Below are 97,251 nucleotides of genomic sequence, written 5' to 3' on the forward strand. Positions count from 1 at the left end.
GAATTCTTCTGGGTAGGGTTGCTTGCTCTGCATGGCACCTCCGATTGGGCCTCAGTTTGAGGCTCGAAGATGTCTACTGAACCCGGGTCGATTCAAGGCGCCTGACTACATCCTCCAAAGACACCTTCGTGAGGAGATCTCCAATGTCGTACCGATCCACAGTTCCTCCCATGGCTTTGCTTATGGGAGGAAGGGTATCAGGCGCGTAACAAGGTGCAACTCGTCAACGCGCCCGACGGAGATCCACGGACCGAAGGTGTACCTCGAGGGCTGCGCGCCAAGCGTTCAACATGAACATCACCCCTCCCGGGGCTGTTGAACTTAAGACTTGCACCAGCGAAATGAACTTAAGACTTGCACTTGGTGCAAGTCAATGCTTCAAGTCGCATGCTGGCCGCAGCGGATGCCTGAGCTGGCGGAAGCGGTGAGATTCGAACTCACGGAAGGCTCACACCTTCGGCGGTTTTCAAGACCGCTGGATTAAACCACTCTCCCACGCTTCCGGAAGGGAGGCGCATTCTAAGGGGCAGGCTCAGCCGCCCGGCCGTTGTGCCTGTTCGCAGTCGATCTGGATGATCTCCAGCGCCTCGCCGTCGGCCACGCGGGCGGCGGTCAACTGGCCGCCCCAGACGCAGCCGGTGTCCAGCGCCAGCAGGCCCGGCCGGGTCACGAGGCCCAGCGTGGACCAGTGGCCAAAGGCGACGGGCGTGCCTTCGGTGTGCCGGCCGGGCACGTCGAACCAGGGCATGAAGCCCGCGGGCGCGGCGCCGGCGCCGTCCTTGGTCTTGAAGTCCATCTCGCCGTCGGCCGTGCAAAAGCGCAGCCGGGTGAGCGCGTTGACGGTGAAGCGCAGTCGCTCGATGCCGCGTAGCGTCGGGCACCAACGCGCGGGCTCGTTGCCGTACATGGCCTGCAGGAAATCGGGCAGATCGGGGCCGCGCAGCACGGTTTCGATCTCGCCGGCCAGCGCCAGCACGTCGTCGCGACTCCACTGCGGCACCACGCCGGCATGCACCATCAGCCAGCCGGCTTCGAAGACGGCCATGCGCTGGTGGCGCAGCCAGTCCATCAGCGCGCTGCGGTCCGGTGCGGCGAGTATGTCGTCCAGCGTGTCGCCGCCGTGCGGCCGGCGCACGCCGTGGTGTGCCGCCAGCAGGTGCAGGTCGTGGTTGCCCAGCAGGCAGGTCGCGGCGTCGCCCAGGTCAATCAAGGTCCTGAGTGTTGCGAGCGAGGCCGGGCCGCGGTTGATCAGGTCGCCCAGCAGCCACAGGCGGTCGCGGGACGGGGAGAAGTCCAGACGCAGCAGCAGCCGCTGCAAGGCGTCGCAGCAGCCCTGCACATCACCGATCAGGTAGTTCATGCCGCCATTGTCCCGGCGCCCGAGCAAGGGATGGCACCGTGGGCCGCGTCACGGGCTTCTGCTAGTCTCCCGGGCTTCGTTTTTGCCCCCGCGTCTCACGGGTTTTCCCGTAAAGGCGCCTTCGATGGATACCGCTCTCGTTCTCTTCCTGATTGTTCTCAACGGCCTTTTCGCGATGTCGGAGATGGCCCTGACCGCGAGCCGCAAGGCCCGGCTGCAGGTGATGGTGGAGAGCGGCGAGGGCGGGGCGCAGGCCGCGATGGACCTGCACGAGAACCCGACCAAGTTCCTGTCGACGGTGCAGATCGGCATCACCGGCATCGGCGTGCTGAACGGCATCGTGGGCGATGCGGCGTTCTCCGGGCCACTGTCGCTGTGGCTCACCGAGACCTTCCACCTGAACCCGGAAGCGACGCAGATCGCCGCGACCGCGCTGGTGGTGGTCATCATCACGCTGCTGACCATCGTGTTCGGTGAGCTGGTGCCCAAGCGCATCGGCCAGATCTACCCCGAGACGGTGGCCCGCCTGGTGGCGCCGCCGATGAACATGATCTCCACGGCCACGCGCCCATTGGTGAAGCTGCTGAGCTTCACCACCGAAGCGACGCTGGGCCTGCTGGGGCTGCGCAACAAGGGTTCGCGCGGCGTGACGGAAGAAGAGATCGCCGCCAGCCTGGAGGAAGGCCTGGATGCCGGCGTCATCGAGGAGCACGAGCACCAGATGGTGCGCAATGTGTTCCGGCTGGATGAGCGTCAGATCGGCTCGATGATGATTCCGCGCGCCGAGATCGCCTGGTTGGACGCAGAGGCCACGCCGGCCGAGGTGCTGGCGGTGCTGCGCGAGCATGGATTCAGCCGCTACCCGGTGTGTCGTGGTGGCCTGAGCGAGGTGCTGGGCGTGGCCAACGCGCCGGCGCTGCTGGCCGGCATGCTGGAAGGCCAGCCGCTGGACCTGACGGCGGGTCTGGAGGCGCCGCTGTTCGTGCCCGAGACGCTGTCGGGCATGGAGCTGCTGGAGCATTTCCGCGTGTCGGACGCGCCGCTGGTCTTCGTCGTCGATGAGTACGGCGAGGTGCAGGGCGTCATTGCCGTGCGCGATGTGTTGGAAGCCATCGCCGGGGAATTCAACGCCCCCAGCGACGGCGATGCCTGGGCGATCCAACGGGAAGACGGGAGCTGGCTGATCGACGGCCTGATCCCGGTGCCCGAGCTGAAGGATCGCCTGGAGCTGAAGGAACTGCCTGAAGAGGACCGTGGCCGCTACAACACCCTGGCCGGCATGATCATGCTGCTGCTGGGGCGCTTGCCGCGCACGACCGATGTGGTGGAGTGGGACGCGTGGAGATTCGAGGTCGTGGACCTCGACGGCAAACGTGTGGACAAAGTGCTGGTCAGTCGTCTGACCGAACCTGGAGAGAGAGAAACATGAGCAACCCCCCGATGTACGGCGAACTGCTGCCGCTGGACCGCGAAGTCCACAAGAACCTGAAGCTGGACACCAACCAGACCGTCGTCAGCCAGGTAGCCGACCAGAACTCCGTGTTCCTGGCCGCCGTCGAGTTTGGCGATGCGTGCAAGGAGTACCCCATCGTCTTCGTGCGCGCCGGCGCGCCTGATGCACAGGGCAAGCAGGCCGTGGCGCCGCTGGCCGTGCTGGGCCTGAAGCCCGGCTCCAACCTGTTCGTCGATGCCGAGAAGTGGACCGGCAACTACGTGCCGGCCTATGTGCGCCGCTACCCGTTCGCGATGGCCCGCGTGGATGACACGGGCAACAGCCTGGCCGTCTGCTACGACCACAAGTGGGCCGGTTTCAACGAAACCACCGGAGAAGCGCTGTTCAAGGACGGTCAGCCCACCGAATTCCTGCAGAACGCCAAGGCTTTCCTGGAGAACTTCGAGCAGGAGACCGAGCGCACGCGCCTGATCTGCAACCTGCTGGTCGAACTGGACCTGCTGCAGGACATGCGCTTCGAAGCCGGCCTGCCCAATGGCGAGAAGCTGGACGTCGAAGGCTTCCTGGCGCTGGACGAAAAGAAGTACAGCGAACTGGCTGACGACAAGGTGCTGCAGCTGCACCGCAACGGCCTCATCGCGCTGCTGGAAATGCACCGCCTGTCGCTGTCCAACATGAACCGTCTGGCCGCCCGTTACGGCGTCTGATGACGGCGCGCGGTCGGCGCTGCCGCCGTCCGCGCACCACCCATTTGGGTGCCCTGTCGCCCGTCCGGGCGACGGAGAACCCCGGGAAACACACGATCTGGCAAGGTATCGGTGTGTATGCGACCCGCAAGATTCACTATTAAGTGCCTAGACTTCGCCCCTCTGGTGCACTACGCGCCCCAAGGATGCAGTCAATGATCCCCAGCTTCAAAGAGAGCCAACGCGGGCAGCTCAATCCCTTCGGCGGGCCTCCGCTCGAGCTGAACAGCGACTTCGGGTCACTTGAAGGCGATGCGCTGGGCTTGGTCGAGCGGCGCTACCAGGATCGTGGCCTGTCCGTGAAGCGCGACTTCAGCAGCCGCAACGAGGCCGGCGACGTGGTCTGTACCGCGCGCGATGGCGACAAGATCGTCGGCACGCTGTCCGTGCGCTTCGACGGCGTGGGCGGCCTGAAGGCCGACCTGCTGTTCCAGGAAGAGCTGGCCGAATGGCGCGCCGCCGGCGTGAAGCTCTGCGAGTTCGGCAGCCTGGCCGTCGACAAGCATTCCTACGACCCCAAGCGCGTGCTGGCGCAGGTCTTCCACCTGGGCTATCTGCATGCCCACCGCCGCGCGCGTTGCCAGCGGCTGGTCATTGAGGTCAATCCGCGCCATGTGGCGTTCTACCGGCGCTACCTGGGCCTGCTGCCGCACACGACCGCGCGCCACAACCCGCGCGTGGATGCGCCAGCCGTGCTGATGAGCGTCGATTTCTCCACCGTGCGCGAGCAGATCGCGCTGTGGGGCGGCCGGCCCGAACTGCTGGGCAGCGCGCGCTGCCTGTATCCGCTGGCCTGGGACGAGGCCACCGAGGCCGCCATGCTGGCCAGCTTGGGCTGACCCAGGGGTCATCTCAGCCCGCGGGCCGATAGCCCAGCCGCCGGGACAGCGCGGCCGCGGCGTGGCGCAACGTCAGCGGCAGCGCGCTCTCGGCTGAGGTGTCGAATCCCGTGCTGGGGCCGATGGCCGTCAGCGCGAGCACCAGGCGGCCTTCTGCATCGAAAACCGGCGCCGCCGCCGCGCTGACGCCCGCCACCACGCCATCGCGCGACGTCGCGAGGCCCTCTTCACGCACGGCTGCGATCGTCACCGCATCTGGCAGAGACTCGCCCAGTGCCGCAGCCTCATCGGCGCGCCATGTGGCAAACAGCCGCCCGGACGCCGTACCCGCCAGGCTCATCACCGTGCCATGGCGCATGCTGATGTGCACCGGCGTAGGCCCCTCTGCCACGCGCACGATGGTGGGCCCGTGGGTGCCCCACACTGCGATGGCCACCGTATGGCCCAGCTGCTGCGCCAGCTCCTCGACGACCGGCGTGGCCAGCCGCACCGGGTCGTACTGCTGCAGGCTGATCAGGCCCAGTTGCATGGCCAGGGGGCCCAGGCCGTAGGGGCCGCTGCCGCCGTCCTGTTCCACCAGGCCCAGCTTGATGAAGCTCACCAGGTAGGGATGGGCCTTCGCGGGCGACATGCCGGCCTCCCGCGCAAGATCCTTCAACGCCATCGGCCGGCCGTGATGGGCCAGTGCCAGCAGCAGCTGGCCGCCCACTTCGATGCTCTGGATGCCGCGCGGTTCTTTCATGCTAAAAATTCTATATTGGTGAATTCATTTGGAATAGGATAAATTTCGGGCTCGCCAGCTGGAGATGCCATGAGCGCCACCACCAAAGCCTTTGCCTCGCAGGCGGACCTGGAAGAAAAGCAGGTCACCTTCGAGCGCCTGTCCGAACACGCCTGGGCGTACACCGCCGAGGGCGACCCCAACACCGGCATCGTCATCGGCCGCGACGCGGCCATGGTCATCGACACCCAGGCCACGCCGGTCATGGCGGCTGATGTGATCCGCCGCATCCGCGAGGTGTCGGCGGTGCCCATCAAGTACGTGCTGCTGAGCCACTACCACGCGGTGCGCGTGCTGGGCGCGTCGGCGTTCAAGGCGGAGGGGTTGGAGCAGGTCATCGCCAGCGAGGGCACGCTCGCATTGATCAAGGAGCGCGGCGAGCAGGACAAGGCCAGCGAGATCGGCCGCTTCCCGCGGCTGTTCCGCAATGTCGAGTCGGTGCCGGCAGGGCTGACCTGGCCCACGTTGACCTTCTCGGGCCGGCTGACGCTGGACCTGGGTGGCGTGAAGGTCGAGATGTTCTCTCCCGGCCGCGGTCACACGGCGGGCGACACGGTGGCCTGGCTGCCGGACGAGCGCGTGCTGTTCAGCGGTGACCTGGTGGAGTTCGACGCCACGCCCTACTGCGGCGACGCGCATTTCCAGGACTGGCCGAAGACGCTGGATGCCGTTGCTGCGCTGAATGCGAACGCCCTCGTGCCGGGTCGCGGCCCCGCGCTGAAGGGCGCCGAGCAGGTTGCAGCGGGCCTGGACGGCACGCGGGCCTTCGTCAGCGAGCTGTACGCGGCGGTGCAAGCCGGCGTGAAAGCCAACGAGGAGCTGAAGGCCGTCTACCAGCGAACTATGGCTGCGCTGCGGCCCAAGTACGGCCACTGGGTCATCTTCGACCACTGCATGCCCTTCGACGTGACCCGTGCCTACGACGAAGCGGGCGGCACGGCGCATCCGCGCATCTGGACCGCCGAGCGCGACGTGGAGATGTGGAAGGCCCTGGAGGGAGTCTGAGCGTGGACCTGCCGCGCTACCCCTATCACCAGAGCCTGGAGCAGCGCTCCGGCCAGCCGCAGCGCCGGCCCGTGGTCATCGTCGGCGCCGGCCCGGTGGGGCTGACGCTGGCGCTGGACCTCGCGAAACGCGACGTGCCCGTCGTGGTCATCGACGACAGCGACCGCATCGGCGAGGGCTCGCGCGCGGTCTGCTGGGCCAAGCGGACGCTGGAGGTGTTCGACCACCTGGGCGTGGGCGAGGCCGTTGCACGCGAAGGCGTGCGCTGGCAGCGCGGCCGCGTGTTCCATGGCGAGCGCGAGGCCTATGCCTTCGATCTGCTGCCCGAAGCGCATCACAAGATGCCCGCGATGGTGAACCTGCAGCAGGATCAGGTCGAGGCGCGACTGGTGCGCGCGGTGCAGTTGGAGCCGCGCATCGAACTGCGCGGCCGGCACGAGCTGATCGGGCTGGAACAGGATGCGGATGGCGTGACGCTGAACGTGCGCACGCCCGACGGCCTGTTCGACATGCGCGCTGACTGGGTGGTGGGCTGCGATGGCGCGCGCAGCCCCACGCGCACGCTGCTGGGCTTGGGCTTTGCGGGCCAGGTGTTCGAGGACCGCTTTCTCATCGCCGATGTGCGCCTCGCGCCCGGCGTGCGGCCGCGCGGGCTGGACCCCGCGACCCCTGAGCGCTGGTTCTGGTTCGATCCGCCCTTCCACCGTGGCCAGTCCGTGCTGCTGCATGCGCAGGCCGACGGCCTGTGGCGCATCGACTTCCAGCTAGGGCGTGATGCGAATGTGGACGCCGAGCGCGACCCCGAGCGCATCCGCGCCCGCGTGGCGGCCATGCTGGGCAGCGACGGCTTCGAGCTGGTGTGGTCGTCCATCTACCAGTTCTGCTGCCGCCGCGCGGAGCGCCTGCGCGTGGGCAGCGTGCTGTTGGCGGGCGATGCGGCTCACCAGGTCTCGCCCTTCGGCGCGCGCGGCGCGAACAGCGGCGTGCAGGACGCCGACAACCTGGGCTGGAAGCTGGCCGCGGTCGTCAAGGGCGAGGGCGACGATGTGCTGCTGGACAGCTACGAGTTCGAACGCATCGAAGCGGCCGACGACAACATCGGCCATTCCACGCGTGCCACCGACTTCATCAGCCCTAAGAGCGCGCTGAGCCTGCGGCTGCGCAAGGCCGCGCTGGACCTGGCCGCGCATACCGACTTCGCCAAGCCGCTGGTCAACAGCGGGCGGCTGTCGCTGCCGACCGCGCATGTCGACTCGCCGCTGAGCACGGCGGACGCCGAAGTCTGGACCAGCGGCCCGGGGCCGGGCTGCCCGGCACCCGACGCGCCGCTGGACGAGGGCGGCTGGCTCAGCGAGCAGTTCGGTCGGGGCTTTGTGCTGCTGGCCTTTGGCTGGCCGGTGCAGGCGCCTGGCCTACGCGTCATCACGCTGCCGGCCGAAGGCGTGGCCGCCACGCGCTACGGCGCCCGCCCTGGCAGCGTTCATCTGATCCGCCCCGACGCCGTCGTCGCCGCACGCTGGCATCGCTTCGACGCAGCGGACGTCGCCGCGGCACTGGCCCGCGCCCACGGGAGACCGCAATGAGCGAACTGAAGCTGACCTCGAACTTCGGCCCAAATCTTCGCGATGAGGCCGATGCTTTCTACGCTGAGCTGATTGCCGCCCAGGCAAGCTTGAACGACGAGCAGGCCGTCGACTGGCTGGCGCGGCTGACGCTCATCCTTTGCAACCACATCGGCGATCGCGACGTGCTCCGGCACGCGTTCGCATTGGCCCATCAAGCACGCCATGACTGAACTGACCTACCTCACGGGCTTTGGCAACCAGCACAGCAGCGAAGCCGTTGCCGGCGCGCTGCCCATAGGCCGCAACAGCCCGCAGAAGGCGCCCAACGGCCTGTATGCCGAGCTGCTGTCCGGCAGTGCCTTCACCGCGCCGCGCGCCGACAACCAACGCACGTGGATGTACCGCCGCCGGCCGTCGGTCGTCGTCGGCGGCTACGAGCCGCTGGCGCACGCGCTGTGGAAGAGTGGTGCCGCGGAAGGCGAGCGCGCGCCGCCCGATCCGCTGCGCTGGGGCCCGACGCCGCTGGCCACCGAGGGCGACTTCGTCGATGGCCTGCGCAGCTATGCGGTCAATGGCGAGGTGGGCATCACCGGCATGGGCGCGCTGGCCTATGTGGCTACGCGTGCCATGGGCCGCCGCGCACTGGTGAATGCCGACGCCGAGATGCTGCTGGTGCCGCAGCAGGGCCGCCTGCTCGTGACGACCGAGCTGGGGCGGCTGGAGGTCGCACCCGGCTCCATCGCACTGCTGCCGCGCGGCATGGCGTTCAAGGTCGATCCGCTGGATGTGCCGGCGCGCGGCTATGTCTGCGAGAACTTCGGCGCCGCGATGCGCCTGCCGGAGCTGGGCCCTATCGGCAGTAACGGCTTAGCCAACCCGCGGGACTTCGAAGCGCCGACTGCCTGGCATGAAGCGGAAGACGTCGACTATGAAATCGTCAAACGCTACGGCGGCCAGCTGTGGCGCGCGACGCAGGCACACAGCCCGTTCAATGTCGTCGCATGGCACGGCAACCTCGTGCCCTATCGGTGGGACACGGCGCGCTTCATGACGATCAACACCGTCAGCTTCGACCACCCCGACCCCAGCATCTTCACGGTGCTGACCAGCCCCAGCGACACGCCCGGCTGGGCCAATGTCGACTTCGTCATCTTCCCGCCGCGCTGGATGGTGGCCGAGGACACCTTTCGCCCGCCCTGGTATCACCGCAACGTGATGAGCGAGTTCATGGGCCTGGTGCTGGGCCAATACGACGCCAAGCCCGAGGGCTTCAAGCCCGGCGGCGCCAGCCTGCACAACAGCTATGTGCCGCACGGGCCCGACGCCGAGGCCTTCGACAAGGCCAGCGGCGCCGACCTCAGGCCGCACAAGCTGGACAACACGCTGGCCTTCATGTTCGAGACGCGTTGGCCGTTGAAGCCCACGAGCTGGGCGCTGAACGACGCGCCGCTTGAAAAGACCTACGCCGACTGCTGGCGTGACCTGAAAGATGACTTCCATGCTTGACCACACGCACGACGCCGGCACCCTGTCCTGGGTGGCCTCGGCCAATGACCCCAGCACCGACTTCCCGCTGCAGAACCTGCCGTTCTGCTCCTTCCGCCGTGCCGGCTCGCTGGAGCCCTTCCGTGTCGGCGTGGGCATCGGTGACCAGATCCTGGACCTGACCGGCTGGGGCATCGCCGACCTCAATGCGCTGATGGCGCGGCCGAGCAGCGAGCGCCGCGCGCTGCGGCACCGTTTGTTCGACACGCTGAAGGTCGGTGCGCCCGAGGTCGAACTGCTGCCACAGGTGCAGGTCGAGTACACGCTGCCCTGCCGCATCGGCGACTACACGGACTTCTACACCGGCATCCACCACGCACGCGCGGTGGGCAAGCTGTTCCGCCCCGACAACCCGCTGCTGCCCAACTACCAGTGGGTGCCCATCGGCTATCACGGCCGCAGCAGTTCCATCGTCGTCAGCGGCACACCGCTGCGCCGCCCCAAGGGCCAGGTCAAGCCGCCGGACGCCGAGGCGCCAGTCTTCAAGGCCAGCGCCCGCGTGGACTGCGAGCTGGAGCTGGGCCTGTTTGTCGGGCCGGGCAATGCGCTGGGTGAACCCTTCGGCATCGACGAGGCCGACGAGCACGCCTTTGGCCTGACGCTGCTGAACGACTGGTCGGCGCGCGACATCCAGCCCTGGGAGTACCAGCCGCTGGGGCCTTTCCTGGCGAAGAACTTCGGCACGACCATCTCGCCGTGGATCGTCACGATGGAGGCGCTGGCGCCGTTCCGCATCCCGTTCACGCGGCCCGAGGGCGACCCGCAGCCGCTGCCCTACCTGGACTCGCCCGCGCACCGCGCCAACGCCAGTTTCGACATCGAGCTGGAGGTCTGGTTCAAGACGCCGGCCATGATCGAGCCGACGCGGTTGTCGCGCTCCAACCTGCGCCACGCGTACTGGTCGCTGGCGCAGATGCTGACCCACCACGCCAGCAATGGCTGCAACCTGCAGCCCGGCGACCTGCTGGGCACCGGCACCATCAGCGGCCCCGAGCAGGCCGAAGCCGGCTCGCTGCTGGAGCTGACGCTGGGCGGCAAGCAGCCCATCACGTTGCCCAATGGCGAGCAGCGCACGTTCGTGCTGGACGGCGATCAGCTGGGCTTGCGCGCCTTTGCGGAGAAACCCGGGTTCCGACGCATCGGTTTTGGCGCCTGCGACGGCGTCATCACGCCAGCAAGCTGACCCTGTCTTGCGCAAACGTAACGTCGGCGCAATGAAGTCCAACAAAGCGCAACGGGATGCGCCGCGCGGGAGCGCCGCCACTAGATTGCCGCCACTGGCCCGGGACTGACGACAAGAGACAACGCAGCCCGGCCTGTCTGAGACGAGCCCAGCCCGCAGCCCTGATGGCCGCGGGTCAGGCCCCTTGTTGTCCAACAGAACTCGTTGCCCAGGAGCACCTACGTGGCCAAGCCTCATTTCAAGCAGAACCTCTTGCCCCGACTCATCGCGCTGACGCTGGGAGGCGCTGCCTTCGGCGCCGTGGCGCAGGACGCCAACCAGCAGCTTGAGACCGTCGAGATCCGCGGCGTGCGGGCGACGCTGAAGAAGAATCTGTCCGAGAAGCGTGAGTCGCAGAACATCGTCGATAGCATCAGCGCCGAGGACGTGGGCAAGTTCCCCGACAAGAACGTGGCCGACTCGCTGCAGCGCGTGCCCGGCATCTCGGTGGACCGCATCTGGGGCGAGGGCAAGGCCATCTTCGTGCGCGGCACGGACAAGAACCTCAACATGACGCAGCTCAACGGCCAGGCCGTCGCGTCGTCGGAGTGGTGGCTGAACGAGCCGCAGACGCGCAGCTTCAACTACGACGTGCTGCCGTCCGAGATCGTCGGCAGCCTGGATGTCTACAAGAGCCCGTCGGCCGACCTGGACGAAGGCTCCATCGGTGGCCTTGTCATCGTGAAGACGCGCAAGCCGCTGGCCTTCAAGGACCAGCTCACGCTGCAGGCGTCGGCCGAGGCGATGTACAGCAAGCTGCCCGGCAAGACCGACCCGCAGCTGTCGGGCCTGCTGAACTGGAAGAGCGACGACAAGACCTTCGGCGTGCTGCTGGCCATCAGCAGCCAGAAGCGCAACATGCGCCGCGACGGCCTGGAGCAGTTCTCCGACGGCAAGTACAACGTGCGTGACCAGAACGGCGTCGTCACCAATGCCTACGCGTCCTGGGGCGGTGGTTCGGCCATCTTCCGCCAGGAGCGCGAGCGCACCACGACGAACCTGGCGCTGCAGTTCCAGCCCAACCCGGCCACCGATCTCGTGCTGAATCTGATGGATTCGGACATGAAGATGAACAACAACAACCAGAACTACCTGTGGCAGGCGGGTGGGCTGGCGGTGGGCGGTGTCATCAGCGTGCGCGACCCCAAGTTCATCACCGTCAGCGACGGCAGCAAGGCGCTGGTGGGCGGCACGGTCGGCCCGACCACTGGCGTGTCCTTCGAGCCCATCTACCGCGAGAGCTACATCAAGAGCCGCGTGGCGGACCTGGACGGCAGCTACGAGGGTGGCAACTGGCGCCTGCATGGCCAGGTCGGCACGACCAACAGCCAGGGCGGCAGCGCGCACGACCGCCACTTCTGGATGGAAGGCGACACGCGCACGACGATCTCGCTGGGCCCGGACCAGTACGGCGTGAAGTACCTCGACATCAGCCCGCTGGATCCCAAGGCGCTGACGCTGAAGGCCGGCGACGACCGCATCCGCCGCATGGAAGCCAAGGAGAATTACGCGCAGGCCGACCTGACCTGGGACTTCGACAACAGCCCCATCACCGCCGTGAAGCTGGGCGTGAAGCTGCGCGACAACACGCTGCAGAATTTCCGCGTCCAGGGCACGGCCGGCCCGGGCTCCAACGGCTGGCAGTCGTTCAGCCTGGCCGACCTGTCCACCGGCCCGTCCCCGCTGCTGAGTCAGCAGGCCGCCACGCCGGGCGCGCTGACGCAGTACGCATGGTTCGACGACGGGTTGGTCGCCTCCAAGGCCATCCCGATGTTCGATAAGGCCATGGTCTACAAGGACGTGCTGAACGAGAACTACAAGATCCACGAGCGCATCACGGCCCTGTATGCCAAGGCGGATTTCTCGGTCGCCAAGTTCCGCGGTGACTTCGGCCTGCGTTTCGTGCGCACGCAGCAGACCTCGGACGGCTACCTTGGCAACGCGACCGGCGGCTTCTCGCCGACCAGCGTCGGCAACAACTACACCAACGCGCTGCCCAGCCTGAATGTCGTCTACGACCTCAGCAAGCAGGTCGTGCTGCGCGGTTCGGTGTCGCGCGCCATGGCCCGCCAGACCTTCGACCTGCTCAGCCCCGGCATGCGCCGCGACGGCACCGTGCTGTCCAAAGGCTACGCCGGCAACCCGTTGTTGAAGCCGGTGCACGCCAACCAGGCAGAGGTCGGCGCCGAGTGGTACTACGCCGATGCGGCGCTGATCTCCGGTACCTTCTTCATCAAGAAGCTGGACACTTTCACCTACAAGGCCTCCAAGTCCGAGCAGGTGGGCAACGAGACGCTGACCATCGAGCGCCCCTACAACGCCGACAACGGCGCCGACATCAAGGGCTTCGAGCTGCAGTGGCAGCAGCCCTTCGGCAACACCGGCTTCGGCACCGTCGTGAACTACACCTTCACCGACGCCAAGGCCGGCGCGGTGTCCGGCCAACCGCGCCTGAAGGTGCTGGGCAACTCGCGCGACCAGTTCAACTTCAGCGGCTACTACGAGCAGGGCCCCATCAGCCTGCGCGTCTCGTACAACTACCGCTCCAAGAGCTATGGCAATGTGGAGATGGGCGGGCAGGTGGTGAACGCCGCCTACGGCCAGTGGGATGCCTCGGCGAGCTGGGACCTGACCAAGCAGGTCACGCTGTATGCCAGCGCGGTGAACATCAACAACGAAGTCATCAAGTCCAACACGGTGGATGGCATTCCCATCGGTGTCTACGAGAACGGGTCGCGCTACAGCGTGGGTGCTCGGGTGAAGTTCTGACAGGCGGTGCCTGCTTGATGTGAACCCTGGCAGCGATGCGATCCATCGCTGCCAGCCCTTGCCTTGCTGCTGCTTCCATGAACACCAAAACCCTCACTCCCACCGCGAACCAGGGCGTGCTGCTGCCCATGCTGTTCATCGGGCTGATGTTCTTCATCCTCGGCTTCGCGACGTGGCTGAACGGCTCGCTGATTCCGTTCCTGAAGCTCGTCTGCGAGCTGAACAACTTCCAGGCGCTGTGGGTCGCGTTCGCGTTCTACATCGCCTACACGGTGATGGCGCTGCCGTCGGCGGCCATCCTCGCGCGCATAGGCTACAAGAACGGCATGACCGTGGGCCTGGGCGTCATGGCGCTGGGCGCGCTGTGCTTCATCCCCGCGGCGAAGTCGGGCCTGTACCCAGTCTTCCTGCTCGCGCTGTTCACGCTGGCCAGCGGCATGACGCTGATGCAGACCGCCATCAACCCCTACATCGTCTGCATCGGCCCGCGCGAGAGCGCGGCCATGCGCATCTCCATCATGGGGCTGTTCAACAAGGGGGCCGGCATCGTCGTGCCGCTGGTGTTCACGGCGCTGATCCTGTCGGGCATGGAGCGCTTCTCCGAGCCAGCCATGGCCGCGCTGGACCCGGCCGCGCGCGAGGCGCTGCGCAGCGAGTTGTCGCAGCGGCTGGTGTTCCCCTATGCGGTGATGGCCGCTGGCTTGCTGGCCTTCATGGCGCTGATCCATTTCTCTTCGCTACGCGAGCCTGAGCTGGAAGCGGCCGATGCATCGGCATCGTCCTCAGGTGACGTGACGCGCTGGGGCGTGTTCCGTCACCCGCAGGTGGTGCTGGGCGCGCTGGCATTGTTCGGCTACGTGGGCGTGGAGGTCATCGCCGGCGACACCATCGCGCTGTACGGCCAGCAGTTGGGCGTCGCGCACTACGGCGTGCTGACCTCGTACACGATGGGCTTCATGGTGCTGGGCTACCTGCTGGGCGTCGCGCTGATCCCGCGCCGGCTGTCCCAGCGCACGGCACTGGTGCTGTCCGGCGCCAGCGGCCTGCTGTTCGCGGTGGGCGTGGCGCTTGCATCGCCAACAAGCACCGCTTGGTCGCAAGCCTTGTTCGGCTGGGCCGGTGTGCCGGTGGTGCCAGACACCGTGCTTTGCCTTGCGTTGCTGGGCTTGTCCAACGCGCTGGTGTGGCCAGCCATCTGGCCGCTGGCGCTGGAGGGCCTGGGCAAGTACACGGCTGCCGGCTCGGCGCTGCTCATCATGGGCATTGCGGGCGGCGCGCTGATTCCGATGCTGTACGGCCACTTCGCCGACGCGTGGACGCCGCAGCGCGGCTACTGGGTCATGCTGCCCTGGTATGGGCTGATCCTGTTCTACGCCTTGTTCGGCAGTCGGCTCAGGAAGTGGTGAGGCCGCTGTCGGAGTTCCCTTTGTGGCCGTCATTGGGCTGCTTTGCGGCGCTGGCCGTCGTTGAGCGAGCCTGATCTCTGCAGGGTTCAGCCGCTCACACCTTGGTGAGGAAGGTCGCCGCGTCACCCGCTTCACACTTCCAGTCTGCGAAGACTCCGACCAGATTGCATTCCACGCAGCGGCAAGCGATGTAGTACCAGCGCACGTCATGTGTGCCCTCGTACACGGAGACTCCGGACATCAGCTCGAACACCTCGTTCTCGCACACGCACTCGTGCGTCTCAGGCGCGGCTTCTTCAACGTAGTCCGCGCTGTCGCCCATCAGGTGTTCCCGTCCGCAGTCGGTGCAGGTGCGGATCGCAACGCCGGCTTCTTCATCGGTCTGCAGCGCGAAGGTTCGGCACCCGCAATCGCATTTGGACGCGGCAAACCGGACGGCCTCATGGCGATTCGCAACGCTGTAGCTGCGCAGCTCGGCCTGGGTGTCGCCGGACGTCGTCCCGTACCAAAACTCGCCCTTCTTCGTCAGTGCCATTGATGCTGCTCCATTCTTCAAGGTGGGCTTGGCGGCGGGCCCGACGCCAAGCTCGCACGACCCTCTGGATTTTGCCCCGAGGCCCTGCGCGTCGTCGCCAAGGGCCCAGGTTGGGGTGATCGCCGGCAAGAGCTGGATGCTGATTCTTGGAGACTGCGGTCATGCGGCTGACTCTCCGACGGGAACGGGTCGTATCAGGTTGAAGGCGACACCGGCTTTACGGCGAGAGCGCGCGTAACAGTCCGACCAGCACGCCTCGAATACGATGGACCGCTCCTTCATCGGCAAAGGCCCAGCCCATGCGATGCCTCGGCATCACGACCATGCCCGCCCTTGCGGCCCTTACTAACGCGTACGCCCACGCGAACACGTCGCCCGTCATCTTGCCCGCCCAGGACGGCAAGCCATGACCCCCATTCAGCAATGGCATGCCACTCGCAGCCTGCGCCTGCTGTGGCAGACGCTGCGCGACATGATGGTCTCGATGGGACCCCTGCTGCTGCTCGGCGGAGGCTTGCTGGTGGCGGCCTACTGGTGGCTGGATCCGCAGCCGCCACGCCAGGTGAAGCTGGCCACCGGCCCGGCCGGTAGCGCCTACGCGGCTTTCGGCGAGGGCTATGCGAAGGCGCTGGCGCGCGAGCGCATCCAGGTGCAGCTGATTGCCAGCGAAGGCGCACAGGACGATCTGGCGCATCTGCGCGCGGGCACGGCCGACGTGGGTTTCGTGCGCGGTGGCATGGCCGATCCAGCGGCCGATACTGAGGCTGGCATCGTCTCACTGGGCAGCCTGTTCTACGAGCCGATCTGGATCTTCTATCGCCGCGATCTCGGCATCGCGCGCCGCCAGCCCGGCGGCGAACTGCAGCGCTTGACCCAGCTGCGTGGCCTGCGGGTCAATGTGGATCAGGACGGCAGCGGCGTGCCGCAGATCGTCGAGAGGCTGCTGGCGCTGAACCAGCTGAAACCTACCGATCTTCAGCTGTTCAATCTGGCGCCCGACGCTGCCGGTGCGGCCCTGCGCGAAGGCAGGCTGGACGCCGCGGTGCTGATCTCGGCGCCGCAGGCCGGCCTGATACGCGCGCTACTGCGCGACCCGGCCATCGCGCTGATGGCCTTCGAGCAGGACGAGGCCTATTCGCGCCACCTGCCGTTCCTGTCCACCGTGAGGCTGCCGCGCGGAGTGGTGGATCTGGCGGCCGATCTGCCGCCGCATGATGTGCCGCTGCTGGCCACCACCACCGCACTGCTGGCGCGCGAGCAGACTCACCCCGCGCTGCGCCAGCTGTTCGCGCAGGCCGCCCTGGGCTTGCACAGCGGGGCTGGCTGGTTCAATGGCGCGCGCGACTTTCCCAACACCCGCACCAGCGAGCTGCCGGTCAGCGCCGAGGGCGACCGTGCGATCAACGGCACGCCGCCGGCCTGGGCGCGCTATCTGCCTTTCTGGGCCGGCAATCTGCTGGAACGCATGTGGCTGGTGGTCGGCGGCCTGCTGGTGCTGATGCTGCCGCTGTCGCGCATCGTGCCGCCGCTCTACACCTTCCGCGTGCGCTCACGCGTGTTCCGCTGGTATGCGCGGCTGCGCGAGGTGGAAGCCAAGCTGGAAACCGGCACGGGCGAGCGCGACGCATTGCTCGACGAACTGGACGAGCTGGACCGTGTCACGCACCGCATTGCGGTGCCGCTGTCCTATGCCGAAGAGCTTTACGCGCTGCGCAACAACATCCATGCGGTGCGCAAGCGTCTGTTGGCGCAGCGGTCCCGGGCCACAGCCGGACCGGCCGATTGATTGGCGAGCGGGGAGGCGGGCGCCTTCGACCGCTGATGCCCTGAACTCCCAACAGCTTGTAAATTCGCAGGCATCTCCCGACCCAGCCCCAGAAATCCAATGACCAAGAACAACAGCAAACCCTTCGTGATCGGCGTGGCAGGAGGCAGCGGCAGCGGCAAGTCGACAGTGACCCGCCAGGTGCTGGCCTCCATCGGGCCGGACAGGGTGGCGGTGGTCATGATGGATGACTACTACCTGGACCAGTCGCACATGTCGCCCGAGGAGCGGCGCAAGCAGAACTACGACCACCCCGATGCCTTTGATTGGCCGCTGATGGCGCGGCATGTCGCCTCGCTGCGCAAGGGGGAGGCGATCGAGATGCCGGTGTACGACTTCGCGGCCGACAACCGCTCCCAGCAGACCATCACGGTGAAGCCCGCGCCGGTGGTCGTCGTGGAGGGCTTGTACGCGTTGTACGACCCCAAGCTGCGCAACCTGATGTCGCTGAAGATCTATGTGGACACGGCCTCGGACGTGCGCTTCATCCGCCGCCTGCAGCGCGACATCCTGGAGCGCGGGCGCAGCACCGAAAGCGTGGTGAACCAGTACCTGGAAACCGTGCGCCCCATGCACAAGCAGTTCATCGAGCCGACCAAGCGCAATGCCGACGTGATCCTGCCGCACGGCGCCAATGGCCCGGCGGTGGACATCATCACGACCAAGGTGATGAGCCTGATGCGCGACATCGAACCGCGCTGATCGGGCGCAAGAGGTAGTGCTACGCGGTGCTCGCCGCCAGCCGGCCTCCGGTCGGCGTTGCATCGGCATCCGCTTCCACGCGAGCGGCCACGGCCAGCGCCGACAGCACCGCGCTTTCCAGCAGCGGCACGCCGGCTTCGGCGTAGGAGCCGCACCACCACACGCGGCGTCCGGGTTGCGCGTGCAGCGCCCGTAGCGACGCGAGCGCAGCCGCACTGCCGGCACCGACCAGCGGCCGCTCGAAGCGGGCGTGGCCAAGGAGGCTGTCTTCGCGAGGCGAGCGCTGCGGCATCACGGTCTGGAACAGCGGCGCGGCGTGGCGCAGCCCGGGCTGCACGCGGTTGATCCAGATGGTGCTTTCGGGCTGCTCATGCTCGGCGCAGACGCGTGCGTTCACGGGCGACCAGTCGGCGCGACGCTCGGGCATCAGCGCGGGGTCGCTGTGCATCAGCACCTCCAGCGCCCGATAGCGGAAGGCGGCCAGCGCGGCGGCCTCGTCCGGTGCGGCGTCGGCCAGCAGGGTCTGGGCCTGGTTGGCTTGAGTCGCGAAGACGACATGGTCGAAGGCCTCGTCGCCGGCAGCATGGTGCACCAGCACCTGCCCGGCATCCATCACGCGCCGCACCGCCGCGACGCCGGCCTGGCATTGCACGCGCGTGATGCCGGCCAGCAGCTTGGCGGCCACGGCGTCGGCGCCGTCGCGCGCACGGCGAACGCTCTGTCGCGCCACGCCGGCGTTGGCGTAGCCCAGCACCACGGCCGCGGGATAGGCGCGCGCATCTGCCGTGCTGCAGGTGGCGATGGTGGCAATGGCCGGCAGCAGCAGGCCTTCAACAAACTCGGGTGCGATGCGCTCGGCGGCGACGAACTCTCCGATGCTGGCGCCTCCCAGATCGCCGGCCGCCTGTGCCGCGCGCGCCCGGGCACGGAAGTGCAATGCGCCCTGCGCGACGCGCCAGCCGCGCACGCTGGCCACGTCCTGAGGCAGCACATAGGGCATCGACCAGCCGCCCAGGCGCGCGTTGCGCCAACGGAAGTAGACGCGGCCGTCGCCGCCGCTGAAGGTGGTGGCGTAGTCGACAGGCTCCGTGGCCACACCCAACTCTGCATAGAGACGGGTCAGCGTCGGGTAGTAGCCGGGGTAGAACACACGCAGCGGCACATCGACGCGCAGGCCAGAGGCGATGCCGTCCAGCGTCACCGAACTGGCAACGAGGCCGGGCGCCGCGTGGCGTTCGAACAGCGTCACCGCATGGCGCTGTGACAACTTCCACGCGGCCACCAGGCCGGCGATGCCGCCGCCAATCACGGCGATCCTCATGCCCACAGCCTAGGGTTCCGAGGAACCCTTGCTCAGGTCCTTGACCATCACCGGACGGGTGGGCGAGGCGCTGGCGGTGATCTGGGCCTTGCCTTCCTTCAACGCCACGCTGTCGGACACGATGCTGACGGCCTCGTTAAGGATGGCGTCGTTGACGGCTTCCCTGGCCTTCTTCGCGGCGAGATCCTTGGCGAGCTTGCGTTCGTTGAACTGCAGGCCGTCGTCGACCAATGCGCTTTCCGCGCCCGGCGCCGCGCCTGTTTCGACGCCGCCGAGCAAGGCCACCAGGCGTTTCTCCGACGCGGCGCGCTCCTTGCGCCGCACCGCTTCGTTGAGGGAAATGACATTGTTCTTGCGCTGGTCCTGGGCCTTGGCAATGTCCTCCAGCAGCCCCTGGTAGTCGGGGGTGCGCTGGACGCGGCTCTCGTGCCATGCGAGCAGGCGCGGCAGCTGTGCCGTGATGTCGCCCACCGCCGCGTAGTCGACCGCCTTGATGCGGGTCCATGGCAGGGCATTGCCGAAGCTGGACTCGCCGAACGGCGTGTCGTCGCCGGTTGCGGGGGTGCGGATGTCCGGCGTCACGCCGCGCAGCTGCGTCGTCGCGCCGTTCACGCGGAAGAACTGCGCGATGGTCACCTTCAGGTCGCCAAACACCGGCGTGGGGTTCTTGGCGATCCTGTCGAGGCTGGCGACGGTCTGGACCGTGCCCTTGCCGAAGCTGGGCTCGCCGATGACCAGGCCGCGGCCGTAGTCCTGAATCGCCGCGGCGAAGATCTCCGATGCCGAAGCCGACCCCTTGTTGATCAGCACGCCCAGTGGCCCGTTCCAGGCCACGCCGGTGTCGGTGTTGGTCGACACGCTGATGTCGCCCTTGGCATTGCGTGTCTGCACCACCGGCACCTTGCCGACGAACAGGCCCGTCAGTGCCACGGCCTCGCGCAGCGAGCCTCCGCCGTTGTTGCGCAGGTCGATCAGCACGCCTTCCACCTTCTGGGTCTTCAACTCCTGCAGCAACTGGGCCACGTCTCGCGCCGCGCTGCGGTAGTCCTTGTCGCCCTTTTGCAAGGCGGCGATGTCCTCGTAGAACGACGGCAGGGTGATGACGGCGACCGCGCGTTTGCCTTCGCCCGTCGTCACCGAATAGACCTTGGCCTTGGCCGCGCTGTCCTGCATCTTGATGGCGTTGCGGACCAGCGTCACGGGCTTGATCGAGGCGTCGGGCCCGCTGTCGGCCGGCAGGATGTCCAGCCGCACCGTCGAGGCCACCGCGCCGCGGATCAAGGCCACGGTGTCGTCCAGGCGCCAGCCGACGACGTCCTCCATCGGGCCCGCCGCGCCTTGCCCGACGGCCACGATGCGGTCGCCCACCTTGAGCTGCCCCGACACCATCGCGGGCCCGCCCGCCACCAGCTCGCGGATGGTGGCGTAGCCGTCGATTTCCATCAGAACCGCGCCTATGCCCACCAGCGACAAGCGCATCGCGATGTCGAAGTTCTCCGCGGCGCGCGGCCCCAGGTAGTTGGTGTGGGGCTCGATCGCCGTCGTGTAGGCGTTCATGAATGCCTGGAAGGCGTCGGCGCTGGAGATCTTGGCCAGGCGCTTGATGTTGCTGTCGTAGCGCTTGTCGAGCACCTTCCTGATGGCCGCGTCGTCCTGGCCCGCAAGCCTGAGCCGCAACCAGTCGTTCTTGACGCGCTTGCGCCAGAGATCCTGCGACTCCGCCTCGGTCGCCGGCCAGGGCTGGTCCTTGCGGTCGATCATCAGCGTCTCGTCGCGCTCGAAGTCCAAGCCTTTGGACAGCAGGCTGCGGGCAAACGCCATGCGCTCGGCGGCCCGGCGCTCGTACAGGTTGAAGATAGCGAACGGCGCGCTCAAGTCCTCGGTCAGGATCGCATCGTCCAGCCGGGTGCGGTCGGCAGCCATGCGGTCGACGTCGGACTGCAGGAAGTACAGCTTCTCCGGGTCCAGCGACTTCAGGTACTGGTCGAACACCTGGCCCGACAAGGCGTCGTCGAGCGGGATGGCCTTGTAGTGGTAGCGGGACAGCAGGTCCGCAGCCAGACGGGCCGCCTTGGCATCCTGCGCTGCCGGCTTCAGCGGCGGTGGGTAGGCCAGCGCCGCGTCTGCCTTGGCAACCTGCAGTGCGGCCGCCATGGCCAACACGAACCCGATCAGCTTCTGTCCCAATCTCACTCCACCACGGTTGAACGGCCCAAGGGCATGGGCAGGCGTGGATGGTGCCATGCCGCGGGCCCAGGCCGGTGCCTGGCTATGAAACAACCGTCAGATAGCTGCGGTGAGCGCGGAATGCCCGTGCCATCTCGTGCAGGCGGCGCCTCGCCTGAGCCGCCGTGATGGCGTGAGGCGCCGCGCGCAGCTCGGCCGGGAAGCGGCCCATGCCGGCGAACAGGCAGTACCAGGACGGGCGCAGATACATCAGCCCCGCGCCATGGCGCTCCAGTTCGGCCTCGAAGTCGCCGCCGCGGTCCCAGACGTCCAGCAGGCTGGCGAGCCGATCCGAGATGTTTCGATTCGCACGGTTCGCGCGCCAGTAGTCGGTGTCGCGACGCGTGTTGAGCTGGTAGTGCGCGACGACGTAGTCGCGCACGCCCTCGAACATCGCGTTGACGCGCTCGTTGTAGGCCGCCTGCCGGGCACGGCCGAAGTGGTCGCCCTCCAGATCGGCGATGAACTGCTCCACGCTGAGCTGGATCAGCATCAGCGCCGTGGCCTCCAGCGGTTCGATGAAGCCCTGCGAGAGGCCGATGGCCACGCAGTTCTGCCGCCAGTGCTGCTTCACGCGGCCCACGCGCATGCGCAGCCGACGCGCCTCCACGCCGCCCGCCGCCGCGCCGAGATGCTCGCGCAGTTCGCGCTCGGCCTCGTCGTCGCTGACGAAGTCGGAGCTGTAGACATAGCCGTTGCCGTAGCGGCTGGTCAGCGGGATGCGCCAGGCCCAGCCGTGGCGCAGTGCGGTGGACACGGTCTCCGACGGGATGTCGTCGGCCGTGGCCAGCGGCGTGGGCATTGCGAGCGCTCGGTCGTTGAACAGGTTGTCGCGGTAGGGGTGGAAGGGCTCGCCCAGCGTCTCGGTGATGAACAGGCCCTTGAAGCCACTGCAGTCCACGAACAGGTCGGCCGCGATGCGGGCGCCGCTCTTCGGGTGCACGGCGGCGAGGTCGCCGTTCTCCAACTGCTCCACGCGCGCGACCGTGTCAACGATGTGGCGCACGCCCAGACCCACCGCATGCGTGCGCAGGAAGGCGCCCAGCTTGCCGGCGTCGAAGTGATACGCGTAGTCCATGCCCGGGCTATCGACCTGGTTCACGGGCGCCCGGCACTGCCGCGCCAGCTCGGCGGCGAGGAAGAAGTCCTGCGGGTTCGCGTCCGCCGCCTGGCCGCGGCGGCGCAGGCAGGCGTTGGTGAAGAACTGGTTGCCCAGCTCGCGGTCGGCCTCGTTGAAGAAGGGGTGGACGTAGCTCTCGTAGCCCGGCACCGAACTCCAGCCCGGGAAACGGATGCCGCACTTGAACGTCGCATCGCAGGCCGGCATCCAGTCGCTCTCGGCGATGTCCAGCGTGCGGAAGAAATGGCGCAGAAAGGGCGTCGAGCCCTCGCCGACGCCGATGGTGGCGATGTCGGCCGACTCGATCAGCGTGACCTCGACGCCGAGGCGGGCCCAGCGGTGCCGCAGCAGATTGGCCGTCATCCAGCCAGCGGTGCCGCCGCCGACGATGACGACGTGTTTGGGAGGGTTCATGCCGCAGGCAAGGTGAGGCTGACTTCGAATCCGCCTTCGGGGTGATTGCGAAAGCGCACCGTGCCGCCGTGGTCGGCGACGATCTCGCGCACGATGGACAGGCCCAGGCCCAGCCCTTCCTTGCGCATCGCGGCGCCGTGGTCCAGCCGCGTGTAGGGCTGACCCAGCTTGGCCAGCGCGCTGTCGGGCACGCCGGGGCCGTGGTCGCGCACGGTCACGAGCACCCCGCCGGTGTCGTCGCGGCCCATGCTGACCTCCACCGGCTGTTCGCCGTCTCCGTAGAAGGTCGCGTTGTCCAAAAGGTTGCCGATGGCGCGCTTCAGGGCCAGGGGCTTTCCGAACACGGTCAGCGCCTCGCTGTGCAGCGCCACCTTGTGCCCGCCCATGCTGGCGTCGCGCACCATCTTCTGCAGCACCAGGTCCAGGCGCAGCGGCGCGCGGTTCTCGTGGATGTCGGTGTCCTTCACGATCTGCAGCGCGGTCTTCACCATCATGTCCAGCTCGTCCAGGTCCTCGTGGAACTCGTCCTGCACGGCGGTGTCGTCCAGCAGCTCGCTGCGCAGCCGCAGCCGCGTGATGGGCGTGCGCAGGTCGTGCGAGATGGACGCGAACAGTCGCTCGCGGTCGCCGATGTAGCGGCGGATGCGCTCCTGCATGTCGTTGAAGGCCTCGATGGCCTGGCGTACCTCCTGCGTGCCGGACACGCGCAGCGGCTTGGGCGCCACGCGCCGGCCCACGCGCGCCGCCGCCTGGCTCAGGCCCGCCAGCGGCCGCGTGATGGCGCGCACGGCGATCAGCGTCAGCAGCACGGCCAGGCCCAGCGCCAGCAGTTGCGGCGTCAGGCGCTGCCAGGTGAAGAACTCCAGCTGCTCGAGGAAATAGGGATCGGGCAGCGTGCTGCTGAGATACAGCCACTGGCCCGGCTCGGTCTCGGCCTGGATGACCAGAAAGGGCGCCGGCCGCTCGGCGGCGATCAGCGACGGCTCCACCCAGCTCTCCGGCAGGTCGCTCAGCAGCGCGCCCGAGGGCGACACCGCCAGCCCCAGCGGCGAGGCCAGCGCGACGCGCAACGGCGTGCCCTTGGGCAGCAGGCCGCTGAGCTCCTGCGTGACCTGCTGCTCCAGCTGGCGCGCCATGGTCTGGCCGGGCAGCGGAGCGACGCTGACCTCGGCGTTGTTGAAGAACACCAGGAAGCGCGTGCCGCCCATGGTGCGCAGCTGCTCGATGAGCAGCGGCCGGTAGGCGGCCGGCAGCTCGCGCAGCGCACGCACGGCGCCCATCGCGCCGCTGGCCACATGGTGGGCGGCCAGCTCGGTCTGGCGCCGCACGCGCTGCTCGATCTGGCTGTACCAGACCAGGTTGACCGCCAGCTGCACCAGCGCCAGGCCACCCAGCATGGCCAGCACGAAGCGGCCCTGCAGGCTGTCGAACAGGAAGCTGCCGGCGCGTTGCCGCCAGCTGCGGGCGGGCAGGGCGGCCTCAGCCTCAGAGTGCATTGCGCGCGGTCACCGTTGTCGAGAACACGTAGCCCGAGCCGCGCACGGTCTTGATCAGCGCCGGCTGCTTGCCGTCGTCGCGCAGCCGCTGGCGCAGGCGGCTGACCTGCACGTCCAGCGAGCGGTCCAGCGGCCCCAGGTCGCGCCCGCGCGTGACCTCGGCCAGGCGGCTGCGGTCCAGCACCTCGCCGGGGTGCTCCACCAGCAGCTTCAGCAGCTGGAAGTCCATGCCCGACAGCGCCGTGGCCGCGCCGTCGGGGTCGATGAGGCTGCGCTCCAGCAGGTCCAGCGTGAAGCCGTTGAAGTCGTAGTAGCGCGGCTCCCTGGGCTTGTCCTGCCCGGCGCGGCGCGTGATGGCCTTGATGCGCGCCAGCAGCTCGCGCGGGTTGAAGGGCTTGCCCAGGTAGTCGTCGGCGCCCAGCTCCAGGCCGACGATGCGGTCGGTCTCGTCGGCGCTGGCGGTCAGCATGATGACGGGCACCTCGGAGCGGCGGCGCACCGACTGGCACAGCGTGAAGCCCTCGGTGTCGGGCAGCATCACGTCCAGGATGCACAGGCTGATCTCGTCGCGGTGGCGCTCGAACTCGGCCATGAAGCTGGCGCCGTCGTGGGCCAGCAGCACCTCGTACTGGTTCTTCTCGAGGTAGGTCTTCAGCAGGCTGCGGATTTTCTGGTCGTCGTCGACGATCAGGATCTTGCGCGCGGTCATGGGGCAGCTTTCGTTTTCGGCGCCAGCGCCCTCAGCAGGCCTTGCAGCTTGCGCTGCGCGGCGGCGGGCGTCTGGCTGGCGTCCAGCGCGAAGCGGTGGACGGTTTCGATGATGGCGTTCTTGCCCACCTCGCTGAACGCCATGCGGTGCACGAGGCTGGGCACGCGCGGCGTGGCGGGGTTGGCGAAGAGGTGAAAGGAGGCTTGCGCGCAGGGGTCCAGCTCGTCCACCGGCACGTCGCGGCGCACGGGGATGGAGCCCTTGATGCGGTTGTAGCCCAGCTGGGTCGTGGCGCTGCCCAGCAGCTCGGCCATCTTCTCCTGGTCGGCGGTGGAGCCGCCGTTGCCGGCGAGCATGGCCAGCGTGTCGATGCTGAACAGATGGGCCTGCGCGGTGCCCGGCACGGCGCGGCAGGAAAAGTCGCGCTCGCCCTCCAGTCCCATCGCGCCCAGCTCGCCGCGGGCCCAGTCGCCCATGATGAGCATGGCGGCGCGCTCGTTGGCGAAGTCAGCGACGACCTCGGTCCAGGGCCGCTCGCCCGCGGGGTTGGCCAGGTTGCGCCAGTTGCGCAGCCGCTGCAGCGTGCGCGCCAGCGCCGGGTCGTCGAAGGCGCTGAGGTCGCGCTGCTCCAGCATGCGCCGGTACAGCGCCGGGCCCGCCTCGCTGAGCAGCATGGCCTCGAAGACGGTGGCCACCTGCCAGGGCTCGTCGCTGAAGGCCACGGGCGTGACGCCCGCCGCGCGCAGCTTGGCGGCGGCACGCTCCAGGCCGTCCCAGTCGCTGGGCGGCTCGATGCCGTGGCGCTTCAGCAGCGCCTTGTTCAGGTAGAGGTTGTTGATGCGCTGTATGCCCAGCGGCGCCGCCACGACATGGCCGCGCACCGTCACCTGGGCCATCACCTGCGGGAACATGACCTTGGACCAGTTGCGCTTGGCCGCCACGCCGTCCAGTTCCAGCAGCAGGCCCATGTCGGCCCATTCGGTCATGGACTGGCCGTTGAGCTGGGCCACCTTGGGCGCCATGCGGCGCAGGATGCGCTCGTTCAGCACCTTGATCGCCGGCCCACCGCCGCCGCCGGCCACGGCGCCGTCCACCCACTTCAGGCCGTTCTCGGCCATGCGCGCGGCCACATGGTTGGCGGCTGCACGTTCGCTGGCGGACGTCCACCAGTGCAGCACGTTCAGTTCGCCCGCGCCATCGGCCGGCGGCGGCGCAGGCGCCAGCGTGCCGGCCGCCACGGCCGCGAATCCCCAGGGCAAGACCGCCAAAGCCAGCATGCGCCGCATCTTGCGGGCAGCTCGGAAGCGGCCATCTTGCGTTTTGTACGAGTTGCGTAAGGTTGTGTGACGCACGGGCACCGTTGCCTGCCGAGAAGGGGCGCGATTGTCGGGAGCGCGCTCGCAGGTGGCGATTGGGGCTTGTGCGGCCACAAAGCGGGGCATGGCCGTCTCGTTTTTGTGCGGATTGGAATTGCTGCAGTACACCAACGGTGCTGATGGCACCTTGACAGGGCTGTCACGAGCCAAAACCGTGCACCCGGAGGGCGCGGCGGGATGTGACGAAGTGCACGAAGCTGGCACGGGGCTTGCGCTCGGTGCTCTTCGGCTACCTCGATCCCTCACATCCAACCTGGAGGCTTTCCCGATGCTTCGCCGTTCCGCACTTGCGCTGGCCGCTGCTGCCAGCCTGTTTGCTACCCCCTTCGCCTTTGCCGCCGACACCATCAAGGTGGGCGTGCTGCACTCGCTGTCGGGCACCATGGCCATCTCCGAGACCGTGTTGAAGGACACGGTGCTGATGGCCATCGACGAGATCAACGCCAAGGGCGGCCTGCTCGGCAAGAAGCTGGAGCCGGTGGTGGTTGACCCGGCCTCCAACTGGCCGCTGTTCGCCGAAAAGGCCAAGCAGCTCATCTCGCAGGACAAGGTCGCCGTCGTGTTCGGCTGCTGGACCTCGGTCAGTCGCAAGTCGGTGCTGCCGGTGTTCGAGCAGACCAACTCGCTGCTGTTCTACCCCGTGCAGTACGAGGGCGAGGAACTGAGCAAGAACGTGTTCTACACGGGCGCGGCTCCCAACCAGCAGGCGATTCCTGCGGTTGAATACCTGATGAGCAAGGACGGCGGCGGCGCCAAGCGCTTCGTGCTGCTGGGTACCGACTATGTCTACCCCCGCACGACCAACAAGATCCTGCGCGCCTTCCTGAAGAGCAAGGGCGTCGCCGAGGCCGACATCATGGAGGAGTACACCCCCTTCGGCCACGCGGACTACCAATCCATCATTGCCAAGATCAAGAAGTTCTCGTCCGAAGGCAAGAAGACCGCCGTCGTGTCGACGATCAACGGCGACTCCAACGTGCCCTTCTACAAGGAACTGGGCAACCAGGGCCTGAAGGCGACGGACGTGCCGGTCGTGGCGTTCTCCGTGGGTGAGGAAGAGCTGCGCGGCGTGGACACCAAGCCGCTGCAGGGCCACCTGGCCGCGTGGAACTACTTCATGTCCATCAAGGCACCGGCCAACGACGCGTTCACGAAGAAGTGGGCCGCCTATGCCAAGGCCAAGAACATCGCCGGCCACAAGGACAAGCCGCTGACCAACGACCCGATGGAAGCCACCTACATCGGCATCAACATGTGGGCCCAGGCCGTCACCAAGGCCAAGAGCACGGACACCGACAAGGTCATCGCCGCCATGGCCGGCCAGACCTTTACCGCGCCGTCGGGCATCACGTCCAAGATGGACGAGAAGAACCATCACCTGCACAAGTCGGTCTTCATCGGCGAAGTGAAGGCGGACGGCCAGTTCAACGTGGTGTGGAAGACCCCCGGCCCGGTCAAGGCTCAGCCGTGGAGCCCGCACATCCCTGAGAACAAGGGCAAGAAGGACGAGCCCGCGAAATAAGGCTCACCCCCTACCGCGGCAAAGCCGCGGCCCCCTTCGAGGGGGCGCCGCTGGTGGACCGGCAAAGCCGGATCCACGGCGGCCGCTGGAGGGGCGTGCGCGCTGCGCGCGTCACTTGGTTTCGTTCGCTTGGATCTTCATGATCAAACGACTTCTATTGGGATGCCTGTTCGCGTTAAGCGGGTGGTCGGCCTGGGCGTTGTCGCCCGAGCTGGCCGCGCGCATCGCGGCGGGTGAGAGCGACGACCGGGTCGCTGCCATTCAGCAAGCGCTGGCGGCGGGTGATGCGTCGTTGGGGCCGTTCCTGCGTGCGTTGCAGGACGGGCGGGTTCGCATCAAGGGCGGGCAGGCGCTTGTCATCGCCGAGGGCGCGGAAGCGCCGGCAGATGCCGAGGAGCCCATGCTGAACAACCGCATGCGCCGCGAGATCGACGCGGCGCTTGCGGGGCTGGACTTGCTGTCCACCGACCGGGACGTTCGCGCCAAGGCGCTGGCGACGTTGCGCGAGGACGCCGATGCGTCAAAGTTGCCGCTGCTGGAAAAGGCGCTGGCGGCCGAGAGCGATGCCGGCCTGCGCGGGCAGCTGAATTCACTGGTGGCTGGTGCCAAGCTGTCGTCAACGGATGCGGCGCAGCGTAAGGCGGCGGCCGTCGAACTGGCCGGCAGTGCCGACCCGGCCACGCGTGCGCTGTTGCTGGAGAAGCTGGCCGCCGAGACCGACGCTGCTACCAAGTCGGCGATGCAGAAGGCGGTCAATGACATCGGTGACCGCCTCGCCTGGGGCGAGCGCGCGCAGCTGCTGTTCTCCGGGCTCAGCCTGGGCTCCGTGCTGCTGCTGGTGGCGCTGGGACTGGCCATCACCTACGGCCTGATGGGCGTCATCAACATGGCGCACGGCGAGCTGCTGATGGTGGGCGCATATGCGACCTACATGGTGCAGCAGGGCTTCCGCGCCTGGGCGCCGGGCGCTTTTGACTACTACCTGTGGGTGGCATTGCCCGCCAGCTTCCTGGCCGCTGCGCTCGTTGGCGCGGCGATGGAGCGCAGCGTGATCCGCTGGCTGTACGGCCGGCCGCTGGAGACGCTGCTGGCCACCTGGGGCATATCGCTTGTCTTGATGCAAGCCGTGCGCACGCTGTTCGGTGCGCAGAACGTGGCGGTGGAGAACCCCGCCTGGCTGTCCGGCGGCTGGGCGCTGCTGCCCAACCTGACGCTGCCCTACAACCGCCTCGCCATCCTCGCTTTCGCGGCGCTGGTGCTCGTCGGCATGGGCGCATTGCTGGCCAAGACGCGCCTCGGCCTGATGGTGCGCGGCGTCACGCAGAACCGCCGCATGGCCGCCTGCGTGGGCGTCAACACGGCGAAGGTAGACACCATGGCCTTCGCGCTCGGCTCTGGCATCGCCGGCCTGGCTGGCTGCGCGCTGAGCCAGATCGGCAACGTGGGCCCGGACCTGGGCCAGAGCTACATCGTCGACGCCTTCATGGTGGTCGTTCTCGGCGGCGTGGGCCAGCTGGCCGGCACCGTCTACGCGGGCCTGGGCCTGGGTGTACTGTCCAAGCTGCTGGAAGGCTGGCAGGGCGCGGTGCTTGCCAAGATCGCGCTGCTGCTGGTGCTTGTGCTCGTCATCCAGAAGAAGCCGCAAGGCCTGTTCGCACTGAAGGGCCGGGTGTTGGACTGATGAAACGCACACTGCTTATCGCGATTGCGCTGGTGCTGCTGATGGCACCGCTGCTGCACCTCGTCTTCCCGGCCGGGCACCCGCTGCATCTCAGCGAGTTCTACGTGGGCCTGCTGGGCAAGTTTCTTTGCTTTGCCATTTGTGCCCTGGCCTTGGACCTCATCTGGGGTTTCGGCGGCATCCTGTCGCTGGGCCATGGGCTCTTCTTTGCCCTCGGCGGCTATGGCATGGGCATGTACCTGATGCGCCAGATCGGCCGCGACGGCCAGTACCAGTCGGACCTGCCGGACTTCATGGTGTTCCTGAACTGGAAGGAACTGCCCTGGCACTGGGCGCTCAGCGATTCGCTGGTGGGCCAGGTGCTGCTGGCGCTGGCCGTGCCGGCACTGCTGGCGGCCGTGTTCGGCTACTTCGCGTTCCGCTCGCGCATCCAAGGCGTGTACTTCTCCATCATCACGCAGGCGCTGGTGGTGGCGGCCATGCTGCTGTTCTTCCGCAATGAGACGGGCTTTGGCGGCAACAACGGCTTCACGGACTTCAAGCGCATCGCCGGCATGCCGCTGAACACGCCGGGCATGAAGGTGGGGCTGTGCGTGGCCAGCGGCCTGGCGCTGATCGGCTGCTACCTGCTGGCGAAGTGGCTCACGCAGAGCCGCTGGGGCCGCATCCTGCAGGCCATCCGCGACGCCGAGGGCCGCGTGCGCTTCCTGGGCTACGACCCCGTGGCCTACAAGCTCAGCGCCTACGTCATCTCCGCACTGATGTGCGCGCTGGCCGGCATCCTGTATGTGCCGCAGGTGGGCATCATCAACCCCAGCGAGATGAGCCCCGCGGCCAGCATCGAGATGGCCATCTGGGCGGCCGTCGGCGGCCGCGGCACGCTGATCGGCCCGGTGCTGGGCGCCTTCTTCGTCAACGGCACCAAATCGGTCTTCACCGTCTGGTGGCCCGAGGGCTGGCTGTACGTGCTGGGCGCGCTGTTCATCGCGGTGACGCTGTTCCTGCCCGCCGGTCTGGTCGGCCTGGCCCGGAGGTTCAAGAAATGACTCCAGAACTTCTTGAGGCCGGCTCGGAAGCGCGATCGCGCGCACTGACCCGCATCGCCACCGCCGGCGAGCCCGTCTTCAACCAGGGCGTGGCCTTGTACGTGGAAGACCTCAAGGTCGCCTTCGATGGCTTCCAGGCGCTGGGCGGGCTGTCGTTCACCATCGGTGTGGGCGAGCTGCGCTGCGTCATCGGCCCCAACGGCGCCGGCAAGACGACGACGATGGACTGCATCACCGGCAAGACCCGGCCCGACAGCGGCCGCGTCTACTTCGGCAGCAACCTCGACCTGCTGACGATGAACGAGGCGCAGATCGCCCGTTCCGGAATCGGTCGCAAGTTCCAGAAGCCCACCGTGTTCGACGCGCTGACCGTGGCCGAGAACCTGGAGCTGGCGCTGGCCGGCGACCGCCGCGCCCGGTTTGCGATGCGGGCCAAGCTCAGCGGCGAGCAGCGTGACCGCATCGCGGAGCTGTTGGTCACCGTGCACCTGGCGGACGAGCGCGGCCGCGTGGCCGGCCTGCTGAGCCACGGCCAGAAGCAGTGGCTGGAGATCGGCATGCTGCTGGCGCAGGACCCCAAGCTGCTGCTGCTGGATGAACCCGTCGCCGGCATGACCGACGAAGAAACCGAGCGCACCGCCGAGCTGTTCCTGAGCCTGGAAGGCAAGCACTCGCTGGTCGTCGTCGAGCACGACATGAGCTTTGTTGCGACGCTGGCCGGCGCGCATCGCACCGTGACCGTTCTGCACGAAGGCAAGACCTTGGCCGAAGGCACGATGGCCACCGTGCAGTCCGACGAGAAAGTGATCGAGGTGTACCTTGGCCGATGACCTGTTGACCGTCCAGGACCTGCACAAGCACTACGGCGGCTCGCACATCCTGCGCGGCCTGAGCTTCGAGCTGAAGCCTGGCGAGATCACCGTCGTCATGGGCCGCAATGGCGTGGGCAAGACCACGTTGCTGAAGAGCCTGATGGGCGTCGTGCCCGTCACGTCGGGCAGCATTACGCTGGCCGGCGAGAACATCGACAAGCTGAAGACCCACCAGCGCGTGCGCGCCGGCCTGGACTACGTGCCGCAAGGCCGCGAGATCTTCGGGCGGCTGACGGTCATGGAGAACCTGCAGATGGGCCTGTCCAGCCAGCCGGCGGGCACGCCGCTGCCGGACGAGCTGTTCCAGCTGTTCCCCGTGCTCGACAAGATGCGCTCCCGCCGCGGCGGCGACCTGTCCGGCGGCCAGCAGCAGCAGCTCGCCATCGCCCGCGCGCTCGCGCCGGGGCCGAAGGTGCTGCTGCTGGACGAGCCCACCGAAGGCATCCAGCCCAACGTCATCCAGGACATCGGCCGCGTCATCAAGCACCTGGCCCACGACAAGGGCTTGTGCGTGGTGCTGGTGGAGCAGTACTACGACTTCTGCGAGGAGCTGGCTGACCAGTACCTGCTGATGCAGCGGGGCGAGATCGTCATGCGCGGGCGGGGCGCGAACATGAAAGCGGATGGGGTGAAGGAACGGCTCGCGATTTGAGTCCACGGCAGCTCGTCAGGCTGCCTGCCCGTGGGCGCTAACGTGATGGTTGTCATGACACTTCTGTTGTCTGAAGTGGAAACCCTGTTGCGTGATCCTGACTGAGGCGACCAGAGTCCCGCCTGTCCCGGGGAGCAAGAGCCCTCGCGTAGACATGCAAGATCACATTCAGGGAGTCTGGTTTGAACGCAAAAAACCCTTACGCACCACCCGAGGCGGCGGTGGCAGATGTCGTTGGCCGCGAGCCATCGCCGCAGCTTTGGAATCCCAACGCAGCGGCGAGTTGGAGCCTCTTGTTCAGCCCGATCTTCGGCTCCATCCTGCACATGAAAAACTGGCAGGCGATTGGAGACGCGCAGAAGGCGGCAACGTCGAAGAACTGGGCCATCGGCAGTGCGGCCTTCTTCGTGCTCCTCATTGTGCTGTCGGTCGTTGTGCCCGAGAGCAAAGGCCTTGATGCTCTCAGTCGCGGTTCCGGCATCGGGCTTCTGGTTGCGTGGTATTACGCGATTGGAAAGTCCCAGCAATCATTGGTTCTTGCTAGGTACGGGAAAGACTATCCGCGCAAGGGCTGGGCAAAGCCGATCGGCATTGCGATCCTCGGATGCATCGCTTTCATCGTTGTTGCAGGGCTGCTCGGCCTCTTGATTGGCATGGTTGCCGGTACCGCCTGAGCGCTGTCGTTGGACGGGAAGACAGGCGCAGGACTGCCGGTCTTCACCCGTTGCTGGCCTCCAGCCACAAGACGGCAAACCACCCGTTCGCATCCGTCCACACCTTGCCCGGCTTGAACCCTGCGCGCTGTGCGAGCGCCTGAAAGCCGGTCACCGTGTACTTGTGAGAGTGCTCCGTGTGCAGCGTTTCGCCTTCATGGAAGGCGTACACCTCGCTACCCAGTTGCAGCTCCAGCGCCTGTGTCGCGCGCAGGTGCATCTCGATGCGGCGGTAGGCCGGGTTGTAGAAGGCCAGGTGCTCAAAGCCATCGGACGGGAACTCGGCGCCTAACTCGTTTCTTGCGCGCTCAAGCACGTTGAGGTTGAACGCCGCCGTCACGCCGGCGGCATCGTTGTAGGCCGCGTGCAGAACGCTGTGTTCCTTCTCCAGGTCGATGCCGATCAACAGGCCGCCGCCGGCCAGTTCGGCTGCGGCCAGGCGCAGGAAGGCGTCGGCCTCGGCAGGTGTGAAGTTGCCGATGCTGGAGCCGGGGAAGAAACCGACCCGACGCGAGCCGTCAGGGCAGGGCGGCAGCGTGTGGGGGCGGGTGAAGTCGGCCACCAGCGGCTGGATGGCCAGGCCGGGGTAGTCGCCCGCCAGCGCATCGCAGGCGGCCAGCAGGTGCGGGCCGGAGATGTCCATCGGCACGAACTCCACCGAGTCTCGCGGCATTGCGTCCAGCAGCAGGCGCACCTTGCGCAGCGCGCCGGCACCGTACTCCACCAGCTGCACTTGCGGGCCGAACTGCGCAGCCATGTCAGCGGCGTGCGAGTGCAGCAGCGACAACTCGGTGCGCGTGGGGTAGTACTCGGGCAGGTCGCAGATCTGCTCGAAAAGCCGGGAGCCCGCTTCATCGTAGAAATACTTGGGCGAGATGGCTTTGGGTACACGGGCCAGCGCCGCGTGCAGGTCGGCGGCAAAGCTCTCGTTCTCGGCGGCAGCCCGCGGCTGGCGCCATTCAATTCCAGGTTTCATCGTGCAAGCCTCAATCCACTGAACTGCCAGCGCGCCGCCGGCGGGAAGAAATTGCGATAGCTGAGCCGTGCATGGCCCGGCGGCGTCGCGAGGCTGCCGCCCCGCAGCACCTGCTGGCCCACCATGAACTTGCCGTTGTATTCACCCACCGCGCCGGCCGCCGGCTTGAAGCCGGGGTAGGGCGCGTAGCTGGAGCGCGTCCATTGCCAGGCCCGATCGGCCGCCTGGGAGAAGCCCGGCAAGCCGCATGCCGCCTCCCACTCGAATTCGGTGGGCAGCCGCGCGCCGGCCCATTCGGCAAAGGCGCAGGCCTCGTAGAAGCTCAACTGCATGACGGGCGCCTGCGGGTCCAGCGGCTGCGCGCCGTGCAGGCCGAACACGCGGCCGTCGTCCAGCCAGTAGGCCGGGCGCTGCCAGCCCTGCGCCTGCACGCAGGCCCAGCCGTCGGACAGCCACAGCAGCGGCTCGCGGTAGCCGCCCGAGGCGATGAAGTCCGCGTACTCGCCGCAGGTGACCAGCCGGTTGCTGATCTCGAAGGGGGTCACCAGCGCCTGATGGCGCGGGCCTTCGTTGTCGAACGCGAAGCCGTCGCCGCCATGGCCGATGTCGACGATGCCGCCGGCGTGTTTCAGCCAGGTCTGCGCAGGTGGCTGGGTCGGCACGGGCGCGCTGGCGTCATAAGCCGGCAGCAGCGGATTGCACGAGAAGGCATGCAGGATGTCCGTCAGCAGCAGTTCCTGATGCTGCTGTTCGTGGTGGCAGCCCAGTTCGATGAGCGCCTGCGCTTCGTGTGATGCCGAAGTCTGCACTAGAGGCAGCAGGTCGGCCAGCGCCGCGTCCACATGCTGGCGGTAGGCCTTGACCTCGGTCAGCGACGGCCGGCTGAGCAGGCCGCGCTGCGGGCGCGCATGCCGCGGGCCCAGGCTTTCGTAGTACGAGTTGAACAGCCGCGGCCAGCGCTCGTCGAAGACGCGGTAGCCCGGCAGATGGGGCGCCAGTACCAGCGTCTCGAAGAACCACGTGGTGTGCGCCAGATGCCATTTGGCGGGGCTGGCGTCGGGCATGGACTGCAGCTGCGCGTCCTCGTCCGATAGCGGTGCGGCCAAGGCCAGCGAGCGGGCTCGCGTGGTGCGCAGGAGTTCGTTCAACATGGTTGGCAACCGTAACGCGGTCTGTTGCCAACGGTATGTCAGTGCGGTTGCCCCGGGTGTAGGACGGGGCCTCCCTCATGTCACTCTAGGGGTGGCTTGCGGATCGGCTGGCCGTGAGCTGGATAGGCAGCGCCGACAGCAGGCCCAGCGCAATGCCCAGGCCATCGGCGACGACGTCGTGCCAGTCCGCTTCGCGCGGCGGCAGGAAGCTCTGTGCGATTTCTATTCCCACACCGTAGACCAGCAGCGCGAGGATCAGCCAACCCCACTGCCGGGGTTGCGGCCACAGCGCCCAGACGCTGGCAAAGGCCAGTGCGCCGAACGCCATCAGGTGGTTGGCCTTGTCCCAACCGGTATCCATGGTCGGCGGCGGCGCTGGCGACAAGGCCAGCCAGGTGATGGCAAGAAGCAGGGCCAGCAGCAGCGCTCGCCACAGCGACCGCCTCTCGGGGGCGGTGCATAACAGCAATAGTGAGGACATGTCGGGGCGCATTGTGGCCGGCGTTGCCTACAGACCTCAGGCACGGACGGCGGCTTCCCGTACATTGCTTCCACTATTCCAGCGCGGGAGAAGAGGATGGACACCATCCAGGCTGGTCCCTTGGTCCTGAGTTTCCTGTCGGGCGCGTTGCTGGCGGCCGGCGGGGTGTTCGCGTGGTTGTCGCGGCGGTTGAAGCTGGCGCGGCAGCGCATAGAGCATGTGGAGCAGACGCGCCACCAGGGCGCCCAGCAGCTGACGCAGGCCCGCAAGCAGATCGAGCAGTTGCAGCGCGACTGCCACGACCTGCGGCTCGCGGTGCGGCCCGCGCCTCGGCCGGCACCGCCGCCTGAGGCGGTACTGGACCCCGCCGAGGCCGCGCGCCGGCATGTCGAAGCCTTGCTGCACCCGCCGGCCCCACCGGATCCATCGCTGCAAGCCTTCAAGGACACGGTGGTCTACAAGCGCGGCGAGTGAGCGGGCCGGCCTTGTCACTGCCGGGACAAGACCGCGCGACGCGCGCTGCCTAGAATCGAACGATCGTTCTATTTCAGGGCCGGCTGCTGGAGACGCGGTAGGCCCGTCAACCCGAGGTCGTGCCCATGACAGCCCATTACGAAGCCCGCGGCCCTGTTGCCGTGATCACGCTCGACAACCCGCCGGTCAACGGCCTGGGATTTGCCACCCGAGCTGCATGCGCGGCCGGCGTCGAGCGCGCTGAAGCCGATCCGGCCATCACTGCGGTCGTCATCACCGGCGCCGGCAAGGCCTTCTCGGGCGGTGCGGACATCAAGGAGTTCGGCAGCCCCAAGGCGCTGGCCGAGCCCAACCTGCTGAGCCTCATCGGCGTCGTCGAGAACTGCAGCAAGCCCGTCGTCGCGGCCATCCACAGCGTGTGCATGGGTGGTGGCCTGGAGCTGGCGCTGGGCTGCCATTACCGCGTCGCGCAGAGCGGCACCAAGGTCGCGCTGCCCGAAGTGAAGCTGGGCCTGCTGCCCGGTGCCGGCGGCACGCAGCGCCTGCCGCGCGCGCTGGGCGTGGAGCCCGCGCTGAACATGATCGTCAGTGGCGAGCCGGTGGAAGCGCAGATGCTGGCCATGGTCCCGGGCCAGAAGCTGTTCGACAAGGTCGTCGATGCCGATGTGGTGGCGGCCGCCGTCGCGTTCGCCGAGGAGGTCTCCGAGAAGCGTCCGCTGCCCAAGGTGCGTGAGCTGAAGGCGCGTCACCCGAACGCCGAGGCCTACTTCCAGTTCGCCCGCAACATGGTGGGCGGCATGAGCAAGAACTTCCCGGCGCCGCTGCGCTGTCTGGAAGCCGTGGCCGGTGCGGTGAACCTGAAGTTCGACGACGGCATGCGCGCCGAGCGCGAAGGCTTTGCGGCGTTGATGATGACGCCCGAGTCCAAGGCGCTGCGCCACCTGTTCTTCGCCGAGCGCGTGGCCAGCAAGATCGCCGACGTGCCCGAGGACACGCCGCTGCGCACCATCGCCAAGGTCGGCGTCATCGGTGCCGGCACCATGGGTGGCGGCATCTCGATGAACTTCCTGAACGCGGGAATCCCGGTCACCATCCTGGAGACCAAGCAGGAAGCGCTGGACCGCGGCGTCGCGACCATCAAGAAGAACTACGAAGCCCAGGTCAAGAAGGGCAAGCTGAAGGAAGACAAGTACGCGCAGCGCATGGCGCTGTTGAGCACCACGCTGAGCTACGACGACCTGAAGGACTGCGACCTCATCATCGAGGCTGTGTTCGAGGAGATCGGCGTCAAGGAAGCCGTTTTCAAACAGTTGGACGCCATCGCCAAGCCCGGCGCCATCCTGGCCTCCAACACGTCCACACTGGACGTCGACAAGATCGCGTCGTTCACGAAGCGTCCGCAGGATGTCGTGGGCATGCACTTCTTCAGCCCGGCCAACGTGATGAAGCTGCTGGAAGTCGTGCGCGGCAAGGAAACCGCCAAGGATGTGCTGGCCACGGTGATGTCCATTGGCAAGAAGATCAAGAAGACGGCCGTCGTGTCCGGCGTCTGCGACGGCTTCATCGGCAACCGCATGATCGAGCAGTACAGCCGCCAGGCCGGCTTCCTGCTGGATGAGGGCTGCAGCCCGCAGCAGGTGGACAAGGCCGTCGAGAAGTTCGGCTTCGCGATGGGCCCGTTCCGCATGGGCGACCTGGCCGGCAACGACATCGGCTGGGCGATCCGCAAGCGCCGCGCCGTCGAGCGCGCCACGATGAAGTACTCGGCCAGCGCCGACCGCCTATGCGAGCTGGGCCGCTTCGGCCAGAAGACTGGCGCCGGCTGGTACGACTACCTGCCCGGCAAGCGCGATGCGATCCCGTCGCCGGTCGTCGAAGAGATGCTGGCCAAGCACCGCGAGGCGATTGGCGCCAAGAAGCGCGACATCAGCGATGAGGAGATCGTGCACCGCCTGGTGTTCGCGCTGGTCAACGAGGCCGCGCACCTGCTGGAAGAAGGCATTGCCCAGCGTGCGTCGGACGTGGACATGGTCTACCTGACGGGCTACGGCTTCCCCATCTTCCGCGGTGGCCCGATGTGCTACGCCGACACGGTGGGCTTGTTCAACGTCGTGCAGGCGATGAACCGCTTTGCGAAGAACCCGATGGACGACGGCGAGTTCTGGAAGCCGGCGCCGCTGCTGGCGCGTCTGGTCGCTGAAGGCAAGTCCTTCACCTGAGTCCAAACACAAAACGCAACCACAGAGACACAGAGAAGTTCATGAGGCTGTTTCTCAGTGCCTCTGTGACTCTGTGGTTGCATTTCCTTCTTCGAGGTATCGAATGAGCAACGCACTGATCGTCTCCACCGCCCGCACCCCGCTGACCAAGAGCTGGAAGGGCGCGTTCAACATGACCCATGGCGCGACGCTGGGCGGCTGGGCCGTCCAGGCCGCCGTCGAGCGCGCCGGCATCGATGGCGGCGCCATCGAAGACGTGCTGATGGGCTGCGCCAACCCCGAAGGCGCCACAGGCGCCAACATCGCCCGCCAGATCGCGCTGAAGGCCGGCCTGCCGGTCACGGTGAGCGGCGTCACCATCAACCGCTTCTGCTCCAGCGGCCTGCAGACCATCGCGATGGCCGCGCAGCGCATCATCGCGGGCGAGGGTGACGTCTACATCGCCGGCGGCGTGGAAAGCATCTCCTGCGTGCAGCAGGAAATGAACAAGCACATGCTGTCCGACCCGGCGCTGCTGAAGATCAAGCCCGAGATCTACTGGAACATGCTGCAGACCGCCGAGAACGTGGCCAAGCGCTACAACATCTCGCGCGAGCGCATGGACCACTACGGGGCCGGCAGCCAGCAGAAGGCCTGCGCCGCCCAGGCCGCCGGCAAGTTCAACGACGAAATGATCTCCGTCACGACGACGATGGGCGTGGCCGACAAGGTCATGGGCCTGATGAGCAAGGAAGTGACCGTCAGCGCCGATGAAGGCCTGCGCGAAGGCACGACCTACGACGGCATCAAGGACCTGCGTTCCGCCGTGCCCGGCGGCCTGGTGACGGCCGGCAACGCCAGCCAGTTCAGCGACGGCGCCGGTGCCTGCGCGCTGGTCAGCGAGCAGTACGCGTCCACGCACAACCTGAAGCCGCTGGGCCGCTTCCTCGGCTTTGCCGTGGCCGGCTGCGAGCCTGATGAAATGGGCATCGGCCCCGTGTTCGCGGTGCCCAAGGTGCTTAAGAAGCTGGGTCTGACGGTCGCCGACATCGACCTGTGGGAGCTGAACGAAGCCTTCGCCGTGCAGGTGCTGTACTGCGCCGACACGCTGGGCATCCCGATGGACAAGCTCAACGTCAACGGCGGCGCAATTGCGGTGGGCCACCCCTACGGCGTGTCGGGCCAGCGCCTGACGGGCCATGCGCTCATCGAAGGCAAGCGCCGCGGCGCCAAGCGGGTCTGCGTGACGATGTGCATCGGCGGCGGCATGGGCGCTGCCGGCGTGTTCGAAGTGCTCTGATGAGCGTCACGCCCGAACAGTTTCTGGCGATGGGCCGCGAGGTCCTAGCCACGCAGCCGTTCAGCGTGCTGCTGGGCGCTGAGGTGGTGGCGATGTCGCCGGGCAAGATCGACCTGCAGTTGGTGCTTAGACCCGAGCACCTGCAGCAGAACGGATTTGCGCATGGCGGTGTCGTCAGCTACCTGGCGGACAACGCGCTGACCTTTGCCGGCGGCACCGCAATGCAGGTGCCCGTCGTGACGTCCGAGTTCAAGATCAACTACGTGCGCCCCGCCGTGGGCGAACGCCTGATCGCCCGCGCCAGTGCCGATGCCGTCAGCAAGACCCAGGCGGTGTGCCGCTGCGAGGTCTTCGCGGTGAAGGAGGGCGCCGAGAAGCTCTGCGCGCTGGCGCAGGGCACCATCGTCCGGCTGGCCCAGGACTGACTTTCACCCGCGGCCGTGCGCCGCCCGATTCCATGCGCGAAACCCTGGACTTCCTGCTGTTCGACTGGCTGAAGGCCGGCGAGCTGACCACGCGCGAGCGCTTCGCCGAACACTCGGCCGAAACCTTCGCCGCAGTGCTCGACACCTGCGAGCGCATTGCCCGCGACAAGTTCGCGCCGTTCAACCGGCTGGCCGACCTGCAGGAGCCGCATTTCGACGGCGAGCGCGTGCACCTGCCACAGGCCACGCATGACGCGACGCTGGCGTACGCCGAGTCCGGCATGCTGGCCGCCGCGCAGGACTACGACGTCGGCGGCATGCAACTGCCCTGCGTCATCGAGATGGCCGGCAACGCCTTCTTCAGCAAGGCCAGCGTGGCGATGGGCGGCTACGCGATGCTGACCTCCGGCAACGCCAGCCTGTTGATGGCCCATGGCACTGACGTGCAGCGCGAAGTGTTCGCAAAGAACGAGTTCGCAGGCCGCTGGTTCGGCACGATGTGCCTCTCCGAGCCGCAGGCCGGCTCGTCGCTGTCCGACATCACGACACGTGCGGAGCTGGAGGACGAGGGCGATGTTCTCGGCGCTCGCTACCGACTGACCGGCAACAAGATGTGGATCTCCGGCGGCGAGCACGAGATCACCGAGAACATCGTGCACCTGGTGCTGGCCAAGATCCCCGGGCCGGATGGCAAGCTGATTCCCGGCACCAAGGGCATCTCGCTGTTCATCGTGCCCAAGTGGCTGGTGAACGAGCAGGCCGAGCTGACCGGCGAGCGCAACGACGTCGCGCTGGCCGGCCTGAACCACAAGCTGGGCTACCGCGGCACCACCAACTGCCTGCTGAACTTTGGCGAAGGCCGCTGGACGCCGCAGGGTCGCAAGGGCGCCATTGGCTACCTCGTCGGCAAGCCCGGTGACGGCCTGCGCTGCATGTTCCACATGATGAATGAGGCGCGCATCGGCGTGGGCCTGGGCGCGGTGATGCTGGGTTATGCCGGCTACGAGGCCAGCCTCGAATACGCCAAGCAGCGCCCCCAAGGCCGGCCCATGACGGCGGCCGGCAAGGACTCCGCGAGCGCACAGCGCCCCATCATCGAACACGCCGACGTGCGCCGCATGCTGCTCGCGCAGAAGAGTTTTGTCGAAGGCGGCCTGGCGCTGGAGCTGTACTGCGCGCGGCTGGTCGACGAGCTGAACACCGGCGACAACGCCGCCGAGGCGCAGGCGGTGCTGGACGTGCTGATCCCCATCGCCAAGAGTTGGCCGAGCGAGTGGTGCCTGGAAGCCAATTCGCTGGCTATCCAGGTGCTGGGCGGCGCGGGCTACACGCGGGACTTCCCGGTGGAGCAGCACTGGCGCGACAACCGCCTGAACATGATCCACGAGGGCACTCACGGCATCCAGGGCCTGGACCTGCTGGGCCGCAAGGTTGTGCAGCAGGGCGGGGCATCGCTGGTCGCCACGGCCGCTCGCGTGCAGGCCACCATCGAGCAGGCCATGCAGACCGACTGGGCGCCTCAGGCCAACCAACTCGCCGCGGCGCTGGCGCAGGTGGGTGGCGCAACGAAGAAGGCCTGGAGCACCGGCCAGCCCGAGCACGCGCTGGCGAATGCCACGCCGTACCTGCAGGCTTTCGGCCACACGGTGCTGGCCTGGCTGTGGCTGGACATCGCGATGAGCGTCGAGGGCGATAGCGACTTCGCCAACGGCAAGCGCGCCGCGGCCCGCTACTTCTTTGCCTACGAGTTGCCCAAGATCGCCGCGTGGCTGGACGTGGTGGCGCGTCGTGAGCCGCTTTGCCGCGACATGAAGACCGAATACTTCTGAGGAGATCTACGCATGAGCACCAAAGTCCAAGACCTGTTCGACCTGACCGGCCAGGTGGCCCTCGTCACCGGCGGCTCGCGCGGCCTGGGTCTGCAGATCGCCGAAGCGCTGGGCGATGCCGGCGCCAAGATCATGCTGACCTCGCGAAAGGCGGCGGACCTGGAAGAAGCCGCCGCCCACCTGCAGGCGCGCGGCATCGACACGCGCTGGATCGCGGCCGACGCATCCAAGGAAGCAGACGCGCAGCGCGTCGTCACCGAGACGATGGAGCGCCTGGGCCAGATCGACATCCTCGTCAACAACGCCGGCGCCACCTGGGGCGCACCGGCCGAGGACCATCCCATCGACGCGTGGGACAAGGTCATGGACCTGAACATCCGCAGCCTGTTCGTGTTCGCGCAGGCGGTGGCCAAGGCCAGCATGATCCCGCGCAAGTCGGGCCGCATCATCAACGTCGCGTCCATCGCCGGCCTGTCCGGCAACTCGGGCGCGATGAAGACCATCGCCTACAACACCAGCAAGGGCGCGGCCGTGAACTTCACGCGCGCGCTGGCCGGCGAATGGGGCCAGTACGGCATCACCGTCAATGCACTGGCGCCGGGCTTCTTCCCGAGCAAGATGACCAAGGGCCTGCTGGCCACCGTGGGCGCCGAGAAGATGGCTTCTCATGCGCCGCTGAACCGGTTGGGCGATGACGATGACCTGAAGGGCGCCGCGCTGCTGTTCGCGTCAAGGGCCGGCAAGCACATCACGGGGCAGATCCTGGCCATCGACGGCGGCGTGAGCGCCGTTCATGGGAATTGACGAGCACCCCCGCGCCGCTTCGCGGCACCCCTCAAGGGGGCGCTGCCAGTGGCCTGGCAAAGCCAGTTCCACGGCAGCCGCGCGATGATGCGGCTGCCTGCAGCGCCGCAACCGGAAACCTGCCTTGATTCCCTTTCCTGTCCACATCCCCTTCGTCCAGCAACTCGGCTTTGAGCTGCATTCGGTCGGCGATGGCGAGGCCGAGCTGCGGCTGACCGTTGCCGAGCAGCATCTGAACTCCTGGCGCGTGGCGCACGGCGGCGTCGTCATGACGCTGCTGGACGTGGCCATGGCCCATGCGGCGCGCAGCGTGAACCGCCACCTGCCGGACTTGGGGCCTGGCGTCGTCACCGTTGAAATGAAGACGAGCTTCATGCGCCCCGGCGAGGGCCAACTGCGCGCCGTGGGCAAGCTGCTGCATCGCTCGACGACCATGGCCTTCTGCGAAGGCTCGATCTACGGCGCCGACGACAAGCTGTGCGCTCACGCCACCGGCACGTTCAAGTACCTGCGCGCGCTGCCCGCGGGTCGCCAACTGAAGCCGCTGGGCGGCGAGGGCGACTGACCCCGCTTTGCGCTCGGGTTTGAGTGATGTTTTCCGAAACGGCGTTCCAATAGCGGGCACAATGACGCTCAGCGCCAGTTCCTGCCCCAGTGCGGGAGCCCGGTTGGCCAGGCTGCTCATCCGGACCCTGAGGTCCTGCCCGATCCCGGGATGGCGCCTGGTGACGCCCCTCGCTCAGGCCCCTCTGGCCTGTGGTGCAGTGGCCAGCACCCCTTCAGCACCACCCGAAAGCACCCGCCATGAAGATCGCCCTCATCATCGAGAACAGCCAGGCCGCCAAGTCCGAGATCGTCCACTCGGCCCTCAAGTCGGTCGTCGAGCCGCTGGGCCACAGTGTCCACCACTACGGCATGTACACGCCGGAAGACAAGGCCTCGCTGACCTACGTCATGAACGGTCTGCTCGCCGGCATCCTGCTGAACTCCAAGGCCGCCGACTTCGTCGTCACCGGCTGCGGCACCGGCATGGGTTCCATGTTGGCTGCCAACAGCATGCCTGGCGTGTTCTGCGGCCTGGTCATGGACCCGACCGACGCCTTCCTGTTCGGCCAGATCAACGACGGCAACTGCCTGTCCATGCCTTACTCCAAGGGCTTCGGCTGGGCCGCTGAACTGAACCTGCAGGACTGCTACCGCAAGCTGTTCGAGAACGAGCGTGGCGTTGGCTACCCCAAGGAACGCGCCGCCATCATGGCCAAGAACCGCGGCATCCTGAAGGATCTGAAGGCCGCGTCCTGCCGCGACATGCTGACCGTGCTGAAGACGGTGGACCAGGATTTGCTGAAGGCCACCTGCGCCGGCGAGAAGTTCCAGGAACTGTTCTTCACGAACTGCCAGGACGACGCCATCGCCGCGCACATCAAGTCTGTTCTCTGATGTGACTCTCGCGACAGTCTCGCGGGCTGCGAGACTGTCGCGATGTCTGTTTCTGTCCCACACCTCACGCTGCGTACTCTCACGCGCGGCGATGGCCTGCTCGGCCTGCGCCCTCGCGGCCCACTAGGCCCGAGAGGCGAACAAGTGACGGTGGCGACGCTGGCGCGGCGGGATGCCGACGCCGAACAGATCCTCCTCAAGCAAGGCCTCATCGCGCTGGACCCGGCGCTGCTGCAATGGCGCGGCGCGCCGCTGCCGCTGGGGGGCGCGTCGCTGTGGACGCTGGTCCAGGAAGAGTTCTTCGGCGACTTCCATGCCGAGGCCGTGCCCGAACTGCAGGCCCAGGGCTGGCAGATCACGACCGAGCCCGGCTTTGCGCACCACAGCCAGTTCGTCAGCGGCTGGCAGCTGGGCCTGACGGAAGAACAAGCGCCCGAGGCGCTCAAACCCAGCCGCCGCGTCGAAGGCCTGGCGCTGGAGCGGCGCACGGGCGCCTGGCTGGTCAGCCTGGGCATGGAGGTGGACGGCAAGCAGCTGGACCTCGCACCGCTGATCGCCAATCTGCTTCGCCGCGACAAGCGCTGGCTGGATGCCGTGGCAATTGGCGCCATCGAGGACGATGCCATCGTGTCGCTGCGCGCTCCGGGCGGTCGGCGCTATCACGCCGTCGCAGCGCCCTTGAAGGCCATGATGCTGGCGCTGCTGGACCTGCTGAAGCCCGCGGAGCTGGAAAAGGGCAAGCCCCTGCGGCTCAACGAGTGGGACGGCGACCGCCTGCGCCTCATCGAGGACGAATCGCGCGGCCGCTGGCAGATCCACGGCGATGCGGGTCTGAAGGGGCTGGGCCGGCGCCTGCTGGCCGCCGGCGCGCCACCGGCCTTTGCGCAGCCGCCCGGCCTGGGGCTGCAATTGCGGCCCTATCAACTGCATGGCCTGGCCTGGCTGCAGTACCTGCGCGAGCAGCGCCTGGCCGGCATCCTGGCCGACGACATGGGCCTGGGCAAGACAGCGCAGGCGCTGGCCCACATCTGGACCGAGAAGCAGGCGGGGCGCTTGGACAGACCGGCGCTGGTCATCGTTCCGACCTCGCTGCTGTTCAACTGGCAGCAGGAGGCAGCCCGCATCGCGCCGGGCTTGAAGGTGCGACCCTGGCATGGCGCCGACCGTACCAAGCTACAGCTTGCCGATGCCGATGTCGTGCTGACCACCTACAACCTGGTCTGGCGCGACCTGCGCGCGCTGTCGACCCAGCCCTGGCATCTGCTCATCCTTGACGAGGCCCAAGCCGTCAAGAACGCGCAGGCCCGCGCCGCACGTGCACTGCGACGGCTGGACGCGCGCCACCTGCTGGCGCTGACCGGCACGCCGCTGGAAAACCACCTGGGCGAGCTGTGGTCGCTGTTCGATCTGCTGATGCCCGGCTTCCTGGGCGACTCGCGCACGTTCGCGCGCCACTGGCGCAAGCCCATCGAGGTCAACGGCGACGGCGCGCGCGCGCGGCTGCTGGCGGCGCGCGTGCGTCCCTTCATCCTGCGCCGGCTCAAGACCGAGGTGGCGACCGAACTGCCGCCGCTCAGCGAGTTCGTCAAACGCGTGACGCTGGTGGGCCAGCAGAAGCAACTCTACGAAAGCGTGCGCGTCGCGGCCGATCACATGGTGCGTCGCATCCTGCAGCGCGACGGCTTCACGCCGACCAGCCTCATCAGCGTGCTCGATGCGATGCTGAAGCTGCGCCAGGTCTGCTGTGACCCACGGCTGCTGAAGGGCGTGGAGGCGGCGCCGCACACCGAGCGCGCCAAGCTCGAATGGCTGCGCGAGCACCTGCCGGACTTCGTCGCCCAGGGCCGGCGGCTGCTGGTGTTCTCGCAGTTCACCGAGATGCTGGACCTGATTGCCGCCGAGTTGGACGCCTTGGGCCTGCCCCATCTGCGCTTGACCGGCCAGACCGCGGCCTCGGCCCGCGGTGAGGTGGTGCGGCGCTTCCAGGCGCGTGAAGAGCCCATCCTGCTCGCGAGCCTGAAGGCTGGTGGTGTGGGCTTGAACCTCACGGCCGCAGATACGGTCATCCATGTCGACCCCTGGTGGAACCCCGCCGTGCAGGCCCAGGCCAGCGCGCGCGCCCACCGCATCGGGCAGGACCAGCCGGTGTTCGTCTATCAGCTCGTGGCCGAGGGCAGCATCGAAGAGCGCATGCTGGAGTTGCAGGCTCGCAAGCGCGCGCTGGCCGCTGGCCTGCTGGGCCAGGATGATGGCGTGAGCCTGGGCAAGTTCAGCGAACTGGAGCTGAAGCTGCTGTTGGCGCCGCTGGAGGACGTGGCGGCCTTCGATCGGGCGGCAGGTTGACGGCTGGCCGCCGCGTCAGAACAACGAGAGTTGCCGTGACACGGGCGGAACTGCAAGCTTCCAACGATCAATCACTTCGTAGTGATACGGCATGCCGTGGCCGACGACGAGCAAGACCTCGTCGATGAGCCAGGTGATGGATCGGATGGCCAGGGTGACCTGCAGCGGCTCGGGCGCCCGATAGCTGATGGTGACGTGCGGGCTGTGGCCTGGAGCGTCCAGGCCACTGAGGCGCAGCTCGTGGCGAACGTTGGCCAGCACGTCCTTGAACCCGGTGGGCCTGCCGCGACCGAGCAAGGTCCAATGCTCCCAGCATCGGCATCACGACCCGGCCCGGCGCGGCCTGGCTCAACTTCAGCAGCGGCGGCGTGCCGGTGAGTCAGGACATTCGCATCACGGAAACGCCCTGCCACTACGGCGGCTCACGGCCTTGGTTTCAATGCCCGCGATGCCAGCGCCGGGTGGGCGTGCTGTTCCTGCGCTCGGCCAACTTCATGTGCCGCCACTGCGGGCGCGTGGCCTATGCAAGCCAGTCCGAGGACGGCATGGGGCGGGCCTGGATCAAGCAGCGCAAGCTAGAGGCACGGCTTTGCGATGGCTGGCAGCGGCCGAAGGGAATGCACAGTGCCACCTATGAGCGGATCTGGAACGGGATCGTCGCCTGTGAAGAGGCAAGGGACGCGGCGCTATGCGCCTACCTGCGACGGCACGCGGGCGTACTCGGTATGACGCTGCCCACCTAGCGGCCGGAATTCTGTTGCCCATTCTGTTGCCAGCGAAGCCCAACAGCAGCCGAAACGAAAAACGGGTTAGCCGCCTGAGCAGCTAACCCGTTGATCTACTTCAATAAAAATGGTCGGGACGGCGGGATTCGAACTCGCTACCCCTTGCACCCCATCGAAGTAATTGATCATCTTTGTGATTTGAGTGACGCTAGGCTGTCCGCTGATTTTTTGGAAATAATCGTTTAAAATCAACGTATTGCGTGGCAATACGGCGGTTTTGGCATCGTCCCACTGAGTGCCACAAGATGCCGGTAGATCCCACGTCCGGTATCCCCCTGGGTATCCCCCTGGAGAAGTTGATGGCGACGACTCGATATCCGAAGCAAGGCAAAGGAAGCCGCTGGACGGAGCTTGGCTTGAAGGCGATCCCTTCAAGCTGGAGGGGTGACTACATTGCGGATGGCGAAGGGCTGACGGGCGAGGTGCGGGTCGCCTCAGAAGGCAGGGTCAGCATCAACTTCAAGTACGGCTACAAGTGGCGCGGAGCGGGAGAGAAGCACTACTGTGGAACCTGGCCCGACGTCGCTCTCTCAGCCATTCGCGCAGAACGTGACCGCGCCAGAGCGCTAGTCAGGTCTGGAGCTAGTCCGAGCGATGCCAAGCGCGCCGCAAAGATTGAAGCCCAGGCCACTATTGAGGCCACCCTCGCTGAGGCTGCTCGCCAGCAGGCCGAGGACCTTCCCCTTCGCGCGATGCTCGAAGCGTGGCTGCGTGACGGCGTGAAGCGTGCGGATGACAACGCGGAATTGCAGCGCAGCTTCGAGAAGGACGTGCTGCCGCTCATCGGAGCGAAACCTGTACGTGCGGTGGAAGAGGGCGACATCCGAGCCGTACTGCGTGCCGTGATCGATCGCGGCACCTACCGGATGGCCTCGCGGGTCTATGCCGACCTGGTGCAACTATTCGCGTGGGCAGAGGCGCGGAAGCCCTGGCGCGCGCTCATGGTCGAGGGTAACCCCACCAAGTTGGTCGAACTGGCCAAGCTGCTGCCACATGGGTGCGACCCTGACGCAGAGCGTGACCGTGTGTTGTCTGCCGATGAGCTGCGCGAGCTGCAAGTCAAGTTGACCGACATGGAGGCCGCCTACGCCGCAGCACCTGCCGGAACGAAGTACGGCGTTGACCGCCCGCTGAAGAAAGAAACGCAGCTAGCGCTGTGGATTTGCCTGAGCACCCTCTGCCGTATCGGGGAACTCTTGATGGCTCGCTGGGAGCACGTGAACCTTACCGGCGGTGAGTGGTTTGTTCCTGCCGAGAACACCAAGACACGCGTCAGCTGGAAGGTCTATTTGTCGCCGTTCGCTCTGCGGCAGTTCAAGGCGCTGCATGCGTTGACCGGCGACACGGCATTCTGCTTTCCGGCTCGAGCGGCGGCGGGTGAAGTGCCAGCAGACCATGTGTGCGTCAAGAGCGTGTCCAAGCAGATCGGCGATCGTCAGACGCAATTCAAGAAGCGGGCCGGACCGCTGACGCATCGCAAGCATGACAACTCGCTCACTCTGTCCGAGGGCAGGGCGGGGGCGTGGACACCGCATGACTTGCGGCGCACGGGGGCCACCATGATGCAGCAGTTGGGCGTGTCACTTGACCTTATCGATCGATGCCAGAACCACGTGATGGCTGGCAGCCGGGTTCGTAGGGCCTATCTGCATCACGACTACGCAGCGGAGAAGCGCGAAGCCTGGGCGAAGTTGGGTGAGCGGATTGACGTCTTGTTGGGTGGCTTCAATCAGATTCGGCTCGAGGCCAAGCAGGCGTAGAAGGCGTTTACAGCCTAAGGGCTGTATGAAGTGCATTCAGCCAAGCTAAAACGGGAACGATCCGTCTGCCTACCTCAGGGACGTGCTAGCCAGGCTGCCGACGCAGCCGGCGAGCAGATCGGCCAACTGTTGCCGCATCGCTGGTCAGCAGCTATCGATTACTAGCGCACACCTCGTCAGCAGGTCTGCCAGGACCGCCACCAGTACCAAGCGCCCCAGCACGCCAACAGCCAAAGCAACACGATGAGGGCTGCACCGGCCTTACTGGTCGGCTTGGCGCCTCTCGATGCCATCCACTCATCTGCCTTGCTGCGGCTTTCCGCCAATACCTCCGCCGGTAGCAGCTTGATGGCCACCCAAATCAGGCCGGGCAGAAGCAAAACGTCATCGACATAGCCGAGCACCGGAATGAAGTCTGGGATGAGGTCGATTGGGCTCAGCGCGTACGCCACGACAAACACCCCGAGGGCCTTGGCGTACCACGGAGTGCGCGGGTTTCTTCCTGCGAACCAAAGAGTGACGCCATCGCGTTTAAGCCGCTTGGCCCATGACCTCAAGCTGCTGCTGATGCTCATGGGCCGCAGCATGCCAGGGTCTGGTGTCTGACCTCGCACTTGGCAGGAAGTGACGAGTCTGCGCTTACGGGAAGTCTGTCCCGTCAAGATGCCATCGCTGGACGCTTATGGCGGTGCGTGGTGTTTCACTGGTCATGGGCCAGTTGCCATGTGCGGCGACGGCTTTCTCGCCGAGGCCGGAGCAATCAGGAAGGACTGGGAAGAGGGGCTCCCGGGCGAGGCGCTTAAGCGTTCCTTAAGCGTCGTTTTTGAACACTGCGCGCCGTTCTTCATCGGCGCATCACGTGTTCGCTCCTCACTCCATCAATCCGCGCTCGCGCGAGATATCAGCCGCTGCCTCCAATCCAGCGTGGACACCCACGGAAGGCCGTGGCGACCGCGTTCGGCAGGACTTGCTTGTCCTGTTCTGCGGTCTCGCTCTGCTCGCTTTGTGGGAATGGTCTCGATTGGACCTGCCGCTGGCTCACCTATACGGTACCCCTGCGGGCTTCGAATGGAGGGACCACTGGTTAACTGCCAAGGTGCTTCACGATGGCGTTCGGGTTGTCGGTTGGGCAATTTATGCGTGGTTGATCGTCAGCCTGTGGCGGCCAAGGATGCTTGTGCTCGCCATGCCAAGGCGCAGTCGACTTTGGTGGATAGGCACGACGTTGGCTTGCGTGGCCTTGATTCCAGTTCTGAAACGTGCGAGCTCCACCAGCTGCCCATGGTCTCTCATTCAGTTTGGAGGCGACTTCGCGCGCTACGTGCCGCACTGGCTCCTAGGGCTCCCTGACGGCGGGCCGGGGGGGTGTTTTCCGTCCGGTCACGCGTCGACAGCATTTGCATTCATTCCGGGCTGGTTTGCGCTTCGCGACCATGCCCCTCGCGTCGCTCGCTTCTTCCTCGTGGTCGTGCTCATCTGCGGCGCTGTGCTTGGGTGGGTTCAGATGATGCGAGGGGCGCACTTCCTCAGCCATTCCCTGTGGACCGCGTGGATCTGTTGGGCCGTCAGCCTGCTGAGTTGGTATGGCCTGCAGCCCTGGCGTGAGTGGCCGTTGATCGGGAATCAAGTGAGCCTCGATGGAGGGCGGTCGTGAAGCGTGCCGTCGGATGGTTCTATCCCGATCCAGCACGGCCTCTCACCCAGGTGTGGATGTGCTCTCTGTGGATGGGGCTGGTGGCGAACTGGCCGCTTTGGAAGCAGCTGACCACGCTGCCAGAGCTCGGCGGTTGGCGCGGCCTCGTGTTCATCGTCGCGTTTGCTGGCATGGTGACAGCTGCGACCGGGACGGTTGTCAGTTTGCTGGCGTGGCCACGACTCATCAAAGGGGTTTTGACTCTCTTGCTCGTGGCGTCGGCGGCGCTGGCCTATTTCATCGACAGCTATGGCATCGTGTTCGACCCAACGATGGTCGTGAACATGGTTCAGACGGATGCGCGGGAGACGCGTGACTTGCTGAGCCTCCGCCTCTTGCTGACGATTCTTTTGGTGGGTGTGACGCCAGCCGTTTGGCTGCTGATTCAACCTCGAGCGCCTGCGCAGCACATCGTTCGGCGGGTGGCCGGAAACATGGCCAGCTTTGTCGTTGGGGTGATCGTGGTGGTCGGGCTAGCACTTGCGGTGTTCGCCGATCTGTCGTCCACCATGCGCAACCACAAGGCGCTGCGATACATGGTGACACCCCTCAACGCGGTGTACTCCTTGAGTGCGGCAGCGATCCGCAGTCAAGCAGCGCCAAGTGGTCCCCCGGTCGTCATCGGTGCCGATGCTCGTCTATTGCCTCGACCTGCTGGTACCAAGCCCCCGCTGTTGCTGCTGGTGGTGGGGGAGACGGCGCGCTCCATGAACTTCAGCCTCAACGGCTACGAGCGCCTGACGAATCCGGAACTGTCCAAGCTGCCCGTGGTCAGCTTTCGCGACGTGACGTCGTGCGGCACCGCCACAGCCGCCTCGCTGCCGTGCATGTTCTCGCCGTTGGGGCGCTCGGATTTCGTGGACTTGAAGGGTACACAGGAGAACCTGTTGGATGTCCTCTACCGCGCTGGTTTAGCCGTGCTGTGGTTGGACAACCAGAGTGGCTGCAAAGGACTGTGCGACCGGGTTCCCAACAGCACCACGGCCAATCTCCCCGAAGGCGCGATGCCACTGCCTGCGGCGCTGTGTCGCAAGGACGAGCTTGGCCATGCGGAGTGTTATGACGAGGCGATGCTGCATGAGCTGGATAGGCGCGTGGCACAACTGGAGCCGGCCCGGCTCGAGCGGGGCCTGGTACTCGTCATGCACCAGATGGGCAGTCATGGACCAGCCTACTTCAAGCGCTCGCCGCCGGACCTGGAACTGTTTCAGCCCGAGTGCATGAGCAACGCGCTGCAGCAGTGCGAGCGGCAACAAGTCGTCAACGGGTATGACAACACGATTGCGACGACAGACCGTCTGTTGGCTCGGTCAATCTCCTGGCTACAGACTATGTCGACTCGGTTCGAACCTGGCATGCTGTACATCTCGGATCATGGCGAGTCCTTGGGGGAGAACGGCCTGTACCTTCATGGGATGCCATACGCCATGGCACCGAGGGAGCAAACGCATGTGCCGATGATTGTCTGGCGTCCAAACGCAGATGGCGGTGCCCAAAAGCTCATGCCGGGTTGCCTGGCAGGCTTGCGCGACAAGCCAGCGTCACATGACAACCTCTTCCACACAGTGATGGGCTGGATGGGTGCTCGCGCGGACGTGTACCGTCCAGAGCTAGATATCCTGTCCAACTGTCGGTAGAGGCTAACCGACCGACAGATGTGATTTTGGTCCTGGATTGCGTGCCGAAAGCCCGTCTTTTGGCCAGTCGACAAGCTCACAACCAAACAGCTTGTTGATGAGTTCGTCGGCAGGCAGTTTCAGAAACGCAGCGGCATATCGGGATGCGGTCGAGCCCGGCGAGAGGTCCCGCAGGGCCTCAGACAGTCCAGAGCCTGTCGAACAACGCGGGCGGCGGCTCGGCATCGTCTGCGGAAACTACGCGCACACCTCGCAGAGATGCCGGTCGCACGCCGAACGTTGCGACAAACGTGCGAGTCAGGTGAGCGCTGTCGGAAAAACCTGCCCAATGGGCCGCTTCGGTGAGCGTGGACCCATCGGCGAGGGTGCGCACGGCACGCTGCAGTCGCAGCCAGCGCACATAGGCACGAAACGGCAAGCCGGACACCTCGGCGAACCAATGCATGAAACGGGATGCCGACAGTCCGACAGCCTGCGCGGCGTCTTCGACGCGTACCGACGTGTCGAGTGCCGGCTCCAGCCATCGGAGGATGGTTGCCAGGCGTTCATCGTTGGGGCCACGATTGCGAGACGCCCCCTGACCTTCCAGCCACCGCGCCAACGCTCGTTCCAGGAGATCAGCCTGCGAGACCAGCATCGAGACCGGCTCAGCGATTGGTGTCGGCACTCCGCCGACCATCGCAGGGTCCAGGAAGACCATGCGAACTGGATGGGTGGCCACTAGGCGATGTGGGACGCGGGCGGAGAGGAAATGTCCGGGGCTGTCTAGCACTCCCCAGGATCCTTCGACAGTCAAGGTGCCCGCTGAACACCAGGCAAGTTGGGCAGCCTGATGTCGGTGTGGGCGTCCCGTTTCGACCGGGCCTACGTAGACGGCCCAACCGCGGCCGACGGTGAGCTGAGGCCGGTCCGGAACTGTTGCCTCAACCATGCGCTGCCCGTAACGCAAGCCGATAAACAGATGGGCAAGCAGCCGCGTGCGTTTCCGGCATCTTTGCCGGAAGCCGGCCTCCGATCTTCATCGTTTTCTCCATAGTCTTAGATCGCCGTCATTGCACACCCTGAAGGGGGTACGGAGTCAAGTAGCGATGGACTCGCGCCGTACACGCACGCGTCAGCGAGGCGTCCAGCGTACGCAGATCAAGGGACCAGCAGCGGAGTACGGCGGTCTTCCTGATCGGTCTTATCAAGCTCTTGCTCACCGTCGCTCTTCCGGGACGCTGCTATCGCGTCGTCGCGCGAGTTCAGTTGCCGCCACGGAAGGCGCTGTTGCGGGCGAAGAGTCAAGCGGGCGTAGCTGGTTTGTTCAAGCGCGCCCTGAGCCGGATGGCAACACTGGCGCTGCTTGTTGAGGAAATAGCAATGAAAGTGAGTTCTCTTGTACGGTACGGCTCGTACCCCGGGGTCATGGCCCTGATGCTCCTCGGTGTAGCGGCAACGCCTGAGAGAGGCTTTGCATTTGCTTGGCTCGCCGCACTTGTCGCCAGCGGGCTGCTGGTCGTGGCCCTGCTTGAGCGCCGGTTTCCATTTGAGTCTCGGTGGCAGGCCGCGGATCTGGACTTTCCGGCCGACGTCGCGCACGCTGTCGTCAACCTGGCTGTGATGCACGCAGCGGTGCTCGGCTTCGCGCTAATGCGCGACCTGACTGGCTATGAGGGGTTGGGATGGCCTGGAGACTGGCCCTACCTTGCTGAGGTTTTCTTGGCCGGGCTGCCGCTGGACCTGTCGCTGTATGCCGTGCATCGCCTGAGCCATCGCCACGGCATTCTTTGGCGGTTCCACAGCATTCACCACTCATCCCGGCGGCTCTACTGGCTCAATGGCGAACGTCGTCATCCGCTGCATGCCGCGCTAATGGCAAGCCCGGGACTGCTGGTGCTCGGAGTGCTCGGAACGCCCGCAGAGGTTGTAGGCGGATGGTTCGCCATCCTGGCCGTGCATCTGGCCTTCCAGCATGCCAACCTGGACTACCGGCTTGGACCATTTCGCTACCTGCTAGGCGTTGCCGAGCTGCACCGCTGGCATCACCGAGAGCGCTTCGAGGACGCGCAGGTGAACTTCGGCGAGTTCTGGTTGATATGGGACCACGTCTTTGGCACCTTTTACCAGCCAAGTGCACCGCTTGGCCCCATTGGTATCGAAGGCGATCCTGTCCCACATGGCTACGGTCAACAGATCGTTTACCCGTTCCGGACCAACATATGAACAGGAGAACTCGAATGCCTTCCTTCCGCCAAACGATAGATCCCCACGTGGATGCCGAACTGCACAAGGCATGGGCTGCGTTGCCCAAGGATGAGGCAGCTGGTGGCTTCCGACACCTCGAGCGAGCCCATGTCATGGGACAGGCATCGACCTACCAACATGTGCGTGTCCATCTACACATGCTGGCTTGGGCAGTGCGAAACCATCGCGCACGGGAAACGGTCGGGCAGTTGCTTCGCATCGTTGGCGCTGCAACCAAGACGCCCTTTGGCCTAGTCCCAACGGGCAACACGGGTGGGTCGAATGTCAGCCCCATCAAGCCGCTGCCGATCCCCGTCGATCTGGCAAAGATCATTGATAGGGCGAAGCAGGCCGCGGGACGTTGATCTTCGTGCCTTGCGCTGCTGTCGCTTCGCGCCCCGGGGCGTCCTCCATCGAATCTTGCAAAAGGGGCCCCGGGACATGCGAGATCGCACGCTATGCCGACGCAGCACTGGTCGTGGCTGGGAAAACAACGCGGACAGACAGTCCGCGACCGGCGTCGCCCGCATCAATTTCCACCATCGCGCCGTGCCGGTCTGCAATCGCTCGGACGATCGCCAATCCGAGTCCGCTACCGCCCGGGTAGGCTCCTCCTGCCACGCCACGGAAGAAGCGATCAAAGACGCGGCCGCGTTCCGCCTCCGGGATGCCCGGCCCGTGATCGACCACTCGAAGTACGGGCTGCTCCGCCTCCAGGGCAACCTCGATGTCAACCGCTGCACCGGGCGCATACCGTAGCGCGTTGTCAACGAGGTTGTTCAGCAGCACCGTGAGTTGCGGTAGATCGCCTTCAACTACGGCTGGCTCAAGCACACGGACACCCAGGTCGACATCACGCGAATCTGCCTGGGTGGTGAAGGCACTGGCCACATTTCGCGCGAGCGCTGCCAAGTCAACGGGCTCTGAGTGCAGCATCTCGACGTCAGGTTCGCTGCGAGCGACCTGTAGGAGTTGCTCGACGAGGTGCTGTGAGCGGTCGATCCCTGCCTCCAGATCCTCCAGCGCAGCCTGCCTTGACGTTTCATCCGGGCTGCGCTGCAAGATCTGCAGCTGCAGGCGCAGTGCGGTGATCGGCGTGCGAAGCTCGTGCGCAGCGTCGGCGAGGAATCTTCGCTGTGCTGAGAATGCCTCGCCCAGCCGTCTCAGCAGCTCGTTGGTTGATTCGATGACCGGCATCAACTCCTTGGGTGTATTGCCAACCCTGATCGGTGACAACGCGCCCGCGCTTCGGGTTGCGATGTCGAGAGCCGCGACGTCCAACGGCGCAAGCCCGCGACGCAAGCTGAAGATCAGCAGAGCGCCGACGCCAGCTACGAGGGCGACCATCAGCGTGGAAATCTGCACGGCGGACTCCCCAGCCATCTGCTGACGTTGTGACTGGCGCTGGGCTGCTTGAGCCACATAGCCACCGCGCGTCACCGTGTGCACGATCCAGCGCTCGCCGCGCACCATCGGCTCGCTATGGCCTTCGATTGGAGAGAAGGGAAGCGCAACGCGTGGGTCGGAAATGAAGAGGCGTCTTCCGCCAATGGTCCAGCTTTGCGTCACGATCTCGGAGTCATCCGGAATGTCAGTACGCACGGGAAGGTCTGCGCTGCTTTGCCAGCTTTGATTGGCTTGGTGCATACGGGCGACGCCTTCGGCGATGGTTTTCAGCTCGTCGTCGAAGACTTCATGCATCTCGGTGAGCGTCACCAGATAGGCCACGACGGTGAGAAGCACCGTACCCAGTGCGAGGGTGCCGACGATCCACTTGAGCAGGTCACGTTCAAGGGAGCGCATCAAACCTCCGAAACTCGGTAACCCACTCCCCGGACGTTGCGGATGCGCTCCGCACCCAGCTTGCGTCTGAGGTTGTGTACATGCACCTCGACCGCGTTGCTTGCGATCTCTTCTCCCCAGCCATAAAGCGATTCCTCCAGCTTTTCCTTGGAGATGACCGTGCCTGGCCTCAGCATCAGCGCTTCAAGCAGCCCGAACTCGCGGGCTGACAGTTCGATCGGATGACCATCCAGGCTCACAACGCGTTTGGCCGGATCAAGGACCAGCGCACCACAGCGCAAGAGCGGAGATCCGCTCCCAGCATGTCGACGGAGTAAGGCGCGTACGCGCGCAATCAATTCATCCAGGTCAAAAGGCTTGAGCACGTAGTCGTCAGCGCCTGCCTCCAGCCCGGCGATCTTGTCTCGCACGGTATCTCGCGCTGAAGCGATCAGTACAGGCATGCCATCACCGCGATCACGCAGGGTCTTCAACAGCTGCATGCCGTCGACCTGCGGCAGCCCGAGGTCAAGGATCGCCAGGTCATGCAGGCGGTGACCAAGGGCGAGCTCTGCCTGTCGCCCATCTCGGACCCAGTCGACGCTGAACCCGGCTTGCAGCAGCCCTCTTTGCAGGGATTTGCCGACCATCACGTCGTCCTCGACCAGTAACAGGCGCATCTCAATCTTCTTGCCGCAAGGGGTTCATCCTAAGTTCTGAGGGGCATCGTCGGGGCCGCAACCTTAAGTGGCACTTAAGCATCCGGGAGCCACCATGGCGCATGCACTTCCCTGACCACTCTCTGCGTCTTGACCATATCGGCACCGACCTGCCGCACCAACCCGAATGGGACGTCACCGAGGGCGGCATATGAGCGCTTCCAACCCCTACAAAGGGCGAACAGGCCTGGAGCGCATCGTTTACGCGTTCCGCTACTCGATGGATGGGTTGGTCGCCGCTTTCAAGGGCGAAAGTGCGTTCCGGCAGGAGGTGGTGCTGGGTGCTCTCCTGCTGCCTGTTGCCGCATGGCTCGCCATGGACTGGGTCCAACTCGTGTTGATGCTCGGAGCGCTGCTGATCGTGCTGATTGTCGAGTTGCTCAACTCGGCAATCGAGGCAACCGTGGACCGCATCTCGTTCGAACACAACCTGTTGTCGAAGCGAGCGAAAGACATGGGCAGTGCTGCCGTCCTGCTGGCGCTGGTGTTCTTCGCCTTGGTCTGGGGGGCGGTGCTCTGGATGAAATTCTGTCCCGCGGCGTGATCCGTTGTAATCGCCACCGCAGGCTCCTGGTTTAACCGCGCCCTTACCCGTCACGGGGCTAACAGGGCGCAAACGAGAGCCGCGCTGCGATACGCGACCAAAAGTGCGTTCCGAGTCCAGCCATCAGCCCTGCCGCCCACGATCTGCAAGTTTGTCACCTCAAGAACCTGCTTCAGCTTTCGGGCAGCATCGTGGATCTCAACACCATCGCGCCCGAGAGAGATTTCCAGTCGCAGGATCTCGATGTGTCGATCAGCCTCCTTCAGCTGCGCCCGCAGTTGACGCTGCCATGGCTTGGAGGGCGGAATCCTGTCTAGAAGCCCCTGAACAATGACGTCGACATCGTTGATACCTTTCGCCATCGCTTCGAGGTGGGCAGCAGCTGAATCTGCTGGCAGGGCAGGGGACTCATCAGTCGATGCATCGTCGGTCAGATGTCTGGAGATCATGTGCCCGCACCTACCGTCAGATCGGCGACAAGACGGCTGATCAGCGCCCGATGCCGTATGGACGGCTCAGCCACCACAAGACGGTAGCGCTCGCTCCAGAGCCAAAGATCACCTACCAGTTCAACGAAGAGCACCTGGCCTGCCGATCCCAGGATGCTCAACTCGCCCGTCCCCTTCTTCCAATCGAACAGCAGCCGATGAGACCCGGGAGGCATGACAAGCCTCACCATCGATGCAGGCACGGTCGGCGCCAGTCGATCCCCTGCGGCGCCGACATGCACCGTGTTGACGGTGTCCCCGACGCGGTGCCGCACCACATAGACCACGAGCTGACCAGGCACCGGGGCGAAGCGCTTGGCGTCCTCGTCCGCAGCCAACGATGGGATGGATAGGGGTGCACAGGTTGTCTGGGTGCGAGGCCGTCCGTGGGCGTGGTAGCAGTAGCCGTTCTCTGAGAGATCTCTCGGCGGACTCGTGCAACCAGATACCAAGGGGGCGCCAAGGACCATGGAGCCAGCAAGAAAAATGCGTCTATGCATGATGTCACTCAACTTCGAAGGACGGCAGCGCGCCCGTTGAGAATTGCAGTACTACCTGCTGGTCTGCCAGAGCTGCAGACCACCACAGTGCAGCTGCTATGACGAACACCCCCGCAAGCACCGCGGAGCGCTTGGGCATGAGACTCTCCTGACGACCCGAGGAAGGAATGAGCGATTGGCGTTGCTTCAGGTTCACCATTTGCAGCATCTGTAGGCCAGGCCAAAACCTGCAGAGACAGAGCCTGTGTCCATCGTCAACGGGCTTTTTGCAGCATCGCCGAGCAGACGGGACGCGCCGAGATTGCCGAACAGGATCCAGCGTGGGGTCAGCGCGGTGATAAAGCCTGTGCCGACATAGGCGCCCCTCACGCCGCTTGCAGGCATGTAGGTCGGCAGGTTGGATGCCACAGCCTGAGCAGGCGTGACCCCAAAGTAAGTCTGCATGTTCTGTCGGTTGGCAACTGAGACACCCGCGCCCGCCGACCATTGAGTGGTGGGCGAGAGACGTTGGTGATAACCGATATCAAAGCTGCCCACCGCTCCGCCCTTGCGGCCTAGCAGGTCCTGCGAGACATTGGCGCTGATGTCCCAGTGATCGTTCAGCCGGTAGCCCACGAACACTCGCCCGCGCAGCGTGCGCTCGATGTCCGGCAGGCCGTTCAAACGGGTGGAGGATCCGGAATTGCGGCCACTGTCCAGCCGAAGCGCCGCGCCGAACCGGACGCGCTTGCCGTCGATGAGCAAGGCGCTTGCCCCTGGGCCCTGGGGATCTGATGCGAAGTTCATCGCAGCGGCCGACCGAGAGGTGCTGATGCGAAATCGACCCCACTGGTACGCCCAAAGCGGTCGAAGCTTGATGATTCGACGCCCTGATCCCTCGTACTCGGGCTGGGACAGCATCATGGCCCCGACGAGATAGTTCTGCTCGGACGTTTTTCGCTCTTCGTCGGCATGGGACACGGACGCAAACGTCAGTGCAAATGCGAATGGGGTCAGACGAGTCAAGGGACGATCAAGCGAGGTCATGCCCGATGGTCAGAGCCGGATGCTTAAGCGCCGCTTAAGGGATCTATCACCAGCACGAAGCGCGTCCCAGCCGATTGGTTTCGCGACATCTACCCATAGCACCTGGTCAATCGAGTTGACCGTTGGTCATCTATCCCCTTTGTGCCCGCTTCTGGGCGTTGTCCGCGCGGGCTGCCGTGCGGATGTACGGCTGATCAAGCAGCGATTGGGGAGCGCTTGTCGAGCCGTCCGATAAAATGTCTGTTGCTCTTGGGGAGTAGCCTGCTTCTGTCGCTCGGAAGCGCCTGCGTCAACACACTTGAACCTCGCGTTCATGGCGCCGGTAGCCAGTTCTGGTTGGCGAGACCAACGATGTGCCAGCACGACTTGTATGTGGTCGGGCGGTGGTGGCACGTCGTTGTATCTCTGCCCGACCCTGGATCGACTCTCATGAACGCTCTCTCTACAGCCGCACTCGCCATGGCGATGTCGACGGATGCCTTTGCTGCGGCCATCGGCAAGGGCACTGCGCTGAAACAACCTCGCTGGACCGAGGCCCTGCGTACCGGCGCCATCTTTGGCGTCATCGAGGGCATCACACCGCTTGTCGGCTGGCTACTCGGACTGACCGCGGTCAACGCCGTCAAGGAGTGGGACCACTGGATCGCGTTCGTCCTGCTCGGGACTCTTGGTCTGCACATGGTCTACAACGGGTTGAAGACGGACCAGTCCGAGGTTGATGCCGTCGAGGACAAACCGAGCCGTCACAGTTTTGCCCGTTTGGCATTGACCGGATTCGCAACCAGCATTGATGCGATGGCGGTGGGGGTCGGTCTGGCCTTCATCGACGTCAACATTGCGTATGTGGCCGCCGCCATCGGCTTCGCAACATTCGTGATGGTCACCCTGGGTGTGATGTTGGGGCGTGTCATGGGAGCCGTGGTTGGCAAGCGGGCAGAGATCGTCGGAGGCATCGTCCTGGCAGCCGTCGGCGCCGCCATCCTTTTCGAGCATCTCACCGCTGCCTGAGCGTGCATCCAACTTCGCATGCTCCTGGCGGCGCCAGTCGGAGGATGGGCTGAGGGCCAACATGACAGATTTGTAATGGGTCAAGCAGGCATGCCGTCGGGGACGGATTTCTACAGTGACGACCATGGTGAACGTTGTAGGCAGCTCGATCGAGCGACCCGTCCACCACCAAGGAGTACCTATGACCCGCATCTCTGCTTCCGCCTTCGTCGCCAGCCTGCTCTTCGCCGTCGGAGCAGCCCAAGCGGCGTCGATGACCAACGACACCTTCATGAACGGCAAGTCGGTTCACGGCGAGCCTGTTGCTGCTACGCAGGACGGGCGTATCGTGAACGTGGATGCTGGCAAGTCCATCAACGTGAACTGTGGGGACGTTGTCACGTTCCAGAAGGCTGGCAAGAGCTTCACCTGGAAGTTCAGCTCGGCTGCTCATCGCCCCGTCGATCTGCGCGCCATCGCACCTGCGGGCTTTACCGACAAGCCGCTCAAGGTCTACATCTCTCGCACCGATGCTGAGAGCAACTGATGCATCGGCATCAAGATCCGCGGCCCTTGCGGCCACGGGTCTGGTGGCGAACAGCTTCACGTAAGGCAGCGCTGCGGCCCGCTGCAAACGAATTCACTAGTTAGGCCAAGGCCAGTTCACCGCGCTCCCCATATCCAAGACACAATCGCCTCATGCGTCGCTGGTTGACCATCCTGTTGCTGTTCGTCCTGCCCGTCCAGTTTGCCTGGTCGGCTGCGGCAGCCTATTGCCAGCACGAGGAAGTGGCCGGGATAGCGCACTTCGGACACCACGCCCATGATCACGCTGCGAGTTCGCACGGTGGGGGCAAGCTGTCCGGCGCAGGCGAGAAGTCAAGCGACCAGTCTCCCGCCAAGGGCATGAAGCTGGTTGGTGACAACGACTGCAGTTTCTGCCATCTGAGCTTCGCCAAGCCGATGGTCCCGGTTGCGTTCCAGTTCGACAAGAGTTCCGTGTCCCAGCCAGACTCTGCGTCAGAACAGGCGTTCCGCTCACGCGGACCTGATCTCCTTGAACGCCCCAACTGGCGCGTCGCCTGATTCGGCGAGCGCAGATCCATCCTTACTTCTTTGATGCGGCCCTGACCGCAACACTGCTCTCGCCGAAACCCTCGCGTTGTTCCTACAACCCCGGAGTTTTCGATGCGCAGAACCCTCGTGCCGCTTGCTTGTGCGGCACTCCTCTCATCCCTCGCCCAGGCTCAGACGCCCGGGACCCCCAACACTGCCTCCCCTGAAGCGCGCGTAGCCCCAGCTACTGCCACCCCGGCCGTGCAGATTGCGCCGCTGACACTGCGGGCCGCCGTGGATGCCGCGCTGGCCCAGAACCCGCAGCTTCGCGCCGCAACCGCCGAACTCGACGCCAACGACGGCACGGTTCGCCAGGCCGGTCTGATTCCGAATCCGGTGCTAGGCGTCGATCAGGAGGACGTGAAGTCCGGCACTCGTGTCACGACGATGCAGCTCAGCCAGACGCTGGAGACCGGCGGCAAGCGGGCGGCGCGAGTCGAGGTCGCGCAGCGTGGCAAGGACATCGCGGCCCTGGACCTGACTGCGCGCCGCGCCGAGGTCCGCGCCACCGCTATTCAAGCTTTCTTTGACGCGCTGACAGCCCAGGAGCGGGTCAAAGTGGTCGAGGAATCGTTGCGCATTGCGGCCAGCGGTGTAGATGCTGCAGTGCGCCGAGTAACCGCGGGCAAGGTGTCTCCGACCGAGGAGACTCGCGCGCGGGTCGCCGCTTCTACTGCACGCATCGACTTGCGCCAGGCACAGGCTGAGGCCTCGGCCGCGCTTCGTGCGCTGTCAGCAGTCATGGGAGCGCCGGAGGGCTCGATCCAGCGTCTGGACGGCAACGTCGAGGCGCTGCCGATTGCACCTTCTGCAGTAGACATCATGGCTCGTCTCCCTGATGCGCCAGCCGTACGCCGCGCTCAGCTTGAGGTGCAACGTGCAGATGCCACCTACGGTTTGGCGCGTGCCAATGGCGTGCCGGACGTGACGGTGGGTGTCGGCGCTCGTCGGGCACAGGATCTGGGCCGCACGCAAGCCGTGTTCAGCGTATCCGTGCCGCTGCCGTTCTTTGATCGCAACCAAGGTGCGCAGCTGGAAGCCCTGCGCCGCCGTGACGCTGCCCAGGCCACAGCGCAAGCCGAGGAGTTGCGGCTGCGTTCAGAAGTGCTGCAGATGGCAGACCTGTTGCAGGCCCGCAAGGACGAGGTCGAAGCGCTTCGCAAGGAGGTCCTGCCCGGCGCGCAAAGCGCGTATGAAGCCGCCAAGACGGGCTTCGAGCTCGGGAAGTTCAGCTTCCTGGACGCGCTCGATGCGCAGCGAACCTGGCTCCAGGTCCGCAGCCAGTACTTCACTGCGGTGGCCCAAGTCCATCGCACGGCCGCAGAGATTGACCGCCAGCTCGGCACCACGACTGACCGCCCCTGACGGGCACTCCAACTTCGAGATCGACGATGAAATTCAATCAAAGCACGACCGAGGGCCTGCGCGCCTCGCTGGGCAAGAAGCAGCTGATCGCCATCGCGGTGGTTCTGGCGCTGGGCGCCGTTGGCACCGTCTCCATCCTCCGCATGGGCGGCAGCGCGCCGGCGGGCGAGGAAGAGCATGGACACGGCCACGATGAGGCCAAGGGCCATGGCGACGATGAGCACCACGGCGAAGCCAAGGACGCAAAGGGCCACAAGGACGCTGATGGTCACGGGGACGGCGAGCACCATGAGGAGGCCAAGAAAGGCTCCAACGGTGGCGAGGTCCTTGGTACACAGAAGGGTCTCGCCGTCGAGATGCTGCTCGCAGAGGAAGGTGGGACTGCACGCATCAAGGTCTGGGTGACAAATGCGGGCAAGCCGGTGAGCGTGAAGGCCGAACAGGTATCCGTGCAACTGGAACGACCTGGTCAGGATCCGGAGAAGGTTTCGTTCGCCATCCAAGCCGGTGCTCTGGTAAGCGCTCAGGCCATCGAGGAGCCGCACCTGTTCAAGGGCACGGTCAACGTGCAGACAGGCGATGGTGTGCTGACCTTCCCGTTTGCCAAGGACGAGGGTGCTGTCACGATGACGGCCGACCAGATCAAGGCAGCCGGCATCTCGATCGACACTTCCGCGCCTGCCACCATTCGCACAGCGCTGAAGTTGCCTGGCGAGATTGCGTTCAATGAGGACAAGACGGCTCATGTGGTGCCGCGCGTCGGTGGCGTCGTCGAGTCAGTCGCGGTTTCCTTGGGGCAGCAGGTCACCAAGGGCCAAGTGCTGGCCGTCATCAGTAGTTCGAGCGTGTCCGACCAGCGTGCCGAGCTGCAGGCTGCACAGAAGCGCCTCCAGCTCGCCCGCACAACCTACGAGCGGGAGAAGCAGTTGTTCGAGCAACGCATTTCTCCCCAGCAGGATGTTCAACAGGCCGAGCAAGCGATGCGTGAGGCGGAGATTGCCGTTGCCAATGCCCGGCAGAAGCTCAACGCCATTGGTGCGTCGCCCGATTCCTCTGCTCTCAACCGTTTCGAGCTGCGCGCACCGTTCAACGGCGTGATCGTCGAGAAGCATATTGCCCTCGGCGAGCAGGTTCGCGAGGACGTCAACGTCTTCACCATCTCCGATCTGCGTTCGGTCTGGGCTCAGATCAATGTACCGGCCAGCAGCCTGCCGCAGGTGCGCATCGGCGAGAACGTCACCATTCGCTCGACCGCGTTCGAGCAGACGGCAGTTGGCAAGGTCGCCTATGTCGGCGCGCTGATTGGCGAGCAAACGCGTACCGCTCAAGCGCGCGTCGTAGTCGACAACCCGAAGACCGCTTGGCGTCCGGGCCTGTTCGTGAACGTCGAGGTGTCCGCTGGCGAGTCCAGCGCCCCTGTGACCGTGACGGCGGATGCTGTCCAGACCATGGAAGGCAAGTCCGTCGTGTTCGTTCGCACCGCCAGCGGCTTCGCACCTATCCCGGTGGAGCTGGGCCGTAGCGACGGCAAGCGGACCGAGGTCACGTCTGGCTTGAAGGCCGGTGCGCAGTACGCCACGTCTGGCGCCTTCGTCATCAAGTCCGAAGCCGGCAAGGCGTCGGCTTCGCACGCACACTGAGAGAGGCGTCCACATGTTTGAACGCATCATCCGATTCGCCATCGAGCATCGATGGCTTGTGATGCTGGCCGTGTTTGGCATGGCGGCGCTGGGCGTATTCAGCTATCAGAAGCTGCCCATCGACGCGGTGCCGGACATCACCAACGTCCAGGTCCAGATCAACACCAAGGCGCCGGGCTACTCGCCGCTCGAGACAGAGCAGCGCGTGACCTACCCGATCGAGACAGTCATGGCCGGTCTTCCCGGTCTTGAGCAAACCCGCTCGCTGTCGCGCTATGGCCTCTCCCAGGTCACCGTCATCTTCAAGGACGGTACCGACATCTACTTCGCCCGCCAGCTCGTGAACGAGCGCATCCAGAGCGCGCGGGGTCAGATGCCGCCTGGCGTCGATCCGGACATCGGTCCGATCTCTACGGGTCTCGGGGAAATCTACCTTTGGACGGTGGAAACGAAGCCTGGCGCGAAGAAGCCTAACGGCGAACCCTACACGCCGACAGATTTGCGTGAGATCCAGGATTGGGTCATCAAGCCACAGTTGCGCAACGTGAAGGGCGTCACCGAGATCAACACCATCGGCGGCTTTGCCAAGGAGTACCACGTCGCGCCGGATCCAAGTCGTTTGGCGTCCTACGGCATCACGCTGGCGGATATCGTCAACGCGCTGGAGCGCAACAACGCCAACGTCGGTGCGGGCTACATCGAACGACGTGGCGAGCAGTACCTGATTCGCGCACCGGGCCAGGTCCGCTCCATCGACGACATCGGCAATGTCGTGCTGCGCAACGAGGGCAGCGTGCCTGTTCGCATCAAGGACGTGGCCACGGTCGAGCTTGGCCGTGAGTTGCGCTCGGGTGCTGCGACCGACAACGGCAAGGAGGTGGTGCTTGGGACCGTCTTCATGCTGATCGGCGAGAACAGCCGCACCGTGTCGCAGGCCGTCGACAAGAAGATGGCGGAGATCAACAAGAATCTGCCCGCCGGCGTCCACGCTGTGACCGTCTACGACCGTACGACGCTGGTCGACAAGGCGATCAGTACTGTCAAGAAGAACCTACTGGAAGGCGCGATCCTCGTGATCGTCATCCTCTTCCTGTTCCTGGGAAATATCCGCGCGGCCATCCTCACGGCCATGGTGATCCCGCTGTCCATGCTTTTCACGTTCACCGGCATGGTGCAGCAGAAGGTCAGCGCGAATCTGATGAGCCTTGGAGCGTTGGACTTCGGGATCATCATCGACGGTGCCGTCGTGATCGTCGAGAACTGCGTGAGGCGCCTGGCGCATGCGCAGGAGCACAAGGGTAGGCCGTTGACGCAGTCCGAGCGCTTTCACGAGGTGTTCGCGGCATCGCAGGAGGCGCGTCGTCCGCTGCTGTTCGGTCAGCTGATCATCATGATCGTCTACCTGCCGATCTTTGCGCTGGCTGGTGTCGAGGGCAAGATGTTCCATCCGATGGCGTTCACGGTCGTGATCGCGCTGGTGGGCGCCATGATCCTTTCGATGACGTTCGTGCCGGCAGCGGTCGCGCTGTTCATCGGTGAGAAGGTGTCGGAGAAGGAGAACTTCCTGATGGGCTGGGCCCGTCGGGCTTATGAGCCGGCGCTGCAGCGCGTGATGAACGCCAAGCCGCTGGTCATCACGGTTGCCGTTGTGACCGTGTTCCTGTCCGGCTTGCTCGCGACCCGCATGGGCAGTGAGTTCGTGCCCAGCCTGAACGAAGGTGACTTCGCCGTGCAGGCGCTGCGAATCCCCGGCACCAGCCTGTCGCAGTCGGTAGCCATGCAGCAGCAGTTGGAGGCCACGCTGAAGGCCAAGTTCCCTGAGATCGAGCGGGTCTTTTCCCGCACCGGCACAGCGGAGATCGCAGCAGACCCGATGCCGCCCAACATCTCGGATGCCTACGTGATGCTCAAGCCCGCATCTGAGTGGCCCGAACCCCGCCGGACGCGCGATGAGGTGCTCGCTGCGGTGAAGGCCGAAGTCGGGAAGCTGCCCGGTCAGAACTACGAGTTCTCACAGCCTATCCAGTTGCGCTTCAACGAGTTGATCTCGGGTGTGCGATCGGACGTGGCCGTCAAGGTGTTCGGCGACGACATGGACGTCATGAACGAGGCGGCCGGCAAGATCGCTGGCGTGCTCCAGGGCATCTCGGGATCCGCAGAGGTCAACATCGAACAGACCACCGGTCTACCGATGCTGAGCGTGCAGATCGATCGTGAGAAGACGGCTCGCTATGGCCTCAACGTCCAGGACGTGCAGGACACGCTGGCGACGGCGGTGGGTGGCAAGGAAGGAGGAACGATGTTCGAAGGCGACCGTCGCTTCGACATCATCGTCCGGGTGCCCGAGAACGTTCGCTCCGATCTTGAGGCCATCAAGCGTCTTCCGGTCCCGCTGCCGGCCGGCAGCAGCACGTCCTCGCGCAAATTCATCCCGCTGAGCGAGGTTGCCGAGCTGTCGCTGTCGCCCGGCCCCAACCAGGTCAGTCGTGAGAACGGCAAGCGTCGTGTGGTGGTCAGTGCCAACGTCCGCGGTCGTGACATCGGCTCGTTCGTGGCCGAGGCTGAGCAGGCGATCCAGCAACAGGTCAAGCTACCCACCGGGTACTGGATGGTGTGGGGCGGCCAGTTCGAGAACCTGCAGTCTGCAACGAACCGCCTGAAGATCGTGGTGCCGGTGTCCCTGGCGCTGGTCTTCACGTTGCTGTTCGTGATGTTTGGCAACGCGAAGGACGGTCTGCTGGTCTTCACGGGCATTCCGTTCGCGCTGACCGGCGGCATCGTGGCGCTTTGGCTGCGAGACATCCCGATGTCCATCTCGGCGGCTGTCGGCTTCATCGCGCTGTCTGGGGTGGCGGTGCTCAACGGTCTCGTCATGATCTCGTTCATCCGAAACCTGCGGGAATCGGGCAAACGGCTCGACGAAGCGATCTTTGAAGGAGCCGTTACCCGCCTGCGGCCTGTGCTGATGACCGCGCTGGTGGCGTCGCTGGGTTTCGTACCCATGGCGATCGCCACAGGAACGGGTGCAGAAGTTCAACGTCCGCTGGCCACTGTCGTTATCGGAGGCATCCTGTCGTCGACGGCGCTGACTCTGCTTGTTCTGCCGGTGCTGTATCGCATCGCTCACCGAAAGGATGAGGATGAGGCCGCGACACCGCGTCCGACGCCTGATCAGGAGGTTCACGCATGAACGCAGGTACGCATCAAGGGACGTCCCGGCCTGAAGGCGGGAGCCTGGTGGGCTTGATCCTCTCGCATGGAGGGTGGCCGCAGGGCCGCGGGGCCTCATGAAGATCCTGGTCGTCGAAGACGAAGTCAAGGCGGCCGCTTACCTGCGCAAGGGCCTCACGGAGGAGGGGTATCAGGTTGAGGTGGCTCACTCCGGCGTTGACGGACTCCACATGGCGTCCGTCAACGAGTACGACCTCGTCATCCTGGATTGGATGCTGCCTGGCATCGATGGGATGGCGGTCCTCTCCGCACTGCGCCACACGCGTTCAGTACCCGTCCTCATGCTGACCGCGCGCGGCCAGATCGAGGACCGGGTACGAGGTCTGCAGGGCGGGGCGGATGACTACTTGGTCAAGCCATTTGCGTTCTCTGAGCTGGTGGCGCGCGTGCAGGTGTTGCTGCGTCGATCCGGAGGACATCAAAGCGACGCGGAGACCATCCTCCTCCGGGTGGCCGACCTGGAGGTCGACACCGTACGGCGCAAGGCGACTCGAGGGGGGCAAAGGCTTGAGCTGACTCCGAAGGAGTTCAGCCTGCTGATCCTGCTGCTCAGACGCAAGGGGCATGTGCTGTCGCGCACGGAGATCGCGTCTCAGGTCTGGGATATGAACTTCGACAGCGAGACCAATGTGGTCGAAGTTGCCATCCGCCGTCTGCGCTCCAAGGTTGATCAGCCGTTTGACCGGCATCTTCTGCACACGGTCCGAGGTGTCGGCTACGTGCTGGAGGAACGACCGTGATCGCGCAGGTGTTCCAGGCACCGAGCCTTCGTGCGCGGCTGTCGCGCCAGTTCGCGTTGCAGACCATTGTTGGCCTCAGCCTGGTCTGCGGGGTCGTCTATCTCGTCATCGCACTGACGCTGGCTGGCCGACAGGACGATACGCTCGTCAAGAAGCGCGCGGCGGTTCAGCGACTGTTGGCAGAAGGGGAGGAGCTTCACGACGTTCCCGCGATCAAGCATCTGCTGAGCGACTTTCTGGCGGGCCACGATGACCTGTCACTCGTGGTGCGTCAGCGCGATGGCCTGGCGGTGTTCGACAAGAACGATCCCACTCGTCCGGAGGACATGAGCAAACGGTTGACGTTCGAAGTCAAGTTGCCGGTGGAATTGGGAGGCGCCGGGACCGCGGAGTTCATCTACGACATCCGCAAGGACGAGTCCCTTTTGAGCCGCCTCTGGTGGACCCTGCTCACGGCGGCCATCGTGGGCACGTTTGCGGTGTCCGCGACGGGCTTCCTGCTTGTCAAGAGGGGGCTGGCTCCGTTGAATGCGCTGGCACGCCGGACATCAGAGCTGGATGCGAGTCGCTTGGACCTGCGCCTTGACGGGGCAGGCCAGCCCGAAGAGGTGCAACCCCTGCTGATGCAGCTCAATGCGTTGCTCGATCGTCTGCAGGCAGCCTATGCGCAGATGGAGGCGTTCAACGCTGACGTCGCCCATGAACTTAACAATCCGCTGTCCATCCTGATCGGATCCTGCGAAGTCGCGCTGCGGCGTCCGAGATCGCAGGCGGAGTTGCATGACACGCTGACCTCGAACCTGGAGGAACTCAGGCGCGTCGCAGGCATCGTGGCGGACATGTTGTTCCTGTCGCATGCCGAGCGTGGCGTGGAGGCTCGCCGGACGTTGCCAATGAGCCTGGCGGATCTTGCGGCTGAGGTCATCGAGTACCACGAGGCTGCGCTTGAGGAAGCCGAGCTGCGTGTCGAGGTACTGGGCGATGCGCGCGTCGCCGTGGATGTTGGGCTGGTACGGCGGGCGCTGTCGAACCTACTCAGCAATGCCACCAGATATGCAGTCAAAGGATCACAAATTGAAGTTCGCATCGACCGCTTGGAATCAAGCATCGTGTCGATCGGCGTACACAACCAAGGTGAGGTGATTCCGCCTCAGCATCTGCCGCGACTTTTTGACCGGTTCTACCGGATCGACCCGTCGCGCACCAATGCGAACCGCAACCACGGACTCGGGCTGGCCATCGTGGCGGCCATCGCGAAGATGCACGGCGGTACCGTGGCCGCGGAGTCTGATCAAACGGGCACCTTCATCCGATTCACGCTAATGACAGGCTCTGGAGCCGCAAAGACAGGTGAACCAGAACGCATGGCGGTGCGGGTGCGTGATGAGGGGAATGGAGCGTGCTGAACCTGTTCGAACACCTTCGCGAGAAACATCACGGGCTAGCCCTCTACATCTTCGGGAGCTCCATCGCGGTCATCATCATCTCCTTGTTGTTGCTGATCTACTTCCTGCGGCAGGACCGCATCAAGAAGCAGCAGCGCAGGGAAGAACGTCGCGAGCAGCGACGCCGGACGCGCCAAAAGCGGTAGCCTCCTACATCGACCCGTTGTTAGGATCATTTGGTGCGCAAAGCTCTCGTGATCTTTCTGCTTGGACTGTTGTCCTTCCAGCTTGTCTGGGGGGCAGCCGCCGGTTACTGCCGGCACGAGCAGGACGTTGAGGTCAGCCATTTTGGGCATCACGTGCACAAGCACCAGACCAAGGCGGGGAGCTCTCCGGATGGAGCGAACAGCCCTGTCGACAACCTGAATGGCGAAGACGCTGACTGCATGGCATGCCACCTCTGCGGCCCAAGCCTGGTTGGTGTTGTCTACGACGCCCCGCATCCGGCAGGCGTTTCACATGCCGTGGCATCAGCCGAGAAGGACCACTCCAGGTTACTGATACCGGCGATCTACCGGCCCAATTGGGTCGCTGCTTCTTGATCTGAGCCTAGCTTCGCTAGGCAGAGCCGCTGGCGCACCGCCAGTGGCATGGACGACCTGACCACTTTCTGAGGTTGCAGGTCCGACTCCACGGGCAGCCATTGCAGCTTTTGCGTACCGGCCGCCGCCATTCAAGAAAGAGAAGCTGTCCATGAGTGACACCCAGAAGCTGCGGTTGAATCTCCCGCTGGTACTTCCGGAGATTCACGGTGCTGATGATCCCTGCGTCAAACGGTTGCAGGACAAGCTAACTGGCCGCCCCGGCATTGACGAAGCACATGTGACGGGGTTAGAGGAAGGCACACCACAGCTGTGCGTTCACTACGACTCCAATGTGATCTCGCTGAGCCGGCTGCGTGAGCTCGTCAGCTCCGAAGGCATGGCGTTGACGGATCAATTTGCTCACGTCCTTGGCCGAGTGAACCTGCCGATGCATGCCCGGTATGCGCAACGCGTCGCTGATGTCTTGCGTTCGGTGGAAGGCGTGGTTGAGGCGGATGTCTCGCCGAGTGGTGTCGTGCGCCTCGAGTACGACCGTTCAACGGTTGATCAAGGCAAGCTGGACCAGTGCCTGACTTCGCTGGACATCACCCTGAATGACGCCAGCGGACCCGCGGAGCGGCGTCAGCTCGCTATGGAAGCGGCTCAAGAGCCTGTGGCCAACGCGAGTCAGGCAGCTACGGCCAGTCATGCCCATACAGGGCATGACCACGAGCATGGTGACGAGCACGACCACGGACCTGGCAGCAAGCCTAGGAGCGGGCCAAAACATGGGGAAGATGGCCATGTCCATGGCAAGGAGGAAGAAGGCGGGGATGGCCACGAGCACGGCGGAATCTTTGGCGAGCGGACAGAGCTGATCTTTGCGTGCCTGTCGGGGGCATTCCTGCTGGCGGGGTGGTTGGTGGGGCGCAATGGTTCTGGGCCTGACTGGCTACCCACCGCCTGCTATGTGGTTTCCTACTTCTTCGGCGGGTTCTATACCGTTCGCGAGGCCATCGAGAACCTGCGTGCCAAGCGCTTCGAAATCGACACCCTGATGCTGGTCGCAGCAGCTGGCGCCGCTGCCCTGGGCTCGTGGGGCGAGGGGGCGTTGCTGCTTTTCCTGTTCAGTCTTGGCCATTCGCTGGAGCACTATGCGATGGGTCGTGCTCGTCGCGCCATCGAGGCGCTGGCCAAGCTTGCACCGGAAACAGCGCTGGTGCGTCGCGAATCCGGGACTGAGGTTGTGCCCCTGGAGAAGTTGGCGGTGGGGGACATTGTGGTCGTGAAGCCCAATGAGAGGCTGCCTGCAGACGGCGTGGTGGTGGTCGGCACCTCCAGCGTCAATCAGGCACCCGTCACGGGCGAGAGCGTTCCCGTCGACAAGCGGCCGGTGGAAGATGGCAAGACGGCGATCGGCAACTTCGAGCGTGTGTCCGCCGAGAACCGGGTTTTCGCTGGCACGATCAATGGCTCTGGCGCGATGGACGTCATGGTTGCGCGCAAAGCCGACCAATCGACGATGGCGCGAGTGGTCAAGATGGTGACCGAGGCTGAGGCACAGCGTTCGCCCACGCAGCAGTTCACCGAAAAGTTCGAGCGCATCTTCGTGCCTTCCGTGCTGGCACTGGTCGTGGTGCTGCTGTGTGCCGGACTGGTCATTGATGAACCGTTCTCGGAGACGTTCTATCGCGCAATGGCTGTTCTCGTCGCTGCAAGCCCGTGCGCGCTGGCGATCTCGGTGCCCAGTGCCGTCCTGAGCGGTGTCGCACGTGCCGCGCGAGGAGGCGTCCTGGTCAAGGGGGGCGGCCCCTTGGAGAACCTAGGCACGCTGACGTCCATTGCGTTCGACAAGACCGGCACACTGACTGAAGGCAAGCCAAAGCTGACTGACGTGGTGTCGGCGCAAGACGTGCCTCAGGATGAGTTGCTGGCGGTGGCGTTGGCTGTCGAAGAGCATAGCGATCACCCTCTCGCGGCAGCCATCGTCAGCGGCGCGAAGGAGCGGCTTGGCGACAAAGCCGACCTGCTGCAGGCGTCCGACGTCAAGAGCATCACAGGTCGTGGCGTGCAGGCGCAGCTCGGCGGAGAAACGGTGCACATCGGCAAGCCGGTGCTGTTCACCGAGTTGGCCGACTCCAAGGTGCCTGCGGACGTCGACGAGGCAAACAGGAAGCTCGTGGCCGATGGCCGTACGACCATGATCGTGCGCAAGGGCAATCGCTTCCTTGGGGTGATCGGCGTCATGGATACGCCGCGCCCGGTTGCTGGCCAGGTCATGGGTGAACTGCGCAAGCTCGGCATTGAGCGCTTGATCATGATCTCTGGCGACAACCAGAAGGTTGCCGAAGCCGTCGCCCAGACGGTCGGCCTGACGGAAGCCCGAGGCGATCTCATGCCCGAACAGAAGGTCGAGGAGATCAAGAAGCTGCGCACGGAGCACGGCAAGGTCGCGATGGTCGGCGATGGCGTCAATGACGCGCCAGCCATGGCCAACGCTACTGTCGGAATCGCGATGGGTGCGGCAGGCTCGGACGTCGCCTTGGAGACCGCCGACGTGGCGCTGATGGCTGATGACCTGGCGCAGTTGCCGTTTGCGGTCGGTCTGTCCCGTAGCACCAGTCGCGTTATCAAGCAGAACCTCTGGGTGAGCTTGGGTGTGGTGGCGGTCCTGATTCCTTCCACCATCTTGGGTTTGAGCATCGGCACCGCCGTCATCTTCCACGAGGGCTCGACGCTGCTGGTGGTCTTCAACGCTTTGAGATTGCTGGCCTACAAACCGTTTGACAAGAGCATGAAGTCGGCGGAAGCGGCTCGGCCCGTTGAGGTGAAGCCGTGAGACGGCCCCATGACCAACGGGGCGAGGACATGCAAGCCCTACAGGCGATGGATGATGTCGACGGTGATCTGACAGACATGCTGGGCGAGCTGCGGGTGCTGCTGCCCACAGCGCAACTGCTGTCCGCCTTCTTGATCGCCGTGCCGTTCGCCCCGGGCTTTCGCAACATCGTGCAGGCCGAGAAGCACGTCTTCCTGGCGACGTTCCTGTTCTCTGTCGCGGCATTGGTGCTGTTCACCGCGCCTGCGGTGCAGCATCGGCTGATGCGCCCACTTCAGCAGCGAGCGAGATTCAAGGCACGGGCGAGTAGGCAGATGCTCCTGGGCGCGGCCTCTCTTGCTATCGCGCTGGTGCTTGCCACGCAGTTCGTGCTTTCCGAGGTTCTGGGCCACACAGTGGGAAATGTGGCGGGCGTTGTCATTGGTGGATTGATCGGCACGGCGTGGCTGCTGGTGCCTCTGATCTGGAACCGACGGCAGTCTGCGTGACCGACTGGCCTCGCGTGACATCGCGGGCCTGCTCAGCTCGCTAAACCGTGATGGATAGTGCCTTTGCCGGACCGCCCAGAGCTTGGTCCAAATGCATTGGAAGCATCGGCTGAGCGCGTTGACGACGTGGCCGACTTTCGGTCGTGGCTAGCGTCGAGGATCAGCGATCGCCATCCTGAATTCCTTCAGCTCATCATCCAACGACGTGACAGCGAGCTGATGAAGGATGGAGTTCTGCGCGAAGGATGCGCGCTCCCTGTCAAGATCGACAGAGTTGCCGTCCAAGCTGGACTGGGACGGCAGCGCGAACTGGGCAAACTGCATGGTTGTGCGCGGCGCTACCAGGTCCGGAGCAAGATGGCGTTGCGACGTGATTGCGATTGTCGCGGCCGGTCGGGAGCGCTTGGCTTCCTCCAGCGCCGCAGCAAAGTTGATGTCACGTGCCTGGTACCGAGGCGTGTCGGCGTTCGCGATGTTGCTGGCGATCAGCGCCTGTCGCTGTCCCCTGAAGATCAGCGCCGTCCCTTTCCAATCGTCGTCGGCCGCGATGGGCGCGGCGCCGCTGCTGGGTGTCGGACGAAGTGAGTCGGACATGGGCGGTTCCTCCGAAGAGGGGAGCGGCAGAGCGCCCCCCTCTCGTAGCTACATTGCCGATCAGAAGCTGTGGCGCATGCCGACTTCCAGACCGGAGGACTTCTCGCCCCCACGCATGGCCGTCGGAGTTGTGTACAGCACGGAACTGCGAGCAGCACCCTTGTTGTTGATGTTGGCGTATGTGGCATACAGCGCCGACCGCTTGGACAGGTCGTGCACGTAGCCAACGGCCAGACGGGTGCTGTCATCTGCGTCGGCATAGCCGGAGCCTGCAGCGCCACCAGAGCGGTTGGCGTTGGTGTAGCCCAGGCGGATCGAGCCGGACGGGTTGACCGGGATGGTCGCGCCGACGGAGAGTTCCTGTGACTTGCGCGGGCCCCACTTCTTCACATCCAAGAGCGTGTGCACGGTGCCCCAGGGCGACTTGTAGTTGAACAGCAGGTTGTAGTTCTTGAACTTCGGTTGGCTGCTGCCGACATCAGTCTGACCGATAGCGCCGCCGACCAGGAAGGTGCTGTTCTCAAAGCCCACACGGCCGCCGGTGTACTTGTTGCCGACCACGCCTTCGCCGGCGGCGACATGAACTTGACCGAACCAGCCGCCCAGGTTCTTCGGCAGGAAGTAGCTCACGCCGTTGTCGGTACGCTGGGCGGTGGTTGCGCCGCTGCCCAGGACCGCGCTCGAGCCGTAGACGAACACGCCACGCGACCCGACGCCGACGATGTTGAACTCGTCACCCAGGGCGTTGTTGTAGGTCGGTGTGGTATCGCGGCCGAGGCGAATCTCGCCGAACTCACCCATCAGGCTGACGGTGGAACGGCGATTCCAGAACTTGCTGGCATTGGCAGTGCCGGTGTCCAGGTCAACACCGGATTCCAGGTTGAAGCCGGCAGACAGACCGCCCCCCAGTTGTTCCACACCGCGAACGCCCAGGCGGCTGGTCGTGTTGGCGCCGGAGGTGACGCCCTTGACCGTGCCGGCGCTACCGTTCTTCACTTGGCGAACGGCGGCATCAGCAACGCCGTACAGCGTGACGGAAGACGATTGCGCAAAAGCAGAACCTGCGAGCGCGCTGCATGCCAAGGCCAAGAGGGCTGGCTTCTTCATGTACTTCTCCTATTCAGTGGTCGATGCATGAGGTCGTGGATCGCCTCAAGCAGCTTGAAGGCTATGGATCGCGACTAGGGAAATCCATGACGAAGACGATTTCGGTGGGGGCGCGCTCGCACCGGGGCATGCAAACGGTCTGCTGACGTGCCTTGAAATCGACATCGCGCGCTGTGGCGCAACTCCTGGTTTCGTTTCACACGGAAGTCACACATGGCGAGGGTCGCGGCAGCCTTCCCGAAAGTGACAAAACCGTAATCCGCCGGACCGGCGGTCGTCAGGCGAGTCTTTCTAAGCTGCCCGCGGATTGGGCGCTGTCAGCGTCCACGAACGATAGAGAGCTTTGGCGATGCGCCAGTGCGAAGAAGGCGCAGGATGAGAAGACCGGATGCTCAGTTGATCTCCAGAGCTCGACGTGGCGATATCGCAGCTTGCTTGGAGGCAGGCAGAAAGTACCTCCAAGGAGCAAGCGGCTTCCCTCGTCACGTACCGCTCGGCCTCGAGTACCTGCAGCAAGCGGAGCCCATCCGAGCGGCCGACGCCCAGCAACTGATCATCGAGTCCTTGGATCTGTACGAGATCGCTGCGCACGGACGCATCGCGACGCTGCAGCAGGCAGCTCAGTCGGGTCGCGTTGCGGCGCAGTTGAAGCTGGCCGTGTGGTTGTCATTGACTGCAGCCGATGCGGAAGAGGGCATGCGCTGGTTCCGCAGCGCCGCAGCGTGTGGTGACCTCACGGCGAGGAAGGTGCTTACCGCCTACGTCGACAGCGATCAGTCGGAGGTGCAGGTCGTCTCGCGTCTGCGGAATCTCAGAAGACTCCCTGGATTTGGCTGGGCAAATCTTGTCACCTTCGCCATGGATCGGGCTTTGATGCGGCAGGCGCCGCTCTTGCTGTTCAGGGCCCTCGCTCTGGGGCTCGAATCGGACACTGACCCGGATGCGCTCTTGGCCGACAAAGTGCTTGAGGCCTTGACGTATGCGAGCGCGCTCGATGAGGCCACGATCGTGGTTGATCGACGGGCCATCGAAATGCTTCTAGACGATTGCGTGGCGCGTGGAAACAGCAATGCGGCCTTGATGCTGGGGATGGCGCTGAGCGGCAACGACGTCGGTGCCGTGCGGTGGCAGTCACTTGTCACCGGTCAGAACCACCGCAAAGCGGCAGCGTTGCTGATGCGTGCAGCCGATGGTGGTCATGCTGAAGCGTGGACGAGGCTGTTCGAGATTCACTCGAACCACAACGGCTCAGTCGCAAATCCACCGATGGCCAGGTTCTGCCTGGAGAAGGCAGCGGCCGGTGGCGCCGTGGCGGCGCAGCGCAGACTCGGTGCGGCCATTCTCCGCGCAGCGGGCGCGCTGCGGGAGATGGAGCTGGGGATGCACTGGCTGTTCAAGGCAGCGTCAGCCGGCGACGATCACGCGCAGACGCTGCTGCACACATTCGTGCTTCCGGTCGAAGGGCGTGACGACCAGGCGAGACGAGCGCTCATTTCGATCGCGAAGTCGAATCCGGGACTCGCGCTCCGGCTTGAGGTGGCAAGGGAGTTCGGCCTCACCAAGCTCGAGGCCATGACCGTGGATCTGGTGGCTGGCCAGCGTCCCTGGGGCTTGGTGGTCGGACGCAACCCCTTCATAAGACATATCAAGCTGTCCGCGCCACGAGCAGTTCCTGCTGTCTCAGTCGAAGTTCAGCAGAAGCTTGCCCGGATGGCCGCACAGGTCGCCAGTGGCAGCATGCGCGGCACGGACCTTCAAGACATCGAGTTCCGCCATCGGGCGGTGAAGCTGAAGCAAGTTCTCGATGCACATGGTCTGCCTGAATCCCTGTTCTTCGCCAAGGCACGCTCCAATGACCTGGAGGTGCTGCGCAGCGGCGGACGATGGGCACACATGGCCAAGGCCGATGTCGACGCGGCGATGGCGTAGATCGACCGGAGACCACGCGACGCGAGATTCCGCTGCTTGACGCGGGGCCCTTTTCCCGCAAAGTTGCGAAGGTGAACTCCCACACGCCGTTTGGTTTGTGGGTTCGCAGTCCCCTTGCGAACTTCGATGCTCCCCATGAGAAAGCTCATCCAATCACTGCATGACTGGTTGCCCGTGTGGGCTGCCGACTGGCTGGACATCCTGGTGCCGGCCGTTGAGGTCGCGCTCATCGCCTTTGCCGCATGGCTCCTCATGCGGTTGGCGCACAAGCTGATTGGCCGCGTCACGCAAAAGTATGGCTTGCCGGTCAATGTCGTCTCGGTATTCCTGCGCGTGGTCGGAGTGCTGGTCTATGTCGGCGCGCTGCTATGGGCGCTCGAACGCTTGGGCGTGTCGGGCGCGGTGCTCTGGACGGCATTCACCGGTTTCGCGACGGTGGGAGCGGTGGCGTTCTTCGCGGCATGGAGCGTTCTCTCAAACCTCTTCTGCACGCTGCTGATCTACATCACCAAGGCCTTCCGGATCGGAGACGTGGTGGAACTTCTTGAGGCCGGCGACAAGGCCGGGATGAAAGGGCGCGTCGTCGATATCAATCCGGTCTACACCACGCTGTTGGAGAGCGGCGACGCACAGAACGGTACAACGCTGCAATTGCCGAACAGCCTGTTCTTCCAGCGTGCCGTACGACGCTGGCACGGAAACGCTGTGGTCGAGTTGTCAGTCGACCAACAGGGCGGCCCCTAACAAGGTGCCGCCAGCCGCCTGCTCAATGCCGCTCTCAACCACGTCAGGGCTTGGATCCCCGGGGTGACTCTGTCTCGCTAACCCGGTCGCTGGCATCGACATGCGCATCCTCCACGCTCTGTGCGCGGCGGTCGGGCTTCGCCTTCGCGTTTGCGTGACCAGGGCCTTCCTCCGGTTGCGGCGCGACGGGCGTGTCGAGGGGGTTGTCAGGCTCGGTGGGCAGATCTGCAGGCGACTTCTCCTGCCTGCCTGGGGCAGGACCAGGGCCGGGGATATGGGTGTTCACGGTGATTCCTTTTGATGGATGCCGGAGATCGAACTTATCAACGGCGACGGGGGCGTACATCCCACAGTTGCCACCTTCGGACAGTAGGGGCCTGTAGAGATCACAGCGATGGCGCGCTGTCCGACTTCGGTTTCGCCGCGGCGTCGGTATGGTTCCTTTGTCACACCACGAGGCAGGCATGCGCAATCACCTCTTTGCCCGAACCGTTGGGATCGCGACTGCTTACACCGTGGCGGTGCTCGCCACAGGATTTGCCGCGTTCGGGCTGGTAACGATGCTGGTGTTTACCGCCGGGTTCGTCGGCGGCCTGACTCTCTGGCTGGCCCTTCCAACGCGAGGCACATGGTTGGACGTCCGATGGCCATTCTGGCTGGTGATGCTGCTGTTCATCGTGCACCGCATCGAAGAGAAGCAGTTCGGATTCTTCGCGATGCTCTCTAGCGTGACCGGGGTCGCAACGCCTGAGTTGTTGTCGCCCGCAGTGGTGGCGCTGGTGCTGCTGTCCGTAGGCGGGTGGCTGCTTGTACCGTGGCTCATGAGCCGAAGGAAGCCGCTCGGCAGCTACTTTGCGTGGTCGTTCTTCGCATCGATGGGGATCACGGAGCTCGCCCACTGGCTTGTCTTTCCTTTCATGCAAGGGGCGGGTGCTCACGCAGTCCCTGGCATGTGGAGCGTGTTGCTCCTTGCGCCGACTGCCTGGTGGGGGATGTCGCGCCTCTATCGCCCACCCCGAACGTAGCAGCTACACCTTCTACGCTGGACTGCGGTTTTGCTCGCTTGATGCTGCAGAGGCTTCGGCCAGGATCTCCCGCCCGCCGTTGGCTGCAATCACCGCGACGATGAGGCCGAGGACCAGATCCGGGAGGTTTGAATCCCACCACATTACCAAGGCACCAGACAGAACGATTGCCAGGTTCACGATGGAGTCGTTGCTCGTGAAGATGGCTGAAGCCTTGAAGTTGACATCGTCGCCTTTGTGGCGTTTGAGCAGCCTCAAACACACCAGGTTGAGCGCGGCGTTGATGGCGGCCATCACCATCATGGCGGGTCCGAGCGGGGGCTCGCCGCCGAAGTACCGTCGTAGGACCTCAACCGCGAGCGCGACTGAAAGTGCGATCAGCAGCCATCCGGACAGACGCGCAGCTCGAACCTTGATCACGGCGGCACGGCCGACGGCGTAGAGGCTGACGGCGTAGACAGAGGCGTCCGCCAGATTGTCGAGCGCGGCGGCGATGAGTGCTGTCGAGGACGCCCAGATGCCGACGCCGACGCCGCCAACGCATTGGCCGACGTTGATGATCAGCACCATCAGCAGCACTCGGCGATCGGTTTCCTGGCTGGAGTCCGAGGTTGAGTTGACGGGCTGATGATTGCCGCTCATCGGATCAACGGAGTTCGGTGGGTATGGGCGGTGGCATTCTCAGGCGGGACAGCCAAAAGAGAAGACCCGAAGCGTTCAAGCTACGGGTCTTCAGCCGTTTGCCTGTTCGGCAGTTCCTTTTCAGGTCACCGTTCTGGCTTGCGACGATTCAAGAATAGCTGGCGGACGGGCCTGAAAGTGCGGGAGGACGACCAATGACACCGTAGGCTCATGCCTACATGGTGCAAGACTTAGAGAACTCCGCCTGCCGATATTCCAAGCGCTCCAGGCGGGCGTTTCTGGCCGCACTGGTGATCGCCTGGGATGATCCACGTCGGTCTCAGTGGCGATGACCGTGATGGGCATCTGGGACATGGGCATGTCGGTGCCGCTTTGGCTCATGCGCATGTAGATGGCTGTGCGTCCCTGCCGGCATGGGATCGTGGAGATGGTCGTGGTGGTCATCGTCATGCCGGTGCGCGTGTTCGTGCTCCAGGGCTTCGTGTTCATGCTCATGCTCGTGCGACTCCATCAAGTGCAGCGCAACGCCGAGCAACATCAGCAATCCGCCAATGACCATCGCGCTCCCCGGGTAGCGATCTCCCAAAGCAAGCGCCAGCGCGGCGCCGATGAAAGGTGCAAAGGCAAAGACGGAGCCAGTGCGAGCGGCGCCGAACGCGCGCTGAGCCAGCAGGTAGAAACGCAGACTCAGTCCATAGCCGGTGGCGCCTACGGCCAGCAGACCCAGCGCAGCCAGGAGGCCCGGAGTTGGCTCGCTTGCCATGAAGGCCAGCGCTGTTGTCCCAAGGGCGCCAAAGATCGCCTTGATGAGCACCACTTGGCCGGGATCTCGGTCGGCTACTGCGCGTGAGAGCGTGTTGTCAAAGCCCCATGCCGCCGTGGCTACGAGCACCGCCAGCAGTCCCACCCATCGCCCGCCCGCGGAGAAGCCTTGGTCCAGGATCAGCAGCATGCCGCCGATCAGGAGCAGAAGCATCGCTACCCAGACGCGACGGTCCATAGTTTCTCCGTAGAGGCGCCAGGCCAGGACGGCAGTGAATAGAGCCTCCAACGTGAGCATGAGTGAGGCGCTGGCGCCGCTGGTGCGTTGCAGCCCCCATGCCAAGGCTACGGGACCGATGACAGCGCCAAACAGCGCCATCACCAGCAACCGTGGCAAGTCCGAGCGCAGCACTTCAGCTTCGACCTCTACCTTCTGGCGCAGCATCGCACCCACCAGGGCGGCCCCGACGTAGAGCAGGGCGGCCGTGGAGAACGGTCCCAATCCCTGACCTAGTTTCTGAACCAATGGGGTGCTGATGCCGAACAGCGTCGCGGCAAGTAGGGCAAGCGTCCCCCCGCGTATGGCGGGGAGAGAGGGAAGACGATGGCGCCCGGACATGAGGCTCATGATTTCATTTCACAGTGAAGCGCACGGTCACGGTCTTGCCCTCGACGTTGTTCAGCAAAGCGACGAGCTTGGCGCCCTTGGCGATCTTCACGCCGGTGGCACGCAGCTTGTTGCCGTCCGCAGCCTTGATGTCGACCTCGGACTTTTGCGCGCCGTTCAGCACGGTCAACTTGCCAGAGATGCCCTTGGACGGCATGTCGTCGTCATGGTCGACAAGGTAGATGGTCGCGCCGTCCGCCTCGACAACCAACTCGAAGTTGACGTCGTTCACTTCCTGCACGATGCCGCCATGCCGAGGCGCGGCGGAGCCATGTGCCATGGCGACGTTTGTGGTCAGCGCGCCGATGCCCAGTAGGGCGGCGATCAGCAGTTGCTTGGTTTTCATGAATAACTCCAGTCTCTGAGTGCGGCGCTCTTGGACAGGCGGCGCCGCATTGGCCCACTCAATGTTCAGAAAGCTTCCCGGGCCTGCGATGCAGGTTCGTCTTCGGCGGCTTCCAGTAGACGGTTCAGCGGCTTCTCGCCGACCAGCCAAAAGACGATAGGTGTCAGCACCGTGTCCAGCAGCGTGGAGCTGACGAGGCCACCGAAGATGACGACCGCCACCGGATGCAGGATCTCCTTGCCAGGCTCGTCGCCAGCCAGCAGCAGCGGTGTCAGCGCGAAGGCCGCCACCAACGCGGTCATCAGCACCGGCGTCAGCCGCTCCAGTGAGCCGCGCACGATCATGGGCTGGCCGAAGGTCTCACCCTCAAGGCGGCACAGGTTGATGTAGTGGCTGACCTTGAGGATGCCGTTGCGCGTGGCGATGCCGGCCAGCGTGATGAAGCCCACCATGGTGGCGACGGACAGCGTCACTCCTGCTATCCACATCGCCACGACGGCGCCGATCAGCGCCAGTGGGATGTTGGCCATGATGACCCCGGCCAACCGCGCCGAGCGGTAGCGCGTGTAGAGCACCAGGAACATCAACGCCAGCGAGATCAGCGACAAGCCCACGATGAGGTTGGTTGCCTGCTCCTGCGCCTGGAACTGCCCCTCCAGGCTGACAAACGCGCCCGCCGGCAGTGCCGCCTTGGCGATGACCTGGCGGATCTCGCCGATGACCTTGCCCATGTCGCGGCCGTCGGTGTTGGCATAGACGACGATGCGCCGGCGGCCGTTCTCGCGACCGATCTGGTTGGGCCCGTCCGCCTCTTCCACGGTCGCGATGCTGGACAGCGGCAGCCGCCCGGCCGGCGTGTCGATCAACGTGCGTGCAAGGTCCTGCGGGCCGCGCTGGTCGTCGGGCAGCCGCAGCACAAGCTCGTAGCGGCGCGGGCCATCGACGATCTGGGCACCATGTGCGCCGTCGGTCAACGCCTGCAGGATGCGCACGGCCTCGCCTGGCGAGAGCCCCGCCTGCGCGACCTTGCGCTGGTCCAGCCGCACGGCAATCTGCGGGATCAGCACCTGCTTCTCGACGGTCAGGTCCACGAGGCCCGGCACAGCGCTCAAGCCTGCACGCATCTGCTCGGCCAGCCCGCGCAGCGTGTCGGTGTCGTCGCCGTAGATCTTCACGGCGATCTGCGCGCGCACGCCGGACAGCAGGTGGTCCAGCCGGTGCGAGATGGGCTGTCCCACGGCAACCTGGGCCGGCAGTGAGGCGAGCTGTGCGCGGATCTTGGCCATCACCGCCTCACGCTCGACCGGCCGACCATCGCGTTTCAGGTCGACGTCGATCTCCGCCGAATGCACGCCTTCCGCATGCTCGTCCAGCTCGGCGCGGCCCGTGCGGCGGCCAACCTGGCTGACTTCGGGCACCTGCTGGATCAGCGTTTCCGCCAGCGCGCCCATGCGGTTCGCCTCGGCCAGCGACGTGCCCGGGTTGAACATCAACGACAGCACGAACGATCCCTCGTTGAAGGCTGGCAGGAAGGCGCGCGGGAAGAACGGGATGCTCGCTGCCGCACCAGCCACGGCAATCACAGCGGCGCCGATCAGCAGCTTGGCGCGCGGGAAGGACCAGGCTAGCAACCGGCCGTCCTGCCGCTTGAGCCAGGCTACCAACGGGCTGTCGCCGTGGTCCAGGCGCTTCATGCGCGGCAGCAGGTAGGCGCTCAGCACCGGTGTCACCGTCATCGACACCAGCATGGAAGCCAGGATGGACACGATGTAGGCGATGCCCAGCGGCGTGAACAGCCGCCCCTCGATGCCCGGCAGCGCGAACAGCGGCACGAACACGAGCACGACGATCAGCGTCGCGTAGACGATGCCGCTACGCACCTCCACGCTGGCGGCCCGCACGACTTCCAGTACGGTTTTCGGCTGCGCCAGCGCGCGGTTCTCCTTGAGTCGCCGCTGGATGTTCTCCACGTCCACGACCGCGTCGTCCACCAGCTCGCCTATGGCAATCGCCAGGCCGCCCAGCGTCATCACGTTGATGGACTGCCCCAGCCAGCGGAACACCAGTGCCGTCACCGCGAGCGACAGCGGGATGGCGATCAGCGAGATCAGCGTCGTGCGTGCCGACAACAGGAACGCGAACAGCACGATGGCCACCATGATGGCGCCGTCGCGCAGAGCGCCGGTTACGTTGTCGATCGAGGCCACGATGAAATCCGCTTGACGGAACAGCACGCGCGGCGCGCTGAGTCCCTTGGGCATGCCCGGCTTGAGTTCTTCCAGCGCTGTCTCGATCTGGCGCGTGAGCTGCACCGTGTCCGCCGAAGGCTGCTTCTGCACGCTGACGATGACCGCCGGCGCACCGCCGTACCCGGCGTCGCCCCGCTTCAGGCCAGGTGCGAAGCGCACGCTGGCCACCTGCTCCAGCAGGATGGCACGGCCGTCCTTCCACGCGACAGCAATGCCCTGCAGGTCTTCGATGCGGTTGGTGCGGCCCAGGTGCCGGATCAGATACTCGCGCCGGTTCATGTCGATGAAGCCGCCGCCCGCATTGTTGGCAAAGCCGCGCACGGCCTGCTCGATCTGCGTCAGCGACACGCCCACTTGCGCCATGCGCACCGTGTCGGGCTCGACGCGCAGTGTGCGCACCTCGCCGCCGATAGGAATCACCTGCGATACGCCGTTGATGGCCAGTAGCCGCGGTCGCAGCACGAAGTCAGCGTACTCGCGTGCCTGCATCGGGCTGGCTTGGCCGCTCAAGGGCAGCGCGATCAGCATCACCTCGCCCATGATGGACGAGACCGGCCCCATGACGGGCGTGATGTCGCCGGGCAGCTGTCCGCGCAGCTGCGCCAGCCGCTCGGCCACCTGCTGGCGGTTGCGGTAGACGTCGGTGCCCCAGTCGAACTCGGCGTAGACGATGGACAGGCCCACGCCCGACGTCGAGCGCACGCGCGTGATGCCCGGCATGCCGTTCAGCGCAGTCTCGATGGGGAAGCTGACCAGCTGCTCAACCTCCTCAGGCGCCATGCCGCCGGCTTCGGTGAGCACCGTCACCAGTGGCTTGTTCAGGTCGGGGAAGACATCCACAGGCGTTCGCCACGCCGTGAGGCCGCCGTAGACCATCAACAGCGCGGCGATGGCCAGCACGAAGAGTCGGTTGCGCAGGCTGGTTTGAACGATCCAATTGAACATAGCCGTCCTTTCAGCGGATCTGCGCGATCAGCGGCGCGCCCAGCACGACGACGCGGTTGTCCGTCGCGAGGCCTCTGGTGACGAGCACGGTCTTCGCGTCCAGCGGCTTCACCTGCACGGGCTGCGGGGTGTAGCGCTCGGCGCCGGTCTTGATCCACACCACCGTCTCGTTGACGGGGCTACGCACGACTGCTTCTGCCGGTAGAGCTATGCCCTTGGCCTTGTCACGAAGCGCCACGATGACGTTGACTGTCTGGCCCACCGCGAGCGGTGCCGCCTGGCCAGGCTTGTCGGCCTGGGCGCGGAAAGTCAGCGGCAGCACGCCATCGCGTAGCGCGCGTGGCACGCCGGCAAGCTGCAGCTTCACACCGTCCTGCCCGGCCAAAGATGCGTTGCCGATGCGCTCGCCCAGCGTCACGTCGGCTGTCTGCGCTTCCACCATCAGACGGCTCGGGTCGATGATGTCGACGAGCACATCGCGGGCATCGACGATCTGGCCGGCGGCGAGATCCGAGCGCGCAATGACACCGGACACCGGCGCGCGCAGCGGCTCACGCGACTGGATGCTGGCCGCAATGCTGCGCTCGCGCGCGGAGAGCGATTCGACGTCCACGCGCGCAGCCTCGATCTCCTTGCGCGGCACGGTGCCTTCCAGTCCTTTGAGGCGCTGGAGGCGCTGCTCGGCCAGTTGCCGACTGGCGCGCAGTTCGGCGCGCTGGGCTTCCTGACCTGCTTGCGCGAAGGGTTCGGACTGATAGCGCAGCCAAGCCAGGATCTCACCCTGGCGCACGGCTTGGCCGGGCACCGGCAAGCCCTTGGGGCCAGGCTCGATGCGGCCGACGTAGCTGGCCTGCACGCGTCCACTGGCGTTGGGATCCTGAACCACTCGGCCGGGCAGCTGCAAGGTGGCGGCGGCCTCGGTCTCCGATGCCACCAGCGTGCGGATGCCCATGCGACGCTGGGCAATCTTCGGCACGTTGACGCTGCCGTCCGGAAGTCGCGCCAGACCTGATGCATTGACGGGCGCCGCCTGATCGAGATGCTCCCCATTTGGGCCATGAGCGCCGGGAGCGGACCAGCTCGACAATGAGGCCAGCACTAGGCCGATGCAAAGAAGGGTGCGCTTCATGCTTGGCCTCCGTTCCTCATCGAGAAGCCACGGCGGCGGCGCAGGGCGATGGTTACCGCCAGCGCGGCCGTGATTACGCCAACACCAATCCACAGCTTGCGCGAGCCGCTCATGTGCTCATGGCCATGGTCATCGGTCTGACCATGGTCATGGCCGTGCGACGCATCGGCTGCGGCCTGCGCTTGCGTCGCCGTGACCTTCAACGTCGCGTCCAGCAGGTCCGAATCGTCGCCGGCGATGACCGTGATGACGATGGCATGGTCGCCAGGCTTGCTGAGCAACTTCAACATGGCCTCGTCGGCCACGGCGTAGTCGCCAAGGTCGGCATGGAAAGGTGCCTTGGCCTTCAGGCCGCCGGATTCGATCTCGACCTGCGCGTTCAGCACCGGCTCGTTGGTGGCGAATCGGTCGATCAGCATCGAGAGCTCGCCGCCGCCCAGTGTTGCGACGAGTTCGAACTGCTCGGTCTTGGCTTCGATCCGGGGACGGCTGCTGCCAGCGCTGGCGGTGGTAGTCGGGCCGTCGAGATGCTCGCCATTGGGGCCGTGCGCACCAGGCGCCGCGACCGCGCCCAGGCTGAGCGTGGCTGCCAGCACGGCGAAGAAGAGCGCGCGCGGCAAGAAGTGAGAAGTCATGGGAGAAGTCCTTGAGCTTGTTGGAGTCGCGCCTGGGCCAGGCGCAGTTGGGCTTGTTGGCGTTCGTTGGCAGCCTCGGCCTGCGCGGCGGCATTCAGCGCGCGCAGCAGCTCGGGCAGCGGCGACTCACCGGCCTTGAATGACTTGTCGACGTGGCCTGCACGCTCTCGCAGCAGCGCGGCGCGCTGGGCTTCGAGTTGGCCCTGTGCCTCGGCCGCCCGAAGCTGGCTGCGGGCCAGCTCCAGCTCGGCCGTCAGCCGGTCTCGCATTCGCTGCTGCTGAACCAACGCCACGTCCACCTCGGTCAGGGCCGCCGCGATGCGCGGCTGCGCGTACGTGGCGGTGCCAAACGGCATACGCAACGCCACGCCGACGCTGCTTTGCGCTGGGTTGCCCTGGCCGGGGCGATCCTGGCGCAGGCTGACTCCCAGCTCGGGCGCATCGCTGCGTTGGACCTGGACAGCGGCCAGTTTGCGCTGTGCGCGTTCGACGGCACGAACAGCAAGCTGCAGCTCTGGATGGGCGTCGTTGAGCTCGAAGGCTGCCGGTTTGGAGGACTCAGCCTGCGCGGCCAGGGCCAAGCCAGTCAGCAGCTGCCACTGGGCCAGCTGGCCGCGCAGTCGCTGCGCAGCCTCAGCTTCCTGGGCTTTGCTCGCCAGCCATTCGGCCCGGGCGGCCATGGCGTCGGCCGGAGCGAGGTCGCCAGCCTTCACGCGCCGATCGACGTCGTCGGTCAACTCAGCCAGCAACTGGTTTTGCAGCACGGTGAGGCGCTGCTCTGACTCTGCGGCAGCAAGCTGACCAAGGGCCTCGCGCACCTGGCCCGCCACCAGAAGACGTGCCGCCTGCTCGGCGGCGGCGCTCCAGTCGAGTTCAGCCTGAGCAGCCTGTCCGGCTGTCGCCCGAGCACCGTAGCGCCAAAGCGGCAATGCGATACCGATCTCAGTCTCGCGCAAGCCGTTGGCGGCGTTGCCGCGCCCTTGGCGCTGAGCCAGTTGAAGCGCTGGAGGGGCGGCTAACCAGCTGCCGGCTACGGCCTGCTCGGCTCGGGCCTGCCGCTGCCGGCCGTGTGATTGGGCGGCCTCGGCTGAACGCTGCCAGGCAGCCTCTACGGCCTGTGCCAGGCTGGGACGCGTTGCGGCCAGGGTTGCAGTTGGGATAGGGGTGGGGGGCTGAGCCTGAGCGGCACAGCCGAGCGCGCTGACGGCCAAGGCGCCGCCAGCGAGCCATGGAACAAACCATGGATGGGGTTTCACGAGAGTCCTGATGCGAAGGGCGGACCGGCCATGGAGGCAGGCCAACGCCGTGGCGACAGACAGCCGCGCGTCAACGCGCGCGGGTCACGGCGGAATCAGGACAAGTCTCTGGGTGGCCGTTCAGGGCCGGCCAGGATTGGCGGGGGAGGGGGCGTTGCCGTGGCAAGCACGGGCATCTCAGGTGGCAACGGCGGCAAGCTCAGATCCACATGGGTCATCAAGACGGGCGCATGAACAGCGCCGTCGCCGGCAATATGCTGTGCAGAAGCTACCGACTGATCCTCGTGCGGGCCATCACCATCGCCATGATCATCGTGATGGTGGGCCTGGCCCTCAAGGTGCATCACCGCGTGATCCTGCTCGGCGCCATCAGACGCGAGCAAAGCAGCAGCCGTGCTGGCAAGTGCATTCAGGCACATGCAAAGCATCAGGAAGAAGGTGATAACACCACGGCGCATGGTTTTTACTTTACCGCAGCCCTTGTAGACCTTGATTGGAGGAGGACTTCCGTACGGGCAGAGGAGTCAAAAAACGTCCAAAGTTTCACTTGCGGGCATCATCGAGATTCACCTAACGCGGCAACGATATTCGAGCGCGCAGGCCGCCTTCCCGACGGTTGGACAGCCCCAAAGTCCCTCCATGCAGTTGCACACATGACAAGGCGATGGCCAGTCCCAGTCCGAAGCTGTGTGAGACGCCGTCATCCCCGCGTACGTAGGGCTCGAACACTCGAGCCAAGCGGTCCTCGGGGATGCCTGGGCCGTCATCGTCAATGTCGATCAACACATTCTCCGGGTCTGACTCGTGCAGGCTTAATCTGACCGTCTGCGCATGGCGCAGCGCGTTGTCAATGAGATTGCCGATCGCCCGACGAAGGGCCAGCGATCGTCCGCGCCAGATGATGGGTGAGGGGGGCGCGTGCATCTCCAGTACCCGCCCGGTTTGCTGGCGCTCGCGGACGACAGCGGAACACAGTGTCACGAGATCCACGTCATCGCTCGACTCGACTTGATGTTCGTCGCGAGCGAAGCGCAGGGTTTCGTCGACCATCTCCTGCAGCTCGGCCAACGAGCGCGTCATGCCGGCTCTCACTGTGGCGTCGTCAACCATTGAGACGCGCAGACGCAAGGCTGTCAGCGGTGCGCGAAGGTCGTGACTTATCGACGCAAGGAGGCGAGTTCGCTCGTCGACGTATCGGATCAGCCGGGTCTGCAACTCATTGAAGCTGGCACTCAGATCACGCAGCTCGGTCGGACCGTCCAAAGGAAGTGCCGAAGGGCGTTCGCCGCGGCCGAAGCGTTGCATGGTGTCTGCAAGGCTGCGCCAGGGGCGTAGCAGGCGCTGCAGGGCTATCACCATCAGGGCGCCTGTCAACAGCGCACTGGTCAACAGCGAGGCTGCGATCAGGAGTGCGTCGCCCGGCTGCGCGACCGGTCCCAGTCTGGCGTTGAGCCAGCGCCCGTCGGGCAAATCCACTGCTACCGCCAGCCCGGATTCGGATTGCCCGGGCCACCACGCTGGAATCCAGCTGTGGAGCCCCTGTTCCAGTCCGTCCAAGGGGCCCAGATGGACGCGAGGCAGTGCCTCGGGACGAAGCCGCGTGCGCAATGCCTGGGCAAAGGTGGCCTCGTTGGCATTCATGGGCTTCGCGTCGACCTCTGGCGCGGAAGTCACTCGGAAAACCGCTTCCGAAGACTGAGCAGCGCCCAGCAATACGGCGATTCGTTCCGGATTGGCGATCTCCGCCATGCGATAGACGGCAACCAGGCGATCCAACGCTTGATCGCGAGCGACCGGGTGCAGGCCGCCATAGGCATACCACCACAGCGCCAGCACGAGAACATTCGCGAGCGTAAGGGCCGAACCCAGCACCAGCAACAACTGGGTGCGCAATCGCAAAGGGCGGCGTAGCTTAGACAACGTCCTCAGACCGCGAGTGGCACTTCCGCTAGCGCCTGTTTGCTCACAGTTGCCGTCAACTGATAGCCGTCGCCCCAGGCTGTCCGCAGCAGTGCGGGGCGGCGCGGGTCAGCCTCGATCTTGCGGCGCAACCGGCTGACCTGGCTGTCAATGCTGCGGTCGAAGACTTCGGCGCCTTCGCTGCACAGGTCCAGAAGCCGTTGGCGGGCCAGCACCTCGCCCGGACGCTGCAACAGCACGGCGAGCAGCCGGGATTCGGCGGCGCTGAGCGCGAGTCGGCGCCCGTCATCGTGGCTCAGGCTGCGGTCGGAGGGGTCGAAGCACCATTCAGCAAAGCGATAGACCCAGGCCGCTGTGGCCTGCGTCGCTCGGCCACAGCGGCGCAAAACGTTGCGGATGCGCGCATTCAGCTCGTCAGGCTCGAAGGGCTTGATCAGATAGTCGTCCGCTCCAGTCTCCAACCCGGCGACGCGGTGTGCCGGAGCAGCCAACGCAGACAACAGGATGACCGGACGCCCTCCGGCCTGCAACTCGCGACACAGAGCGAGACCACTACCGTCGGGCAGCATGACGTCAAGCACGATCAGGTCGAAGTCATCGTCTTGCAGTGCATTGCGCGCGGTGGCCAGGTCGGATGCGGCGCGCACTGCAAACCCGCGACGTGTCAGGAAGGCCTCCAGCGCGTCGCGGATTTCGGGGTGGTCATCAATGACCAGTAGCCGGCCAGCGCTTGCCATAACTTGACAAAGTTTCAGAAAACGTAATGCGTACGATTCTCATTTGAACATACTGTTACTGGAGTTCTTCCGATGGCCCCGCTGCGCCGGACCCGTGGATCGGTGTCCGCTTCCTTTCGTCTTCAACCCGCTGCCCAGGCCGTCGCCTGCCTGACTCTGGCCGCGCTGTCGGCCCCCGTGGCGGCCCAGACCGCGGCCCAGGCCACCTCTGCAGAGAACGTGCTGGCGCCGGTTGTCGTGTCTGCCTCTCGCATCGCGCAGAAGATCACCGAGGCACCGGCGAGCATCAGCGTTGTCAGTCGTGAAGAACTCTCGACGCGCCCCTACCTGACCCTGCTGGACGCGCTGCGCGACATGGAAGGCGTGGATGTGGGTGAGACCCGTGACAAGGCCGGCGCCGGCACCATCAGCATCCGCGGCATGGGCGCCGACTACACGCTGGTGCTCATCGACGGCCGTCGGCAGAGCAACGTCGGCGACATCTACCCGAACAATTTCGGTGGCAGCCAGTTCAGCCACCTGCCGCCGCTGGAGGCGATCGAACGAATCGAGGTCATCCGCGGCCCGATGTCCACGCTGTATGGCTCGGACGCCATCGGCGGCGTCATCAACGTCATCACGCGCAAAGTCGGCACGAAGTGGCTGGGCTCGCTGTCGGTCAGCACGACCAAGCAGACCAACGATGCGTTCGGGGACGACAGTACCGCCGATTTCTACGCTACCGGACCGCTGGTGTCGGGCCTGCTGGGTCTTGCGGTTCGTGGCAGCTACTACGACCGGGAAGCATCCAATCCCGAGTACGCAGCTTTGCCGCTGCCGGACGGCACGATGTGGACCCGCCCGCTGGGATTTGGTGGCGGCGGCCGCACTGTAGAGAACGTCGCCAAATCTGGTGGCGCTCGCCTGGCGCTCACGCCTGCGGCCGGTCACGAGGTCCTGCTGGACTACGACGTGTCCCGTCAGAGCTATGACAACAGCGAGGCCCAGCTGGGAACGCGTGATGGCGTGGACTCGCTCTGGCGCACTGGCAACAAGGCCACGTTGAGCTACGCGAACCCGTTCTATCGCTCCACCTATACGGGAACGGCGTCCAACCTCTCGACCTGGAACCCGCAGACCCTGACGCGAGCCGTCGTGGCCAACCCCGGCTTCGACCCGTCCCGCGCCGTCACATCGAGCAATGCGCCCTTCCGCAACGTCCTGGTCGCCCAGCCTCGCGTGGGCTACACCGAGCAGCAACGCTTCACCCGTGAGCAGGTGTCGCTGAGCCACATCGGCCGCTTCGATCGTTTCAACACGGAAGTAATCCTCAGTCATGTGCAGACTGCCAACCTCGGCCGGTCGCAACCGCTGACCGTGGAGGAGCGCGCCGAGCTGCTTGCCTACATGAAGACGCAGGGCCAGGTGACCGGTGGGGAGCTCACGGGGGGCATCACCACCGGCGTGCCCAACGCGGCCCAGTCCGCTTGGCTGAACGCCAACCTGCTGCCTCGCGAGCGGCGCACGATGGAAGTTCGCCAAACCTCGCTGGACGGCAAGGTGGACTTCGAACTGGGCTCGCAGCACTACGTGGTGCTGGGTGCGCAGATCCTCGACGCGAAGATGGAAGACAGCGTGTTCGGCATGGTCGGCGGCGGCTATCAGACCGGCGTCATCCAGCCCCACAAGCAGTGGGCACTTTTCGCCGAGGACAACTGGGCGATCAGCAAGCAGTTCACGCTGACGGCAGGCATCCGCTACGACAACCACAACGTGTTCGGCAGCCGCACCAGCCCGCGCGTGTACGGTGTCTGGAACGCGGCTCCGAACTGGACCGTGAAGGGCGGCATCAGCACCGGCTACAAGACCCCAAAGACGAGCGACCTCTACCCCGGCGTCACGGGCTTTGGCGGCCAGGGTGTCAGCCCCATGGTGGGCACGCCCGGTCTGCGGCCGGAAACCAGCGTCAACGGCGAGCTGGCGGTTTACTACGAGACGGCCGCGTTGGCATTCAACGCCACGGTGTTCACGAACCGGTTCCGCAACAAGATCGCCACGGCAGAGAACGTCCCCAACTGCGAACTCGTCACTGCCGGCCAGGCTTGCGTGGACCTGGGCGTGGGCTGGGCCGACCTGGGCTACACGGGCTTCAGCCAGAAGCGCAACATCGACCGCGCCGAGGCGCGTGGCATCGAGTTGGCCGGCCGCGTGCAGCTGCCCTGGCGCCTGAGCCTGCGCGGCAACTACACGTTCACGGATTCGGAGCAGAAGTCGGGCGTCGATGTTGGCCTGCCCATTACCGGCAACCCGGCCAAGCACATGCTGAACACCAGTCTGAGCTGGAAAACCACCGACGCGCTGAGCACCACACTGCAGATGGAGGCTCGCTCCAATCGCTTCAACAGCCGCAACGCGACAACCGGTGATGTCAGCTACTACAAGAACTATCAGGTGCTGCACCTGGCCGCCAGCTACAAGTTCAGCCCGATGCTGACGATCAACGCTCGCGTCAACAACCTGCTGGATCGGGACTTCACGTCCAGCCAGTGCTCGCTGGCTGCGACGCAGGACCAGTACAGCTGTGTGGACGACTACCTGACCAAGGACAAGGCACGCAGCTTCTGGATCGGCATGAACCTGCGGTTCTGAGCGGTGCGAGACGTTGCAGCCTGACGGACTGACATGCGCTGCCGCCGCGCCGGCATTGCCGACGGTGGCGTGGCGTCGTTGATCACCGGAGGGCTGCGTTCTCGACGAGCGAGGCTTTGGACGCCGTGCAGGCGTCTAGCGAAGATCTGCTTGACTCTGGAGCTGCTACAGGGTTTTCAATACACCCTGTCGCCGCAACCAATCACGACAGATTCGCCATGACCCAGTTCTCCAAACGCATTGCACCTCACGTCGATCAAGAGCTCGCCGAGGCGCGACGCCTTGAGTCGACGGGTCAAACAGACGCCAGCTTCATCCACCTCGAACGCGCACACGTGCTCGGCCAAGCCTCGACCTTCCACCATGTACGGGTGCATGTCCAGATGCTTGGCTGGGCAGCTCGTCACCGTGTCTGGAAAGAGATTCGAGGCCAGGTTCTTCGAATCATTGGAGCTGCGACCAAGACCGTGTTCGGCTGGGTGCCGACCGGCAACACCGGTGGCGCCAACGTCAGTCCATTCAAGCCACTGCCGGTGCCAGCCGAGCTCGCGCGAACGATCGCGGATGCGAAGCGCGGCTAACGGGATGATCGAGAAGTCGTCCCGATGGATCTTTATGCCTGGAGTCGCTCGTGATTGAGGCCGTGCCTACGGATAAGACCAGACGGGGTTGGGCACCCTTGTTCGCCGCCTGGCTGGTCGCGCTGATCTCCTCGCTGGCAGTGCTCTTCGTCGGTGAGATCATGGGTCAGGCGCCGTGCAACCTGTGCTGGTTCCAGCGTGCCTTCATGTTCCCGCTGGCCATCGTGCTAGGTCTGGCCGCGCTTCGTACCGATACCGAGGTTTGGCGCTATGGGTTGCTGCTGGCCGTCGGGGGAATGCTGGTGGCGGGCTTTCACAGCCTGCTGTACCTCGGCGTGATTCCTGAACGCATCGCGCCTTGCAGCAAAGCGCTGTCCTGCACCAGTGCGGACATGACCATCCTCGGGGGCTTGCCGCTACCCATCATGGCGCTGACGGCCTTTGGCGCCATTGCCGCGCTTCTTCTGATGACCCGCAACAGGACCTCTGCATGACCCGACGTACCACGATCGTCATCGCTACTGCGTTCATCGCCTTGGCGGCCTTCGCCGCGGCCGTGTTCCTCTATCAGCGCCACGATCGCCAACAAGCGACGGAGCGGGCCGTCAGGCAGTTCGATGTCATGGTGCGGGAGCACTCGCCCGTCATGGGGCCTGCCACCGCCCCGGTCACCATCGTCGAGTTCTTCGACCCGGCTTGCGAGGCCTGTCGCGCCTTCTATCCCTACGTCAAACAGATCCTGGCTGACTATCCGCGTGATGCGCGGCTCGTGATTCGGTACGTACCGTTCCACGAGGCGCCATCAGTTGCGGGGGTCCAGATCCTAGAAGCGGCGCGTCGACAGAATCGTTTCGAGCCTGTCATGGATGCCCTGATGCAGTCCCAACCCGTCTGGGCCAGCCACCATGCTCCTGCCACCGAGAAGGCTTGGGACTTCGCGCGAGCCGCCGGTCTGGATCTGGAGCAAGCCCGCGCCTACGTCGCGACGGGCGCGGTCAACAAGGTTCTGGAGCAGGATTTCGAAGATCTAAAGGCTGTGGGAGTTCGTGGCACGCCCACCTTCTTTGTCAACGGAAAGCCTTTGCTGGAAGCTGATCCCCGCGTGCTGCGGGACATGGTGAAGAACGAGGCCGCGCGATCCCGACAAACGCCCTGAGTCTTAGCAGTGAAGTGGGCTTGTCTGTGCAATCACCGATCCCGCCACGGGGCGGGAAGCATGGGCCTCAGCTCCGCTTGGCGTTTATGGAACTCTTCCATCAGCTCTGCAGCAAGCGCGGGATGCTCAATCCACGCGGTGGTTGGCCGGTCGAAGAACGCTTCCGCGATCCAAGGCACGCCAGCGGCCAGGACCAGACATCCAATCAAGAGCGTGCCCAGGCCATCCAGCCGGGCGCTGACGGCCTCATTGATCTGTTGGGAGGCCAGACCGAGGATGGACTGGCCAGGGGTCAAGAAGGCGTCGACGATTGCCAGGACCACCGTCGCGAAGGACAGCGTGGCCAGGGCCAGCTCCGCGCGCCTCGAGGACTCCATCTGAGCTTCCTTCTGCTCCACCTGCGAGAGCCAGAAGCTGTCTTGGTCACGAAGGGCACGGTCGCGGACAACTCGCAAGAGCACGCTGGAGCCTGACACCCGACTTTCCCGTGGCTGTTCCCGGGGTGCCAGATAGACCTCACTCTGACCGAAGAAGCCAAAAACGGCGTTGAAGAACGCGTTCTCGAGCGCCTTCAAGAGCTCTAACCCCTTGCGCAAAACCGGCTCGACGATCGCCCTTGCTATCGGAGCCGCGATAGCCATGGCGACAACGTACGCGATGACGGCGCACAAGCCAAGTCCAAGGGGGGCCTTGGAAAGCAAGGACCAATCCGTCGTGACGACGTTCGTGCCGCGTGCAATCCGCAGACCGATGTCCAGGGCGAGGAACGCTGGCAAGACGTGCAGCGCGAATGTGAAGTTGGAGAGTCGCTCGATCGCTTCGCCGGCTTTTCTCACAACATCAACCGCTCCGCCAGTCTTTTCTGATTCAGCCATCTGTGACCTCCTGGGTAGTGAAGTCGTGAAGTTAGCTCATCCCAGAGTTCAGTGTTGAGTGATGCACTTGCCGAGGCCGCCGCCCTCCTGATGGGCTGCTGTGAGGGTGCTGGAGCGTGACCGGTGTAGCAGCGGGCAGCCGGGCTCACAGGCGCAGGTCGGGTGCCTGGCTGGATGGGCGAACGCGCAGGGAATGCCGCGGCGTTCATGACTTCCGGCGCATGGCGCGTTCCTAGCGGACAGGCACCAGCGCCGCGGCGGGCGCGTCGTCAAAGCCTCATCGGGTCGTGAGGGCGAAGCGCCATGCAGATGAAGATTGCAGCGCATCTCTCAGCGCCTGTGCGTCTGCGGGGAAAGCGAGATCCAGCTCCGGCGAATATAGAGAGCAGTTCAGCTCGATCATCAAGATCAGCCAGCAGTTGAGGAACGAGTCGGCGTCTGACCGTGCGTCAATCCGTGCGGACAACTCGCCGGACCCGTCCGCATCGACCACCAAGTCGATACGGTTTCCGCTCTCCGAGCCGTAGACCGACCAGCCGGGCAACATCTGCCACGGCGGGTCGAAACTTTCGGCGAGCACGGTCTGGGCGCGCCGACACACCAGTGGCGGCAGTGTCCGCTCGCCAGCATTGAACACGGCTGCTACGTCGAACTGCCAAGTCGCCATGTGCGTCGCTCCGGCCGGCATCCAAGCCAGCGATGGGGCAAATCTACTGGATGTCGGTGAATCGGCATGACGTCGCGCGCGCCGAAAAAGAAAGCCCCGGCTCAGGGCCGGGGCTGAACCGCCATCGTTGTCACGACTGGCGCCTGCTCAGGGAGGAAAAGCAGGAGGCCGAAGCCCGCAGGCAATGTAGCGCACCTGACGTTGAGATTGGCCGTCACGGAGCTGCTTTCCCGTCGCCCTGGCAGGTCGGAGGCAGCATGGCGCTGCGAAGTTGATCGACATACGTGTCCAACGGGGGCAGACCCGCTTGCCTACGTCGCGCCGCAACCTTACCCAGGTCGTCGATAGGAAGGAGTTCCACATGGCATGGACCCTTCTGCTCTGCCTGCGTTCCATAGCGCTGCGGCTTTCCCATGCCTATCGCCACACGGTCCTCTAGATATGCCAGATGGGCTCCGGGTGCGCTCCCTTCGAAGACGCCTCGCTTCAGCAAGTCGATGGCAAACAACTGAAAGGGGCGGTCCTGGTCTGCATGCTGGACCAGTAGCCAGACAAGGACCTCGACTTCCTCGCCATGCGTTCTGATGCTCGGCCAGCCGCACCGTTGCAGCCATGGGCGAAGCTGTGCCGTGTTCTGACGGTCCACCAACATGACTCGGTCGGCTGCCTTCTCAGCTTGAGGTGACTTGGGATCAACATCCATGGGTGAATCGACCCGGGTTCAGTAGACATCTTCGAGCCTCAAACTGAGGCCCAATCGGAGGTGCCATGCAGAGCAAGCAACCCTACCCAGAAGAATT

The 97,251-nt window shown here is 65.2% G+C and carries 89 protein-coding genes, 1 tRNA gene, 1 pseudogene and 1 riboswitch; of the genes and pseudogenes, 54 read left to right on the top strand and 37 right to left on the bottom strand.

Features of this window, described 5'->3' with window-relative positions; translation table 11 throughout:
* Positions 1-413: 413 nt before the first annotated feature.
* Together J2X21_RS26385 and J2X21_RS26390 are read right to left on the bottom strand one after the other, a co-directional pair.
* A tRNA-Ser gene (locus J2X21_RS26385) sits at positions 414-503 on the bottom strand.
* 29 nt (positions 504-532) lie between these two features.
* Positions 533-1,360, bottom strand: a complete 828-nt coding sequence (locus tag J2X21_RS26390; RefSeq protein WP_310333127.1) for a symmetrical bis(5'-nucleosyl)-tetraphosphatase — start codon at positions 1,358-1,360, stop codon at positions 533-535.
* A gap of 124 nt (positions 1,361-1,484) precedes the next feature.
* Between J2X21_RS26390 and J2X21_RS26395 the strand changes: the two genes are divergently transcribed.
* From J2X21_RS26395 to J2X21_RS26405, 3 genes are all read left to right on the top strand, one after another.
* The gene (locus J2X21_RS26395) at positions 1,485-2,789 is read left to right on the top strand and encodes a hemolysin family protein (RefSeq protein WP_310333128.1); all 1,305 of its coding nucleotides are present in this window, start codon (positions 1,485-1,487) and stop codon (positions 2,787-2,789) included.
* The gene (locus tag J2X21_RS26400; RefSeq protein ID WP_310333129.1) at positions 2,786-3,520 is read left to right on the top strand and encodes a SapC family protein; all 735 of its coding nucleotides are present in this window, start codon (positions 2,786-2,788) and stop codon (positions 3,518-3,520) included. Before J2X21_RS26395 ends, J2X21_RS26400 begins: the two co-directional genes overlap by 4 nt.
* Before the next feature lie 194 nt (positions 3,521-3,714).
* Positions 3,715-4,398 carry an N-acyl amino acid synthase FeeM domain-containing protein gene (locus J2X21_RS26405; RefSeq protein ID WP_310333130.1) on the top strand — a complete coding sequence of 228 codons (684 nt, stop codon included), beginning with the start codon at positions 3,715-3,717 and terminating at the stop codon, positions 4,396-4,398.
* Positions 4,399-4,411: 13 nt separating this feature from the next.
* On the opposite strand, the gene J2X21_RS26410 is transcribed toward J2X21_RS26405, so the two are convergent.
* The gene (locus J2X21_RS26410) at positions 4,412-5,140 is read right to left on the bottom strand and encodes an IclR family transcriptional regulator (protein WP_310333131.1); all 729 of its coding nucleotides are present in this window, start codon (positions 5,138-5,140) and stop codon (positions 4,412-4,414) included.
* Between the two features lie 69 nt (positions 5,141-5,209).
* Here J2X21_RS26410 and J2X21_RS26415 point away from each other — a divergent pair, with 69 nt between their 5' ends.
* The 7 genes from J2X21_RS26415 (at position 5,210) to J2X21_RS26445 (ending at position 14,691) form a co-directional block, all read left to right on the top strand.
* The gene (locus J2X21_RS26415; protein WP_310333132.1) at positions 5,210-6,184 is read left to right on the top strand and encodes an MBL fold metallo-hydrolase; all 975 of its coding nucleotides are present in this window, start codon (positions 5,210-5,212) and stop codon (positions 6,182-6,184) included.
* Positions 6,185-6,186: 2 nt separating this feature from the next.
* On the top strand, positions 6,187-7,767 hold the full coding sequence (locus tag J2X21_RS26420) for an FAD-dependent oxidoreductase (RefSeq protein ID WP_310333133.1): 1,581 nt from the start codon (positions 6,187-6,189) through the stop codon (positions 7,765-7,767).
* Positions 7,764-7,979, top strand: coding sequence for a DUF2783 domain-containing protein (locus tag J2X21_RS26425; RefSeq protein ID WP_310333134.1), 216 nt, complete (start codon positions 7,764-7,766; stop codon positions 7,977-7,979). Before J2X21_RS26420 ends, J2X21_RS26425 begins: the two co-directional genes overlap by 4 nt.
* On the top strand, positions 7,972-9,255 hold the full coding sequence (gene hmgA, locus J2X21_RS26430) for a homogentisate 1,2-dioxygenase (protein WP_310333135.1): 1,284 nt from the start codon (positions 7,972-7,974) through the stop codon (positions 9,253-9,255). The genes J2X21_RS26425 and hmgA overlap by 8 nt, the downstream gene beginning before the upstream one ends.
* Entirely contained in the window at positions 9,239-10,477 is a 1,239-nt protein-coding gene (gene fahA, locus J2X21_RS26435) for a fumarylacetoacetase (protein WP_310333136.1), read from the top strand. Before hmgA ends, fahA begins: the two co-directional genes overlap by 17 nt.
* A gap of 222 nt (positions 10,478-10,699) precedes the next feature.
* Positions 10,700-13,285, top strand: a complete 2,586-nt coding sequence (locus tag J2X21_RS26440; RefSeq protein ID WP_310333137.1) for a TonB-dependent receptor — start codon at positions 10,700-10,702, stop codon at positions 13,283-13,285.
* A 77-nt stretch (positions 13,286-13,362) separates the two neighbouring features.
* Complete coding sequence (locus J2X21_RS26445; protein WP_310333138.1) at positions 13,363-14,691, top strand: sugar MFS transporter; 1,329 nt, start codon at positions 13,363-13,365, stop codon at positions 14,689-14,691.
* Between the two features lie 94 nt (positions 14,692-14,785).
* Here the strand turns inward: J2X21_RS26445 and J2X21_RS26450 are convergent, their stop codons facing one another.
* Positions 14,786-15,355, bottom strand: a complete 570-nt coding sequence (locus tag J2X21_RS26450) for a hypothetical protein (protein ID WP_310333139.1) — start codon at positions 15,353-15,355, stop codon at positions 14,786-14,788.
* Between the two features lie 277 nt (positions 15,356-15,632).
* On the opposite strand from J2X21_RS26450, the gene J2X21_RS26455 reads away from it, so the two are divergent.
* A complete protein-coding gene (locus J2X21_RS26455; protein ID WP_310333140.1) occupies positions 15,633-17,012 on the top strand; it encodes a TAXI family TRAP transporter solute-binding subunit in 1,380 nt (459 codons plus the stop codon).
* A gap of 99 nt (positions 17,013-17,111) precedes the next feature.
* A complete protein-coding gene (udk, locus tag J2X21_RS26460; protein WP_310333141.1) occupies positions 17,112-17,753 on the top strand; it encodes a uridine kinase in 642 nt (213 codons plus the stop codon).
* Positions 17,754-17,772: 19 nt separating this feature from the next.
* Here the strand turns inward: udk and J2X21_RS26465 are convergent, their stop codons facing one another.
* From J2X21_RS26465 to J2X21_RS26490, 6 genes are all read right to left on the bottom strand, one after another.
* Entirely contained in the window at positions 17,773-19,074 is a 1,302-nt protein-coding gene (locus J2X21_RS26465) for an NAD(P)-binding protein (RefSeq protein WP_310333142.1), read from the bottom strand.
* A gap of 9 nt (positions 19,075-19,083) precedes the next feature.
* Positions 19,084-21,267, bottom strand: a complete 2,184-nt coding sequence (locus tag J2X21_RS26470) for a carboxy terminal-processing peptidase (RefSeq protein WP_404667412.1) — start codon at positions 21,265-21,267, stop codon at positions 19,084-19,086.
* 76 nt (positions 21,268-21,343) lie between these two features.
* Entirely contained in the window at positions 21,344-22,834 is a 1,491-nt protein-coding gene (locus J2X21_RS26475; protein ID WP_310333144.1) for a tryptophan halogenase family protein, read from the bottom strand.
* Positions 22,831-24,330, bottom strand: a complete 1,500-nt coding sequence (locus J2X21_RS26480) for an ATP-binding protein (RefSeq protein WP_310333145.1) — start codon at positions 24,328-24,330, stop codon at positions 22,831-22,833. The genes J2X21_RS26475 and J2X21_RS26480 overlap by 4 nt, the downstream gene beginning before the upstream one ends.
* Entirely contained in the window at positions 24,320-25,039 is a 720-nt protein-coding gene (locus J2X21_RS26485; protein WP_310333146.1) for a response regulator, read from the bottom strand. Before J2X21_RS26485 ends, J2X21_RS26480 begins: the two co-directional genes overlap by 11 nt.
* Entirely contained in the window at positions 25,036-26,316 is a 1,281-nt protein-coding gene (locus tag J2X21_RS26490) for an ABC transporter substrate-binding protein (protein ID WP_310333147.1), read from the bottom strand. Before J2X21_RS26490 ends, J2X21_RS26485 begins: the two co-directional genes overlap by 4 nt.
* Positions 26,317-26,683: 367 nt before the next feature.
* Between J2X21_RS26490 and urtA the strand changes: the two genes are divergently transcribed.
* The 6 genes from urtA (at position 26,684) to J2X21_RS26520 (ending at position 32,862) form a co-directional block, all read left to right on the top strand.
* Positions 26,684-27,937: an urea ABC transporter substrate-binding protein gene (gene urtA / locus J2X21_RS26495; protein WP_310333148.1), complete on the top strand. Its 1,254-nt coding sequence runs from the start codon at positions 26,684-26,686 to the stop codon at positions 27,935-27,937.
* 139 nt (positions 27,938-28,076) lie between these two features.
* Positions 28,077-29,618, top strand: coding sequence for an urea ABC transporter permease subunit UrtB (gene urtB / locus J2X21_RS26500; protein ID WP_310333149.1), 1,542 nt, complete (start codon positions 28,077-28,079; stop codon positions 29,616-29,618).
* Positions 29,618-30,664, top strand: coding sequence for an urea ABC transporter permease subunit UrtC (gene urtC, locus J2X21_RS26505; protein ID WP_310333150.1), 1,047 nt, complete (start codon positions 29,618-29,620; stop codon positions 30,662-30,664). Before urtB ends, urtC begins: the two co-directional genes overlap by 1 nt.
* On the top strand, positions 30,661-31,494 hold the full coding sequence (urtD, locus tag J2X21_RS26510) for an urea ABC transporter ATP-binding protein UrtD (protein ID WP_310333151.1): 834 nt from the start codon (positions 30,661-30,663) through the stop codon (positions 31,492-31,494). The genes urtC and urtD overlap by 4 nt, the downstream gene beginning before the upstream one ends.
* A gap of 1 nt (position 31,495) precedes the next feature.
* Complete coding sequence (gene urtE / locus J2X21_RS26515; RefSeq protein WP_310333213.1) at positions 31,496-32,188, top strand: urea ABC transporter ATP-binding subunit UrtE; 693 nt, start codon at positions 31,496-31,498, stop codon at positions 32,186-32,188.
* A 182-nt stretch (positions 32,189-32,370) separates the two neighbouring features.
* Entirely contained in the window at positions 32,371-32,862 is a 492-nt protein-coding gene (locus J2X21_RS26520) for a hypothetical protein (RefSeq protein ID WP_310333152.1), read from the top strand.
* Positions 32,863-32,905: 43 nt separating this feature from the next.
* Here the strand turns inward: J2X21_RS26520 and egtD are convergent, their stop codons facing one another.
* The 3 genes from egtD to J2X21_RS26535 all read right to left on the bottom strand — a co-directional run bounded on the left by egtD (position 32,906) and on the right by J2X21_RS26535 (position 35,509).
* Positions 32,906-33,877 (bottom strand): L-histidine N(alpha)-methyltransferase, encoded by a 972-nt coding sequence (egtD, locus tag J2X21_RS26525; RefSeq protein WP_310333153.1) that lies wholly within the window; start codon positions 33,875-33,877, stop codon positions 32,906-32,908.
* Positions 33,874-35,028, bottom strand: a complete 1,155-nt coding sequence (gene egtB / locus J2X21_RS26530) for an ergothioneine biosynthesis protein EgtB (RefSeq protein ID WP_310333154.1) — start codon at positions 35,026-35,028, stop codon at positions 33,874-33,876. Before egtB ends, egtD begins: the two co-directional genes overlap by 4 nt.
* 85 nt (positions 35,029-35,113) lie before the next feature.
* Entirely contained in the window at positions 35,114-35,509 is a 396-nt protein-coding gene (locus J2X21_RS26535) for a VanZ family protein (protein ID WP_310333155.1), read from the bottom strand.
* Between the two features lie 96 nt (positions 35,510-35,605).
* On the opposite strand from J2X21_RS26535, the gene J2X21_RS26540 reads away from it, so the two are divergent.
* The 9 genes from J2X21_RS26540 (at position 35,606) to J2X21_RS26580 (ending at position 46,322) form a co-directional block, all read left to right on the top strand.
* Entirely contained in the window at positions 35,606-35,983 is a 378-nt protein-coding gene (locus J2X21_RS26540; RefSeq protein ID WP_310333156.1) for a hypothetical protein, read from the top strand.
* A gap of 125 nt (positions 35,984-36,108) precedes the next feature.
* A complete protein-coding gene (locus J2X21_RS26545; protein ID WP_310333157.1) occupies positions 36,109-38,202 on the top strand; it encodes a 3-hydroxyacyl-CoA dehydrogenase NAD-binding domain-containing protein in 2,094 nt (697 codons plus the stop codon).
* 103 nt (positions 38,203-38,305) lie between these two features.
* A complete protein-coding gene (locus tag J2X21_RS26550) occupies positions 38,306-39,481 on the top strand; it encodes an acetyl-CoA C-acyltransferase (RefSeq protein WP_310333158.1) in 1,176 nt (391 codons plus the stop codon).
* Positions 39,481-39,906 carry a PaaI family thioesterase gene (locus J2X21_RS26555; protein ID WP_310333159.1) on the top strand — a complete coding sequence of 142 codons (426 nt, stop codon included), beginning with the start codon at positions 39,481-39,483 and terminating at the stop codon, positions 39,904-39,906. Before J2X21_RS26550 ends, J2X21_RS26555 begins: the two co-directional genes overlap by 1 nt.
* A 32-nt stretch (positions 39,907-39,938) precedes the next feature.
* Positions 39,939-41,735, top strand: a complete 1,797-nt coding sequence (locus tag J2X21_RS26560) for an acyl-CoA dehydrogenase (RefSeq protein ID WP_310333160.1) — start codon at positions 39,939-39,941, stop codon at positions 41,733-41,735.
* Between the two features lie 12 nt (positions 41,736-41,747).
* Positions 41,748-42,539, top strand: a complete 792-nt coding sequence (locus J2X21_RS26565; protein ID WP_310333161.1) for an SDR family oxidoreductase — start codon at positions 41,748-41,750, stop codon at positions 42,537-42,539.
* Positions 42,540-42,663: 124 nt separating this feature from the next.
* Positions 42,664-43,104, top strand: a complete 441-nt coding sequence (locus tag J2X21_RS26570; RefSeq protein WP_310333162.1) for a PaaI family thioesterase — start codon at positions 42,664-42,666, stop codon at positions 43,102-43,104.
* A gap of 239 nt (positions 43,105-43,343) precedes the next feature.
* Positions 43,344-43,979, top strand: coding sequence for an RpiB/LacA/LacB family sugar-phosphate isomerase (locus tag J2X21_RS26575; protein ID WP_310333163.1), 636 nt, complete (start codon positions 43,344-43,346; stop codon positions 43,977-43,979).
* A gap of 42 nt (positions 43,980-44,021) precedes the next feature.
* Positions 44,022-46,322, top strand: a complete 2,301-nt coding sequence (locus J2X21_RS26580; protein ID WP_310333164.1) for a DEAD/DEAH box helicase — start codon at positions 44,022-44,024, stop codon at positions 46,320-46,322.
* A 15-nt stretch (positions 46,323-46,337) separates the two neighbouring features.
* Here J2X21_RS26580 and J2X21_RS26585 read toward each other — a convergent pair whose 3' ends face one another.
* Positions 46,338-46,619, bottom strand: a complete 282-nt coding sequence (locus J2X21_RS26585; protein WP_310333165.1) for a hypothetical protein — start codon at positions 46,617-46,619, stop codon at positions 46,338-46,340.
* A 170-nt stretch (positions 46,620-46,789) separates the two neighbouring features.
* On the opposite strand from J2X21_RS26585, the gene J2X21_RS26590 reads away from it, so the two are divergent.
* The 3 genes and pseudogenes from J2X21_RS26590 to J2X21_RS26600 all read left to right on the top strand — a co-directional run.
* Positions 46,790-47,065 (top strand): hypothetical protein, encoded by a 276-nt coding sequence (locus J2X21_RS26590; protein ID WP_310333166.1) that lies wholly within the window; start codon positions 46,790-46,792, stop codon positions 47,063-47,065.
* Positions 47,066-47,352: 287 nt separating this feature from the next.
* Entirely contained in the window at positions 47,353-48,867 is a 1,515-nt protein-coding gene (locus J2X21_RS26595; protein WP_310333167.1) for a tyrosine-type recombinase/integrase, read from the top strand.
* A gap of 49 nt (positions 48,868-48,916) precedes the next feature.
* A pseudogene (locus J2X21_RS26600) lies at positions 48,917-49,032 on the top strand (transposase domain-containing protein); the annotation flags it as partial.
* An 11-nt stretch (positions 49,033-49,043) separates the two neighbouring features.
* Here J2X21_RS26600 and J2X21_RS26605 read toward each other — a convergent pair.
* Positions 49,044-49,442, bottom strand: a complete 399-nt coding sequence (locus J2X21_RS26605; protein ID WP_310333168.1) for a YkvA family protein — start codon at positions 49,440-49,442, stop codon at positions 49,044-49,046.
* Between the two features lie 611 nt (positions 49,443-50,053).
* Here J2X21_RS26605 and J2X21_RS26610 point away from each other — a divergent pair.
* The gene (locus tag J2X21_RS26610; RefSeq protein WP_310333214.1) at positions 50,054-50,521 is read left to right on the top strand and encodes a phosphatase PAP2 family protein; all 468 of its coding nucleotides are present in this window, start codon (positions 50,054-50,056) and stop codon (positions 50,519-50,521) included.
* Complete coding sequence (locus J2X21_RS26615; protein WP_310333169.1) at positions 50,518-52,197, top strand: phosphoethanolamine transferase; 1,680 nt, start codon at positions 50,518-50,520, stop codon at positions 52,195-52,197. Before J2X21_RS26610 ends, J2X21_RS26615 begins: the two co-directional genes overlap by 4 nt.
* 178 nt (positions 52,198-52,375) lie before the next feature.
* On the opposite strand, the gene J2X21_RS26620 is transcribed toward J2X21_RS26615, so the two are convergent.
* Positions 52,376-52,897: a helix-turn-helix transcriptional regulator gene (locus J2X21_RS26620; protein WP_310333170.1), complete on the bottom strand. Its 522-nt coding sequence runs from the start codon at positions 52,895-52,897 to the stop codon at positions 52,376-52,378.
* Positions 52,898-53,499: 602 nt separating this feature from the next.
* Between J2X21_RS26620 and J2X21_RS26625 the strand changes: the two genes are divergently transcribed.
* Both J2X21_RS26625 and J2X21_RS26630 read left to right on the top strand, forming a co-directional pair.
* Positions 53,500-54,402 (top strand): sterol desaturase family protein, encoded by a 903-nt coding sequence (locus tag J2X21_RS26625; RefSeq protein WP_310333171.1) that lies wholly within the window; start codon positions 53,500-53,502, stop codon positions 54,400-54,402.
* A 14-nt stretch (positions 54,403-54,416) separates the two neighbouring features.
* Positions 54,417-54,788, top strand: coding sequence for a DUF3703 domain-containing protein (locus tag J2X21_RS26630; protein WP_310333172.1), 372 nt, complete (start codon positions 54,417-54,419; stop codon positions 54,786-54,788).
* Between the two features lie 91 nt (positions 54,789-54,879).
* Here J2X21_RS26630 and J2X21_RS26635 read toward each other — a convergent pair whose 3' ends face one another.
* Positions 54,880-56,226, bottom strand: coding sequence for a sensor histidine kinase (locus J2X21_RS26635; protein ID WP_310333173.1), 1,347 nt, complete (start codon positions 56,224-56,226; stop codon positions 54,880-54,882).
* Entirely contained in the window at positions 56,226-56,885 is a 660-nt protein-coding gene (locus tag J2X21_RS26640; protein WP_310333174.1) for a response regulator, read from the bottom strand. The genes J2X21_RS26635 and J2X21_RS26640 overlap by 1 nt, the downstream gene beginning before the upstream one ends.
* A 190-nt stretch (positions 56,886-57,075) precedes the next feature.
* Here J2X21_RS26640 and J2X21_RS26645 point away from each other — a divergent pair, with 190 nt between their 5' ends.
* Complete coding sequence (locus J2X21_RS26645; protein ID WP_310333175.1) at positions 57,076-57,468, top strand: diacylglycerol kinase; 393 nt, start codon at positions 57,076-57,078, stop codon at positions 57,466-57,468.
* Positions 57,469-57,518: 50 nt separating this feature from the next.
* Here the strand turns inward: J2X21_RS26645 and J2X21_RS26650 are convergent, their stop codons facing one another.
* The 4 genes from J2X21_RS26650 to J2X21_RS26665 form a co-directional block, all read right to left on the bottom strand.
* A complete protein-coding gene (locus tag J2X21_RS26650) occupies positions 57,519-57,917 on the bottom strand; it encodes a hypothetical protein (protein WP_310333176.1) in 399 nt (132 codons plus the stop codon).
* A complete protein-coding gene (locus tag J2X21_RS26655; protein WP_310333177.1) occupies positions 57,914-58,294 on the bottom strand; it encodes a hypothetical protein in 381 nt (126 codons plus the stop codon). Before J2X21_RS26655 ends, J2X21_RS26650 begins: the two co-directional genes overlap by 4 nt.
* Positions 58,295-58,460: 166 nt before the next feature.
* A complete protein-coding gene (locus J2X21_RS26660; protein ID WP_310333178.1) occupies positions 58,461-58,655 on the bottom strand; it encodes a hypothetical protein in 195 nt (64 codons plus the stop codon).
* A complete protein-coding gene (locus J2X21_RS26665) occupies positions 58,649-59,416 on the bottom strand; it encodes a MipA/OmpV family protein (RefSeq protein WP_310333179.1) in 768 nt (255 codons plus the stop codon). The genes J2X21_RS26660 and J2X21_RS26665 overlap by 7 nt, the downstream gene beginning before the upstream one ends.
* A gap of 305 nt (positions 59,417-59,721) precedes the next feature.
* Positions 59,722-59,904: riboswitch (yybP-ykoY riboswitch) on the top strand.
* Positions 59,905-59,911: 7 nt separating this feature from the next.
* Here J2X21_RS26665 and J2X21_RS26670 point away from each other — a divergent pair.
* The 12 genes from J2X21_RS26670 (at position 59,912) to J2X21_RS26725 (ending at position 73,857) form a co-directional block, all read left to right on the top strand.
* Entirely contained in the window at positions 59,912-60,490 is a 579-nt protein-coding gene (locus J2X21_RS26670; RefSeq protein ID WP_310333180.1) for a manganese efflux pump MntP, read from the top strand.
* 181 nt (positions 60,491-60,671) lie between these two features.
* Complete coding sequence (locus J2X21_RS26675) at positions 60,672-61,016, top strand: CzcE family metal-binding protein (protein ID WP_310333181.1); 345 nt, start codon at positions 60,672-60,674, stop codon at positions 61,014-61,016.
* Positions 61,017-61,168: 152 nt separating this feature from the next.
* Positions 61,169-61,555, top strand: a complete 387-nt coding sequence (czcI, locus tag J2X21_RS26680; RefSeq protein WP_310333182.1) for a cation efflux protein, CzcI family — start codon at positions 61,169-61,171, stop codon at positions 61,553-61,555.
* Positions 61,556-61,786: 231 nt separating this feature from the next.
* The gene (locus J2X21_RS26685) at positions 61,787-62,950 is read left to right on the top strand and encodes a TolC family protein (RefSeq protein WP_310333183.1); all 1,164 of its coding nucleotides are present in this window, start codon (positions 61,787-61,789) and stop codon (positions 62,948-62,950) included.
* Between the two features lie 26 nt (positions 62,951-62,976).
* Entirely contained in the window at positions 62,977-64,590 is a 1,614-nt protein-coding gene (locus J2X21_RS26690) for an efflux RND transporter periplasmic adaptor subunit (protein ID WP_310333184.1), read from the top strand.
* A 13-nt stretch (positions 64,591-64,603) separates the two neighbouring features.
* Positions 64,604-67,780: an efflux RND transporter permease subunit gene (locus J2X21_RS26695; protein WP_310333185.1), complete on the top strand. Its 3,177-nt coding sequence runs from the start codon at positions 64,604-64,606 to the stop codon at positions 67,778-67,780.
* Positions 67,781-67,877: 97 nt separating this feature from the next.
* Positions 67,878-68,561: a heavy metal response regulator transcription factor gene (locus J2X21_RS26700; RefSeq protein ID WP_310333186.1), complete on the top strand. Its 684-nt coding sequence runs from the start codon at positions 67,878-67,880 to the stop codon at positions 68,559-68,561.
* The gene (locus J2X21_RS26705; RefSeq protein ID WP_310333187.1) at positions 68,558-69,967 is read left to right on the top strand and encodes a heavy metal sensor histidine kinase; all 1,410 of its coding nucleotides are present in this window, start codon (positions 68,558-68,560) and stop codon (positions 69,965-69,967) included. Before J2X21_RS26700 ends, J2X21_RS26705 begins: the two co-directional genes overlap by 4 nt.
* Complete coding sequence (locus J2X21_RS26710) at positions 69,961-70,152, top strand: hypothetical protein (protein ID WP_310333188.1); 192 nt, start codon at positions 69,961-69,963, stop codon at positions 70,150-70,152. Before J2X21_RS26705 ends, J2X21_RS26710 begins: the two co-directional genes overlap by 7 nt.
* Positions 70,153-70,185: 33 nt before the next feature.
* A complete protein-coding gene (locus J2X21_RS26715) occupies positions 70,186-70,548 on the top strand; it encodes a hypothetical protein (protein ID WP_310333189.1) in 363 nt (120 codons plus the stop codon).
* A 151-nt stretch (positions 70,549-70,699) separates the two neighbouring features.
* Positions 70,700-73,369: a heavy metal translocating P-type ATPase gene (locus tag J2X21_RS26720; RefSeq protein ID WP_310333190.1), complete on the top strand. Its 2,670-nt coding sequence runs from the start codon at positions 70,700-70,702 to the stop codon at positions 73,367-73,369.
* Between the two features lie 47 nt (positions 73,370-73,416).
* Complete coding sequence (locus J2X21_RS26725; protein WP_310333191.1) at positions 73,417-73,857, top strand: DUF6328 family protein; 441 nt, start codon at positions 73,417-73,419, stop codon at positions 73,855-73,857.
* Between the two features lie 147 nt (positions 73,858-74,004).
* On the opposite strand, the gene flgB is transcribed toward J2X21_RS26725, so the two are convergent.
* Both flgB and J2X21_RS26735 read right to left on the bottom strand, forming a co-directional pair.
* Positions 74,005-74,451: a flagellar basal body rod protein FlgB gene (gene flgB, locus J2X21_RS26730; protein ID WP_310333192.1), complete on the bottom strand. Its 447-nt coding sequence runs from the start codon at positions 74,449-74,451 to the stop codon at positions 74,005-74,007.
* 60 nt (positions 74,452-74,511) lie between these two features.
* On the bottom strand, positions 74,512-75,558 hold the full coding sequence (locus J2X21_RS26735; RefSeq protein ID WP_310333193.1) for a porin: 1,047 nt from the start codon (positions 75,556-75,558) through the stop codon (positions 74,512-74,514).
* A gap of 564 nt (positions 75,559-76,122) precedes the next feature.
* Here J2X21_RS26735 and J2X21_RS26740 point away from each other — a divergent pair.
* The 3 genes from J2X21_RS26740 to J2X21_RS26750 all read left to right on the top strand — a co-directional run bounded on the left by J2X21_RS26740 (position 76,123) and on the right by J2X21_RS26750 (position 79,256).
* Complete coding sequence (locus tag J2X21_RS26740; RefSeq protein ID WP_310333194.1) at positions 76,123-77,487, top strand: SEL1-like repeat protein; 1,365 nt, start codon at positions 76,123-76,125, stop codon at positions 77,485-77,487.
* 135 nt (positions 77,488-77,622) lie between these two features.
* Entirely contained in the window at positions 77,623-78,231 is a 609-nt protein-coding gene (locus tag J2X21_RS26745) for a mechanosensitive ion channel family protein (RefSeq protein WP_310333195.1), read from the top strand.
* 464 nt (positions 78,232-78,695) lie between these two features.
* Positions 78,696-79,256: a hypothetical protein gene (locus tag J2X21_RS26750; protein WP_310333196.1), complete on the top strand. Its 561-nt coding sequence runs from the start codon at positions 78,696-78,698 to the stop codon at positions 79,254-79,256.
* A 12-nt stretch (positions 79,257-79,268) separates the two neighbouring features.
* Here the strand turns inward: J2X21_RS26750 and J2X21_RS26755 are convergent, their stop codons facing one another.
* From J2X21_RS26755 to J2X21_RS26800, 10 genes are all read right to left on the bottom strand, one after another.
* Positions 79,269-79,898 carry a cation efflux transmembrane domain-containing protein gene (locus J2X21_RS26755; protein ID WP_310333197.1) on the bottom strand — a complete coding sequence of 210 codons (630 nt, stop codon included), beginning with the start codon at positions 79,896-79,898 and terminating at the stop codon, positions 79,269-79,271.
* Between the two features lie 319 nt (positions 79,899-80,217).
* Complete coding sequence (locus J2X21_RS26760) at positions 80,218-81,288, bottom strand: DMT family transporter (protein WP_404667409.1); 1,071 nt, start codon at positions 81,286-81,288, stop codon at positions 80,218-80,220.
* A gap of 4 nt (positions 81,289-81,292) precedes the next feature.
* Positions 81,293-81,673, bottom strand: a complete 381-nt coding sequence (locus tag J2X21_RS26765; RefSeq protein WP_310333198.1) for a hypothetical protein — start codon at positions 81,671-81,673, stop codon at positions 81,293-81,295.
* Positions 81,674-81,738: 65 nt separating this feature from the next.
* Entirely contained in the window at positions 81,739-84,867 is a 3,129-nt protein-coding gene (locus J2X21_RS26770; RefSeq protein WP_310333199.1) for an efflux RND transporter permease subunit, read from the bottom strand.
* A gap of 10 nt (positions 84,868-84,877) precedes the next feature.
* Positions 84,878-85,996, bottom strand: coding sequence for an efflux RND transporter periplasmic adaptor subunit (locus tag J2X21_RS26775; protein WP_310333200.1), 1,119 nt, complete (start codon positions 85,994-85,996; stop codon positions 84,878-84,880).
* Positions 85,993-86,631 (bottom strand): hypothetical protein, encoded by a 639-nt coding sequence (locus J2X21_RS26780; protein WP_310333201.1) that lies wholly within the window; start codon positions 86,629-86,631, stop codon positions 85,993-85,995. The genes J2X21_RS26775 and J2X21_RS26780 overlap by 4 nt, the downstream gene beginning before the upstream one ends.
* Entirely contained in the window at positions 86,628-87,587 is a 960-nt protein-coding gene (locus tag J2X21_RS26785; RefSeq protein WP_310333202.1) for a TolC family protein, read from the bottom strand. Before J2X21_RS26785 ends, J2X21_RS26780 begins: the two co-directional genes overlap by 4 nt.
* A gap of 395 nt (positions 87,588-87,982) precedes the next feature.
* Positions 87,983-88,345: a hypothetical protein gene (locus J2X21_RS26790; RefSeq protein WP_310333203.1), complete on the bottom strand. Its 363-nt coding sequence runs from the start codon at positions 88,343-88,345 to the stop codon at positions 87,983-87,985.
* A 112-nt stretch (positions 88,346-88,457) separates the two neighbouring features.
* On the bottom strand, positions 88,458-89,780 hold the full coding sequence (locus tag J2X21_RS26795; RefSeq protein ID WP_310333204.1) for an ATP-binding protein: 1,323 nt from the start codon (positions 89,778-89,780) through the stop codon (positions 88,458-88,460).
* Positions 89,781-89,812: 32 nt separating this feature from the next.
* Complete coding sequence (locus J2X21_RS26800) at positions 89,813-90,544, bottom strand: response regulator transcription factor (RefSeq protein ID WP_310333205.1); 732 nt, start codon at positions 90,542-90,544, stop codon at positions 89,813-89,815.
* 72 nt (positions 90,545-90,616) lie between these two features.
* On the opposite strand from J2X21_RS26800, the gene J2X21_RS26805 reads away from it, so the two are divergent.
* The 4 genes from J2X21_RS26805 to J2X21_RS26820 all read left to right on the top strand — a co-directional run bounded on the left by J2X21_RS26805 (position 90,617) and on the right by J2X21_RS26820 (position 94,909).
* Complete coding sequence (locus J2X21_RS26805; RefSeq protein WP_310333206.1) at positions 90,617-93,172, top strand: TonB-dependent receptor domain-containing protein; 2,556 nt, start codon at positions 90,617-90,619, stop codon at positions 93,170-93,172.
* Between the two features lie 218 nt (positions 93,173-93,390).
* Positions 93,391-93,753, top strand: coding sequence for a DUF3703 domain-containing protein (locus J2X21_RS26810; RefSeq protein ID WP_310333207.1), 363 nt, complete (start codon positions 93,391-93,393; stop codon positions 93,751-93,753).
* Positions 93,754-93,851: 98 nt separating this feature from the next.
* On the top strand, positions 93,852-94,247 hold the full coding sequence (locus J2X21_RS26815; protein WP_310333208.1) for a disulfide bond formation protein B: 396 nt from the start codon (positions 93,852-93,854) through the stop codon (positions 94,245-94,247).
* Complete coding sequence (locus J2X21_RS26820) at positions 94,244-94,909, top strand: DsbA family protein (RefSeq protein WP_310333209.1); 666 nt, start codon at positions 94,244-94,246, stop codon at positions 94,907-94,909. Before J2X21_RS26815 ends, J2X21_RS26820 begins: the two co-directional genes overlap by 4 nt.
* A gap of 32 nt (positions 94,910-94,941) precedes the next feature.
* On the opposite strand, the gene J2X21_RS26825 is transcribed toward J2X21_RS26820, so the two are convergent.
* The 3 genes from J2X21_RS26825 to J2X21_RS26835 form a co-directional block, all read right to left on the bottom strand.
* Positions 94,942-95,784, bottom strand: coding sequence for a hypothetical protein (locus J2X21_RS26825; protein ID WP_310333210.1), 843 nt, complete (start codon positions 95,782-95,784; stop codon positions 94,942-94,944).
* A 277-nt stretch (positions 95,785-96,061) separates the two neighbouring features.
* On the bottom strand, positions 96,062-96,451 hold the full coding sequence (locus J2X21_RS26830) for a hypothetical protein (RefSeq protein ID WP_310333211.1): 390 nt from the start codon (positions 96,449-96,451) through the stop codon (positions 96,062-96,064).
* 214 nt (positions 96,452-96,665) lie between these two features.
* Entirely contained in the window at positions 96,666-97,154 is a 489-nt protein-coding gene (locus J2X21_RS26835) for a DUF6624 domain-containing protein (RefSeq protein WP_310333212.1), read from the bottom strand.
* Positions 97,155-97,251 lie beyond the last annotated feature (97 nt).

The sequence above is a fragment of the Roseateles asaccharophilus genome, from assembly GCF_031458115.1.
Classification (GTDB): Bacteria; Pseudomonadota; Gammaproteobacteria; order Burkholderiales; family Burkholderiaceae_C; genus Pelomonas; species Pelomonas asaccharophilus_A.

What these genes read in the sequence shown, in the direction of transcription:
- J2X21_RS26390 (WP_310333127.1), bottom strand. Translation starts at nt 1,360, where the DNA reads ATGAACTACCTGATCGGTGATGTGCAGGGCTGCTGCGACGCCTTGCAG.
- J2X21_RS26395 (WP_310333128.1), top strand. Translation starts at nt 1,485, where the DNA reads ATGGATACCGCTCTCGTTCTCTTCCTGATTGTTCTCAACGGCCTTTTC.
- J2X21_RS26400 (WP_310333129.1), top strand. Translation starts at nt 2,786, where the DNA reads ATGAGCAACCCCCCGATGTACGGCGAACTGCTGCCGCTGGACCGCGAA.
- J2X21_RS26405 (WP_310333130.1), top strand. Translation starts at nt 3,715, where the DNA reads ATGATCCCCAGCTTCAAAGAGAGCCAACGCGGGCAGCTCAATCCCTTC.
- J2X21_RS26410 (WP_310333131.1), bottom strand. Translation starts at nt 5,140, where the DNA reads ATGAAAGAACCGCGCGGCATCCAGAGCATCGAAGTGGGCGGCCAGCTG.
- J2X21_RS26415 (WP_310333132.1), top strand. Translation starts at nt 5,210, where the DNA reads ATGAGCGCCACCACCAAAGCCTTTGCCTCGCAGGCGGACCTGGAAGAA.
- J2X21_RS26425 (WP_310333134.1), top strand. Translation starts at nt 7,764, where the DNA reads ATGAGCGAACTGAAGCTGACCTCGAACTTCGGCCCAAATCTTCGCGAT.
- hmgA (WP_310333135.1), top strand. Translation starts at nt 7,972, where the DNA reads ATGACTGAACTGACCTACCTCACGGGCTTTGGCAACCAGCACAGCAGC.
- fahA (WP_310333136.1), top strand. Translation starts at nt 9,239, where the DNA reads ATGACTTCCATGCTTGACCACACGCACGACGCCGGCACCCTGTCCTGG.
- J2X21_RS26445 (WP_310333138.1), top strand. Translation starts at nt 13,363, where the DNA reads ATGAACACCAAAACCCTCACTCCCACCGCGAACCAGGGCGTGCTGCTG.
- J2X21_RS26455 (WP_310333140.1), top strand. Translation starts at nt 15,633, where the DNA reads ATGACCCCCATTCAGCAATGGCATGCCACTCGCAGCCTGCGCCTGCTG.
- udk (WP_310333141.1), top strand. Translation starts at nt 17,112, where the DNA reads ATGACCAAGAACAACAGCAAACCCTTCGTGATCGGCGTGGCAGGAGGC.
- J2X21_RS26465 (WP_310333142.1), bottom strand. Translation starts at nt 19,074, where the DNA reads ATGAGGATCGCCGTGATTGGCGGCGGCATCGCCGGCCTGGTGGCCGCG.
- J2X21_RS26475 (WP_310333144.1), bottom strand. Translation starts at nt 22,834, where the DNA reads ATGAACCCTCCCAAACACGTCGTCATCGTCGGCGGCGGCACCGCTGGC.
- J2X21_RS26480 (WP_310333145.1), bottom strand. Translation starts at nt 24,330, where the DNA reads ATGCACTCTGAGGCTGAGGCCGCCCTGCCCGCCCGCAGCTGGCGGCAA.
- J2X21_RS26485 (WP_310333146.1), bottom strand. Translation starts at nt 25,039, where the DNA reads ATGACCGCGCGCAAGATCCTGATCGTCGACGACGACCAGAAAATCCGC.
- J2X21_RS26490 (WP_310333147.1), bottom strand. Translation starts at nt 26,316, where the DNA reads ATGCTGGCTTTGGCGGTCTTGCCCTGGGGATTCGCGGCCGTGGCGGCC.
- urtA (WP_310333148.1), top strand. Translation starts at nt 26,684, where the DNA reads ATGCTTCGCCGTTCCGCACTTGCGCTGGCCGCTGCTGCCAGCCTGTTT.
- urtB (WP_310333149.1), top strand. Translation starts at nt 28,077, where the DNA reads ATGATCAAACGACTTCTATTGGGATGCCTGTTCGCGTTAAGCGGGTGG.
- urtC (WP_310333150.1), top strand. Translation starts at nt 29,618, where the DNA reads ATGAAACGCACACTGCTTATCGCGATTGCGCTGGTGCTGCTGATGGCA.
- urtD (WP_310333151.1), top strand. Translation starts at nt 30,661, where the DNA reads ATGACTCCAGAACTTCTTGAGGCCGGCTCGGAAGCGCGATCGCGCGCA.
- egtD (WP_310333153.1), bottom strand. Translation starts at nt 33,877, where the DNA reads ATGAAACCTGGAATTGAATGGCGCCAGCCGCGGGCTGCCGCCGAGAAC.
- egtB (WP_310333154.1), bottom strand. Translation starts at nt 35,028, where the DNA reads ATGTTGAACGAACTCCTGCGCACCACGCGAGCCCGCTCGCTGGCCTTG.
- J2X21_RS26535 (WP_310333155.1), bottom strand. Translation starts at nt 35,509, where the DNA reads ATGTCCTCACTATTGCTGTTATGCACCGCCCCCGAGAGGCGGTCGCTG.
- J2X21_RS26540 (WP_310333156.1), top strand. Translation starts at nt 35,606, where the DNA reads ATGGACACCATCCAGGCTGGTCCCTTGGTCCTGAGTTTCCTGTCGGGC.
- J2X21_RS26545 (WP_310333157.1), top strand. Translation starts at nt 36,109, where the DNA reads ATGACAGCCCATTACGAAGCCCGCGGCCCTGTTGCCGTGATCACGCTC.
- J2X21_RS26550 (WP_310333158.1), top strand. Translation starts at nt 38,306, where the DNA reads ATGAGCAACGCACTGATCGTCTCCACCGCCCGCACCCCGCTGACCAAG.
- J2X21_RS26555 (WP_310333159.1), top strand. Translation starts at nt 39,481, where the DNA reads ATGAGCGTCACGCCCGAACAGTTTCTGGCGATGGGCCGCGAGGTCCTA.
- J2X21_RS26560 (WP_310333160.1), top strand. Translation starts at nt 39,939, where the DNA reads ATGCGCGAAACCCTGGACTTCCTGCTGTTCGACTGGCTGAAGGCCGGC.
- J2X21_RS26565 (WP_310333161.1), top strand. Translation starts at nt 41,748, where the DNA reads ATGAGCACCAAAGTCCAAGACCTGTTCGACCTGACCGGCCAGGTGGCC.
- J2X21_RS26575 (WP_310333163.1), top strand. Translation starts at nt 43,344, where the DNA reads ATGAAGATCGCCCTCATCATCGAGAACAGCCAGGCCGCCAAGTCCGAG.
- J2X21_RS26580 (WP_310333164.1), top strand. Translation starts at nt 44,022, where the DNA reads ATGTCTGTTTCTGTCCCACACCTCACGCTGCGTACTCTCACGCGCGGC.
- J2X21_RS26595 (WP_310333167.1), top strand. Translation starts at nt 47,353, where the DNA reads ATGCCGGTAGATCCCACGTCCGGTATCCCCCTGGGTATCCCCCTGGAG.
- J2X21_RS26605 (WP_310333168.1), bottom strand. Translation starts at nt 49,442, where the DNA reads ATGAGCATCAGCAGCAGCTTGAGGTCATGGGCCAAGCGGCTTAAACGC.
- J2X21_RS26610 (WP_310333214.1), top strand. Translation starts at nt 50,054, where the DNA reads ATGCCAAGGCGCAGTCGACTTTGGTGGATAGGCACGACGTTGGCTTGC.
- J2X21_RS26620 (WP_310333170.1), bottom strand. Translation starts at nt 52,897, where the DNA reads ATGGTCTTCCTGGACCCTGCGATGGTCGGCGGAGTGCCGACACCAATC.
- J2X21_RS26630 (WP_310333172.1), top strand. Translation starts at nt 54,417, where the DNA reads ATGCCTTCCTTCCGCCAAACGATAGATCCCCACGTGGATGCCGAACTG.
- J2X21_RS26635 (WP_310333173.1), bottom strand. Translation starts at nt 56,226, where the DNA reads ATGCGCTCCCTTGAACGTGACCTGCTCAAGTGGATCGTCGGCACCCTC.
- J2X21_RS26640 (WP_310333174.1), bottom strand. Translation starts at nt 56,885, where the DNA reads ATGCGCCTGTTACTGGTCGAGGACGACGTGATGGTCGGCAAATCCCTG.
- J2X21_RS26645 (WP_310333175.1), top strand. Translation starts at nt 57,076, where the DNA reads ATGAGCGCTTCCAACCCCTACAAAGGGCGAACAGGCCTGGAGCGCATC.
- J2X21_RS26650 (WP_310333176.1), bottom strand. Translation starts at nt 57,917, where the DNA reads ATGATCTCCAGACATCTGACCGACGATGCATCGACTGATGAGTCCCCT.
- J2X21_RS26660 (WP_310333178.1), bottom strand. Translation starts at nt 58,655, where the DNA reads ATGGTGAACCTGAAGCAACGCCAATCGCTCATTCCTTCCTCGGGTCGT.
- J2X21_RS26670 (WP_310333180.1), top strand. Translation starts at nt 59,912, where the DNA reads ATGAACGCTCTCTCTACAGCCGCACTCGCCATGGCGATGTCGACGGAT.
- J2X21_RS26675 (WP_310333181.1), top strand. Translation starts at nt 60,672, where the DNA reads ATGACCCGCATCTCTGCTTCCGCCTTCGTCGCCAGCCTGCTCTTCGCC.
- czcI (WP_310333182.1), top strand. Translation starts at nt 61,169, where the DNA reads ATGCGTCGCTGGTTGACCATCCTGTTGCTGTTCGTCCTGCCCGTCCAG.
- J2X21_RS26690 (WP_310333184.1), top strand. Translation starts at nt 62,977, where the DNA reads ATGAAATTCAATCAAAGCACGACCGAGGGCCTGCGCGCCTCGCTGGGC.
- J2X21_RS26695 (WP_310333185.1), top strand. Translation starts at nt 64,604, where the DNA reads ATGTTTGAACGCATCATCCGATTCGCCATCGAGCATCGATGGCTTGTG.
- J2X21_RS26700 (WP_310333186.1), top strand. Translation starts at nt 67,878, where the DNA reads ATGAAGATCCTGGTCGTCGAAGACGAAGTCAAGGCGGCCGCTTACCTG.
- J2X21_RS26720 (WP_310333190.1), top strand. Translation starts at nt 70,700, where the DNA reads ATGAGTGACACCCAGAAGCTGCGGTTGAATCTCCCGCTGGTACTTCCG.
- J2X21_RS26725 (WP_310333191.1), top strand. Translation starts at nt 73,417, where the DNA reads ATGGATGATGTCGACGGTGATCTGACAGACATGCTGGGCGAGCTGCGG.
- flgB (WP_310333192.1), bottom strand. Translation starts at nt 74,451, where the DNA reads ATGTCCGACTCACTTCGTCCGACACCCAGCAGCGGCGCCGCGCCCATC.
- J2X21_RS26735 (WP_310333193.1), bottom strand. Translation starts at nt 75,558, where the DNA reads ATGAAGAAGCCAGCCCTCTTGGCCTTGGCATGCAGCGCGCTCGCAGGT.
- J2X21_RS26745 (WP_310333195.1), top strand. Translation starts at nt 77,623, where the DNA reads ATGAGAAAGCTCATCCAATCACTGCATGACTGGTTGCCCGTGTGGGCT.
- J2X21_RS26750 (WP_310333196.1), top strand. Translation starts at nt 78,696, where the DNA reads ATGCGCAATCACCTCTTTGCCCGAACCGTTGGGATCGCGACTGCTTAC.
- J2X21_RS26755 (WP_310333197.1), bottom strand. Translation starts at nt 79,898, where the DNA reads ATGAGCGGCAATCATCAGCCCGTCAACTCAACCTCGGACTCCAGCCAG.
- J2X21_RS26760 (WP_404667409.1), bottom strand. Translation starts at nt 81,288, where the DNA reads ATGAGCCTCATGTCCGGGCGCCATCGTCTTCCCTCTCTCCCCGCCATA.
- J2X21_RS26765 (WP_310333198.1), bottom strand. Translation starts at nt 81,673, where the DNA reads ATGAAAACCAAGCAACTGCTGATCGCCGCCCTACTGGGCATCGGCGCG.
- J2X21_RS26770 (WP_310333199.1), bottom strand. Translation starts at nt 84,867, where the DNA reads ATGTTCAATTGGATCGTTCAAACCAGCCTGCGCAACCGACTCTTCGTG.
- J2X21_RS26775 (WP_310333200.1), bottom strand. Translation starts at nt 85,996, where the DNA reads ATGAAGCGCACCCTTCTTTGCATCGGCCTAGTGCTGGCCTCATTGTCG.
- J2X21_RS26780 (WP_310333201.1), bottom strand. Translation starts at nt 86,631, where the DNA reads ATGACTTCTCACTTCTTGCCGCGCGCGCTCTTCTTCGCCGTGCTGGCA.
- J2X21_RS26790 (WP_310333203.1), bottom strand. Translation starts at nt 88,345, where the DNA reads ATGCGCCGTGGTGTTATCACCTTCTTCCTGATGCTTTGCATGTGCCTG.
- J2X21_RS26800 (WP_310333205.1), bottom strand. Translation starts at nt 90,544, where the DNA reads ATGGCAAGCGCTGGCCGGCTACTGGTCATTGATGACCACCCCGAAATC.
- J2X21_RS26805 (WP_310333206.1), top strand. Translation starts at nt 90,617, where the DNA reads ATGGCCCCGCTGCGCCGGACCCGTGGATCGGTGTCCGCTTCCTTTCGT.
- J2X21_RS26810 (WP_310333207.1), top strand. Translation starts at nt 93,391, where the DNA reads ATGACCCAGTTCTCCAAACGCATTGCACCTCACGTCGATCAAGAGCTC.
- J2X21_RS26820 (WP_310333209.1), top strand. Translation starts at nt 94,244, where the DNA reads ATGACCCGACGTACCACGATCGTCATCGCTACTGCGTTCATCGCCTTG.
- J2X21_RS26825 (WP_310333210.1), bottom strand. Translation starts at nt 95,784, where the DNA reads ATGGCTGAATCAGAAAAGACTGGCGGAGCGGTTGATGTTGTGAGAAAA.
- J2X21_RS26830 (WP_310333211.1), bottom strand. Translation starts at nt 96,451, where the DNA reads ATGGCGACTTGGCAGTTCGACGTAGCAGCCGTGTTCAATGCTGGCGAG.
- J2X21_RS26835 (WP_310333212.1), bottom strand. Translation starts at nt 97,154, where the DNA reads ATGGATGTTGATCCCAAGTCACCTCAAGCTGAGAAGGCAGCCGACCGA.